This is a genomic window from Achromobacter anxifer, from assembly GCF_903652925.1.
Lineage (GTDB): Bacteria > Pseudomonadota > Gammaproteobacteria > Burkholderiales > Burkholderiaceae_B > Achromobacter > Achromobacter anxifer.
Genome location: NZ_CAHLAR010000010.1, coordinates 1 through 112,605, shown reverse-complemented (window position 1 = coordinate 112,605; position 112,605 = coordinate 1). Strand labels below are relative to the sequence as shown.

Here is a 112,605-nt window from a genome sequence, read left to right as displayed (position 1 = left end):
CACCGTGCTGCTGTTCTTCCTGGGCCTGGAAGTGTTCGGCCTGGTGCTGGTGCTGGGCGATCCGGAAGGCAACCTGGTGCTGGCCACGTATCTGTACAAGCTCACCAACAAGCTGGGCATCCCGTCGTATCACCTGATGGCCGCCGTGGCCGTGGTGCTGATCTGCATGACGATCCCGCTGGTGATGCTGCAGCGCCGCCTGATGCGCACCGCCAACCGCTTCGTCACGGTCAAGGGCAAGGCCTCGCGCGCCCGCGCCCTGCCGCTGGGCAAGTGGCGCTGGGTGGCCGGCGGGGTGGTGGCGTTCTGGCTGCTGGTGACCATCGTGGTGCCGCTGCTGGGCGTGCTGCTGCGCGCGTTCGTGTCCAACTGGGGCATGGGCGTGTCGCTGCTGGACGTGCTGTCGCTGGACGCGTTCCGCACCGTGTTCTCGCAGCCCAACCTGATGCGCGCCATCGTCAACTCGGTCGCCATCGGCGTGTTCGGCGGCGCGCTGGCCGTGTTCTGCTACATGTTCGTGGGCCTGGCCATGCACCGCAAGCCGGACAACGTCACGCGCTTCATGGACTACAGCGTGCTGGTGCCGCGCGCGGTGCCGGGCCTGCTGGCCGGCCTGGCTTTCCTGTGGGTGTTCCTGTTCGTGCCGATGTGGCTGGACAACGCCCTGGACGAAGGCGGCTGGCTGTCGGCCCTGCCCTTCGCGGAATGGCTGCGCGAGAACTTCATCGAATGGCTGCGCGCCATGCGCAGCACCATCTTCAGCGTGTGGCTGGCCTACACGGTGGTGTGGATGGCCTACGGCCTGCGGCTGATTTCCTCGACCCTGCTGCAAGTGGGTCCCGAACTGGAAGAGGCCGCCCGCAGCGCCGGCGCGCGCCGCGGCCAGGTCACCCGCCACGTCACGGTGCCGCTGGCCAAGTACGGCCTGATCGGTTCCTGGCTGCTGATGTTCCTGATCTTCGAGCGCGAATACTCCACCGGCGTCTACCTGCTGTCGCCCGGCACCGAAACCATCGGCTCCATGCTGGTGTCGCTGTGGGCCTCGGGCGCCATCGACATCGTGGCCGCGCTTTCCTTCATCAATATCGTTCTGGTCGTGATCGGCCTGGGCATCGCCCTGCGATTCGGAGTCAAACTTCATGATTGAGCTTTCTGTAGAAGACCTGCACCTGGACTACGGCGACAACCCGGTGCTCAAGGGCGTGTCGATGCAGCTGCGCCAGGGCGAAGTGGTGTCGCTGCTGGGCCCCTCGGGCAGCGGCAAGACGACCCTGCTGCGCGCCGTGGCCGGCCTGGAAGGCCCCAAGCGCGGCCGCATCACCATCGGCGACCGCGTCGTGTACGACGGCGCAGCGAAGAAGGAGATCCCGGCCGAGGAACGCAACCTGGGCCTGGTGTTCCAGTCCTATGCGCTGTGGCCGCACAAGACCGTGTACGAGAACGTGGCCTACCCGCTCAAGCTGCGCAAGGTGCCCGGCGCCGAGGTGCGCGAGCGCGTGCAGGCCGTGCTGGACCAACTGGGCCTGGGCAAGCTGGGCCAGCGCCATCCGCACGCGCTGTCAGGCGGCCAGCAGCAGCGCGTGGCCATCGGCCGCGCGCTGGTGTACAGCCCGCCCGTCATCCTGCTGGACGAACCGCTGTCCAACCTGGACGCCAAGCTGCGCGAAGAGGCCCGCGCCTTCCTGCGCGAGCTGATCATCCGCCTGGGCCTGTCGGCCCTGATGGTGACGCATGACCAGAGCGAAGCCATGGCGATTTCGGACCGCATCCTGCTGTTGAACAACGGCAAGATCGAACAGCAGGGCACGCCGCAGGAGATGTACGGCTCGCCGTCCACGCTGTTCACCGCCGAATTCATGGGCAGCAACAACCGCCTGGACGGCAAGGTCACCGAAGTGCGCGACGGCCGGGCCCGCATCGAGGGCCGCGGCTGGTCGCTGTGGGGCAAGGCCAGCCCGGGCGTGGCCCAGGGCCAGGACGCCACCGCCGTCATCCGGGTGGAACAGGTGCGCCTGGCGGACGACGCCGACGGCAACCACCTGGACATGCCGCTCTTGACCAGCATGTACCTGGGCGACCGCTGGGAATACCTGTTCCGCACCCCCGACGCCGACCCGGCCCACACCCTGGCCCTGCGCGCCTACGGCCCCGAAGGCCGCGAGCCCGGCCCCTGCCGCCTGGCCCTGCCGGCCAGCAAGGTCTGGGTATTCCCCCGCAACGCGGCCTGACGCCGCATCGTCTGGAATTCCCCCGCGACGCGGTCTGAAGCGGCATCGTCTGGAGTTTCCCCGCAAAGCGGCCTGAGGCCGCATCGGGCCGCCCCCGGGGTGTTACAAGCCCCGGGGCTCCGGACCTCTTCAGACCGGGAGCAATCCGGCACCGGCCTGACGCCCGGCGGACATGGACTCGCTCTACAATGCGCAGGTGCAACGCCTCGCTGATTCCCCCTCCTCGCTGAGCCGTTCCCTGCGGTGGCTGGGCGCTCCCGCCCAGCACTACCTGCGCATCGGCATCGCAATATCGCTGTTGGTGCACGCCGGCGCCCTGGCGTGGCGCTTCAGCGCGCCCGCGTCCTCGCGCCCGCCGGTCACCAGCCTGGAAGTCGTGCTGCTCAATGCCCGCAGCGAGACCCCGCCGGAGTCCCCGCGCGCCCAGGCCCAGAACCAGATGACGGGCGGCGGCAACGCCGAGCGCGGCATGTCCACCACCCCGCTGCCCCGCACCGGCGAAGCCGCCGAGACCATCGTGCTGGAGGCCATGCGCCGCCGCCAGGTACAGCTGGAAGCCGAACAGACCCGCCTGATGACCCAATTGCGCGCCGCCGACAAGGCGGGCGCCGAGCGCCAGGCCGTCAACCCCTGGCCAGACGGCGCCGACCTGGGCCGCGACGCCGAGGACCAGGCCAGCGTCATCCAGAGCGCCCAGATCGCCGCGCTGGCGGCGCGGGTCCAGCAATACAGCGCCGAACCGCGCAAGCAGTTCGTGGCCCCCTCCGCCGAGGCCTCGCGCTACGCCGCCTACCTGGACGCCTGGCGCACCCGCATCGAAACCGTGGGCACCCAGCACTATCCGGAAGAGGCGCGCGGCCGCATCTACGGCTCCTTGCGCATCACGGTGTCCGTGCGCGCCGACGGCAGCATCGCCAATGTCGAAATCGACCAGCCGTCGCCGCACGCGGTGCTGAACCAGGCCGCCCGCCGCATCGTCCAGCTGGCCGCGCCCTTCCCCCCATTCCCCCCCGATATCGCACGCGATACGGACGTGCTGGTCATCACCCGCACCTGGCATTTCGTCAACGACACCCTGGAAACACAAGCCCCATGACCGAGGCGCCCCCTCTCGCCAGATACGCCGTCATCGGCAACCCCATCGCGCACAGCCGCTCGCCCCAGATCCACGCCATGTTCGCCGAACAGACCGGCAAGCCGCTGCGCTATGAGCGCCTGCTGGCCCCGGTGGACGGCTTTGCCGACGCGGTCGCCGCCTTCGTCGCCGAGGGCGGGCTGGGCCTGAACGTGACGGTGCCCTTCAAGCTGGATGCCTACGCCCTGGCCGCCGGCCGCCTGTCCAACCGCGCCCGGCTGGCCGGCGCGGTCAACACCCTGTCCTGGCGCGACGGCGCCTGGCATGGCTGCAATACCGACGGCGTGGGCCTGGTGTCCGACCTGCTGCGCCTGGGCGTGCGCCTGGCCGGAGCCGCCGTGCTGCTGGTGGGCGCGGGCGGCGCCGCCCGCGGCGTGCTGCAGCCGCTGGCCGAGGCCGGCTGCGCCCGCATCCACATTGTCAACCGCACCGCCTCCAAGGCGGAGGAACTGGCCGCCTCCTGGCGCGACAGCGGCGTGTCGCCGCAGACCGCGGTCACGGGCGGCAGCCTGGCGGACGCCGCCACGCCTGGCGGCTGGAATCTGGTGGTCAACGCCACGGCCAGCGGCCTGCAAAACGCCGCCCCCGACCTGCCACCCGGCCTGTACGCGCCCGGCGCCGCCGGCTACGACATGATGTACGGCGCCCAGCCCACGGCCTTCATGAAGCAGGCCGAAGCCGACGGCGCCGCCCTGACGGCCGACGGCCTGGGCATGCTGGTGGGCCAGGCGGCCGAGAGTTTCTACATCTGGCACGGACTGCGGCCCGATCCGGCCCCCGTGCTGGCGGCGCTGCGCGAGGCGCTGCAGGCCGGACAGTAGGCGGCATGGCGACGCGCAAGGGCCGCTCCTGGTTCCGGATCATCAGCGGCACGCTGATGGCGCTGGTGTGCCTGGTCCTGCTCTACCAGTTCTGGCTGTTCGCCCAGGTGGTCTGGTACAACTACCGCCCGCCCGGCAGCAGCGCCGTGATGCGCGAGGAACTGTCCCGCCTGCGCGACGGCAACCCCGATTTCCAGCTGAAGTACGAGTGGGTGCCCTACGACCAGATCAACCGCAACCTCAAGCGCGCGGTGGTGGCGTCCGAGGATTCCAACTTCACCGAGCATGACGGCGTCGAATGGGATGCCATTCGCAAGGCCTGGGAATACAACCAGAAGCAGCAGGAAGCGGGCCGCAGCAAGATGCGTGGCGGCTCCACCATCACCCAGCAGCTGGCCAAGAACCTGTTCCTGTCCAGCTCCCGCAGCTACATCCGCAAGGGCCAGGAACTGATCCTGACCTACATGATCGAACACGTCATGAGCAAGGAGCGGATCCTGGAGCTGTATCTGAACGTGGCCGAATGGGGCGAAGGCGTGTTCGGCGCCCAGGCCGCCGCCAAGCACTACTTCAACACCCCCGCCGCCAACCTGGGAGCCAGCCAGTCGGCCCGGCTGGCGGCCATGCTGCCCAACCCGCGCTTCTACGACGCCCACCGCAATACGCGCTATCTGAACTCCCGGGTCGGCGTCCTGACGCGCCGGATGCAAATGGTCGAAATTCCCTGACACGGAATCCATCCCCTCTGGCTCCCACCCTCGGCGGCGGGATTTGTTAAGCTTTCGGGTTTACGCGCTCCTTCTTCCTTTCATGCGTACTGCACGTCGCTACCTGGCCCGCGAGATCTACCGTTCTTGCGCAGTCGTCCTCATGGCCCTGCTGGGCCTTTTCACGTTCTTCGCGCTGGTGGACGACCTGGACAACGTGGGCGACAAGTTCTCCATGATGGCCCTGCTGTACATGCAGGCCCTGGCGGTCCCCACCCGTCTCTACGACCTCCTGCCCATCGGCCTGCTGATCGGCGCCATCCTGGCGCTGGCGGGGCTGGCCCAGCGCAACGAGCTGGTCATCCTGCGGGTGTCCGGCGTCAGCGGCATGAAGCTGCTGCGCATGCTCTGGATCGTCACGATTCCGCTGATGATAGGCGCCGGCCTGCTGTCCGAATACGCCACGCCCTGGGCCGAGATGAAATCCGGCGAAGCCAACCTGCTGTTCCGCGGCAAGGCCGGCGGCGACCGCCTGAACAGCGGCTATTGGTTCAAGGAACCCACGGCCAACGGCGGCACCCGCATCATCAACATCGGCGAACTCAAGGGCGACGGCCAGGTCGCCTCCGTGACCCTCTACGAGTTCAAGAAGGACTTGACGCTGTCGGCGCTGTCCGTCGCCCCGACCGGCCAGTTCACTCACGGCGATCTGGTGCTGAAGGACGTCACCGAAACGCGGCTGGACGACGACGCGGCCGATGCCTTGGCCAACGCGCGCCCGCCGAAGAATCCTCCCGCCTCGGTGGTGAAGATGCCCGAGCGCAAGATCGACACCACGCTCAGCGCCGAGCGCCTGCTGGCCCGGGTGCTGACCCCTGAGCGCATGTCCATCGTCACGCTGCTGGACTATGTGGATTATTTGCGCAACAACCAGCTGCAATATGGTCGACAGGTCGTCGCCTTGTGGCGCAAACTGGCATATCCGTTCACCCTGCTGGTCATGATCACCATTGCGGCTCCCATCGGCTTGATGCAAACGCGCCGCGGCGGCGTAGGCGCCAAGGTGTTCGTCGGCATCCTGGTCGGCGTGGGCTTCTTCATGCTGAACCAGCTGGCCCTGAACGTGGGCATGCTGGGCAAATGGCCGGCCTGGCTGACTGCCCTGGGTCCGAATATCGGAGCCATGATCCTGGCGCTGGGTGCCATGAGCTACATGGAATACCGCCACGCGATCACGCGGATCGTGCAACAACGTTGGCCGTGGAGCAAGAGTCCCGCATGAACGGCAGTATCTGGATGATCGGCGACGTGCAGGGCTGCTGCTCGCCGCTGGATCGCTTGCTGTCCCACCCCGAACTGGTCGGCGACCCGCAGTCGCGCTTCTGGTTCGCCGGAGACCTGGTCAATCGCGGCCCCCAGTCGCTGGAAACCCTGCGCCGCATCATCGACCTGGGCGACCGCGCGACCTCGGTGCTGGGCAACCATGACCTGCACCTGCTGGCCACGGCGGCGGGCGTGCGCAAGCCCTCGAAATCCGACACTCTGGAAGAGATCCTGCAGGCGCCTGACGCGGTCGACCTGATCAACTGGCTGCGGTTCCGTCCGCTGGCCCACTTCGAGCAGAACCACCTGCTGGTCCACGCCGGCACGCTGGCGAAATGGGACGTGGCCAAGACGCTGGCCCTGGCCGGCGAGGTCCAGGACGCGCTGCGCGGGCCGAACTGGCAGAAGGCGCTGCAGAAGATGTACGGCAACGAGCCGGCCACGTGGAAGGAAGACCACAAGGGCGGCAAGCGCATGCGGGTCATCATCAACGCGCTGACGCGCATCCGGCTGTGCACGCCCAATGGCCATATGGAATTCGCCACGAAGGTGACGCCGGGCGCATGGCCGGCGGGCCTGGTGCCCTGGTTCGACGTGCCCAACCGGGCGACGCGGAATGTGACGACGGTGTTCGGGCATTGGTCGACGCTGGGGTTGTTGCAGCGGCCGGATGTGATCTGCCTGGATACGGGGTGTGTTTGGGGTGGGTCGTTGACGGCTTTGCGGTTGCAGGATCGGAAGCTGGTGCAGGTGAAGTGTTCGCAGTTTCAGGATCCTTTGTCTGAGTAGCTGGGCTGCTTGGGTCTTCGTAGGGTCCGGCGGTCTTCGTTGGCTGCAAGTTCTTCGTAGGTCGCACGTCGGCGCAGGCGCGTGGGAGGCGAGCGCCCACGATTGCGGTCCGGAGCCTTCGCTCCGGACTTCCCCATCGTCATCTTCGTCACCGCCTGCGGCGGTTCCTTCAGATTCCCTTGGGCGCATCGAGGTTGCTCGCCTCCCACGCGCCTGCGCCGACGTGCTGCGTGAGTCTTGGCTTGGTGCGCTGCTGGAGCCGTGGTCAGGGGCGAGTCTTGGGCTGCCCGTCATTTTCGGCCGCGCGGGCGGCCGAAAATGACATACGTGATTTCTTGGATTGCTATTGTGTTCGCTGGCGCGGATGCGGGGAGGCGTTTGCTAATGGTCTCCAGCGCCTTGGGGGTGGGCGGTAATGGGTGGCGCGCGATGAAAATCTACTTGCGCTTGCAGACCCGGGTGCGCGCCACCCATCCGGCGCTTGGGTTGAACTGACGATTATTGACTGGTCGGCCCATTCGCGCCAGATATCTGACTAGACGCCACCACCTGCGCAGCATTCCCAAATCATCATTTCAACTCCGATGCCGGATGGGTGGCGCGCGCGAACGGGTCTGCATGCGCAAACCACTATTCGCCGCGCGCCACCCATCACCACCCCACCCCACTTACTCGCGAAGCCAACAACAAACCGCTCACCGCATTCGCGCAAGCGCGCACCGTCCCGACGCCCCACCCGATGTATGCCGCTCACGGCCGCCCGCGCGGCCGTGAGCGGCGGGCAACGCAAGACTCGCCCCAAACCACGGCTCCAGCAGCGCAACAAACCAAGAAAGCGGCAGTCCGTCGTCGCGGGCGGCGTGGCGGCGAGCAACCTCGATGCGCCCGAGGGAATCTGAAGGGAAGGCCGAAGGCCTGGACGAAGATGACGACGGGGGAGTCCGGAGCGAAGGCTCCGGACCGCAATCGTGGGCGCTCGCCGCCACGCCGCCCGCGACGACGGACGACCTACGAAGCAAACGCAAACGCAACAGCCACAGCCGCAACTACAGCCAAAGCTAGAGAACGCTCAAGATTGCATCTCGCGCCTGATGAGACAGCTCTAGCCGCGTAGGCAAGCTCCCATCCGGATGCCGCGCCGCCAATGGCGGTAAGAACACGACTTCGACGGCCAGCCCCGTCACTCCCAGCACCCGCCAAAGATTCGCCACCAAGGACTCCTCCCCCACGAACGCCGCATAGCCGCTGCGCTCGCCGTGCTGCAGGAATCGCAGCGCCACGGGCTGGATCTCGACCGCGGCCGAACGTGCCGGCTCGAACAGGCTGGCGTGGAAAGGCAGCAGCTCGAAACCTTCGCTGGTCGTGCCTTCGGGGAACAGGCCCACCGCGTCGCCCAGCTTGAAGCGGACCTGCATCGACTCGCCCATCGCATGGACCGCGTGGCGCTGGCCGCGTTCGATGAACAAGGTGCCCGCGCCGGCCACCAGCCAGCCGATGACCGGCCAGCTGCGGATCTCGCTCTTGGCGACGAAGGACGTGGCGCGCGCCGAATTCAGCACGAAGATGTCGATCCAGGATACGTGGTTGGCCACCATCAGCACCGGACCGGTCAGGCGCGGATCGCCCTTGAGGACGACCCGCAGGCCACAGAATGCCATCAGGCAGCGCGACCAGCGGCGATTCAGCCAGGCCCGCGCCTTGGAGCCGATCAAGGGATAGATCAGACCCACGCACAAGAGGCCGATGAGAATCCAGGGCACCACGAGGAACAGCCTAAGGACAAAGCGCAGCAGCTTCAAACCGGAGTCTCCCAGGCCAGGCTGCCACCGACCACGGTGGCGCGTACACGGCCGGGCAGCATCATACCCGCGAACGGGGTATGCCCGCTGCAGCTTTGCAGGGCGCCGGGCGTCACCAGCCACTCGGCGTCCAGGTCCGCCAGGCACAGATCCGCGGGCACGCCGGCGCCCAGATGGCCGGCGGGGCCGGCTTGCGGCGCGATCTTGTCCAGCACGGCGGCGGGGCCGCTGGTGACGCGCGCCAGCGCCTCGGCCAGCGGCTGGCGGTGGTCGCGCGCCCACTTCAAGGTCAGGGACAGCAGCAGCTCCAGGCCCGTCGCGCCAGGCGCGGAGGCCGGGAATGGCGCGGCTTTGGCGGCATCGCCGACCGGAGTGTGGTCGGAACACAGGGCATCGACCGTGCCGTCGGCCAGCGCCGCCTGGATGGCGTCGCGGTCGCGCTGGCCGCGCAGCGGCGGGTTCAGGTGGAAATCCGTGTTGAAGAAGCCGATATCCACGTCCGTCAGATGCAGGCTGTTGGCGGACACGTCGGCCGTGACCGGCAAGCCTTCGCGCTTTGCTGCGCGCAGTAGCGCCAGCCCGGCGGCCGAGGATAGCCGCGTCAGGTGCACGCGCGCGCCGGTGGCGCGCTGCAGTTCGAAAATGGTGTGCAGGGCCAGGGTTTCCCCCTGCGGCGGCAGCCCTTCGAGGCCCAGGCGCTCGGCGTAGGCGCCGCTGGCGACCGTCGCGCCGCGCGCCAGCCACGGGTCTTGCGGCCGCAGCCACAGCGCCAGGCCCATGCCGCTGGCGTAGCGCATCGCGCCCCAGAGCACGCGCGTATCGGCGATGCCCTGCTCGCCCTGCGTGTAGGCCAGGCAGCCCGCCTGGGCCAGCAGGCCGATTTCCGCCAGTGTTTCGCCGGCCAGGCCCACGGTCATGGCGCCCAGCGGATGGATCCGGCATTGCCCGGGCTCGGCGTGGCGCATCAACGCCTCGGCCTTGCCCGGCTCGTCCAGCGGCGCCTCGGCGTCCGGTGGCAGCACCAGGCGCGTCACGCCACCGGCCAGGGCCGCGCGCAGCTCGGAGGGCGCGAACGCCGTCGCGCCCGGCTGCGACACCCGCGCCGACAGATCGATCAGGCCGGGCAATACCGCCAGCCCCGTCGCATCCAGGCGGCGGTCCGCGTGAAAGCCGTCGGGCTCGCGGCCGACTGCCACGACGTGGCCGTCGGCGATGTAAAGGTCGTGCCGTCCATCCACAGCGTTGGCGGGATCGATCAGCCGGCCATTGGCGATGTGCAGCCTCATGGCGCGTCTCCGCTCAGCAATTCCAGGGCCGCCAGGCGCAGATGCAGTTCGATGTCCTCCAGCCGCGCCTCGATCGGCGCCAGGCTGGCCGCGACGTCGCCGTCAACTTCTATGCCGGGCGTCAACGCGCCCGCAGGCAACAGCAATGCGTCGGACCGGGCCGCGGCCAGCGCCTGCGGCGTCAGGCCGTAGGCATGGGCGTATTCGCGGGCCGAAGGCAGCAACGCGCCGCTTATACCTTCCACCTGCAAGGGCAGGACGATGACGACATCGGCGTCCTGCAGGCCTTCGCGTAGCGAGGCGCAGGCGCGCACGCCGAGTTGCGGCAGGTTTTCGGGCAACAGGGTGCGCGGCGCGGCGGCGCGGACTTCAGGCACCCCCAGCGTGGTCATGGCATGGATGACGGAGCGCGCCACGCCCGAGTGGCGGATGTCGCCCACCAGCGTCACGGCCAGGTTGGTCAGGTCCTGGCGGGCGTCCAGCATGGCTTGTACCAGCGCCAGTGCGGGCAAGGGATCGGCATGGCAGCCGTCGCCCGCGTTGAGGATGCGCAGGCCCGGCGCCGCATGCGCGGCCGCGCAATGCGCCGCGCCGCTGGCGCCATGGCGCAGCACCAGCAGGCCGGGAGCCAGCCTGGTCACCGTCGCGGCCAGCGCGTCGCCGGCCTGCGCGTCCAGTTCCACCGCCGACAGCGACAGGCGCTGCGCGGCGGCGGCATAGGCCTGGCGGTCCCGTGCCGCCTCTTCGGGCAAGCACAGGAACACGGACGAACCATGCCCCGCCAAGCCCTGCCCCGCTGCACCGCGCGCCGCAAAACCGCGCGCGGCCTCCAGCAGCCGCTCGACGTGGCGCCGGGGCAGCCCTTCGGTGGTCAGCAGGTGTATCAGTTCACCGCGGCGATCGAGTTGCGGATTGAGCATGGGGAGGCGGGACCGCGCGCCTCAGGCGGCAGGCAGGGTGTCCAAATAGCGTTGCAGGATGACGGCCGCCGCCATGGCGTCGTCCGCGGCATGGGTGCCGAGCAGGCGCTGCGCCTCCATGCTGGAGCCGCGTTCGTCCACCAGTTCGACGGCCAGGCCGAAGCGGCCGTGCAATTGGTTGGCGAAACGGCGGCAGCGCGCGGTGGCAGGCTGTTCGCCGCCTTCGGCGTCCAGCGCCAGGCCCACCACGACGCGATGGGGCTGCCACTCCTGCAAGAGCGCCGCGATGCGGCCGAAGCGCGCCTCGCGGACTTCGCTGAAGATGATTTCAAGAGGACGCGCCTGGCGCGTCAGCGTATTGCCGATGGCGATGCCGATCTTTTTCTCGCCGAAATCGAAGGCAAGCAGGGTCTCTTCAGGCATGGCCGGCATCGCCCGCCAGCATCACCGGATCGATGCCCAGCAGCTTCAGCGCGGCCGGATAGCGTTCCTCGGGGGGGACGTCGAAAATGATGTGGTCGTCGGCGCCCACGCTGAGCCAGGCGTTCTGCGCCATTTCGCTTTCGAGCTGGCCCGCGCCCCAGCCGGCGTATCCCAGCGTGACCAGCATGCGGGCCGGTCCCTTGCCGTCGGCCACGGCCTGCAGCACGTCGCGCGAGGTAGTCAGCGCCATGTCGCCCAGCTTGATGCTGGAGCTGTAGTCGCCGGCGGGCGCGTGCAGCACGAAGCCGCGGTCGGTCTGCACCGGACCGCCAAAGAAGACCAGGGTGTCCTTCACCGGGCCGATTTCGAGCGTCAGGTCGATGCGCTCGAACAGGGTGCCCAGCGTCAGGTCGGTGGGCCGGTTGATGACCAGGCCCAGCGCGCCACGTTCGGTGTGCTCGCAGACATAGATGACCGAACCCGCCAGGCTGCCTTCGACCATGCCGGGCATGGCGATCAGGAACTGGTTGGCGAAGTTGGCCGGCTGCGCCGTGGCGTCTTCGTGGTGTTTTTCCGTCATGGCAACCCCTACATGGGTAATCTGAAAGAACCGCGGGGAGGCTGCTCGTGCCCGGCATGCGTCATGCCCGGCGGCAGTCCGTCCCGCGGTTGCGAAGGATGGGGCGTAGTCCCATCTTACGAGCCTTGGCGGAATATGTCGGCGCTAGGGCCTCAGATTTCCATCAGTTCGAAGTCCTCTTTGCGGGCGCCGCATTCAGGACAGACCCAGTTGGGGGGCACGTCTTCCCAGCGGGTGCCGGGTGCAATGCCTTCGTCGGGCAGGCCGGCCTCTTCGTCGTAGACCCAGCCGCAAATCAAACACATCCAAGTACGCATAGTTCTCTCTTACATCAATTCCAGGCCCTTGCCCCGGCGTCAGGGCAAAGGTGGGGGGCTTCCATTAGAATGGGGACAATCTTACCGAAACCCAATAGGGGTTCCCCTGATTCACCGCAAATGAGTCCGGGCGCGCCCCCACTCTAGCGCTGTCCAAGTGGCCCCCGTTACTCCCCCCCTCGTTTTGGTCTTCGGTCCGCTCGATCCCTCGGGCGCCGACGGCTTGCCGGCAGATGCCGTGACCTGCGCCAGCCTGGGCTGCCATGGCCTCGCGGCCGTGACCGCGCTGACCGTGCGCGATACCGCCGGCATCGAAGAAATCCATCCCGTTACACCCGACCTGCTGGACGACCAGGCGCGCTGCCTGCTCGAAGACATGCCCGTGCAGGCCATCAAGGTGGGCGGACTATACACCGCGGAAACGGCCAGCGTGGCCGCGCAGGTCGCCGCCGACTACAGCCAGGTGCCGCTGGTCCTGCACCTGGGCCAGCGCGCCCAGTTGCCGGCCGACGCCGCCGACGAGGACGAGGCCGACGACCTGCTGGCCGCCACCCTTGAGCTGGTGCTGCCGCAGACCGACCTGCTGGTCATCGAGCACCTGCGCCTGGCGCAGTGGCACGCCGATGGCGACATCGATATCGGGGACGCACCCACGCCCATGCACGCCCTGGTGGCGGCGGGCGCGGAGTGGGTCCTGGTCCTGGGCAGCCCGCAGCGGCCCGGCCACTACGCCAACATGCTGCTGGGCCCCAATGGCCAGACCGCCACCCTGCCGTGGCAGGCGCCCCCGGACCGCAACGGCGACGCTGGCGGCGTGGCCGCCACCGCCATCACGGCCATGCTGGCGCGCGGCCTGGAGATGCCCGAGGCCGTGCGCCAGGGCCTGGCCCACGCCGACGCCGCGGTCGCCGCCAGCTTCCTGCCGGGCATGGGCCGGCGCATTCCCAACCGGATTCCCCCGCAATGAAAGCCCTGCGTTTTCCCGCCGGCCTGTACGGCGTCACCCCTGAATGGGACGATACCGACCGCCTGTTGCAGGGGGTGCGCCAGGCTGCCGAAGGCGGCATGCGCTCGCTGCAACTGCGCCGCAAGAACGTGCCCGACGCCGTGCGCGCCGCGCAGGCCCGCGCGCTGGCGCCGCTGTGCCGCGAACTGGGCGTGGTCTTCCTGATCAATGACGACTGGCGCCTGGCGCTGGACGTGGGCGCCGACGGCGCGCACGTCGGCCGCGACGACGAAAGCCTGGCGCGCATCCGCGCCGAGGCCGGCCCCGACCTGATCCTGGGCGGCTCCAGCTACGACGACCTGGGCCGCGCGCGGGAACTGCTGGCCGCCGGCGCGGACTACATCGCCTTCGGCGCCATGTTCGCCTCGTCCGTCAAGCCGGACACGGTGCGCGCGCCGCTGTCCGTCCTGACCGAAGCCCGCCGCCTGACCGACGATTGCGACGCCCCGCGCCCCGCGGTCGTGGCCATCGGCGGCATCACGCCCGACAACGCGCCGCTGGTGGCGCAGGCCGGCGCCGACGCCATCGCCGTCATCACCGGACTCTTCGGAGCGCCCAGCATCCGCGCCGCCGCGGCCGCATGCGCCGCGCCCTATTCCGCCAACCCCAACCGCAAGCCTTGAACGCCATGTCCAGTAACGCTCAGCTTTTCGAACGCGCCTGCCGCAGCATCCCCGGCGGCGTCAATTCGCCCGTGCGCGCCTTCCGTTCCGTGGGCGGCACGCCGCGCTTCATCAAGCGCGCGCAGGGCCCCTACGTGTGGGACGCGGAAGACAAGCAGTACATCGATTACGTGGGCTCCTGGGGCCCCGCCATCCTCGGCCACTCGCACCCCGAAGTGGTGCGCGCGGTGCAGGACGCGGCCGTCAACGGCCTGTCGTTCGGCGCCCCCACCGAAGCGGAAATCGAGCTGGCCGAAGTGCTGATCTCGCGCCTGCCCTCGCTGGAGCAGGTGCGCCTGGTCAGCTCCGGCACGGAAGCCACCATGACGGCCATCCGCCTGGCCCGCGGCGCCACCGGCCGCGCCAAGATCGTCAAGTTCGAAGGCTGCTACCACGGCCATTCGGACAGCCTGCTGGTCAAGGCCGGCTCGGGCCTGCTGACCTTCGGCAACCCCAGCTCGGCCGGCGTGCCGCCGGAATTCGTCTCGCACACGCTGACCCTGGAATACAACAACCTGGATGCCGTGCGCGAAGCCTTCGCCAAGCACGGCGCCGACATCGCCTGCATCATCGTCGAACCGGTGGCCGGCAACATGAACCTGATCAAGCCGGCGCCGGGCTTCCTGGAAGGCCTGCGCGAGGTCTGCACGCAGCACGGCGCGCTGCTGATCTTCGACGAAGTGATGACCGGCTTCCGCGTCGGCCCGCAAGGCGTGCAGGGCCTGACCGGCGTCAAGCCCGACATCACCACGCTGGCCAAGGTGATCGGCGGCGGCATGCCGGTGGGCGCCTTCGGCGGCAGCGCCGAAATCATGAAGCACATTGCTCCGCTGGGCGGCGTCTACCAGGCCGGCACGCTGTCGGGCAACCCGGTGGCCGTGGCCGCGGGCCTGGCCACGATGCGCCTGATCGCTGCTCCCAGCTTCTATGACAAGCTGTCGGCCCAGACCGCCAAGCTGGCGCAGGGCCTGCAGGAACGCGCCCGCGCCGCCGGCCTGGCATTCTCGGCCGACTCGGTGGGCGGCATGTTCGGCATCTACTTCAGCGACAAGGTGCCGACCTCGTTCGCCGAAGTCTCGGCCTGCGACACCGCGGCGTTCAATCGCTTCTTCCATGCCATGCTGGACCACGGCGTGCACTTCGCGCCGTCCGCCTTCGAAGCGGGCTTCGTCTCGGCCACGCACGACGACGCGGTGATCAAGTCCACCCTGGACATCGCCGAAAAGGTCTTCGCGTCGCTGTAACGACGCCGGGGAGCCGGCCCGCGGCCGCTCCCCTCAGGGCGCCTTGTAGTGTTCGTACAAGGCCGTCACATCCCGCACGTAGGCCTGGGTTTCCGCATAGGGCGGCACGGCGTCGTACTTGCGCACCGCCCCTTCCCCCGCGTTGTAGGCCGCCAGCGCCAGGTCCAGCCTGCCCGGATACTGGTCGAGCAGGCGGCGCAGATGGCGCGACCCCGCGTTCACATTGGTCGCCGGGTCCACCAGCGCACTCTCGACATCGGTCACCGACAGCAGCGGCGCGGCGGTGGCCGGCATCAGCTGCATCAATCCCAGCGCGCCCTTGGGCGAACGCGCATCGCTGCGGAATCCCGATTCGATCGCGATCACCGCGGTCAGCAAGGCCTGGTCCACGCCCGATTCCCGCGCCGCCCGCGCGATCAGCCCGTCATGCGCGGTGGGCGCCTTGAGCTCTTCCCAGCGCTGGGCGCGCGAAACCGAGACGAATGACATCAGGCGCGCGCCATCGCCGGACTGGGGCTCGCATTCCAGGCAGATCTTGACCGGGTTGGCGCGCCAGACCGTCCTGGCCTGCGCCCGTTTGTAATACTTGGCATAGCCCGTGGGCACCTTCATCGAACGCCAGACCCCATAGGGATCCTTGTAGCGGTAGATGTCCGCCGCCTGGGCCGGGCCGGCGGGCGCCAGCGCCAGAGCGCCCGACACGATGGCCGCCAGCGCCGCCATGCCTCCAGCGCGCGCCAGGAGGGCGCGCAGGGCCGGCAAGACGGGTCGGGGGTGGCGGTGCATGGAACGGGGCTCCGGCGGCGTCCAAGGACGCATTGGCGAGTGCCTATGCTGCGACGGCGCCGCCGTTTTGTCGCTAGTGCCGACGTCCTAGTCCTCGCCAGCCGGGCGCCGTCCCAGGGCGACACAGGGACGGAACTAGGGCATGCGGCGGAATTTGCCGACCTACTTTCCAGTAGCCTGCAACCCCTGAGCTAGAATATGACTTAATATTTCGTATGATTACTAAATAATTTCACCTGGCGCATGACGCCAAGGCCGGAGAGGCAAGATGGACGAAGAAAACACGCTCCAGCTGATGCTGGACGCCACGAGCAACGTCCTGACGGCGGTCTACACGCCGCCGGCGCGTCCCGCCGCGGCGGATGCCGCCATGGCGGCGGCAGGCGGCTCGGACGGCTCGACCTCCTTCGATGCCGACGCCAGCACCGCCGTCGCCGATGATGAGACCGAGCCGCGCACCCCTGTCAGCCTGCCCAGCTGGGACACCCTGGCCGCCGCCGCCGCCGCCCAAGGCTGGGGCGCCGAGGCGCTGGACAGCAAGGCCGTCCTGACCTTCATCGACCTGTGCCGCCATGCCACCGAACCCGTGCAGGCCCCCGTCGGCCAGGTCATCGACGGCTCGCTCGAACTGGAGCTGGACGCCGAGCACATGTCCGTCCTGCTGACGCTGCATCCACCCCAGGGCGGCAAGCCGGTGACGCTGGAAGGCGTGCGCCAGGTGCTGGCCGAACGCGGCATCGTCCACGGCATCCTGGAACAGGAACTGACCGACACCGTCACGCAGGGCCGCCGCGAAACCGTGCAGATCGCCCGCGGCACGCCGCCCACCCGCGGCACCCCGACACGCTTCGAAAGCCTGCTCGACCGCCTGAAGCCGCGCGGCCAGGACATCGACGAACTGGCCCAGGTGGACTACCGCGACCTCGGCAGCCTGCTGCTGGTAACGCCGGGCATGCCGCTGATGCGCCGCAGGCCGCCCCTGCCGGGCGTGGACGGCACCACCGTGCTGGGCGCGCCCATCCTGCCCGAGGAACTGCCCGACACCCCGTTCGCCAGCGAACTGTCCGGCGCCGCGGTCGACCCCGAAGACCCGCTGCTGTTGCGCGCCACCATCGGCGGCACGCCCACCCTGGTCAGCCATGGCGTGCAGGTGAACCCCATCGTGGAAGTGGACGCCGTCAACCTGTCCACCGGCAACATCCACTTCGAAGGCTCGCTGTTGGTGCGCGGCGACATCGCCGCCACCATGGAAGTCCACGTGACCGGCGACGTGATGGTCAACGGCACCATGGAAGCGGCGCTGGTCGAGGCCGGCGGCAGCGTGACGGTCAAGGGCGGCATCATCGGCCTGGCCGAGGCCCTGCAGGACGCCGCGGCCGCCGCGCGCACCGCCCGCGTGGTCTGCGGCGGCGCGCTGCGCGCCAAGTTCATCGAGAACGCCGTCATCAGCGCCGGCAAGGACGTGGACGTGGAACGCGAAATCCGCCAGAGCAGCATCGCGGCCGGCGGCAGCGTCAACGTCGGCCCCCCGAACACCCAGCAAAGCGCCATCACGGGCGGCCAGACCCGCGCCATGCAGGCCGTGCGCGCCGGCACCCTGGGCTCGCCCTCCGGCATCCCGACCCTGGTCCAGGCCGGCCTGGACCCGCACGCCGACATCAAGCGCGCGGCGCTGGCGCGCAAGCGCCAGAAGATGAACGAGGAAAAGGCCAAGCTGGAGCAGCTGCTGATGTTCCTGCAGGCCAATCCGAAACGCGCCCCCGGCGACGTGGCCGAACGCGCGCGCAACACCCACGTCAAGCTCAGCCAGGACCTGCTGGCGCAGGACGCGGAGGAGGCCCAGCTGGTGCGCGACCTGCAGCCGCTGGCCAGCGCCACCATCCAGGCGGCGCGCCGCTTCTGCGGCGGCGTGACGATTCAGGTGGGCAACAAGATGCAGGAATTCCTGGAAGACCAGATCGGCGGCAAGGCCGCCGTCGAGGCCGGGCAGATCGTCATCCGCTGACGCCGCCCGCTGGCGCCGCTCAGGGCGCCAGTTCCTTGAACCAGGCGCGCGGCGAAATGCCGCGGTCCGGCCCCAGGATGGAAAAACCGCCGTCCACGGGAATGTCCACCCCGGTCATCCACGACGCCGCGTCGGAACAGGCGAAACACACGGCCGCGGCGATCTCCTCGCCCGAGCCGACCCGCCCCAGCGGATGGAAATGCGCCCCCACCGCGTCCGCCGCCGGGCGCGAGCCGCCCGACAACTGCTCCACCGACGGCGACCAGGTCCATGCCGGCGACACCGCCAGCACGCGCACGCCGGCCGGCGCCAGCTCCACCGCGAAGTTCTTGGTGATCTGCAGCAGCGCCGCCTTGGACGCCGGGTACAGCGCCCGCCCGGCCGCGCCGAACTTGCCGCCCGTGCTGCCCATGTTCACCACCACGCCGCCGCGCGGCAAGAGCGGCGCGGCCAGTTGCGTAAAGATGGCGGCCGACACCAGATTGGTGTCCAGCGTGCTGTGCCATTCCTCGCGCGACGAAGCCAGGCCGCGGTCCGCGTACTGGCAGGCATTGTTGACCAGGATGTCGAGCCGTCCGAAACGCGCCACGGCGGCGTCGATGCAGCGCTGGATCTGGCTGTCCTGCCCGATGTCGGTTTCGCAATACAGCGCCCGGCCGTCCAGCTCCCGTTCCAGGGCGCGGCCGGCCTCGGCATTGCGTCCGACCAGCACCACGTTGGCGCCGGCCGCGGCCAGTCCGCGCGCGATGTCCGCGCCCAGCCCCTGGGTGCTGCCGGTGACGATGGCGGTCTTGCCGGCCACGCCGGGAAAGCCTGTGAAATCCATGATGAATCCTTGATCAATGAGCCGTGGCGGCCCAGCGCACAGCTTCCGCCACAGGTCCGGTTTGCGCAATCAGGCGCATGCTGGCCAGCGAGGCGTCATGCACCGCCTGGTCGGCGGAAGCGCAGGCGTCCTGCGCCACCATGACCTCGAAGCCGATGTCGGCGGCGTGACGCACGGTGCCTTCCACCACCGAATGCGTGGCGACCCCGGCCACCACCAGCCGGCGCGCGCCCAGCAGCCGCAGCGTTTCTTCCAGCGGCGTGCCGTAGAAGGCGCTGATGCGGGTGTGCTTCACCACGAACTCGCGCGCGCTGTCCTGCAAGGGCTGCAGCCCTTCATAGAAGTCGCTGCCCCACTGCCCCTCCGGCACGGCGCCAATGGCGGCGACGTTGCGGAAGATGGGGCAGTTGGCCATCAGGTCGGCGTAGTCCGGGCGGAAGGCGATTCGCACGTGCACGATGGGCAGGCCGTGGGCCCGCGCCCCGGCCAGCAGGGCCGCGGCGTTGTCCAGCAGGCGTTGGCGCGCGCCGCTGTCCGCATCCAGGCCCACGCGGATCTTGCCCTCGGGGTGCAGCACGTCGTTCTGGAAGTGCAGCGCCAGCACGGCGGCGTCGGTCATGGTCACACGAACACCTCGAACACGTCGTGGACGTCGTCGCAATTGACCAGGTCCACGCGCTTCATGCGGATGCGCCAGCTGTCGCCCTCGGCGGCCAGCTTGTGGGTGTAGCGGCCGGCCAGCTGGCGCGGCTGGCGCTTGCGCCATTCCGTCATCTGGAAGGTGGAATGCACCACCAGATTGCCGCCGGCGTCCACACCCTCGATCTCCACCGCGCCCACCAGCCGCGCGCTGCGCGTGGGCGGCTGCTGCGACCAGTTGCGCGGATGCTCCAGCCGGCGGATGCGCACGTCGCGCAGCATGCGGTCTTCCCAGAACAGCGAGATATGGTCGTAGGGGCTTTGCTGGCCCGGCACCCGCGGCATCCAGTACATGCCGTCAGCCGTCCACAACGCCTGCCATTCCGCATAGCGGCGCTCGTCCAGCAGGCGCGCCTCGCGGTACAGGAACTGCGCGATGCGATGGTAGGCGTCGGCCGGCACGTCGGCCGGCGACAGGCCAGCGGTGCTCACGTCGAAATCAAGGTCTAGCAGCATGAGCTGTCTCCGGCGGCGGCTTGCGTCGCGACGGCGCCGGCCTCCATATAGGTTTTCCAGGCGCTGAACTGGTTGCGCATGGGCAGCTCGCTGGTGCCGTTGACCGACACCAGGCCTTCCGCGTCGCTGCGGTCGCTGCCGTGGTAGCGGTGCATGCTGACCCATTCGCCGCCCTGCGTGGCGTTGCCTTCCTGGCAGCGGTTGTAGAGTTCGATGTCGTCCGGCATGACGTTGGACGAAGGCGAGTTAATGACGTTGGCGTACAGCATCGCGCGCTTGAACACGCCGTCCGGCGCGCCCTTGCAGCGGAAGGTCTGGATCTCGATCATGGTGCGGTCCACGGCGATGGGGCGGATCACGCGGAACTGCTGGAACACCGTGTGGGGCGAACCGCTGCCGTAGATCACCGTGTTGTGCCGGTTCATGCCCAGGATCTCGCGGGCGCGGGTCTCGCCATAGGCGGCGGTCAGGGTTTCGAAATGCGCGCGCGACACCGGATCGCGCTCGGCCGCGCCCGGATTGAAGATGCCTTCCATGTAGCCGTGGCCGTTGGGGTAGGCGCGCAGCTCCAGCTTTTCCCAGAATTCGTAGGGTTCGCCGTTGCCGTCCATGATGTGCAGCTCCAGCGGCATCTCGCCCATTTCCTTGGCCTCGTCGCGCGCGGCGGCATACGACGATTCGTGCGTGACGCGGGCATGCATGGTGTCGTGCAGGTTCTCGTAGAACACCTTCCAGTTCGAGCGCTGCATGACGCGGAAGATGCCGCCAGCCACTTCCACCTCGCCCACCGGCGAACGGTCGCAAAGGTTGTCGATGGACGAGCGCACCCCGCCCAGGAAGTCCTCCAGCGCCGGTCCTTCCTTGGACTGGCTGGCAAACACGAAGCCGCGATAGCTCTCCACGCGCGCCAGGCGGCGCATCGAGAACGAGGGGTCCGTGGGGTCGTAGGAGGTGCCTTCCAGGCCCTGCTTCAAGGGCACGCCCAGATGGCTGCCGTCCAGCTTGAAGGTCCAGGCATGGTAGGGGCAGCGGAAGAACTTGCCGACGCAGCCTTCGCCGTCTGCCACCACCTTGGCGCCCTTGTGCGGGCAGCGGTTGTACAGCACGTGCACGCGGCCGTCGCTGGCGCGCACCATCAGCACGTCCTGGTCGCCCACGCGCGTGGTGTGGTAGTCGCCCGTCTTGGGCACCTGGCTTTCATGGCCCACGTAGATCCAGGCGCGGCCGTAGATCCGCTGCATCTCCAGGTCGAAGATGGCGGGGTCGGTATAGACGCCGCGATGCACGCTGTCGCCGCGCACCATCGCGGCCAATTGTTCTTCGGTGTATGACATGTCCGGCTCCTACTTGTTCTCGCTTTCTTTCCAGCGCGCCATCAGCGTGTTCGACGGCAGGGTCTCGTCCAGCAGCTTGGCCGCGGTCTCGCGGCCCGCCACCGGCAGGCCCTTGGGATCCAGCAGGCCCACCTGCACCAGCACGCTGGCCTGGTCCCAATAGATGTGCTCGTGATAGAGCTTGTCGCCGCGGAACTTGACGATGGCGATCAGCGGGATCTCGACGTACTTGCCCGTGGGCTTCACGCCAGGCAGCAGCCAGTCGATCTCGGTGGTGTGCGTGAAGCAGAACAGCAGTTCGTCCACGATCTGCGTGGCGCCCACCGTGCGCGACAGCGGCACCAGGCGCGTGTCCGGCGGATTGCTGTTGACGAAATGGTGCTGGTAGAAGCGGCTCAGCTCCTTGTAGCCCACGCCCCCGGTCATGGTGGGGATGTGGTTCACGTAGGGCTCGGCCACCATGGTGGCCATCGTCGCCGCCACGTCGCGCGTGCCGAATTCGTATTCGCAGTGCTTGTCCCACAGATACGAATAATCGAACTCCGGGCCGATGGCGCGCTGCAGGGCGGCCATGCTGCGCTGGTGCGCCATCAGCGCGGACGGCTTGTCGTAGTGCTCGCCGCCGGTGCGCGCGAAGGCGTGGTCCATGCCCGGGTAGACGTAGATCTGCACGCCGGGCTTGTTGCCCAGCGCCTCCTGGATGCGCTGGCGCGCCTCCGGCGGACAGAAGCGGTCCTGCTCGGCGATGTGCAGCACCAGGCGGCCGCGCATGCCCGCCGCCTCTTCCAGGCTGTTCTCGATGCCCACGCCGTAGTAGCCGATGGCCACGTCCACATCGGTGCGGCAGGCGGCCAGGTAGGCCAGCTTGCCGCCCAGGCAATAGCCCAGCGCGCCGACGCCGCCCTGCTGTTCGGGCAGCGCGCGCAGCGCCGCGACCGTGGCGACGATGTCCTTCATGCCCAGCTCCACGTCGAACTTCTGGTAGAGCTCGAAGGCGCGCGGCATGTCGGCCGGACCGTCGGTCAGCTGGATGCCCGGCTGCTGGCGCCAGAACAGGTCGGGCACCAGCACCACATAGCCTTCCTCGGCCAGCAGCTGCGCCGCGCGGCGCATGAAGTCGTTCACGCCGAAGATTTCCTGGCACAGCACCAGGCCCGGGCCGTGGCCGGACGCCGGCACGGCCAGGTAGGCGCCGAAGGACTTGCCGTCATGCGAGGCCACCGTCACTTCGCGCGTCGTGATGTTCTGGGTCATATGTATCTCCTTGTTGCGGTTGTCCGCCCTACTTCATCTGGCAGGCTGCGGCGAAGGGGTCCTGGTACTGGGTCAGCACCGTGCCCGACAGCTTATTGGACAGCTTGCCCCCCGCGCCAGCCTCGACCACGCGCAGGTAATAGTTCTGTATCGGATACTGGTTGCGGTTGAACTTGAAATCACCGCGCACCGACTGGAAATCTGCGCGCCGCAAGGCCGGGCGCAGCGCGTCCGCCTCCAGCTTGCCGCCGGTCTGGCGCACCGCGCTGTCCAGCAGCATCGCCGCGTCATAGCCCTGCGAGGCATACAGCGTCGGGTTGCGGTTGTAGGTCTTCTTGAACTCCTCGACGAACTTGCGGTTGGCCGGGTTGTCCAGCTCCAGCGCCCATTGCGAGGTATTGCGCATGCCTTCGATGGGCGCGCCCACCGCCGCGATCGTGTCCTCGTCGCCCGAGAAGCCCGGCGCCAGCAGCGCGATTTCCTTGGACAGGCCGGCGCCGTTGAACTGCTTGATGAAGTTCACGCCCATGCCGCCCGGCAGGAAGAAGAACACCGCGTCCGGCTTGCTGGCGCGCAGCCGCGTGATCTCCACGCCATAGTCCAGCTGCCCCAACTGGGTATAGATCTCTTCCGACAGCCCGCCCTTGTACAGGCGCTTGAAGCCATTGAGCGACTCCCGTCCACCGGGATAGTCGGGCGCGATCAGCGCCACGCTCTTGTAGCCCTGGTCGGTGGCGTACTTGCCCATCGCGGCCGGGATGTCCTCGTTCTGCCACGCGACCGCGAAGAAATTCGGATTACAGCCCGCGCCCGCATAGTTCTCCGGACCGGTATTGGTGCTCAGGTAGATGGTGCCCGACTGCAGGATGGCCGGCATCACCGGCAGCAGCACGTTCGAGAACACGATGCCCGTCATCACGTTCACGCGGTCGCGCTTCAACAGCCGCTCCACCGCCTGCCGGCCGGTGTCCGCCTTCTGCTGGTCGTCCGCCACCACCACTTCCGCCGGCAACCCGCCAAGCTTGCCGCCCGTATGCTGCAGCGCCAGATTGAAGCCGTCGCGGATCTCGTTGCCCAGCGCCGCGCCCGGCCCCGACAGGGTGGTCAGCAGGCCGACCTTGACCTTGTCCGCGGCCACGGCGCCCGCCGCCGCCGTCATGCACACCAGCGCAGCCAGCGCGCGCCGGCTCCATAGATTTCGATTCATGAGCCACCCCGTTATCCCCGCCCGGCCGCGCCGGCGGAAAGCTGACAGAACCCGTCTGCCGTCGGTTTACGCATGCTGCCGAACAACGCCGCCAGCTTACGCGCCGCGGCGGCGCCCTCCAACACGCGCGAAGGGCCTGCAAGCGAGATTAGGCCGCCCCGGGCAGGCGCTCTATCCGGATTCCGTCAGCCTTATCCGGGATTCACTTAATTCCAAGTGCTTGACGTTTAAATTACCCTCGGCAGTGACACGGGAGGGTTCCCGTCCCGGAGGCATCCATGCAAGGCTGGTCCCGACTCACGCTTGCGCCCCTGTTCAAGCGGCGCGTCTTCAGCTCCACCCAGCAGGACGAAACGCGCACCCGCGTGTCCGAAGCCCTGAAAGAGCACCGCCTCACCTGGAAAGGCGGCCGCGTCGACGCCGAACTGAACCGGGGCCGCTTCGGCTCGCTCACGGTCTGTACCTTGCGCTACGGCGCCGAAGTCCACATCGAACCCGACCGCCTGCAGGACTTCATGCTGGTGCAGGTACCCCTCAGCGGCCGCGCCTGCATCGAATGCGGCAACGACCGCGTCGACGCCGACCCCGATTGCGCCGCCGTCATCGCCCCCAACCGCCCCCTGCGGCTGCACTGGGAAGCCGGCTGCGAACAACTGCTGCTCAAGATCCCCCGCGGCAAACTCGAAGCCATAGGCCAGCGCGCCTTCGGCGCCGCCGCCACCCGCCCGCTGGACTTCAGCCCCGCCCTGCGCCTGGACAACCCCGTCGGCGCCGTCTGGCGCAGCATGGTCGAAAGCCTGATCCACCTGCTGCCCACCCTGGACGACGGCGCCCCGCGCCCCCCGGCGGCCTGGCTGGAACACCTGGAAGACACCCTGGTGCTGCACCTGCTCTACAACCAGCCCAACAGCTGGCAAACGCACGCCGGCATCGCCCCCGCCGTCCCGCGCCGCCTGAACGCCGCCGAAGCCTACATGCGCGACCACCTCGCCGCCCCCCTGACCCTGGCCGACATCGCCCGCCACGCCGGCGCCAGCGCCAGCGCGCTGACGCGCCTGTTCCAGGAACACCGCAACACCACGCCAATGAACGCGCTGCGCGCGCTACGCCTGGACGAAGCCAGGAGCCGGCTGCGGACGCAAGCAACCGCCAGCGTCACGGAAGTGGCGCTAGGCGTGGGATTCGGACATTTGGGACGATTCTCGGAGTACTACCGGGAACGCTTCGGCGAATTGCCGCGCGAGACGCGGCGGGGAATGGAGTAAGGCGGAAGGCGAGATTTGCGGGACAGCGCGCAGCGTCATCACATGACGCCAGACACAGCGTAAGCCCCAAAAGGCCGCCCGCGCGGCCGACCTGGGGCGGGCCCCGCAAGACCTTCCGATCATCCACCAACTGTTGGCGAGAACGCCAAGCACACCGACCGCCCCAGCTGACTCCAAGTTTCAAACAATGGAGCCCGGTGTGGTGGGGCCCTGGGAGAGGCGGGGAGTCGATAAGCCCGAGGGAATCCGAAGGAGTCGCCGCAGGCGAGGACGAGGATGACGATGGGGAAGTCCGGAGCGAAGGCTCCGGACCGCAATCGTTGACCCGCATCTCCCAGGGCCCCACTACACCGGGCGCGCTAAGAACCACCAAACAGAGCAGCCAAGAAGCCTACGGCCTACCCCGCAGCCACTCCTCCAAATCCCCAGCAGGCAACGGCGGAGAAAACAAAAACCCCTGCCCCGCCGCACACCCCTGCTCGATCAAGAAGCGCCGCTGCTCCTCGTTCTCAACCCCCTCAGCCACCACAGGCAGACTCAGGCTCTCACCGATACGAATCACAGCGCTAGTCAACGCCCGCGCCGCATCATCGCTCTCCAGTCCCTGCACAAAACTGCGATCCAGCTTCAGCTCGTCCACGATAAGACGCCGCAAGTGCCCCAGGCTGGAATAACCCGTCCCGAAGTCGTCCATCGACAACCGCACGCCCAGCCGGTGCAGCTCCGCAATGGTCCGCAAGGTGCCCGCGGTCGCGTCCAGCACCACGCCCTCGGTGATCTCCAGCATCAGATCCGCCGCCGCCAGCCCAAATTCGGCCAACGTCGTCTCGATCATCCGCGGCAGGTTCAGATTGTGGAAGTTGGTAGCCGACAGGTTCACCGACACCGACGGCACCTGCAGTCCCTTGGCGCGCCAGACCGCCAGCTGCGAGCAGGCTTCGCGCACGGCCCAGTCGCCCAGGTCGCCGATCAACCCGCACTCCTCGGCCAGCGGCACGAAGCGCGCCGGCGAAATATCGCCTAGGGCCGGATGACGCCAGCGCGCCAACGCCTCCACCCCGTACAGATGGCCGTCTTCCAGGCCCACCTGAGGCTGGTAGTGCAGCCGCAGCGCCTTGTCCTCCAGCGCGTCGCGCAAGGCCGCTTCCAGCGCCAGCCGCTCCTGCGCCTGCCGGTTCATTTCGGCGCTGAAGAAGGAAATGCGGTTGCGTCCCGCCGTCTTGGCCTGGTACATCGCCATGTCGGCATGGCGCAGCAGCGTGTCCATGTCGCGCCCGTTTTCCGGGAACACGCTGATGCCGATGCTGACCGAAGGGTTCAGGGTGATGCCGCCCACCGAGAAAGGCTGAGCCAAGGCCACCAGCACGTGCTCGGCCGCCGCGGTCAGGCGGCCGTGCTCGAAGTCCGGCATCAGCATCACGAACTCGTCGCCCGACAGCCGGCCCACGATGTCGCTCGCGCGCGCCAGGCGGCGCAGACGCTGCGCCACGTCGCGCAGCAAGGCGTCGCCGATGGGATGGCCCAGCGTATCGTTGACCTGCTTGAAGCGGTCCAGGTCCAGGAACAGCACCGCCACGCGCTTGCGCTCGGGTTCCGCGCGCGCGATGGCCTGCTCGGCCTGGGCCAGCAGCAGGTTGCGGTTGGGTAGCCCGGTCAGCTCGTCGTAGAACGCCAGCTGGCGGATGCGGGCCCGCGCCTCTTCGCGTTCCAGCGCCAGGGCGCACAGGTACACGCACACGTCCACCAGCCGGTGGTGGAAATCATCGGGCAGGCGCCGCTCGCGGAAATAGAAGGCGAAAGTGCCTATCACCCGGCCGTCGCTGGATTTGATCGGTGACGACCAGCAGGCCTTTATGTCCTCGGGCAGCGGCAGATGGCGGTAATCGTCCCATAGCGGATCGGTGGAGATGTCCGGCACGATCACGGGCCGGCCCAGGAAGGCCGAGGTGCCGCAAGCGCCAACCTGCGGTCCGATGGCCACGCCGTCCAGGGCTTCGCCATAGGCCTGCGGCAGGCTGGGCGCGGCCAAGGGCCGCAACAGACCCGCGTCATCAACGCGCAAGACGCTGGCGGCCACCTCGGGCGCCAGGCGCTCGACCTCGCGGCACACCATGTTCATGACCTCGACCACCGAGGCCTCGTTGACCATGGCCTGCAACACGCGGCGCTGCAGGACTTCGTGCACCTTGGTGGGCGTGATGTCCGTCAGCACGTCGACGATGTTGACCAGCGCGCCGCGCTCGTCGAACACGGAGTTCGCCATCACCGACACCCACAGCGGCCGGCCCGCGCGGTCATAGACCAGCACGTCCTTGTGATAGCCCTCGCGGCAGGCGATGCGGCGGCCCAGTTCTTCGTGCGTGCCGCCGTCCGCCCTGCCCCCGGCCAGCAGTTCGCCCAGCTCCTGGTTGACCGCGTCGGCGCGGGAAAAGCCCAGCATGCGCTGGAAGCCGTCGTTGACGAAGACGATGCGGCCGTCGCGGCCCGACACCGCCACGGCGTTGCCGGTTTCGTTGATGCCCAGCAGCAGCAGGCGGATTTCCTCCTGGCGGTCGGCATCCGCGATGGACTTGCGCGAAATGATGGAAATGCGGACGACCTCGCCGCTTTCATCGGCGATCGGCATGTAGGTGGCTTCGATCCAGACGAAGCCGCCGTCGCGCTTGCGGTAGCGGCAGGTGCCGGTGAAGTGCTTCCCGCCCAGCAGCCTGGCCCATACCTGTTCGCCGCCGACGATGCCCTTGCCTTCGTCCATGCTGTCGCACAGCATGTCGTGGCGCAGGTCCAGAGCCTCTTCGCGGGCATAGCCCATCAGGGCCAGGAAGTTGGCGTTGGCATTCAACAGGGAGCCTGCCGGGTCGAAATCGAACAGCAGCAGCGCCCGATCCATGGCAGCCAGGTAGGTGCCCGAATGCCATGCGGCGCCTTGTGGGCGCTCGCCGGTAACGCCTGGATAAGAATCAAGCATATGGGGCTCCATGCCGGATAACAGCTGATCCGGTTTCATTCAGCGCTTCGGAAACCCGAGTTCGACGCGGTCGCGTCCGTCCTGCTTGGCCAGGTACAAGGCCTGGTCCGCGCGGCTGAGCGTTTCAGAGAAGGTCTCTCCCAACTGGTGGTATGCCATGCCTACGCTGACCGTCAATCTCAATACGTTGTCACCCACCGCGATCGCCAAGGCGCGCACCGCGCCGACCAGCCTGTCCATGACACGCTGGGCGTCCTCGGGTTGCGTGCTGGGCAACAGCACCAGGAATTCCTCGCCGCCCCAGCGGCCGCACAGATCGTATTCGCGCAGATTCTGGCCCAGCGCGCCGGCCAGCTCGACCAGCGCGCGGTCGCCCGTTTCATGGCCGTAGCGGTCGTTGACCGACTTGAAGTGATCCACGTCCAGCATCGCCACGACAAAAGGCAAGCCGCCGCGGGAAACGCGCAGGACCTCCTGCTTGACCATTTCCATCAGGGCGCGCCGATTCAGCAGGCCCGTCAGGGGATCGCGGTTGGAGGTTTCCAGCAGCGCCGAATTCAGGTCCCGCATCATGCTCTGATAGTGGTCAGAGATGCGCGCGATGCGCGTCAGACGCCGCAGCTGCCGGTCGAACCGGTCGCACAGGCCCAGCTCGCGCTCGTGCGCCATGCTCTGGTAGGCGTCCGACAGTTGGGTCACGCGCTCGATGCGCGCCATCTGCTCGGCCGTATGCCGCCAGAGCGCTTCCAGCGCTTCGTGCAACGGATGGCCTTGATAGGCCGGGTCCGCCAGCAATTCGGCGATGCGCTTGTCCAGCTGGGCGGCGTCGGGTTTCATTGGCGGCCGACGACGGAGAACGGAAAGGTGCAGTCTTCCTTGAACTCCTCGGCCAGTTCGCCGACACGCTCATTGCGCATGTCGTAGAACCAGGTGACGCTGACTTCGCGCCCCTTGCCGTGAGCCGCCTCCAGCACATCGAAGATGTCCATGACGGACTTGATGCTGCTGGTGTTCAGGTACAGCAGTTCCAGTTCCAGCTTGAGGGGCGCGGCGCCGCCCAGCAGGTAGGCCTCGACCCATTCGATGACCGGGCCGAAAAGTTCGAAGGAATTCTCGGGATAGGAGTCGCCGCGCATCGCCAGCACGCCGGCGGCGGAGTCGGCGGTGATGGCGGGCGTGGACTGGGTCCCGGGAATATTCAAATCGTTCATCAATTGCTCCAGATATATTTCTTGGACAGGCGCGCCTTCAGACCACGACGCTCAGGCTGAAGAACGCCTGTCCCGGCGCCGCGGCGGGCGTCAGGCTGGCTTCCAGCGGGGCGCCGGCCCGGCGGGCGATGTCGATCAGCCCCAGGCCCGCACCCGAGGCGACGCCCTGGGCGCGCGGCTTGTGCAGCTGCGCCTTGTACTCGGCCTTCAACGCCGCCTTGTCCAGCGTCGCCAGTTCCTTGATGCGAGCCACCAGCGACTCGCCGTCCTCGGACTTGACCAGATTGCCCGCGGACACCACGTAGCGGCTTTCGTCGCGGCGGCCGATCACCACGGTGGCCGAGGCGTCCACGTCGTCGTGCAGGGCGGCGTACTGGCGGATGTTCTGGATCATCTCGATATAGACCGAGAACACGTCCATGGCCTCGGCCGGCCGCACGTGCTCGGCGTTCAGGTAGTTCTTGAGCGCGTTGCCGATTTCCTCGATCAGGCTGCGGGATATCGGTCCGTTGAAGCACAACAGGGTGCGATTCTGGTTGAACCGTTCGCCCAACGCGTAGAGATCGGAGGCATTCATGGGGGTAACCGCCCTGATAACGTTTATTCGAAACGGAACGACAGCAGGGTGATGTCATCACGCTGCGGCTGTCCGCCTTGGTACTCGGCCAACGCCTGGGTAAAAGCTGCGGCCTGTTCGGTTAACGGCCGGCGCGCGTGCGTCTTGAGCATGTCCGCGAACCGCGTATTGCCGAAGCCGAAGCCGTGCTCGCCTCCCGCCTGGTCCAGGAACCCGTCCGTGACCAGGTAATAGGTCCAGCCCGGCTCCATCGCCAGCTCGATGTTTTCGTAGGTCTCGGTGCGCTTGTCCCCCAGCGCCCGCTTGCCGCCCGGCACCTCGCGCAGGGCATCACCGTTGCTCGCGTACAGGCTGATCTTGGCGCCCGCATAGCGCAGCCGGCCGGCCTGGCGGTCAATATAAACCAGGGCCGCATCGGTATTCGTGGCCAGCGCGCGCGGCAATTGCGCATCCGCAAGCATGGCGCGGATGGCGCCGTCGGTGCGGGTCAGGATGGCGGCGGGATCGGCCGGCCCGGCCTCGGAAATCGCCAGGTCGATGGCGGCGCGGGCCAGCATGGTCATCAGCGCGCCCGGCACGCCATGGCCTGCGCAGTCCATGATGCCCAGCAGGCAATTCGCGCCGTCGGAACGGAACACGTAAAAGTCGCCGCCCACCACGTCGCGCGGCTTCCACAGCACGAAATGATGCGCGCCTAGCGACTGGGTCAGCTGGCGGTCCGGCAGGATGGCGCGCTGGATCAGGCTGGCGTAGTCGATGGAATCGTCGATCTTCTTGTGCGCCGCGGCCATGGCGCGGTTGGCGTCTTCGAGTTCGGAGGTGCGCTCGCGCACCTTGGTCTCCAGTTCGGCAGTGTGCTGGCGCACCTTGTCGGCCATGACGCCGAAGGCGCGGCTGAGGTCGCCGATCTCGTCTTGGCCGCCGGGCGGCAGGCGCACGTCGTAGCTGCCGTCGGCAATCGCCCGCGCCGACTGCTGCAGGCGGCGCAAGGGGCGCAGCATCAGGCGCTCGATCGCGTATCCGAAGCACAGCAGCATGGCCGCGAACAGCACCACCAGGCCGATGGCGGCCGGCCAGAGCCAGTCCGTGTCCAGCACCCGGGCCGCGCCCAGGTCCACCACGGTCAGCACGTGCCAGTGCAGTTCCGGCATGTAAGCCACGGAAACCAGCTGGCGGATGCCGTCCATCTTGACCCAGGCGGATTGCACCGACTGCGGGTCGGCCCGCGCCGCCTTCATGGCGGCGGCCAGCTCGTCGCGCCCCACGCCGCCGTCCAGCAGGTTGAACACCAGGCTGCGGCTGGCGCCCGCGCCCGCCGCGCCCGAGTTGTAGGCGATGAGCGAGGCGTCCATGTGCGCCTGGATGGCCCCTTCCTCGTCGACGATGATGGGGGTGACTCCCGGCTGGCCGCTGTTGACGAAGTCGCGCAGGAAACCGCCCACGTCCAGGCCGGCGCCGGTCAGGCCGATGACGCGGTCGCCATCGCGCACCTGGACGTTGATCCAGACCTTGGTGGTCTGGAGCTTCAGGTCCGGGTTGACGTTGATGTTGTACTTGGCCGGCGACGCCAGCGTCAGGTAGAACCAGGCGTCGTCGGCCGCGCTCTTGCTCAGCGTGTAGCGCGGCGCTTCGGACAGGGGCTGGTCGTCGTTGAAGTAATAGTTGCCGGTGGCGGCGCTGGCGATGAAGTAGGCTCGTCCCAGCAGATCGCGGCGGTAGCCGTCGGCTTCGCGGAAGAACAGCTCGCGGGCGGCCGGATCGCTTTCGTGGCGCAGCCAGCGGCGCGTGACTTCGCTATCGGCCAGCCGCTGGGACAAGGCCAGTTCGCGGGACACCGGCGCCAGGATGCGCTGGCGGTTCAGTTGCGTGAAATTGTCGGAGAAAGCCCGCCCGAAGTGCTCCCGCACCCCGTCCAGCACCTGCCAGCCGATCAGGGCCGCCGGCGCCAGGGCGACCAGGCACGCCAGCAGCAGCGCCATCAACGATTTTCTGCGCAAACCCCATTTCGCCATGCAAAGTCTTCCTTACTGCTTGATAAGACGTAACGTGCGTAAAAAGGGGACGCGTGAGCAGGCTCCGGTTGTGTGACAACTTGTTGCCGCGCGCTTGCCCCGCTTGTTCAGCCCTGAGCCTGTTTACGGGCGTACCCACGCGGCACGTCCGGCGCGACAAGTGTAGAGAACAGCGGTTCCAATTGAAACAGGAGCAAACGCTTGTAAGACGTCAGGGCGTCTTAAGTTGCACTACTGCAATATAAATGTCGATTTATTGCTTTTTATATCATCGCTGGCGGCAGTTGCCGCCAGCCATTGCAGCTTTCTCGCTACACGCCCAGGTAGCGTTCCCACAGGCCGCGGTCCGCGTCCAGGGCCTGGGAGTCGCCCGTCCACACCACCTTGCCGCGCTCCAGGATCACGTGGCGGTCGGCCAGGCTCAGCAAGCGCTCGACGTACTTGTCGATGACCAGGATGGTCTGCCCGGCCTGGCGCAGGCGCGCCAGGCAATTCCAGATTTCCTCGCGGATCTTCGGCGCCAGGCCTTCGGTGGCCTCGTCCAGGATCAGCAAGCGGGGATTGGTGACCAGCGCGCGGCCGATGGCCAGCATCTGCTGCTCGCCGCCCGAGAGTTGGTTGCCCATGTTGCGGGCGCGCTCATGCAGGCGGGGGAAGAGTTCGAACACGCGCTCGGGCGTCCAGGGTTCGCCGATGTCCGGGTTGCGGGCGCCGACGAAAGCCGTCAGGTGTTCGCGCACCGTCAGGTTGGGAAAACACTGGCGCCCTTCCGGCACGATGGCCATGCCGATCCGGGCGATGCGGTCCGGGCTCCAGCCGCTGATGTCCTGGCCCGCGAACTGGATCTTGCCGCCGCGCAGGGGCAACTGGCCGAACAGGGTGCGCAGCAGCGTGGTCTTGCCCATGCCGTTGCGGCCCAGCAGGGTCACGACCTGGCCCGCGCCGATCTGCAGGTCCACGCCGAACAGCACCTGGCTGGCGCCGTAGCCGCTCTTGGCGGATTCGATGGTCAGCATCACGCGGTCTCCTCGTCGCCCAGATAGGCCTGCCGCACTTCCGGGTTGGCGCGGATTTCGTCGGGGGTGCCGGTCGCGATGACGCGGCCGTACACCAGCACCGACAGGCGGTCGGCCAGGCGGAACACCGCCTGCATGTCGTGTTCGACCAGCAGCATGGCGGCGCGGCCGCGCATGGATTCGATCAATTCGGTCAGGCGCACGGTTTCGTCGGGGCCCATGCCCGCCATCGGCTCGTCCAGCAGCAGCACGTCGGGCCTTGCGGCCAGCGCCAGCGCAAACTCCACCTTGCGCTGTTCGCCGTGCGGCAGGGTTCCCGCCGGACGCTCCAGCAGGCTGGCGTCGATGGCGCATTCCCGCGCCAGTTCGCGCGCCTGTTCATACAGCGCCGACTCGGCCGCGCGCGGCTTCCAGAAGCGGAAGCTGCTGCCCGCGTGCGCCTGCACCGCCAGTACCAGGTTGTCCAGCACCGTGGACTGCTTGAAGATGTTGGTGATCTGGTAGGACCGCGACAGGCCGGCGGAAACGCGCTGGTGGGCGTTCATGCCAGTGACGTCGCGCCCGCCCACCTTCAGCGTGCCCGAATCGGCCGTGAGCGTGCCGGACAGCAGGTGGATCAGAGTGGATTTACCCGCGCCGTTGGGACCGATCAGGGCGTGGATCTCGCCCGGGTTCAAGGACAGCGACACGTTGTCGGTGGCGACCAGCGCGCCGAAGCGGCGCACCAGTCCGGATGCCTGCAGGGCCGGCGTAACGGTAGCGTTCATGATCCCACCTTGCCGGATTGGGGTGCGGCGGCGCGGCCGCTGAACAGGGGGCCGAACAGCCCGACCAGGCCGCGCGGCGCGCCGAACACCACGCACAACAGCAGCACGCCCAGGGGCAGGTGCCAATATTCGGTCCACAGGCGCAGCACTTCCTCCAGGGTCAGCATGACCACGGCGCCCGCCACGCCGCCATAGCGCAGGCCGATGCCGCCCACCAGCACCATGATCAGCAGGTTGGCCGACTGGGTCCAGTGCATCAGGCTGGGCGAGATGAAGAGGTTGTGGTTGGCCAGCAGCGCGCCGGCCAATCCGGCCACGGCGCCGCTCAGCGTGAAGGCCATGAGCTTGACGCGGTACACCGGGTAGCCCATGGATTCCATGCGCGACTCGTTCTCGCGTATGCCTTGCAGCGCGGTGCCGAAGCGCGAAGCCACCACGCGTCCGAACACCCACATGATCAGCGCGAACAGCGCCAGCACCAGGTAATAGAAGCTGACGTCATTGGCCAGGTCGAGGCCCGGCAGGCTGGAATAGCCCGGCAGGTTCAAGCCGTCCTCGCCGCCGTACTGGCGCAGCGAAATGAAGATGTAGAACAGCATCTGCGCGAACGCCAGCGTGATCATGATGAAGTACACGCCGCGCGTGCGCAGCGAAATCGCCCCCGTGATGCAGGCCAGCAGCCCCGCCAGCAGCATGGCCACCGGCCACGAGACCAGCGCGGACGTGACGCCCGACATGGCCAGGATGCCGACCGCATAGGCGCCCGCGCCGAAGAAGGCCGCGTGCCCCAGCGCCACCATGCCGCCGTAACCCAGGATCAGGTTCAGGCTGGTCGCCGCCAGCGCGTAGATCAGCACGCGCCGCACGAAGGAAATGTAGAAGTCCAGGCCCAGCGCCGGCGCCACCAACGGGAAGACCGCCAGCGCGGCCAGCAGGACCACGGTCCAGATCGTGGATTTCATGCTCAACCCCGCGCCGGAAACAGGCCGGAGGGCCGGAACACCAGCACTGCCGCCATCAATACATAGATGGCGATGGCGGCCAGCGTCGGTCCGACGCTGGAAGCCACCGCCGGGGAAAAGACCTGGCGCAGCAGCATGGGCAGGAAGGCCCGCCCGGCGGTGTCGACCATGCCCACCAGCAGCGCGCCGACGAAGGCGCCGCGGATCGAGCCGATGCCGCCGATGACGATGCATACCAGCACCAGGATCAGGATTTCCTCGCCCATGCCCACCTGCACCGAGGTGATCGGGCCGAGCAAGGCGCCGGCCACCGCGGCCAGCATGGCGCCCAGCACGAACACGCCCAGGAACAGCAGCGGCACGCGCACGCCCATCAGCGTGGCCATCTGGCGGTTGGACGCGCCCGCCCGCACCAGCACGCCCGCGCGGGTGCGCGTCACGAACCAGTACAGGCCCGCGGCGGCGGCCACGCCGAACACGATGATCATCAGGCGGTAGGCGGGATAGAGCAGATCGGGCAGCAGCCGGACCGGGCCGGACAGCGCGGCCGGCATGTTCAGCATGACCGGGGCAGGCCCCCAGATCATCTTGACCAGATCGTTGGCGATAAGAATGACGGCGTAGGTGCCCAGCACCTGGGCCAGGTGGTCGCGCAGCGCCAGGCGGCGGATCAGCGTCAGTTCCAGCACCACGCCGACGATGCCGGTGGCGACGGCCGCCACCAGGACGGCGGCGGTGAATGAACCTGTGCGCTGCATGGTTTCGGCGGCGACATAGGCGCCGGCCATGTAGAGCGAGCCGTGAGCCAGATTCATGATGTCCATGATGCCGAACACCAGGGTCAGCCCGGCCGCGATCAGAAACAACATCAACCCAAACTGCAGACCGTTCAGCAATTGCTCGACGATCAGCGTAAACGTCATGAAAACTTCCCCCTGCCGCGAAGTGCCGATGGCCTGGCTCGCGGCTTAATCACTAAAGCCATCTGTTTGCGCATCGCGCTGGCGCACCCAGCGCCGCACGTGCAGAGGTGCACCCGATCCAGATGCCGCGGATCCGGCTCCGCCGGTCCGCAGGCATGCCCCCTTGAGGGGGAAGCGCGCAGCGCTTCGGGGGTGGTCTACAACTTGCACTCGCCGACGTACACGTCCTGGTACTTGTCGAACACCTTGCCCACCAGCTTGTTGGTGATGCGACCGCTGCCGTCCTTGTCGACGACGCGCAGGTAATAGGACTGGATGGGGTAGTGGTTCTTGCCGTAGGTGAAGCTGCCGCGCACCGAGGGGTAGTCGGCTTTTTCCAGCGCGCGCACGATGGCTTCGCGGTCGGAGGCCTTGCCGCCGGCCTGCTTGACGGCGGCGTCCATGGCCATGATCACGTCGTAGGCCTGGGCGGCATACACCGAGGGATAGCGGCCGTTGTATTCCTTGCGGAAGGCTTCGACGAAGGTCTTGTTCTGCGGCACGTCCAGGTCATGCGCCCACTGCGCCGTGTTGTACATGCCCAGCATGGGTTCGCCCACGGCCTGGATCACATCCTCGTCGGCGGAGAAGCCCGGGCCGATCAGCTTGACGCTTTGCGCCAGGCCGGTCGAGACGAACTGCTTGACGAAGTTGATGCCCATGCCGCCCGGCAGGAAGATATAGACGGCGTCAGGCTTGGCGGCGCGGATCTGCGCCAGCTCGGCGGCGTAGTCGATCTGGCCGAGCTTGGTGTAGACCTCGTCGCCCGGAGCGGTCTTGTAGCCGCGCTTGAAGCCGTTGAGAGCATCCTTGCCGGCCGGATAGTCCGGGGCCATGATGAACATCTTCTTGAAGCCGCGGTCCGCCGCGACCTTGCCGGCCGCTTCATGGAAGGCGTCGTTCTGGTAGGACGTGCCGAACCAGTACGGATTGCACTGCGCGCCGGCGAACTGGCTGGGGCCGGGGTTGTTCGACAGGTACGGCACCTTGGCCGCGAACAGCGCGGGGCCCACGGCCAGCGCCACGTTCGAGCCGATGGGGCCGGTGAAGAAATCGACCTTGTCGCGCTGGATGTAGCGCGTGACCAGCTGGCGGGCCTGGTCGGGGTTGCCGCCCATGTCGGTCTGCACGAATTCGGCGGGCTGTCCGCCCAGCTTGCTGCCCAGCTGCTTGATGGCCAGGTTGAAACCGTCGCGGGCTTCGGCGCCCAGGGCGGAGAACGGGCCGGAGATGTCGTTGGCGATGCCGACCTTGATCGTGTCGGCGCTGGCCAGGGCCGGCACCAGGGCGGCGGCAGCCAGAAGGGAAGTGATCAAACGCATGGTGGTGTGCTCCGTGCGCGAGCCCGCGCAGAGGGTGTTCTTTTTAAAATCGCGATTCGAAAGACTTCTTGCGGCACAGCCAAGGCTGGCGTGCTTCATAGTTTAGGTTTAAAGTATTCGGCAAAACAAGTCTAGGGTTTTTACCAAAGGGTTTTTACTAATAAGCTACCGCCATGGTTACCCTCTACCGAAACTATGATCGCGCCGCGCTGGATGTCCAGTACAACGCTCGCGCGACAGTACCCGACATCCACCCGATACTCAAGAAATACGCCGACGAGAGCGCCGCGGCGCGGCAGTCGCTGGCCTGCGCGCTGGACGTGCCCTTCGGCGACCACGCCGACGAACTGCTCGACATCTTTCCCGCGGCCACGGGCGCGCGCAACGCGCCGGTGTTCGTCTTCATCCACGGCGGCTACTGGCGCCTGCTGTCCAAGGACGATTCCAGCAGCATGGCGCCCGCGTTCACGCAAGCCGGCGCCGTGGTGGTCTCCGTCAATTATTCGCTTGCGCCCGCCGTCACGCTGGACCGCATCGTGGACCAGAACCGGCGCGCGCTGGCCTGGATACACCGCCACATCGCCGAATACGGCGGCGATCCCGCGCGCATCCATGTCTGCGGCAGCTCGGCCGGCGGGCATCTGGTGGGCGCGTTGCTGGCGGGAGGCTGGCATGCCAGCTATGAAGTGCCGCCCGACGTGGTCCGCGGCGCCGCGCCGCTGTCCGGCCTGTTCGACCTGCGCCCGCTGGTGCACACCCATATCAATGAATGGATGCGCATGAGCGAAGCCGACGCCATCCGCAACAGCCCGGCGCTGCGCCTGCCGCAGACGGGCTGTCCGCTCATTGTCAGCTACGGCGAAAGCGAGACCGCCGAATTCAAGCGCCAGAGCGACGATTATCTTGCCGCCTGGCGCGAGCGCGACTTTCCCGGGCAATATGTGCCCATGCCCGGCACGAACCATTACGACATCGTGCTGACGCTCAACGATCCCAGCAGCCCGCTGACCCGCGCGATCTTCGATCAAATGGGTCTGGCGCCCGCCCCTCATTCCCGGTAATTTCCACAGCCATGACCGACACTCCCGACCTGGAATCCCGCGCCGCGCCCGACGACCACCACGCGCTGCGCCTGTGGCTGCGCATGCTGACCTGCGCCAATCTCGTCGAAAGCGAGATCCGCAGCCGCCTGCGCAATGAATTCGACACCACCCTGCCGCGCTTCGACCTGATGGCGCAATTGCAGCGCGCGCCCAAGGGCATGAAGATGGGCGAACTGTCGCGCCACATGATGGTCACCAACGGCAACATCACCGGCATCACCGACCAGCTGGAAAAGGAAGGCCTGGTGGTGCGCACCAAGGTCGAATCCGACCGCCGCAGTTCGCTCATCAAGCTCACGCCGCTGGGCAAGAAGAGCTTCGCCCGCATGGCCCGCGCCCACGAGTCCTGGGTCAAGTCCATGTTCGGCGACCTGCCCGAAAGCACCCGCAATGCGCTGTTCCAGGCGCTGGGCGAATTGAAGCTGCAAGTAGTGGCCACCCGCTCGGAATCCGCCAAGGCCTGACCCTCCGCAAGCGCCCTTGTCCGCTTGCGGATTGGCGCATAATTGCCGCCATGATTCCGGTTTCCCTCCCTGGCGGTAATTTCTACGTGCTGATGGCTGCGTCGCTGGCCTGCCTGGCCACGCTGCTGACCTGGCTGGCCGTGCTGGCCACCACCCGCAGCGCCCGGGAATGGCTGGCCGACCACCGGCGCGGCGGCGCCATCCTGATGGCCTTCCTGGCGATCATCGGCGCGATCTTCCCCTATCAACAATTCAGCCTGTGGTTCTCGGCCCGGCAAAACGCCGAGGCCGACGCCGAGCGCAAGACCGTGCTGGCCCAGGCCACCCAGCTGTCCGGCGTGGACATGCCGGCCGGCACCGTGCTCAGCCTTGCCGTCCCGGGCGATCTCGCTTCGTTCGACCTGGCTGTCTTTCCCGAGACCCAGCCCCTCTCGATCCAGGGCCTGTCGGCCACGCGCATCTTCCGCTATCCCGCCAGCAGCAAGCAGGCGGAAACCCTGTCTGTAGAAATCGCGCGCGACCAGGCCCAGGAGGGCTGGCTGTGCGCGCACGGACACCGGCTTGAATTCGTGCTGCGCGACGGACACCCGCGCTTTGCCAGCTGCCACCTGGCCATCGGCAACACCCTGGACCAGCAGCCCGTCCCGCCGGGCGCCTGGCTGAAAGTCCTGAACAACGGCGCCGCCACCGACGCGCCGCGCTGGCTGCTGCGCACCGACGGCAGCGAGGCGCTGGACGTGGCCCGCATGCCCCTGCTGAAAGTGGACATGCAGCTGGACGGCCAGCGCCGCATGCTGGGCTTCGAAGGCCTGCTGGCGCGCGAAACCGTGTTGGGCGACATGACCTATCCGCCCGGCACCCGGGTGCTGGCGGCCAACCCGCGCCTGCCGGGCGCCCAGCCGGGCGACCTGCTGTTCTCGCCGTCGCGCGGCCGTTCGGCGCGCCGCGCTGGCGGCGAAGACGTGCCGGCAGGGAAGTCCGTGCTGCAGGCCCCGGACGGCGCCGTGCGCAGCGTGCTCGGCAACCGCGAGGCCGGCGTGCTGGACGTCGCGGACATGCGGATCGGCCCCTGACCTGCCGCTGTCCCAAACCGGTGGGATAATACAAAGCTTTCCCCCGCGCGCCGCCTCGCCTGGCGGCGATTCCGTCCTGCTCATTTCATGAGACGAAGTCATGGCCGTTAACCTGCAGATCCCCTCCGAGTCCGAAATTTTTCCTGTTGCCGGCGTTGAAATCGGCGTCACCGAGGCCGGCATCCGCAAGGCCAACCGACGCGATCTGACCGTATTCCGCTTCGCCCCCGGCACCAGCGTCGCGGGCGTGTTCACGCGCAACCGCTTCTGCGCCGCGCCCGTGCAGGTCTGCCAGGCCCATCTGGCCGCCGGCGGCCCGATCAGCGCCCTGGTCATTAATACCGGCAATGCCAACGCCGGCACCGGCGAGGAAGGCCTGCAAAAGGCCAAGGACACCTGCGCCGCGCTGGGCAAGCTGCTGGGCGTGCCCGCCGCCGAAGTCCTGCCCTTCTCCACCGGCGTCATCCTGGAACCGCTGCCGCTGGACCGCCTGGTCGCCGGCCTGCCCGCCGCCATCGCCAACCTGGGCGCCGACCACTGGTTCAGCGCCGCCCACGGCATCATGACCACCGACACCCTGCCGAAGATCTCTTCGACCAAGGTCCAGATCGACGGCAAGACCGTCACCTTCACCGGCATCAGCAAGGGCGCCGGCATGATCCGGCCCAACATGGCTACCATGCTGAGCTTCCTGGCCACCGACGCCGGCATCGCCCAGCCGCTGCTGTCCAAGCTGGCCGGCGAGATCGCCGACGCTTCGTTCAACCGCATCACGGTTGACGGCGACACGTCCACCAACGACTCCTTCATCATCGCCGCCACCGGCAAGTCGGGCGTCGAAGTGAATGCCGAATCCGATCCGGCCTACGCCGCCGTGCGCGCAGCCCTGACGGCCGCGGCGCTGGAACTGGCGACCAAGATCGTGCGCGACGCCGAAGGCGCCACCAAGTTCATGACCATCCGCGTGGAAGAGGCCGGCACCACCGATGAAGCGCTCAAGGTGGCGTACGCGGTGGCCCATTCGCCGCTGGTCAAGACCGCCTTCTTCGCCTCGGACCCCAATCTGGGCCGCATCCTGGCCGCGGTCGGCTACGCCGGCATCGACGACCTGGACGTGTCCAACATCCGCCTGTGGCTGGACGACGTGCTGGTGGCCAAGGACGGCGGCCGCAACCCCGCCTACCAGGAAGCCGACGGCCAGCGCGTGATGAAGCAGGCCGAGATCCAGGTGCGCATCGCGCTGGGCCGCGGCCAGGTCAGCGACACGGTCTACACCTGCGACTTCTCGCACGAATACGTGTCGATCAACGCCGACTACCGCTCCTGATCCGAAACTTCCGGGAATTCAGACGTGACCGCAACCGAGTTTTCCACCCTCATCCAGCGCGCCGAGCGCGTGCTGGCGCAGTTGGAAGCCTGGCTTCCGCCCCCCATGCCCGAGATCGACTGGACCGCCCACGCCTACCGCTGGCGCAAGCGCGGCGCCCGCGGCTGGCTGGACGCCGTGCGCCACGTAGCGCGCATCGACATGGAGGACCTTCAGCACATCGAGCGCCAGAAGGGCATCATCGACCGCAACACCCGGCAGTTCCTGGAAAAGAAGCCGGCCAACAACGTGCTCATGACCGGCGCCCGAGGCACCGGCAAGAGCTCGCTGGTCAAGGCCATGCTGGCCGCCTATGGCGACCGCGGACTGCGCCTGATCGAAGTGGACAAATCGGATCTGGGCGACCTGGCCGACATCGTCGAGCTGGTCGCCGCCCGTCCCGAACGCTACATCGTGTTCTGCGACGACCTGTCGTTCGAGGAAGGCGAAGCCGGCTACAAGGCGCTGAAGTCGGTGCTGGACGGTTCGGTCTCGGCTTCGGGCGACAACGTGCTGATCTACGCCACGTCCAACCGGCGCCACCTGATGCCGGAATACATGAGCGAGAACCTGGCGGCCAAGCACCAGCCCGACGGCGAAATCCATCCCGGCGAAACCGTCGAGGAAAAGATCTCGCTGTCCGAGCGCTTCGGCCTGTGGCTGTCGTTCTACCCCTTCAAGCAGGACGACTACCTGGACATCGTCTACCACTGGCTGCGCGAGCTGGGCTGCCCGGAAGCGCAGATCGAACCGTCGCGCACCGAGGCGCTGCAATGGACCATCGAGCGCGGCTCGCGTTCCGGCCGCGTGGCTTATCAGTTCGCGCGCGATTGGGCGGCCCGCCATGTCTGAAAAGATCGTCGACGTCGCCGCCGGCCTGATCCTGCGTCCGGACGGCATGCTGCTGCTGGGGCAACGCCCCGAAGGCAAGCCCTGGGCCGGCTGGTGGGAGCTGCCCGGCGGCAAGCTCGAACCCGGCGAAACGGTGCTGCAAGCCCTGGCGCGCGAATTGCAGGAAGAAATCGGCATCCGCGTCACGCAGTCGCGCCCCTGGGTCACCTATGTGCACGCCTATCCCCACACCACGGTGCGCCTGGCGTTCTGCCACGTCACCGGCTGGGAAGGCGAGCCGCGCAGCCTGGAAAACCAGCGCCTGGAATGGGTCGACCCCGCGCAGGCAGCCTCGGTGGGCGACCTGCTGCCCGCCACCCTGCCCCCGCTGCGCTGGCTGCAACTGCCCACCTCCTACGGCATCAGCTCCGTGGGTTCGCGGGCCGGCGTGGCCGCCTTCCTGGGCAGGCTGGAAGCGGCGCTGGCGCGCGGCGTGAAGCTGGTGCAGCTGCGCGAGCCGCAATGGCCGGACGGCGTGGCCGCGCCTTCGCTGCATGAAGTGCTGCAACAGGTGCACAAGCGCTGCCGCGCCGCGGGCGCCCGGCTGCTGGTCAACAGCGTCCATCCCGCCGCCTGGTGGCGCGAGGCGGACGGCGTGCATCTGCGCACGGCCGATGCCGCCAAGCTGACGGGCCGCCCCGAATTGCCGGCCGGCGCGCTGGTCGGCGTGTCCGCCCACGACAACGCCCAGGTCGTCCATGCGCGCGAAATCGGCGCCGACTTCGCGGTGCTGGGCCCAGTGCTGGACACCCCCAGCCACCCCGGCGCCCCGACGCTGGGCTGGGAAGGCTTCGTGGCAGGTAACCGCGACGCCGGCATTCCGGTGTTCGCGCTGGGCGGCCAGTCCACCCAGACCGTGTCGCAGGCGTTGCGCCACGGCGCGCATGGCATCGCGGGAATACGCGGGCTGATCTGAACGGCGCGGCGCGCTTGCTGAAAGCCGCCGGCCGTCTGACTGCTTGCCAGCCTGCTTGGCTGGCGCATCCACCCTCTCCCGGGCAGGGGCAGCCCCCTGGCCCCGCCCTTACCGGATCGACGCTATTCCGCGATCCCTTGCGGAACGCCGGCATGCGCCTTGCGCCGCGACACGCTTTCCCAGGCCGCCACCAGGATCATGATCAGCGTGGTCAAACCGCCCACCATGAGGTTGTCGGTCACAAAGGCGACGGGCGCCAGCACGGCCAGCAACACCAGCCCCGCCAAGTGCGACAGCGGAAAGCGGCCATAGACCACCGTCTTGTAGATGCCGTTGCCCGCCAGGTATAGCGCCGGGCCGCCGATCAGCGCCGCAGCCGCCGGCATGGCGATGCGCCCGTCCGGATGCAGGATGACCAATTCGTTGGCCACGGCCGACACGATCACGCCGGCAATCAGGATGACGTGCACGTAGTGAAACCACGCGCCGATACGGCCCGGATCGTCGGAATGCACGATGGCTTCGCTGCCGTCGCGGCTGCTGGTGTCGAAGTACACCCACCACATGGCGGCCGTGCCCAGGAAGGCCGCCAGCAAGGCGATCAGCGCGGGCGCGTCCCAGCGCTCCAGATCGGCCAGCGTGGCGCCACTGATGAGCAGGGTTTCGCCCAGCGCCACGATCACGAACAGCTGGCAACGCTCGGCCAGGTGGCCGCCCTCGATGGTCCATTCACGCGTGCTGGAACGGCCCAGGCCGGGAAAACGGAAACCGATCATGGGCGACAGGTATTCGCAGGCCACCGCCAGCGCCCATAGAGCCAAGCGCGTGCCGTCCTGGGCCAGCCCGCCCGCGATCCACAAGACCGCCGACACGCACAGCCAGGCCAGCATGCGGCGGAAGTTCGGCGCCAGCGGATGGGCGCTTCCCAGGTGCAGCACGATGAACAGCGTGCGGCCCACCTGGATCAGCGCATAGCTGACGGCGAACACCAGCCCGCTGGCGCCGAAGGCGCCGGGCAGCGCCGCGCCGAAGACCAGGCCGGCCAGCATCACCGCGAACAGCATGACGCGCATGGGCACGGCGTCGGGGTCGAACCAGTTGGTGACCCAGCAGGTGTACTGCCAGCCCAGCCAGACGGCGAACCACAGCACCAGCGAGTGCAGCGCGCCCATCAGGGTCAGGTCGTGCAGCAGGCCATGGGATATCTGGGTGACCGCGAAAACGTACACCAGGTCGAAGAACAGCTCGACATAGGTGACGCGGGCTTCGTGCCCGTCGCGGCGGCGCAGCAGGTTGGCGCTAGCAAGAAAGGTCATGGCATGGGCCCCGCCAGGTGATGGTGGCGCAGCCAGATTAGCGCAAGGCACACAGCGCCGGAGCGTCAAGGAATGCAAAGCCGGACGGGCGTGGCGGCGGCGCCACGCGAACAGATCTGCCGGGTCCGACCACCGCCCGCAACAGCGCGAAACCCGGCCCAAGCCGAACCAGGCTGGTAGCGCCCTGCGGTAAGCCGTCATAGGCAGGCATTACCGGGCGCGCTATAAAACCTGGCGTCATATTCCTGTTGAGGAGAGCACGATGAAATCAAGATCCGCCTACAAAGCGCCTTACTACAAAGCACGTCATGGCATCGACGAGGGCCTGCGAAAAGCCACCGCCCGGCTCGTCAGTCCGACGCCGCGACATGGCGCTGCCTTCAATCAACGGCCAGCCCCGACGCCCGCCGATAGTTCCTGGGACGCCTGGTTCGCAGGCGAATCGGTCACGGCCGACTTTCTCAACGACCGCGATCAGCCCGTGGCCAGAGCAGGAGGCCTCCCATGCCCCTGAAGTTCGTGCTCGACACGAACACCTGCATCTTCACCATCAAGAACAAGCCGGACGCAGTGCAGCAAGCCTTCAACCGACGGCAGGGCCAGCTATGCATCAGCGCGATCACCGCCATGGAGCTCGCCTACGGCGCTGAAAAGTCCGCCACCCCCACGCGCAATCACGCCGTGGTCGACGGCTTCCTGAAACGCCTGGAAGTGCTCGACTATGACCACGACGCGGCAGCGGATTCCGGTCAGCTTCGCGCGGAACTGGCGCGCGCCGGAACGCCCATCGGCCCCTACGACGCCATGATCGCCGGCCACACCCGTTCGCGCGGCCTGGTACTTGTTACCAACAACACCCGTGAATTTTCCCGCGTGCCCGGGCTGCGGCTGGATGACTGGACGCTGAAACACTGATCCAAAGCGCGCCCGTCGCCCCGCTGTCGTGCCCGTGTCGTGCCCCTGTCGTATCGCTGCGCCACCCTTTGGGCTACCTTGGTGACTCCGAACCAATGGGAATCGAACCATGTTGATTCAAAAGCTGCGCCTCAAGCGCGGATGGTCCCAGCAGCAGCTGGCCCAGGCCAGCGGCTTGAGCGCCAGGACCATCCAGCGCATCGAAGCGGGCCAACCCGCGAGCGTGGAAACGCTCAAGTCCATTGCCTCGGTCTTTGAAGTCGATTTTTCCACCCTGAACCCGGAGAAAACGGAAATGGATACGACGATGACGGCCGCCGAAGAGGCGGAACAGGAAGCCTTTGCCCACGTGCGCGCCTTGCGCGGCTTCTATGTGGCCTGCCTGCGGTACGCGCTGATCGCTGTGGCGCTGTACGCAATCAACCTGCTGACCTCGCCCCACCGCATGTGGTCATACTGGGCGATGCTGGGCCTGGGGCTGGCCCTGGCGGCGCATGCCGTCCGGGTCTACGCGCCATACCGGCTGTTCGGTCCCCAATGGGAAAAGCGCCAGGTCGAAAAGCGGCTGGGACGGCCGCTTTGACCCGCGGTCAATCGATCTTGTAATCCATCCAGGACGCGACCATCTCGCGCAGGCCGCCGCCGTCGTCGAAGGCTTCGCGTCCGCCCTCGGCCTTGTTGCGGCCCAATTCCAGGATATACATATAGTCGGACACCTCCGCGCAGCGGCGCACGTTCTGGTCCACCAACACCACCGTCATGCCTTCGTCGGCAAAGCCGCGGATCAGCGTATAGATCTCCTTGGAGATCTTGGGCGCCAGCATGGCGGTGGGCTCGTCCAGCAGGATGACGGAGGGCTCGATCAGCAAGGCCCGGCCGAACTCGACGAAGCGCTGCTGCCCGCCGCTCATGCTGGAAACCGGGTCGTCGCGCTTCTGCGCCAGGATCGGGAAGCGGTCATAGACCGAATCGATGCGCTGGCGCACGCGCGTCTTGTCCTTGCGGAACGGCCAGCAGCCCAGCAGCAGATTGTCGTGCACCGACAATTCGCCGAACAGGCTGCGGTGCTGCGGCACGAAGGCCACGCCATGGCGCGCGCGCTCGTGCGAAGGCTGCGCGCTGATGTCGGCGCCGCGCAGCGTGATGCGGCCGGTGCGCGGCGGCAGGAAGCCGAACATGGTCTTCAACACCGTGGACTTGCCGGCGCCGTTGGGGCCGATGACGCCCGTCACCTTGCCCGCGCGCGCCTGGATGTTGACGTGGTTCAGGATGGTGATGTCGCCGTGGTAGGCCACGGTCACGTCTTCCAGCGCGAGTATCGACGTGCTCATGTCAGGCTCCCAGATAGGCTTCGACCACGCGCGGGTCGGCGCGCACTTGCTCGGCGTTGCCCTGGCTGAGGATGGCGCCTTCGTTCATGACGATGATGTGGTGGGACAGCTGGTAGATCGAGGTCAGGTCGTGCGACACCAGCACCACCGAGCAGTCGTGCTCACCTGGCAGTTCGCGGATGACCGAGATCAGCAGCTGCGCCAGCGCCGGATTGACGCCGGCGAAGGGTTCGTCCAGCAGCACCACCTTGGGGCGCGCCACCATGATGCGCGCCAGCTCCACCAGCTTCTGCTGCCCGCCGGACAGCTCCTCCGCGTAGTTGTGCCGCAGCCGGTGCAGTTCCACCTTGTGCAGCCAGTACTCGGATTGCGCATAGCGCTCGTCGGCGCTGCGGCCGGTCTGCTGCTGCGCGACTTCCAGGTTGTCCAGCAGGGTCAGCTGGCGGAAGATGCGCGGCACCTGGAAGGTTCGGCCCACGCCCAGCCGGGCGACTTCATGGATCTGCCGGCCGGCGATGTTCTGGCCGTCGAGTTCGATGCGGCCCTCGTCCGGCGTGTAGATGCCGTTGATGCAGTTGAGCATGGTGGTCTTGCCCGACCCGTTCATGCCGATGACGCCCAGGATCGAACCGCGCGGCACGTCCAGGTCCACGCCCTGCAAGGCCACCAGCCCGCCGAAGCGCTTCTTGAGATTGCTGACTTTCAACATGTGTCAGGCTCCTTTCAGCGCAAGGCCTGGCGGCCGAACAGGCCGCTGGGACGGATGAAGATGGTGGCGACCATGAGCGTGAAGCCGCAGATGGTGGCGATGGAAGGATTGAAGAACACCACCGACACCTGCTCCGTGACGCCGAACAACAGCGCGCCCACCAGCGCCCCCACCGGATGGCCCAGGCCGCCCAGCACGATGACGATGAAGCCGATCAGGGTGTAGTCGTTGCCCATGAACGGCGAGAACGAGGGGAACACCATCGCCACCAGCACGCCGCTGGCGGCGGCCAGGCCGATGCCCAGCCCGAAGGCCACGGCCGACAGCCGTTCCGCGTTGATGCCCACGATGCGCACCGCGTCGCGGTTCATGATGATGGCGCGCAGCGCCTTGCCCAGCTGGCTGCGGTACAGGAACGCCGTCAGCGCGCCGATGATGGCCAGCGCGATGACCAGCGCCAGGAGGCGCACGGTCGGGATCAGCACCGGGCCGAACTTCAGGAACACGGGCTCGACTTCATACGGCAGCGAGCGCGCGTCGGCGTCGAACACCAGCAGCATGATGGCGCCCAGCATGATGGACACGCCGAACATCAGCAGCAGCGAGCTGATCTCGGGGTCGTCCGCCTTGGACAGGCGCGGAATCAGCACGAAATACAGCAGATAGCCCGCCAGGAAGAAGGCGGCGAACGCCAGCGGCAGCGCCACCAGCGGGTTGATGCCGGCGTACTCCATCAGGTAGAAGGCGAAGTACGCGCCCAGCACCAGGAATTCGCCGTGCGCGAAGTTGACCACGCGCAGCACGCCGAAGATCACGTTCAGCCCCACGCCGATCAGGCCGTAGATGGCGCCCAGGATCAGGCCGTTGATCAGCCCTTGGATAATCAGTCCGGTCATGGCGGTTCCTCAGGCGATGTAGCGGCGCAGTTGCGGCTTGCGTTTGATCAGGCTGCCGACGATCCCGCGCGGCAGGAACAGCATCAGCAGCACGATGATCAGGCCCAGCAGCAGCAGGTTCACCACCGGGAATTTCTGCCAGATCACGTGGTCGATGCCCAGCAGCGCCAGCGTGCCGACGACCGGCCCGAGGATGGTGCCGAAGCCGCCCGCCATCGCGTAGATGATGCTCTTGGCGGTGATCAGCACGTGGAAGGCGTATTCCGGATCCACCACGTTGGTGTACCAGGCCTCGATGCCGCCGGCCAGCGCCGGGAACAGCGCCGCCAGCAGCCAGGCCTTGAGCCGGGTGTTGGGCACGTGGATGCCGACGCAGGCGGCCGCGCCGTCGTCGTCGCGGATGGCCTTGAGCGCGCGGCCCAGGCTGGACACCGACAGCCAGGTGACGGTGGCCAGGGTGGCGCCCATCACGGCCAGCATGGCGTAGTAGCTGTGCGTGGGATTGTTCGCGTTGGACAGGATGATGCCCATGCTGCCGCCCGTGAAGGACTGCGGCAGGTTGGAGATCACCAGCTTGACGATGGTGGCCAGCGCCAGGCTGACGATGCCGAAGTACACCCCGCGCAGGCGCAGCGTGGGCGCCAGCAGCAGCGCGATCGCCACGCCCACGCCGCCCGCCGCCAGCAGCGATGGCAGGATGGGCCAGCCCAGGATCTTGTAGCAGATGCCGGTGGCGTACGAGCCCACCCCATAGAACACCACATAGCCGAACGGCAGGTAGCCCGTGAAGCCGACGCAGATGTTCATGGCGCTGGCCATGGTGATCCACAGCATCAGGTAGAACGCGAACGAGATGTTCGACGTGGCCATGGGGATCAGGGCCAGGCCCGCGGCCAGGGCGGCAAAGACGATGACGGCGATGCGGGTGCGCAACCGCAAGGCGCGCTGATCCTGCGCGCGATGCGAGGCGGCGCCCGCCGCCAGGACGGGACTGCTGCTCATATGTCTTCCTCCGGGCCGCTTCCGGGTTGGGCGGCCGCTTTATTTGGAGGCGATTATGACCAGTTCAAACCATAACTGCAAGTTAAGGACTAACCCTTATTTTGGACTGGAAAGGCCTCCGCGAGCACCCCGCGCAGCTCCTTGATGAACTCCAGCGCAATGGGCGAGGGCTCGCGGTTGCTGGCGTAGACGGCCGAGATGTTCAGCGGAATGCGCTCTGCCAGCGGCACGATGACCACGTCCGGCATGGTGTTCTGCATGACGGTGAATTCGTCGACGATGGCGATGCCCACCCCGGCATTCACCAGGGCGCAGGCCAGCTGGCTCCAGGGCACGTCGGCGCACATGCGGCACGGCAGGCCGGCCTGCTCGAAGGCGCCCAGCACCAGCATGCCGAAGGGCATGCGCGTGCCCACCACGATGTGCGGATGCGGCGACAGGTCGGCCAGGCTTACCTCGGCGCGCCCCGCCAGCGGATGCGCCTTGGGAATGGCGGCCACCATGCGCCCCACGTGCAGCGGCTGCGAGGTCAAAAAGGGGTGATCGGCCTGCATCACCACCAGCCCCAGCTCGGCTTCGCCCTGCAGCACATCAGTGATCAGCGTGGGCAGCGCGGTCGTGTTCAGCCGCAGCAGCAGCTCCGGATGGCGCTGTTGGAAGCGCGCCACGGCGCGCGGCACCAGGAACTGGGCCAGGCTCGGAATGGACGCCAGCCGCAACACCCCGGTGCCGTGTTCCGCCAGCGCGTCGGCCAGGTCGTTGACGCGCTGCATCATGCGCTGGGTTTTCTCGATTTCCTCAAACAGGCTCTGCACTTGCGAGGTCGGCCGGAGCTTGCCGCGGACCCGCTCGAAGAGCGTCACGCCCATTGCCTTTTCGGTGTGGGCCAGCATCCGGCTGACCGCCGGCTGGGAAATATTCAGCAACCGGGCGGCGCCGCTGATCGATCCGGCCATGACGATGGCCCACAGCATTTCAGTCTGTCGGTAATTCAATTTATTCAAGGCGTGCGCTCCATGCCTATTTGTTATACGCTATCTCGCGTGTTGAGCAAACATTGCCCAGCACCTGGCCCATGTCCGCTGGTCCGCCACGGCACGCGGGGCCGCATACCAAAAACGATAGGAGACCTCCCATGCACGCTAAACCCTGGCTGTTCCGCTTACCGGCGCTGGCCCTTGCCGTCGCCGCCCTGACCCCTGCCCTGGGCGCCGCCCAGACTTCGGACAAGATCCGGGTCGGCATGACTGTGTCGTCCACCGGCAGTTTCGCGCTGGCCTCGCAGTCGGGCGTGCGCGGCGTCGAACTGTGGGTCGACGACGTCAACCGCCGCGGCGGCATCGAAGTCAAAGGCAAGAAGTACCCGGTCGAACTGGTCAAGCTGGACGACCGCAGCGACAAGCAGATGGTGACGCGCGTTTACGAACGCCTGATTGTCGATGAAAAAGTGGATCTGGTGTTCGCGCCCTTCGGCTCTACCCTGACCGCCGCGGCCGCCACCGTCACCGAGCGCCTGGGCAAGTACATGATGGTCTGGTCCGCCGCCAGCGACGACCTGTACAAGCAGGGCTTCAAGAACATGGTGTCGGGCACGCAGATGCCCGTGTCGGCGATGCTGCGCGCCAACATGGAGCTGGCCGCCAACCAGGGCGTGAAGAAGGTCGCCATCCTGTATTCGGACGAGCCGTTCCCGGCGGGCCTGGCCGAAGGCGGCAAGGAACAGGCCACCAAGAACGGCATGCAGGTCGTGCTGTTCGAGAAGTACCCCAAGGGCCAGAAGGACTTCAGCACCATCCTGCAAAAGGCCCGCGCGGCCGGCGCCGAAGCGCTGGTGCCGACCTCGTACGAGGGCGACCTGATCAGCATGACGCGCCAGATGAAGCAGCTGGACATCAACTTCCCGTATGTCTTCATGGTGTATGCGTCGACCCCGCAATTCCAGGCCATCGGCGCGGATTCCAACTACATCTACAGCCACACCAACTACCACCCCGCGATCAACTGGAAGGTCAACGCCGGCATGACGCGCGAGCAGTTCGCCGCCGCCTATGACCAGCGCTTCCCCAAGGCCGAGTTCCCGCCCGACTTCCAGACCGCGCTGGCCTACGGCGCAGGCGCGTTGACCGAGGAAATCGTCAAGCAAGCCGGCAACACCGACGCCGCCGCGCTGAAGAAGGCCTCGCTGGACCTGTCCGGCAAGCTCACCGTCATGGCGGGCCCCTACGCCATCGACGAAACGGGCAAGCAGCTCTTGATGCCTTTCCCCGTGGTGCAACTGCTGCCGGGCAAGGGCATGGTCCCGGTCTGGCCGGCCGACGTGGCCACGCAAAAGCCGGTGTACCCCGCCCCCGACTGGAACAAGCGCTGATCGCGCAGGCAGGAAGGCGGCGCGCGGCAGCCCGCGCGCCGCGCTGACATCACCCGAGGAAAACATGTCTGACATTGCATTTGCCACGCTCGGCGAACTTGCGCAGGGCCTGGCCGACGGCCGCTACAGCTCGGTGGAGCTGGCGCGGCACTACCTGGACCGCATCGACCGCGCCAACCCGGCGCTGGGCGCCTACGTCAGCGTCGACCACGCGGGCGCGCTGCGCCTGGCCGAAGCCGCCGACGCGCGCCGCCGCGCGGGCTACGGCCTGCTCGGCCCGCTCGACGGCCTGCCCGTGGCCGTCAAGGATCTGTGCGACATCGAAGGCCAGGTCACCACGGCAGGCTCCCAAGCCTGGCGCGAGCGCCGCAGCGAGACCACCGCCACCGCCGTGACCCGCCTGATCGACGCCGGCATGGTGGTACTGGGCAAGACCCACATGGTCGAGTTCGCCTTCGGCGGCTGGGGCACCAACCCCGTCATGGGCACGCCGCGCAATCCCTGGGATCTGGTGCGCGCCCGCATCCCCGGCGGTTCGTCCAGCGGCTCGGGCGTGGCGGTGGCCGCAGGCTTGGCGCCCGCCGCGCTGGGTTCTGACACCGGCGGCTCGGTGCGCATCCCCGCCGCGCTCAACGGCATCACCGGCCTGAAGACCACGCGCGGTCTCATCAGCCTGTACGGCGCGGTGGCGCTGTCGCACACGCTGGACTCCATCGGCCCGCTGACCCGCGACACCCGCGATGCGCTGCTGCTGACCGCTGCCATGTCCGGGCCCGACGCACGCGATCCCGTGACGCGCGGCATCCCCGCTTACCGCTACCGCGAGCTGCGCGCGGGCGCGAAACCCCTTGCCGGCACTCGCATCGCCGTCATGCCGCAGGCGCAGTACCCCATCGCCATCGACGCGGCGGTACAGGGTGCCCTGGACGACACGCAGCGCGCGCTGGCGGACCTGGGCGCGGAATTCGTGGAAGCGCCCTTCCCCTTCGACTTCCACGACATGATGCTGCGCAACGGCCTGATCATCGCGGCCGAAGCCTATGCCCAGCATCGCGACTACATCGAGGACGACAGCCTGCCGCTGGGCCGCTACGTGCGCGCCCGCGTGCTCGGCGGCAAGCACACCGGCGCCGCCGACTACGTGCTGGCGCTGCAAGCCCATGCCCGCGCCTGCGCGGCCTGGCAGGACTGGATGCGCGACTTCGACGCGGTCCTGGCGCCCTGCCTGCCGTTTGCCGCCTGCCCGCTGGAGGAAGTGGACGAGGCCGCCACGCCGCTGGCGGCATTCACCCGGCCCGGCAATTACGTCAACGCCTCGGGGCTGGCACTGCCCGCCGGCTTCACCGCGGACGGCCTGCCCATCGGCGTGCAGCTGCTGGGCAAGCCCAACGGTGAAGACGCGCTGGGCCGCATCGGCATGGCCTTCCAGGGCGCGACCGACTGGCACCTGCGGCGCCCGGACCTGTCGGCGATCCAGCTGTAGTTCTTATAGAGAGCTGGTCCCGGCCAGGCCGGCCCGTCAGCGCGACGGCCGGCCTTTTTTCCTGCCCTCAGCGCATGCCGCAGACTGGCTGCAGCAGCGCTTCCAGCCAGTCGCCAAACACCTGCACCCGTCGCGACGGCGGCCGCCGCTGCGGATAGAGCAAGGTCATGGGCATGGGCGCGGGCCGGTACTCCGGCATGACCTCGACCAGCTCGCCCGCGGCGATCTGCGGCTGCACGTCATAGGCGGGGATCTGGATCAGGCCCAGCCCGGCGACGCAGCAGGCGATATAGGCTTCGGCGCTGTTGACGGTAACCCGCCCGCGCAACTGCACGCTGCGCGGCACGCCGCCGTCCAGCCACTCCCAGGGCGCCAGCCTGCCGGTCGACGGCGAGGCGTAGTTCACGCAAGCGTGGCCCGCCGCCAGGTCTTCCGGCGCCGCCGGCACGCCATGGCGCGCCAGATAGTCCGGACTGGCCACATTGATCAGCTGCAGCATGCCCAGCGGCCGGGCCACCAGGCCCGAGTCCGGCAGCACGCCAACCCGCAGCACGCAATCCACCCCTTCCTCGATCAGGTTGACGGCGCGATCCGTCACGCCCAGCGTGACGTCGATCTGCGGATAGGCCTCAAGAAATGCCGGCAGCGCCGGGGCCACGATCAGACGGCCCACGCGCCCCGGCACGTCGATGCGCAGCATGCCGCCGGGGCCCACCGACGCGTGGCGAAAGAGGTTCTCGGCTTCTTCCATGTCCGCCACCAGGCGCAGGCAGCGTTCGTAGAAGGCCGCGCCTTCCTGAGTCGGCGCGACCTGCCGCGTGGTGCGGTTCAGCAGCCGCGTCCCCAGCCGGCCCTCCAGCTCCTGCACGGCGGCCGATACGGTGGAGCGTGGCAGGCCCAGCGTGTCCGCCGCGCGCGAGAAGTTCGCGCACTCGACGACGCGGGCGTACACCCGGAACAGGTCTATGCGGTCCATGGAACGGGGCCTTCTGCGAGGGCGAGCCTCACTGTTCGTTATTTCTGGATAGAGTAGCCAGAAATAGCTGTTTTATGCGGATTTTTTGGAATATATCATCGTCTGCACTAGGGCTCGCATCCGGCGGCCCGATAGCGGAGAGGACCATGGCAGACCACGGAATCAAAGGCAAAACCGTCATCATCGCGGGCGGCGCGAAGAACCTGGGCGGACTGATCGCGCGCGATCTGGCGCAACAGGGTGCACGTGCGGTAGCGGTGCACTACAACAGCGCCGCCACCAAGGCCGACGCGGACGCGACGGTTGCCGCCATCAAGGCGGCCGGCGCGCAGGGCATCGCCTTGCAGGCCGACCTGAGCTCGGCCGGCGCGATGGAAAAGCTGTTCGCCGACGCGGTGGCCGCGGTGGGCCGACCGGACATCGCGATCAACACCGTCGGCAAGGTGCTGAAGAAGCCCTTCACCGAAATCACCGAAGCGGAATACGACGAGATGGCGGCGGTGAATTCCAAGTCCGCCTTCTTCTTCCTGAAGGAAGCCGGCCGCCACGTCAACGACAACGGCAAGATCTGCACGCTGGTGACTTCGCTGCTGGGCGCGTACACGCCTTTCTACGCGGCCTATGCGGGCACCAAGGCGCCGGTGGAGCACTACACCCGCGCCGCCTCCAAGGAATACGGCGCGCGCGGCATTTCCGTGACGGCGGTGGGCCCCGGCCCCATGGACACGCCGTTCTTCTATCCGGCCGAAGGCGCCGACGCGGTGGCGTACCACAAGACCGCGGCGGCGCTGTCGCCGTTCTCCAAGACCGGGCTGACCGACATCGAGGACGTGGTGCCCTTCATCCGCTTCCTGGTGTCGGACGGCTGGTGGATCACCGGCCAGACGGTGCTGATCAACGGCGGCTACACCACCAAGTAGGAGCGGCGCCATGCACGTGTTGTTGACCATCGTCGGAGGCCTGCTGCTGCTGGCCGTGTTCGCCCTCTTCGGCAAGCAATGGGGCGGCGACACGGCCGGCTCCATCGCCGCCGCCAAGCTGTTCCTGCCCGCGTGGCTGCTGATGTCGGTCGTCAATATGTGGGTCGGTGTCACGCGCGCCGGCTACACGGTGCGCGAGGAACTGCCGATCCTGCTGCTGGTGTTCGCGGTGCCGGCGGCGGCGGCCTGGCTGGTAGTCGCCTTCCTGCCGCGCGGCTGAGAAGCCGCTGGCGCTCCTTCGCGAGGATGCGCCAGCGCGCCTACCCAGCGCGCAAGCTCAGCGCTGCGCGGGCGCCGCGGCGGCTGCGTCGGCCGGGCTGTCCGCCTTCGCCTGGACTCCTGCGGCGGGCAGGTCGTTCCAGCCGCCGCCCAGGGCCACGATCAGGTTGACGCTGGCGGCCAGGCGGTTGCCCAACAGGCTCAGCGCATTGCGTTCGCTGCTGAGCGCGGTGGCATCCACCACAGCCACGCTCAGGTAGTCGACCAGGCCGGCCTTGTACTGGTTCTGTATCAGCCGCAGCGATTCGCGCGCCGATTCCAGCGCGCGGCGCTGCACCACCTGTTCATTCTCCATGACGCGCAACTGGATCAGGTAGTCCTCGACCTCGCGCAGTCCGGTCAGCGCGGTCTGGCGGTACGCCGCCGCCTGCGCGTCATAGGACGCGCGGGCCTGCTCCACCTGCGCCTCGCGCGCGCCGCCGTCGAAGATGGTCAGCGCCAGCGCCGGCCCCAGTGACCAGAAGCGCGCCGGCGCGGTCAGCAGCTCCGCGAACTGGCCGTTGCGAAAGCCGCCGTCGGCGGACAGCGTCAGATTGGGGAACCACGCGGCCTGCGCCACGCCGATCTGCGCATTGGCCGCCGCCGCGCGGCGTTCGGCCGCGGCCACGTCGGGCCGGCGCTCCAGCAGCTCGGACGGCAGGCCCACCGGAATCTGCGGCAATTGCAGCGCGAACACCGCGGGCGGCAGGCTGAACTGCGACGGCGCCTGCCCCATCAGCACGGCGATGGCGTGTTCGAGCTGGCCGCGCTGCCAGTCCAGGTCGATGGACTGCGCGCGCGTGCTTTCCAGCTGGGTGCGCGCCACGGCCACGTCGGCCTGGCCGGCCACGCCCACGGCATAGCGGTTCTGCGTCAATTGCAGGGACTTTTCATAGGCCGCCACGGTGGCGTCCAGCAGGCGCTTCTGCTCGTCCAGCACGCGCAGTTGCAGATAGGCCTGCACCAGCGCGGCCTGCGCGCTCAGGCGCGTGGCGCCCAGGTCGGCCAGGCTGGCCGCGGCGCTGGCTTCCGACGATTCCACGCTGCGCCGCACGCGGCCCCACAGGTCCACTTCCCAGCTGACGCTGCCGGTCAGCGAATACTGGTTCGAGACGTTACCGCCGGACGACGACGAGGAGGAGCCGCCCTGGCCGCCGCCGCTGCCCGAACGCGTCATGCCCGCGCCCGCGCCCACCGTGGGGAAGAAACCGGCGCGCGCGCCGCGCACCAGGGCCTGCGCCTGCCGGTAGTTGGCCTCGGCCTGGGCGACGGTCTGGTTCGACTGGTTCAGGCGCGCCACCAGGCCGTTGAGCGTGGCGTCGTCGTAGACCCGCCACCATTCGCCGCGATCGGCCTCGTCCTGGGGCTGCGCAGGCTTCCAGCCTTCGACCTGGCCCTGGCCTTCCTTGTAGGCTGCGCCCAGGTCCAGCGCCGGGCGCTGGTAGTCGGGGCCGACCGCGCACGCGCCCAGCAGCGCGCACAGCGCCGCCGCGACGGCGCCGCGCAGAAAGGGGATGGTCGGGACAAACTTGGCGTTGCGCATCATGTGGGTTCTATGGAAGCGGGAGCCTCGCCCTTGGATTCGCGCCTGCGCGCGGCCCACAGGCGGAAGCGGTCCAGGTAAAGATAGACCACGGGCGTGGTGTACAGCGTAAGGATCTGGCTCAGGACCAGGCCGCCGACGATGGTAATGCCCAGAGGCTGGCGCATCTCGACGCCGGCGCCGGTGGCCAGCACCAGCGGCAGCGCGCCGAAGATGGCGGCCATGGTCGTCATCATGATGGGGCGGAAGCGCGTCAGGCAGGCCTGGAAAATCGCGTCGCGCGGGCTCATGCCCTGGGTGCGCTCGGCCTCCAGCGCGAAGTCCACCATCATGATGGCGTTCTTCTTGACGATGCCGATCAGCAGGAACACCCCGATCAGCGCGATCAGCGTGAAGTCGTAGCGCACCAGCAGCAGCGCCAGCAGCGCGCCCAGGCCGGCCGAGGGCAAGGTGGACAGGATCGTCAGCGGATGGACGAAGCTCTCGTACAGGATGCCCAGCACGATGTACATGGTGACCAGCGCCGCCAGGATCAGCCAGGGCTGCTGCGCCAGCGTCTGCTGCAGGGCGGCGGCCGTGCCCTGGAAGCCGGCCTGGATCTGGTCCGACGGCAGGCCGATGCGCGCCACCGCCGCGTCGATGGCGTTGGTGGCCTGGCCCAGCGACACGCCGGGCGCCAGGCTGAACGACACCGTGTCGGCCACGAACAGGCCCTGGTGCTGCACGCTCAGGGGCGCGTTGGCGTTCTCCAGGCTGGTGAACGCCGACAGCGGCACGCGCGCGCCGGACGCGGTGATGACCTCGACCTGCCGGAGCGATTCGATGTCCTGCGCGAACTTGGGATCCACGCCCAGCACCACGTGGTACTGGTTCAGCGGGCCGTACATCACCGAGACCTGGCGCTGGCTGAAGGAATTGTTCAGCACCGTGGAAATGGTGGCCATGCTCACGCCCAGCCGGGTCGCGGCCTCGCGGTCGATCACCAAGTTGATCTGGCGGCCCTTGTCCTCGACGTCCGTGTCCACATCGGTGATCTCGGGAATCTGGGCCATCGCCTGCTGCACCTTGGGCATCCAGGTCCGCAGCAATTGCAGGTCGCCCGACATCAGCGTGTAGTCGTACGAACCCTGGCTGGCGCGCCCGCCGATCCGGATGTCCTGCTGCGACACCAGGAACATGCGCGCGCCGGGCATGTTCTGCAGCTTGCCGCGCAGCCGGTTGATGACCACGTCCGCGGAGACCTGGCGCTGCTCCAGCGGTTTCAGCTGTATCTGCATGAAGCTGCTGTTGCTGCCGCCGCGCCCGCCCGCGTAGCCCGTCATGCTCTGCACCGCCGGATCCGCCAGCACCACCTTGCGCAGCGCCTCCAGCTTGGGCAGCGTGGCCTGGAACGAGGTGCCCTGGTCGACGCGGAAAAAGCCCAGCAACTGGCCGGTGTCCTGCTGCGGGAAAAAGCCCTTGGGCACGGCCGTGTACAGATAGAGGTTCAGGCCCACGGCCGCCGCCAGGATCAGCATCATCAGGCGGCTGTGCGTCAGCGCCCAGCGCAGGCTGCTGCGGTAGCCGTCCAGCATGGCTTCGAAGCCGCGCTCGGACCAGCACGCCAGCCGCCCGGGCGGCTTCTGCTCCTTGGGTTCGTGGCGCAAGAGGCGCGCGCACATCATCGGCGTCAGGGTCAGCGACACCACCAGCGACACCATGATGGCGGCCGACAGCGTCACCGCGAACTCGCGGAACAGCCGTCCGACCACTCCGCCCATCAGCAGGATGGGGATGAACACCGCCACCAGCGACAGGCTCATGGACAGCACCGTGAAGCCCACTTCGCGCGAGCCGCGCAGCGCCGCGCGCATGGGCGACATGCCCTGCTCCACATGGCGCATGATGTTTTCCAGCACCACGATGGCGTCGTCCACCACGAAGCCCGTGGCCACGATCAGCGCCATCAGCGAAATGGTGTTCAGCGTGAAGCCGCAGAGATACATGATGCAGAACGTGCCGATCAGCGACACCGGCACGGCCACGCTGGGAATGATGGCCGCGCGCCAGCGCCGCAGGAACAGCAGCACCACCAGCACCACCAGGCCCACGGCTATGATCAACGTCAGCTCGGCCTCGTGCAGCGAGGCCCGGATGCTGGGCGTGCGGTCCTGCGCCACCGTCATGTTGACGTCGGCCGGCATCAGCGCCTGCAGGATGGGGAGCTGGGCGCGCACGGCATCCACGGTCTCGATGATGTTGGCGTCGGCCTGGCGCCGCACGATCATCAGGATGGCCTTGCGCTCGTTGAAGAAGCCGGTCTGGTACAGGTCCTCGACCGAGTCCTCGACGCGGGCCACGTCCGACACGCGCACCGGCGCGCCGTCCTTCCAGGCGACGATCAGCGGCCGGTATTGTTCGGCGCGGCTGAGCTGGTCGCTGACCATGATCTGCCAGTGGTAGCGGTCGTTCTGCAACACGCCCTTGGGGCGGTTGGCGTTGGCATTGGCCAGCGTGGTGCGCAGTTGGTCCAGCGACACGCCGCGGTTGGCTAGCGCCCCCGGCAGCACGGTGACGCGCACCGCCGGCAGCGAGCTGCCGCCCACCGTCACCTCGCCCACGCCGTCCACCTGCGACAGCTTCTGCGCCACGATGGTCGAGGCGATGTCGTACAGCTGGCCCTGGCTGAGGGTATCGGAGGTCAGCGCCAGCGTCATGATGGGCGCGGCGGAAGGATTGGCCTTGTGGTACGTGGGATTGCTGCGCAGGCTGGTGGGCAGCAACGAGCGCGCGGCGTTGATGGCGGCCTGCACGTCGCGGGCCGCGCCGTTGATGTCGCGGGACAGATCGAACTGCAGCGTGATGCGGGTGGAGCCCTGCGAGCTGCTGGACGTCATCTCGGTCACGCCGGCGATGCTGCCCAGCGAGCGTTCCAGCGGCGTGGCCACGCTGGACGCCATGGTCTCGGGGCTGGCGCCCGGCAGGCTGGCCGACACGGAAATAGTGGGAATGTCGACCTGCGGCAGCGGCGCCACCGGCAGCAGGAAGAACGACAGCATGCCTGCCAGCACGATCGCCAGGCTCAGCAGCGTGGTCGCTACCGGCCGGGCGATGAAGGGCGCCGACAGGATCATGACGCGTCCTCCGCCGCCTGCCGCATGCCGCGCCAGCGGCGCGACATGCGGTCGAACATCAGGTAGATGACCGGCGTGGTGAACAGGGTCAGCACTTGCGACAGCAGCAGGCCGCCCACCATCACCAGGCCCAGCGGCTGGCGCAGCTCCGCGCCGGTGCCGGACGACAGCATCAGCGGCAAGGCGCCGAACAGGGCCGCCAGCGTGGTCATCAGGATGGGCCGGAAGCGCAGCAGCGCCGCCTCATGGATGGCCGCGCGCGGGCTCAGGCCGCGCTTGCGCTCCGCGTCCAGCGCGAAGTCGATCATCATGATGGCGTTCTTCTTCACGATGCCGATCAGCAGGATGATGCCGATGATGCCTATCATGTCCAGCTCGGTGCCGCTGATCAGGAGCGCCAGCAGCGCTCCCACCCCGGCCGAGGGCAGCGTGGACAGGATGGTGATGGGGTGGATGTAGCTTTCGTACAGCACGCCCAGCACGATGTACATCGTCACCACCGCGGCCAGGATCAGCCACAAGGTGCTGGACAGCGAATTCTGGAACGCCAGCGCCGCGCCCTGGAAGCGCGTCTCGACGCCGGCGGGCAGGCCGATGTCGGCTTCCGCCGCGGCGATGTCCACCACCGCGCCGGACAGCGAGGCGCCCGGCGCCAGGTTGAAGGACACCGTCACCATGGGGAACTGGTCCAGCCGGTTCACGGCCAGCACGGTCTTGCCTTCGCTGATGTGCGCCACCGACGACAGCGGCACCTGCGCGCCGGTCGAGGTCGGCACGTGGATCTGGCCCAGCGAGGCCGGCGTCACCTGGAACTGCGGCTGCACCTCCAGCACCACGCGGTACTGGTTGGACTGCGTGAAGATGGTGGAGATCAGCCGCTGGCCGAAGGCGTTGTAGAGCGCCTCGTCGATCACCGCGGCCGTGATGCCCAGGCGCGAGGCCGCGTCGCGGTCGATTTCGACCCAGGTCTGCAGGCCGTCGTCCTGCAGGTCGTCGGTCACGTCCTTCAGGCCGCGCACCTGCCGCAGGCGCTCCACCAGCTTGGGAGTCCACTCGCTTAGCACCTTCAGGTCGGGGTTGGACAGCGTCATCTGGTACTGCGTGCGGCTGACGCGGTCCTCAATGGTCAGGTCCTGCACCGGCTGCATGTAGACCGTCAAGCCGTCCTGCTTGGCCAGGGCCTGCTCCAGCCGTCCCATCACCGTGCGCAGGTCGCCCTTGCGCTCGGACTGCGGCTTCAGCGCGATCTGCATGCGCCCCGCGCTGAGAGTGGCGTTGCTGCCGTCCACGCCGATGAACGAGGACACGGCCTGCACATCCGGATCCTCCAGGATCAGCCTGGCGGCGGCGCGCTGGCGTTCGGCCATGGCCGGGAAGGAAATGGACTGCGGCGCCTGGGTGATGGCCTGGATCAGGCCGGTGTCCTGCTGCGGGAAGAAGCCCTTGGGGATCACCATGTACAGCAGCACGGTCAGCGCGAAGGTCGCCAGCGCCACGATCAGGGTCAGCGGCTGGTGGCGCAGCACGACCTGCAGCCAGCGGTCGTAGCCGGCGATGACGCGGTCGATGAAGGCGCCCGTGAACTGATGGAAGCGGCCGTGCTTCTGCTCGGACTCGGCGCGCAAGAGGCGCGCGCACATCATGGGCGTCAAGGTCAGCGACACCACCAGCGAAATCAGGATGGACACCGCCAGCGTGATGGCGAACTCGCGGAACAGCCGCCCGACCACTTCGGTCATGAAGAGCAGCGGAATCAGCACCGCGATCAGCGAAAAGGTCAGCGAGATCAGCGTGAAGCCGATCTGCGAGGCGCCCTTGAGCGCGGCCTGCAGCGGCGTTTCGCCCTCTTCGATGTGGCGGGCGATGTTCTCGATCATGACGATGGCGTCGTCCACCACGAAGCCCGTGGCGATCGTCAGCGCCATCAGGGTCAGGTTGTTGATGGAGAAGCCGGCCAGGTACATGATGCCGAAGGTGCCCACCAGCGATAGCGGCACGACCACGCTGGGGATCAGCGTGGCCGTCACGCTGCGCAGGAACACGAAGGTCACCATGACCACCAGGGCCACGGCCAGCAACATTTCGAACTGCACGTCGGCCACCGAATCGCGGATGGTCTGGGTGCGGTCGGACACCACGCTCACGTCCAGGGTCGCGGGCAAGGCGGCGCGCAGCTGCGGCAGCAGCGTCTGGATCCGGTTGACCACGTCGATCACGTTGGCGCCCGGCTGGCGCTGGATGTTGAGCAGGATGGCGGGCTTGTCGCCGGCCCAGGCCGCCTGGCGCGTGTCCTCGGCGCCTTCCACCGCCCGCGCCACGTCGGACAGGCGCAGCGGCGCGTTGTTCTTGTACGCGATGATCAGGTCGTTGTAGTCGGTGGGGGTCTTGAGCTGGTCGTTGGCGTTGATGGTGGTGGAGCGCAGCGGGCCGTCCAGGTTGCCCTTGGGCTGGTTCACGTTGGCGCCGACCACGGCGGTGCGCAGGTCCGACATCGACAGGCCGTTGGCCGCCAGCGCCTGCGGATTCACCTGCACCCGCACCGCCGGCCGCTGTCCGCCCGCCACGCTGACCAGGCCCACGCCGGGGATCTGCGACAGCTTCTGCGCGATGCGCGTATCCACCAAGTCGCGCACCTGCGGCAGCGGCATGGTGGGCGAGGTGATCGCCAGGGTCAGCACCGCCGCGTCCGCCGGGTTCACCTTGTTGTAGGTCGGCGGCACCGGCAGGTCGCTGGGCAGCAGGTTCGATGCCGCATTGATCGCCGCCTGCACCTGCTGCTCGGCCACGTCCAGCGGCAGGCTCAGGTTGAACTGCATCGTGATGACCGACGCCCCGCCCGAACTGGTGGAAGACATCTGGTTCAGGCCCGGCATCTGCCCGAACTGCCGCTCCAGCGGCGAGGTCACCAGCGAGGTCATCACATCGGGGCTGGCGCCCGGATACAGCGTCACCACCTGGATCGTCGGATAGTCCACCTCCGGCAGGGCCGAAACGGGCAGTAGCCGGTAGGCGATGAAACCGGCGATCAGGATGGCCACCATCGACAGCGTGGTGGCCACCGGACGCAGAATGAACAGGCGCGACGGACTCACGGCAATTCCTGGCTTACTTCGACGGCGGCGTGGTGCCGGCCGGGGCGCCGGCGCCCAGATTCTTGCTGCTGGCGGCCGGGACGGCGTCAGCGCCGCCCACCACTTCCACCTTGGCGCCCGCGCGCAGGCGGTCGGTGCCTTCGACCACTACCCGGTCGCCGGGCTGCAGTCCTTCGTTGACGGCCACCATGCCGTTATTGACCGCGCCCAGCTTCACCTGGCGCACCTGCACGGTATCGTCCGGCTGCACCAGAAACACGAAGGCGCCGGCCGAGCCCTGCTGGACGGCGGCGGTGGGCATGGCGGTGACGTCCTTGCGCGTCAGCACATGCAGGCGCACGTTGACGAACTGATTCGGAAAGAGCGCGTCGTCGGCGTTGTCGAAACGCGCCTTCATCTTCAGGGTGCCGGTGGTCACGTCGATCTGGTTGTCCAGCGTTTCCAGCTGGCCGGTGGCGATGCGCCGGGTGTCGGCGCGGTCGTAGGCGTCAACGGTCAGCTTCTTGCCCTCCGCGAGCTCGGCGCGCACTTCGGGCAGCTGGGTCTCGGGCAGCGTGAACACCACGGCGATCGGCTGGGTCTGCGTGATCACCACCAGGCCGTTTGCATCGGAACTGGACACCAGGTTGCCGCGGTCCACCTGGCGCAAGCCCAGGCGGCCGCTGATCGGCGCCGTGATTCGCGCGTAGTCCAGCTGCAGGCGGGCGTTGTCCACATTGGCCTGGTCGCTCTTGACCGTGCCTTCGTACTGGCGCACCAGCGCCGCCTGGGTGTCGACCTGCTGCTTGGCGATCGAGTCCTGCTTGAACAGCGCCTGATAGCGCTGCAGGTCGCGCCGCGCGTTCTCCAGCTGGGCCTGGTTCTGCATCTGCGTGCCGCGCGCCTGGTCCAGCGCCACCTGGAAGGCCCGCGGATCCACCTGCGCCAGCAGGTCGCCGGCCTTCACGTACTGGCCTTCCTGGAATGCCACTTCCACCAGCTCGCCGCTGACCCGGCTGCGCACGGTGACGGTGTTGTAGGCCGTGACGGTGCCCAGCGACTTCAGGTAAATGTCGATGTCCTGCTTGGCGGCCGTGGCGATGCGCACCGGCACCGCCGGCGTTGCCATGGCGCCCGCCGGGGGCCTGCCGCCGCCCGGCCGCGCGCCCGCCCCGCCCGGCTTGGCCGCAGGCCGCAGCACCAGCCAGGCGATGCCCGCCACGACCAGCAATACGAGCGCCAGACCGACGATGCGGCGGCGGGTCCAACGGGTGGGCGGAGATACGGGACGGCTATCGGGCATGGAACAGTTCCGGCACTGGCGGAGAAAGCCGTATTGTCTACTAGACCGTCTCGATTTCCAGTCTCTCCACCCCTAGTTGAAACTGGCCGCAACAGGAATATGGGATGGGGCAGGCTGGGCGCGAGACCCCTGCGCTTGAACGCGATTGTTCAGCAGAGGCAATCCGTTACATGGTCCTCGATCTCTTGGGAATCCGACTCTTGGGCCTGGCAACTGCCGCTCCCTGCGGATACTACTGATCGGTTACGCGCGCTGGGCAATCTTGTTCTTGCTCAGAGGCGCTCGCGCTCCACCCATCCTACGAATTGCACAGGGTCATCTGGAAGGGCACGTCGCGCGCCACCTGCTGGGGCTTGAATTCGCCGTCCTGGGTGGAAAAACGTATCCAGATCATATACTTATTGGCACTGATCTCGGGAAATACGCCCTGGGCGGGGTCCAGCCAGACCCGCAGCAGCTGGAACTGCTTGCCGCCCAGCATCTGCTGGTAGGCGCCCTGCTCGCCGACGATGTCCGACTTGCGGCCGGATTCGCGCAGCAGCCGCAGGGCCAGGGTCAGGCCGTCGAAGAGAGGAATGAAGGGCGACACCCAGGCCTGAAGATCTGCGCAGCGGGCGGCCTCGGGTTTGTTCTGCCAGGCGAAGTACGACGGCATGTCGACCTGCGTGGCGCTGCCCGGCACGGACAGGCGTCCGCGCAGGCTGGTCAACCATTCGTTTTCACGCAGGGACTGCCCGGTCTTGCCAGGCGCGGCCAAGGCCGTCGTCACCTTTTCCATTTCGCGCAGCATGGCTTCAAGCGCATCCTGCGCCACGCCGGGGTGGTCGCGCAGCCCGACCAGCGCCATGCGCTGGCGTTCCAGGTCCTGCAGCACCGCGCCTTTGACGTCGGTGCGCTCGCAGGCGTCCAGCAGGTCGAACAGGGAGGTGACGGCAACCTGGTGCTGGCGTGAGTCCCCCTCGCGGGCAAAGAAGAAGAGCCTGTCGAACAGGTACTCCAGCCGCAGATAAGCGCGGATGCGCTCATTGAAGGGATATTCGTAAACAATCACGCTTTTTTACAGGCCCATCTGTGTTTGGCCGGCGGGCCAATATTATTCAGGGGTGCCGGCTCAACCTGGGGCTTGCCGGCCCGTCGTGCTCGCCAGCGCCAGCCAGCGGTCATGCAGGGTCTTCGCCTGCGCGCGCAATTGTTCCGGCGTCGTTCCCGCGTCATTGAGTATGACGTCGTCGGCAACTTCCAGCCGGCTTGCCCGCGCAGCCTGTGCCGCCATGATACGCCTGATGGCAGGCTCCGTCAGCCCGCTGCGCTGGCGCACCCTGGCCACCTGCGTCTCGGGGTCGCAGTCCACCACGCAGATGCGGTCCAGGCGCGGACGCCAGCGTGGCAGCGACTCCACCAGCAAGGGCACCACGAAGACCAGATAGACGCCGCTTGCGGCCTCGGCCTGGTTCTCGGTTTCGCGGCCGATGATGGGATGCAGCACGGCTTCCAGCCGCTGGCGCACCTGCGGATCCGAGAACGCCTGCTCGCGCATCCATGCGCGGTCCAGCGCGCCGTCGGGCGTCAGCGCCCGCGGGCCGAACTCGCGTTCGATCGCGGGCATGGCCGCGCCGCCCGCGGCGGTCAGCGCCCGCGCGATCTCGTCGGTATCGACCAGCGTGGCGCCCCACTCGGCGAGCATGTCCGCCACCCGCGACTTGCCCGATCCGATGCCGCCCGTGAGACCTATCTTCAACATTCCGTCCGTCCCATGCAGGGCATGACCCGCCCTACTGCAAAAACTGTCCCAGTCCCTGTTCGCCGCCCACCAGCAGCGTCACGACGCCCGCCAGCGCGAGATAGGGGCCGAAGGGCAGCGGCTGTCCGCGGCTGGCGCGCCCGCTCAGGGTCAGCGCGCCGCCGATCAGCACGCCCAGCAGCGATGCGCTCAGCAACAGCGTCGGCAGCGCCTCCAGCCCGAACCATGCGCCCAGGGCGGCCAGCAGCTTGAAGTCGCCGTAACCCATGCCCTCGCGTCCGGTCAGCAGGCGGAATACATGAAAGATAACCCACAGGAAGACATAGCCCGCGACCGCGCCGGCCACCGCCATCTGCACGCTGGTGTAGGCGTCGAACAGATTGACCAGCAGGCCGGCCCAAAGCAACGGCTGCGTCAACACATCGGGCAGCAGCGTCGATTCGAAATCGATCCAGGCCAGCGTCACCAGCATGGCCGACAGGCCCATGGCGGACAAGGCCAGCGGCGTGGCGCCGAAGCGCCAGGCGCAGGCAACGAACAAGGCGCAGGTCAGCAATTCGATGGCGGGGTAGCGCCAGCCTATGGCCGCGCCGCAAGCGCCGCAACGCCCGCGCAGCATGAGCCAGCCCAACAGCGGCAGCCGGCGCCAGCCGGTCACCGGCGCATCGCAGGCGGGACAGTGCGAGCGCGGCGACCACAAGCCGTAGCGGCTCGCGGGCCGCGGCTTGCCGGCCGCATCCTGGCAGTGGGCTTGCCACTCCTGTTCCATCATGCGCGGCAGGCGATGCGTCAACAGCGTCAGCCAGTTGCCGACGAACAGGCCCGCCAGCGCCGCCAGGGCGATGAACACGCCCAAGGGCAGATCGAAGACATGCCGCATCGCCGTCATCCGCCCACGCCGCGCAAGACCGCAACGGTGGCGCAGCCAAGGCTGGCGATGCTGCGCGAGGCGGACCGGCGGCGGTCATGTCGTAAATAGTGCATAAAGTGTTGACTATGCCCAAGAGCGGCTAAGGGGAACGTATCGAATCTTCGCATAAGTGCGTAAAATCGGAGACAGACTCAACACACGGATAAGCTGCCATGACCGCGCGCGTAGAAATCGGTACCCGCTCCCGCCAACTCAGCGTCATGGGGTTGCTTGCAGGCACAGCCTTGTTCGCGGCCGGCTGTGCCCAACAAAAGACGGAAGGCTATTACGATCCTCCGGCCGAAAGCACCGTCACCGACGCGCAATACCAGGGCTCGGGCGCCGGCTACCGCAGCGTCATCCGCGCGCCATCGCAAGTGCAGATCGCGCTCAAGCCCGACGCCCCCCGCAAGAACCAGAACCAGGCCGCCCAGGCTGCCGCCGGCGGCCAGACCACCGAGGACGGCCAGGCCGTCCCGGCCGAAACCGAGCACGGCTCGACCAGCGCGCCGATCGCAAGCACCCCGGTCGCTGCCAACCCCGCCATGCCCAGCGCCGCCGCTCACAACCTGGTGCCGCAACCGCAGACCTACATGGGCACCCTGCCGTGCTTCTCGCCTGCCATGCAGTGCACGGCGCAGCGCGTGACGCTGACCCTGGCGCCCAACGGCCGCTGGCGCGGCCGCGTGGCCTACCTGGAAGACGACCCCAAGAAGGGCCCCCCGGTAACCGAGCAAGGCTGCTGGGACGCCACCGACGAGCGCCCCTCGCGCGTCATCCTGATGGACAGCAAGGGCAACGGCCGCGCCGAATTCGTGGTCGCCGCCAACAACGTGCTGCGCGTGCGCTCCATCGACGGCCAGACGCCCAACCTGAACTACAACCTGACCCGCCAACCGGACCTGGATCCGATCGACGAACTGGCCAAGGCGGCAGCGCCGAAGTGCCCTTGACGTCCGCCGGCGGCCGCTAGGGCTGCCGCGCAATCCTGGCTCCCGACATCGGGCCTGACGAACATCTCGTTCATCAGGCCCGATGCTTTTGAGCTAGCCCATCTGGCAACCGACGCATTGCCGAAAGGTGGAGACGCGCGCAACCGTGATTCAGCGGCGGCAGGCGACGGAAACCAGCATCAGAGCCCGTATCAAACGCCAGCATCGGCGCCAGGCAGAAACGGTCCGGCGTCACGCGCAAGGCCAGCGCCCGGATCGGACTGAGGTGGCGCGGGACCCGCCTGATACTGGCCGTATTCCGGTCCGGACGCTTCATGCAGCACCTGACTTGGCACGCCACTGCCCAACCGGGGCATGGGAAGCAGCGCGTATTCGTGGACCGCTGGGCCCGGGTGCTCTTGCTGGCGGGACAGGCCCTGGCGGGGCGGGCCCTCGCGGCCCGCGCCAGCTCCGGGCGCGCCGGACGCCCCCAGCACCGGAGACGCGCCCGACCGCCCGTGCTCGCACAGCCGGCAAGCCAGTTGCATGGCATGGCGGACTTGCAGCTTGGCGAAAATGCGGGCGCGGTGGGCCTCCACCGTGCGCAGCGAAATGCCCAGGTCGATGGCGATGACCTTGTTGGGGCGGCCTGCGGCCACGTAGGCGACGATCTCCCGTTCGCGGGGAGTCAGGGAGGAAAGTACGGATTCCAGGTCGGGACGGGGCGCTTGCATGGGGCGGCTCGCTTGCAATGTGGGATTGCATCGAGTCTGATCCGCCGCCCGCCGCGAAGTAAGCTGGCAATTCTGTCAGGGGGTGACATGAATGCCCCCCAGGCCTTGCCGCCTCAGGCCGTGTAGGACAGTTCCAGATTGTCGATCAGGCGGGTGCTGCCCAGCTTGGCGGCCGCCAGGGCCACCAGGGGTTCGCCAGCCTGCAGGTCGGCGGCTTCCGGGCGCTTCAGATCGCGCTGGCGGCGCAGCGCCACGTAGTCCACCTGCCAGCCGCGCCGGCTCAGGGTGTCGATGGCCTCGCGTTCCAGCGCGGCGGCATCGCGTTCGCCCTGGGCCAGGCGCTCGCCGGCGTGCCGCAGCGCAGCGTACAGCGCGGGCGCCTCGGCGCGATCGGCATCGCTGAGGTAACGGTTGCGCGACGACAGGGCCAGGCCGTCCTCGGCGCGCACGGTCTCGTGGGCCAGCACTTCGACGGGCAACTGGAACTGGCGGCACATATTGCGCACCACCATCAGCTGCTGGTAGTCCTTCTTGCCGAACACGGCCACGCGCGGCTGCACGCAGGAAAACAGCTTCAGCACCACGGTGCTGACGCCTTCGAAGAAGCCGGGGCGGAATTCGCCTTCCAGGATGTCGCCCAGATCGTCCGGCGGCTGCACTCGGAAATTCTGCGGCTCGGGATACATCTCGCGCTCGTTCGGCGCGAACAGCACGTAGACGTCGCGCTCGCGCTCCAGCTTTTCGATGTCGGCGGCGAGGGTGCGGGGATACTGGTCGAAGTCCTCGTTGGGACCGAACTGCAGGCGGTTCACGAAGATGCTGGCCACCACCGGGTCGCCGTGCTGGCGCGCCAGCTTCATCAAGGACAGGTGGCCTTCGTGCAGGTTGCCCATGGTGGGCACGAACGACACGCGATTCTGGCCGCGCAGGTGGTCGCGCAATTCCTGGATGGTGTGTACGACTTTCAAGGGGATTCTCCGGGGTTGGGGGCAGCCCGGTCAGGATCAGGCCGCGACCGCCGCCACGCTGGTATAGGCCAGGCGCACATAGATGGGAGCATAGGGCTCGGCCTGCGTGATTTCCAGCAGGGACTCGCGGGCCAGCTCCAGCATGGCGATGAAATGCACGACGACCACCGCCGCCGGCGCGCCTTCGCGCACGCGCTCCATGAACAGGTCGCCGAATTCCATGAAGCGCACGTCGTTCAGGCGCCGCAGGATATGCGTCATGTGGTCGCGCACGGACAGTTGTTCGCGCGTGATGTGATGGTGCTGGTTCAGCTTGGCCCGCTTCATGATGTCGGCCCAGGCCGCGCGCAGGTCGTCCACGCTGACCTCGGGCAGCATGCGCTCCACGCTCAGGTCGGCCACCGCCTGGCTGCTGACGAAGTCGCGGCCCAGCTGCGGCATGGCGTCCAGCTTCTGCGCGGCCAGCTTCATCTGTTCGTATTCGAGCAGGCGGCGCACCAGTTCCGCGCGCGGATCCTCGGGCTCTTCGCCGGTGTCGGTCTTCTTGACCGGCAGCAACATGCGCGACTTGATCTCGATGAGCATGGCCGCCATCAGCAGATACTCGGCGGCCAGCTCCAGGTTGTGGATGCGGATCTGCTCCACGTACGACAGGTACTGCCGCGTGACATCCGCCATGGGGATGTCCAGCACATTGAAGTTCTGCTTGCGGATCAGGTAGAGCAGCAGGTCCAGCGGCCCTTCAAACGCTTCCAGGAACACTTCCAGCGCATCCGGGGGGATGTACAGGTCCGTGGGCATCTGGAACAGCGGCTCGCCATACAGGCGCGCGAACGCCACGCTGTCGATCGTGTCAGGGGTGCTGTCGACGGGCGGTGCCACCAGCGCGGCCAGGGCGTCGCCCGGGACGGAAGCGTTTTGGGCCATGGTTGCCGCGATGGGCTCAGTCGGCCTGGTAGACGTACGGTTTTTGCGCCACGCGAGCCGCGCGGAAGCCTTCCAGCAGTTCCGAGTCCTGCGGTTTGTCCCAAAGACGGGCGCGGCCCTCGCGCTGGCGCTCTTCGGTGCCAGGGTGCGATTGCTTGTAGTCTTTCAGGAAAAGGGTGATCTCGGATTCGTAGTTGGTCGCCATGGCACCAATTTCAATGGGTTTCGGATGTAGGGAGTTTACTTCACGGCGGCCCACCCCCCGGCGTTACAATCTCGCGGCACCCATCGCCCCCTCCCGCCATGTCCGCAGAATCCGCAGCAGCAGCCCACCCCGCCCCGCTCTCAACGGAGCAAGCAGCGCGCGCGGCGCGCATGATCCCCTTCATCGTAGGCTGCGCGCTGTTCATGCAGATGCTGGACGCCACCGTGGTGGCGACCGCCTTGCCGGCGATGGCCCGCGCCCTGGGGTCCACCCCGGTGCGGCTGAACGTGGCCATCACGTCCTACCTGCTGTCGGTGGCGGTTTTCGTGCCCGTCAGCGGCTGGGCCGCCGACCGCTACGGCGCGCGGCGGGTGTTCGTGGCGGCGATCGGCCTGTTCACGCTCAGCTCCGTGGCCTGTGCGCTGTCGCAGGACCTGCCGCAGCTGGTGCTGGCCCGCATCGTGCAGGGGATGGCGGGCGCGATGATGGTGCCCGTGGGGCGGATCATCCTGCTGCGCACCGTGCCCAAGCAGGATCTGCTGAAGGCCATGTCCTTTCTGTCCATCCCGGCCCTGCTGGGCCCGGTGATCGGACCGCCGCTGGGTGGCTTCATGGTCACCTACATGTCCTGGCACTGGATCTTCCTGATCAATATCCCCATCGGCGTCCTGGGCATATTCCTGGTGCTGCGCTATGTCGCGGAAATCCGCGAGGCGGCCGCCCCGCGCCTGGACTGGCTGGGCTTCCTGCTCAGCTCGGTCTGCCTGGCGACCCTGGTCAGCGGTTTCGAGGCCATCGGCCGCGACGTCATGCCGCTGCCCATGCTGCTGGGGTTGATCGCGATCGGCACGGTCTGCGGCCTGCTCTATGGCTGGCACGCCAAGCGCACGGAACACCCCATCATCGACCTGTCGCTGATGCGGATCCCGACCTTCGCCATCTCCACGCTGGGCGGCAACCTGTGCCGCTTCGCCGTGGGCGCCACGCCCTTCCTGCTGGCCATGCTGCTGCAGGTCGGCTTCGGACTTACGCCGTTCGCGGCCGGCCTGATCACCTTCGCCAGCGCCGCGGGCGCGCTGCTGATGAAGTTCGTGGCCACTCCCATCGTGCGCTACTTCGGTTTCCGCCGGGTCCTGACCATCAACGCCCTGCTGGCCGGCGCATTCATCGTCGTCTGCGGCGCGTTCACGCCCGCCACGCCGGTGTGGCTGATGATCGCCGTCCTGCTGGTCGGCGGCTTTTTCCGTTCGCTGCAGTTCACCGGGGTAAATACGCTAACCTATGCCGACATCCCGCCGGCCAAGATGAGCCGCGCCAGCAGTTTCGCCGCCATGGCGCAGCAGCTGGGCATCAGCCTGGGGGTAGGCGTGGCCGCGGTCACGCTGAACATCAGCATGTCCCTGCGCGGCGCGGAAACGCTGGCGATCCGCGACGTGGTTGCAGGCTTCATCGTCGTCGGCGTGCTGTGCATGGCCTCGACCTTCTCCTTTAGACGCCTCGACCCTCTGGCCGGGGCACACCTGAACGGCGCCAAACAAAGTGACGACGAATGAATTTGTCCTAGCCCTGGACCAGGGCACGACCAGCTCCCGCGCAATCGTGTTCGACCGTGAAGGCGTGGTGCGCGGCGTCGGCCAGCGCGAATTCCGCCAGCACTATCCGCGGCCGGGCTGGGTCGAGCACGACGCCGGCGAGATCTGGCACAGCCAGCTCGACGTGGCGCGCGAAGCCCTGCGCAACGCCGGCGCGACCGCCGCCGACATCGCCGCCATCGGCATCACCAACCAGCGCGAAACCACCCTGATCTGGGAACGCGCCACCGGCCGCCCGCTGGCGCGCGCCATCGTCTGGCAGGACCGCCGCACGGCGCCGATGTGCGACCAGCTGCGTCACGACGGCCACGCCCCGTTCCTGCAGGAGCGCACCGGCCTGGTGCTGGACGCCTATTTCTCCGGCACCAAGCTCGCCTGGCTGCTGGACCACGTGCCCGGCGCGCGCCAGATGGCCGACCGCGGCGAACTGGCCTTCGGCACCGTGGACACTTGGCTGATCTGGCAGTTGACCGGCGGCGCGGTGCACAGCACCGACCCCAGCAACGCCTCGCGCACCATGCTGTTCGACCTGCACACCCAGGACTGGAACGACGAGATCCTGGCCCTGCTCAAGATTCCCCGCAGCGTGCTGCCCCGGATCGCGCCCAGCAGCGCGGTGGTGGGCGAGGCCCTGCCCGAATGGCTGGGCGGCTCCATTCCCATCGCCGGCAACGCCGGCGACCAGCAGGCCGCCACCTTCGGCCAGGCCTGCTTCACCCCCGGCATGGCCAAGAACACCTACGGCACCGGCTGCTTCATGCTGATGAACGTGGGCGAGAAACCCGTGCAATCCAGGAACAACCTGCTGTCCACGGTGGGCTGGGGCCTGCCCCAGGCCGGCAACGGCGCCTGGCATCCCACCTACATGCTGGAAGGCGGCGTGTTCGTGGCGGGCGCGGCGGTGCAATGGCTGCGCGACGGGCTGGGCATCATCCAGCGCTCCGAGGAAATCGAATCCCTGGCGGCGAGCGTGGCCGACACCGACGATGTCTTCATGGTCCCGGCCTTCGCCGGCCTGGGCGCGCCGCACTGGGATCCCTATGCGCGCGGCACGCTGGTGGGCCTGACCCGCGGCACCACCCGCGCCCATATCGCCCGCGCCACGCTGGAATCCATCGCGCTGCAAAGCGCCGAACTGCTGACCTGCATGAACGGCGACAGCGGCATCGCGCTGACCGAGCTGCGCGTGGACGGCGGCGCGGCCCGCAACGACCTGCTGATGCAGATGCAGGCGGACCTGCTGGGCGTGCCCGTGGTGCGTCCGCGCGTGTCGGAATCGACGGCGCTGGGCGCCGCGGGCCTGGCGGGGCTGGCGGTCGGGTTCTGGTCGGGGCTGGACGAGTTTGCCTCGAAGTGGCAGGCGGAACGGACCTTCGAGCCGACCTGGCCGGAGTCCGTGCGCGCGGCGCGGATGAAGCGGTGGCGGCAGGCCGTGGAATTGTCCAAGGGCTGGTCGGATAGCGCCGGGAAGTAGCCTGGAAGCAGGCTCCGGAAAGCGGGTGCTGGAAGCAGGCCCAGAAGCAGACCCTGGAAATAGGCGCGCCAGCGGCAACGCAGGCGCCCGCCATGCAGGGCGCCTGGAACACCGGCATCCGCGCGCAAGCGCTCAGCCTCCGCCCCGCTCCCGCCGCTCCATGTACCTGCGGGCCATCTGATACCCCGCAAACACATAGAACGCATTGCTGTTGAGCACCAGCCAGGCGCCCAGCCCGGCCAGCAAGGCCACCACGGGCCCCACCGCCCGCACATCCCCCTGAGTCCAGGCGATCACGCCCAGGAAGCCCACGGCAATCAAGCCCCAGGCCAGGCGCTTGAGCACCACCAGCCCGAACGCGTGCCCGCCCATGAACGCCACCACCCCGATGGCCAGCGCCAAGGCCGTCGCCGCGCAAACCAGCACCAGCGCAAACGCCGCCAGCGCCGGCCCCGCGCCGCGCAGCAGCAGGCTCAGCACGCCTATCCCCACGCCCAGCCCGCCCGTCATCACCAGCACCGCCAGCACCAGCGGCGACCACATCCCCGGCGGCGCGCGGCGCGCATCCATGTCCGCCACGAAGCGGTGCATCGCCGCCGACACGGCAGGCTCGTCCCGCAACGGCAGCGCCGCCTCCAGCTTGCGGCACTGCGCGATCAACGCATTCAGCCCCGCCCGCGGCGCGCTCATCAGGTCCTCGCCACGCCCGAAGCGTGTTCCGCCACCGTGCTGCGCAACGCCGCCATCGCCTCCTGCACCGCGATCGGCCTGAAGGCGTCCTCGCGCCAGTACATGGCCACCGAGCCAAAGCCCGACAGGCGCACGGGAATGATCCGCATCGCCCGCATCTGCGAAAACCGCAGCGCCGCGCGGTGCGAGGCCACCCCGATCATGTCGCTGTTGTTGATCAGCGTGAGGTTGATGGTCACCGAGTTGGACTCCACGTGGTCGGACGGCGGCGCCTGCCCGGCCGAGGCCAGCGCCGCGTCCACCGCATTGCGGATAGGCGTGCCCTTGGGCCACAGGATCCAACGGTAGGACAGCAGGTCCTGCCAGGACGGCTGCTCGATCGCGAACAGCGGATGGCGCGGCCGCGCCACCAGGTGGATGGGTTCCAGGTACAGCGCCTCGAAGCGGATCGCCGGGTCGTGATGCTCCGGCGCCGAACGTCCCACCACGATGTCCAGATCGCCCTGCGCCAGTTGCGCCAGCAGCAGGTCGGTCGTGCCCTCGACCAGTTTCACCCGCGCCTGCGGCATGCGCTCCAGCAGCTTCATCACCGCCAGCGGCACCGTATCCGAGGCCGACGCGCCCGACGCGCCGATCACCACCCTGCCGCCGCCGCCCTCGCGCAGCGCCGCCATGTCGGCGCTAGCGCGGTCCAGCTGCGCCTCCACCCGCTGCGCGTGCGCGATCAGCACGTCGCCATGCGGCGTGGGCCGCAGGCCGCGCGCGTGCCGTTCGAACAGCGGCAGCCCGATGTCGTCTTCCAGATCCTTCAGCCACTTGGACAAGCCCGGCTGCGTCGTATTGAGCATCGCCGCCGAATGGCTGATGTTGCGGGTCTGGGCCAGGCTGAGCAGCATTTTCAGATTGCGCAGGCGCAACCGGTGGGTCCAGTCCATGCAGGCCCTCGTCTCGTCTATGTATATTCTTATTGGTATGGATAATAAGATAATTTCATTTCAAAACACATAGCTCCTTACGCATAATCGTCTCCATATCAGGACCAGCCGCGAACCACGCGGCGGCCACGCGAAGCCGGCGCCAGCCGGACATTCCGGAGACAAGCATGCCCGACGGTCACACCCCAGGCGCGGACCGCGCCGCCTATTACGCACGCATCGCCAGGAAACACATGGCGCCCCTGTGGGAGTCGCTGCACAACCTGGTGCCGCGCGAACCCGCGCCGCGCTGCGTGCCCGCCATCTGGAAATACGAGGACGTGCGCGACGACGTCATGGCGTCCGGCTCGCTCATCACGGCCGAGGAAGCCGTGCGGCGCGTGCTCTTCCTGGAAAATCCCGGCCTGCCCGGCCAGGCCAGCATCACCCAGAGCCTGTACGCGGGCCTGCAGCTGATCCTGCCCGGCGAGATCGCGCCCAGCCACCGCCACACGCAATCGGCGCTGCGCTTCATCGTCGAAGGCCGCGGCGCCTACACCGCCGTCAACGGCGAGCGCACCACCATGCGCCCCGGCGATTTCATCATCACGCCGTCCTGGACCTGGCATGACCACGGCAATGCCGAAACCGCCGAAGGCGGCGAACCGGTGGTCTGGCTGGATGGCCTGGACATCCCGTTGCTGCGCTTCCTGGACGCGGGCTTTGCCGAAAACTACCCCTCGGCCACCCAACCCGTGACCCGGCCCGAAGGCGACAGCATGGCGCGCTACGGCCACAACATGGCGCCAGTCCGCCACCAATCCAGCAGCGGCACCTCGCCCATCTTCAACTATCCGTACGAACGCAGCCGCGAGGCGCTGGACCAGCTCTACCGCCATGGCGAACTGGATCCCTGGGACGGCGTGAAGCTGCGCTACCTGAACCCGGCCACCGGCGGCTACCCCATGCCGACCATGGCGACGTTCATGCAGTTCCTGCCCGCCGGCTTCCAGGGCAAGACCTACCGCAGCACCGACTCCACCGTCTACAGCGTGGTCGAAGGCCGCGGCACCGCCCGCATCGGCGACCAGGAGTTCCACTTCGGCCCGCGCGACGTGTTCGTGGCCCCGTCCTGGCAGCCGGTGCAACTGGCGGCGCTGGACGACGCGACGCTGTTCAGCTATTCCGACCGCCCCGTGCAGGACGCGCTGGGCGTGTGGCGCGAAGCCCGCGTCGGCTGAAGGCCGCGCCCCTCTTCTTCCCTTTCAGCCGGGGCCTGCGCAGGCCCCGGCGCCGCATACCCAAAAGGTGACCCCATGTCTTACGTCGTTGATCCCGCCGCTCCCGTTGCCGTGCCCGTCGCTGGCAGCCAGGACAGCTTTCCCGTGCGCCGCGTCTATTGCGTCGGCCGCAACTACGCCGCCCACGCCCGAGAAATGGGCTTCGACCCCGACCGCGAACCGCCCTTCTTCTTCTGCAAGCCGGCCGACGCCGTGGTGCCGGTGGCTGAAGGCAGCACCCTGTCGCTGCCCTATCCTTCTGAGACCGCCAATCTGCACTACGAGATCGAACTGGTGGCGGCCATTGGCAAGGGCGGCGCCAACATCTCCGTCGACGAGGCCCTGCAGCACGTCTGGGGCTATGCCGTGGGCCTGGACATGACCCGCCGCGACCTGCAGATGAAGATGCGCGAAGCCGGCCGGCCCTGGGAACTGGGCAAGGCCTTCGACCAGAGCGCCCCCATCGGCCCGCTGTACCCCGCCAGCGCCGTCAAGAACATCGACCAGGCCGCCATCTGGCTGCAGGTCAACGGCGCCGACAAGCAAAGAAGCGACATCGGCAAGCTGATCTGGTCCGTCGCCGAAACCATCGCCTACCTGTCCAAGTACTTCCGCCTGGAAGCCGGCGACCTGATCTACACCGGCACCCCCGAAGGCGTGGGCCCGGTGGTGCGCGGCGACAAGATGCTGGGCGGCGTGGACGGCCTGGGCACGCTCAGCGTGCAGATGGTGTGACCATGCAGAAAGACACCGATGTGATCATCGTCGGCGCGGGAGTGGGCGGCCTGGTGCTGGCGCTGAGCCTGCATCAGGCGGGCATCGCTTGCCGCGTCTACGAAGCCGTGCGCGAAATCCGGCCGCTGGGCGTGGGCATCAACCTGCTGCCTCATGCCACCCGCGAACTGGACGAGCTGGGGCTGCTGCCCGCGCTGGACGCCATCGCCGTGCGCACCCGCGAATCGGTGTTCTATACGCGCCACGGCCAGTTCATCTACGGCGAGCCCGCGGGCATCGATGCCGGCTATGACTGGCCTCAATACTCCATCCACCGCGGCGACCTGCAAATGGCGCTGCTGGCGGCCGTGAAGCAACGCCTGGGCGAGGACAGCGTGGTGGTCAACGCCCGCTGCACCGGCGTGACGCAGGATGCTGGCAGCGTCACCGCCAGTTTCCAGGACAACGACGGCAATGCCTTGCCCCCCGTGCGCGGCCGTATCGCGGTGGGCTGCGACGGCATCCATTCCGTGTTGCGCAAGCAGCTCTATCCGCAGGAAGGCGCGCCGCGCTACTCGGGCGTGAACATGTGGCGCGGCACCACCCGCTGCAAGCCATTCCTGTCCGGCGCCAGCATGGTACGCGCGGGCTGGCTGTCCACCGGCAAGATGGTCATCTACCCCATCCGCGACAACATCGACGCGAACGGCAACCAGCTGGTGAACTGGGTGGCCGAGATCGACGCCGCCGAACCCGCGGTGCGCGACTGGAACCGCAGCGGGCGGCTGGAGGACTTCTTCCCGGCATTCGCCGACTGGCATTTCGACTGGCTGGACGTCGCGCGCCTGATCCAGGACGCGGATTCGATCCTGGAGTATCCGATGGTGGACCAGGATCCGCTGCCGACCTGGACGCAAGGCCGCTTGACCCTGCTGGGCGACGCCGCCCACCCGATGGTGCCGCGCGGCTCCAACGGCGCGGGCCAGGCCGTGATCGACGCCCGCTACCTGACCGGCCAGCTCAAGCGCCTGGGCCTCACCCCCGAAGCGCTGCAGCAGTATGACCGCGTGCGGGTCGAAGCCACCACGCGCGTGGTGCTGACCAACCGCAGCAATCCGCCCGACGCCATCCTGCGCGAGGTGCATGAACGCTCCGCCGACAAGCCCTATGCGCGGATCGAAGACGTGATCAGCCGCGAGGAACTGGAAGGAATATCGCGCCGCTACAAGCAGGTGGCGGGCTTCGACCCCGCCGCGCTGAAGGAGCGGGCGTCCTTCGTGTAATCCGCAAGCCGCACACGGACGCGGCCCCAGGCCGCGCCGTCATAACCACCAAGCCGGCGCATGACCGGCGACCCGACTGGAGACAAACCATGTTCAAGTTCGTACGCGTCCTGGCGACCGCGGCCCTGGCACTCACCGCCGCCGTCAGCCACGCGGCCTGGCCCGAGCGCCCCGTCACGCTGGTGGTGCCCTTCACGCCGGGCACCGGCATCGACCTGATCGCGCGGCAGCTGGCGGCCTCGTTGCCGCAGACGCTGGGCCAGCCCGTGGTCGTGGAGAACCTGGCGGGCGCCAGCGGCAACATCGGCAGCGAAAAGGTCGCGCGCGCCGCGCCCGACGGCTACACCTTCCTGGTGACGGTCAACACCTTCGTCATGAACAGCAGCCTGTACAAGGGCAAGCTGCGTTTCGATCCGCAACAGGATTTCGCTCCGGTCGGCCTCACTTCCTGGGGTTCGCTGCTCCTGGTCACGCACCCCTCCAACCCCGCCAACACCGTGCAGGACGTGGTGCGCGCGGCCAGTGCCGCGCCCGGCAAGCTCAGCTACGGCACCCCCGGCGTGGGCACGCCCCACCATCTTTCCATGGCCTTGTTCCTGGACCGCACCGGCACCTCGATGCTGCACGTGCCTTACAAGGGCACGTCCGGCGCCGTCACCGACATGCTGGGCGGACGCCTGGATTACATGTTCCTGCCCGTGCACGTGGCGCTGCCGCAGGTCAAGGCCGGCAAGCTGAAGGTGATCGCCACCGGCAGCCCCAAGCGCCTGCCGCAGCTGCCCGACACGCCCACGCTGACCGAAGCCGGCCTGCAAGGCGCGGACGTGGACATGTGGTACGGCGTGCTGGCGCCGAAGGGCACGCCCGCCGCCATCGTGGACCGCATGAACCAGCAGATCAACTCCATCCTGAAAACGCCGGCCACGGCCTCCGCCTTCGATGCGCAAGGCATGGTTCCCGCAACCTCCACCCCCGCCGAATTCGGCGCGTTGATCGCCAAGGATGCCAAGCGCTGGGACGACATCGTCACACGCACCGGCATCACGGCCGAATGACGCCGTCCGAGAGTTCCGTCCACCGCAACCGGTCCCGACCGTAACAACCTATGCAACTGCACAGCTTCTTCAACAGCTCCACCTCCTACCGCGTGCGCATCGCGCTGGCGCTCAAGGGCCTGTCCTACGAGTACCTGCCCGTCAACCTGCGCAAGCAGGAACAGCGCGCCGCGGACTACGTGGCCAAGAATCCCTCGGCGGGCGTACCCCTGCTGATCGACGGCGATATCCAACTATCGCAATCGCTGGCCATCGTCGACTACCTGGACGCCACCTATCCCGAGCCGCGCCTGATCCCCGCCGGCACGCTGGAGCGCGCCCGCGTGCTGGAGCTGTCCGACGCCATCTCCTGCGACATCCATCCCGTCAACAACATGCGCATCCTGCGCTACCTGCAGGACGTGCTGGGCGCCAGCGAAGAACAGAAGAACGCCTGGTACCACCACTGGATCCGCGAGGGCATGACGGCCGTGGAAGCGCTGCTGGCGCGCCACGGCCACGGCGCCTATTGCTTCGGCGACGCGCCCACGCTGGCCGATTGCTGCCTGGTGCCGCAGGTGGCGAACGCCCAGCGCATGGGCTGCGACCTGTCCGCCTATCCGCGCGCCCTGCGCATCTACGAACACTGCAACGCGCAGCCCGCCTTCCAGCAGGCCGCGCCTGCCCTGCAACCGGACTACACCAAGTGAGCCAGGAACCCGACACCCAGGGCGCGCCGCTGCGCGCCTACACCGACCCCGCCTACCGCCCTCTGTGCGACACCCTGGCGGACGTGCGCGCCAATATCGACCGGCTGGACGACGAGATCGTGCGCCTGATCGCCCAGCGCGCCATGTACGTGAAGGACGCCGCGCGCTTCAAGCGCGATGCCTTCCAGGTCAGCGCGCCGGCTCGCCAGGCGCAGGTCTTCGACAAGGTCCGGCTGCTGGCCGAACGCCACAACCAGGGCTTCGACAACCTGGACCAGGTGGTGGACGCCACGTACCGCGCCATGGTGGCCGCCTTCATCGCCAACGAACAAACCTACTTCAACGCCATGCAGGATCTGGGAGACACCCATGCATAAGCCCTCCGCGCCGCAGTTGGCGCGCCGTATCGCCAGCCGCGCGCTGATCCTGGGACTGGCCGCCCTGGCCCCGCTGGCCGCCGCGCACGCCCAGGCCTGGCCGGCCCAGCCGCTGAAGGCCATCGTGCCCTTCGGCCCCGGATCCAGCCCCGACCAGGTGGCGCGCATCGTCGGCGAAAAGGCCGGCGCCATCCTGGGCCAGAGCATCGTGGTCGAGAACAAGCCGGGCGCCAGCGGCAATATCGGCACCTATGCCATCGCCAACGCCAAGCCCGACGGCTACACCTTCGGCGTTTCCATCACGGGTCCGCTGGTCAACAACACGCTGCTGTTCGACAAGCTGCCCTATGCGCCCGCGACCGACCTGTCGCCGCTGACGCTGGCGGTGCACCAACCCAACGTGCTGGTCGTGCCCGCCTCGGCCGGCATTGCCAACGTCGGCCAGCTGCTGGATGCGCTGAAGAAGAATCCGGACAAGTACAACTTCCCCTCGCCCGGCGCGGGCACGGTGTCGCACCTGGCCGTGGAACTGATGCTGCAGCAGATCGGCGCGCGCGCCACCCACGTGCCCTACCCCTCGTCGCCGGCCGCGCTGACCTCGCTATTGTCCGGCGACACGCAGTTCGCCGCCCTGCCGCCCATCGCGGTCATGCCCATGGTGAAGGACGGCCGCCTCAAGGCGCTGGCCGTCACTTCGTCCAAGCGTTCCGCCCTGCTGCCCGACATCCCGACGCTGGCTGAAGTCGGCGTGCAAGGCATCGAAGGGTCGGCGTGGATCGGCTTCGTGATCTCGTCCAAGGTCCCGGCCGACATCCAGAAGAAGCTGTCCGACGCCCTGATCCAGGCCATCCGCGATCCCGAGGTGGCGAAGCGCCTGCAGGCGCAGTTCATGGACCCGGCCGGCACCACGCCCGCCGAGTTCCGCGCCTACATGGACGAAGAACTGAAGCGCTGGGAGCCCCTGATCAAGAAGCTGGGCATCAAGGGCCAGTAACACCATGCCGGGCACGCTGCCCGGCTCGGCATATGCAAGGAGAATTGGATGCTCATCACCGAACCCGCCCGCCAAGTGCCGCTTTACGGCGAGTATGACGTCGTCGTGCTGGGAGGCGGCCCCGCCGGCCTCCTGGCCGCCGCCAGCGCCGCGCGCAACGGCGCCAGCGTGCTGCTGGTGGAGCGCTACGGCTTCCTGGGAGGAATGGGCACGGCGGCCGGTGTCTCCAACTTCTGCGGTCTGCACGCGAACGTCCGCGGCAACATCCGCCAGGTGGTCCACGGCATGACGGACGAGCTGCTGGACCGCATGCGGGCCATGGACGGGCTCAACGATCCGCACCTGATCCTGGGCAAGATCCACGCCCAGGCCTACGACATCTCGGCCTTCAAGTGCGCCGCCGACGGGCTGGTCCAGGCCAGCGGCGCCCAGGTGCTGTTCCATGCCCTGGCCACCGGCGTGGCGCGCGGCGCGGACGGCGGCGTGGACGCGCTGTTCCTCGAAACCAAATCGGGCCGCTGCGCGGTGCGCGCCAAGATCTTCATCGATTGTTCGGGCGACGCCGACATTGCCCAGTGGGGCGGCCTGCCCTTCGAAAAGGGCGACGAGCACGGCGGCATGCTCTATCCCACGCTGATGTTCAAGGTCGGCAATGTCGACGGCGCTCGCGCCCAGGAAGCCTGGAAGACCATTCCGCAGCTGATGGACCAGGCCGCGGCCAGCGGCGAATTCACCTTCCCGCGCCGCGGCGCCATCGTGCGCCCGCAAAAGCACGACTACGAATGGCGGGTCAACGTCACCCAGCTGGCCAATGCCGACGGCAGCGCGGCCGACGGCACCGACGCCAATTCCCTGTCGGCCGGCGAGCTCGAAGGCCGCCGCCAGATCGTGCAGTACCTCGCCTTCCTGCGCGCCAAGGTGCCAGGCTTCGAGCAAGCCTACGTGCTGGACATCGCCCCGCAGCTGGGCATACGCGAGACGCGCCGCATCGTGGGCGAAGCCATGCTGAGCAAGGACGACGTGCTGGGCTGCGCCGACTTTGCGGACAGCATCGGCGTCAACGGCTGGCCGCTGGAAATGCACACGGCCGGCGACGTGCAATGGCTCTGGCCGCCGATTCCGGAATCGCGCGGCTACAACCAGCTGCCGTTCCGCATGATGGTGCCCAGGCGCGCCCCGGGCGTGGCCGGCAACGTGCTGGTGGCGGGCCGCTGCGCGTCCATGACGCACGAAGGCCAATCGGCGGCGCGCGTCAGCGGCAGCTGCTTCGTGATGGGCGAGGCCGCGGGCACGGCCGCCGCCATGGCGCTGCGCGCCGGTATCGCGCCGGGCGACGTGCCCATTCCCGCCCTGCAGGCGCAACTCACCCAACAGGGCGTGTTCCTGGGCGGCCAGGACTGAACCAGGCGGAGGCCACACATGAACGCAACGCATACCGGTAAATCCGTCATCGTGGTGGGCGGCGGCATAGGCGGCCTGGCCGCCGCGCTGGCGCTGACCCGCCAGGGCATCGCGGTGCAGCTGCTGGAACAGGCCGCGCACATCGGCGAGATCGGCGCCGGCATCCAGCTGGGCCCCAATGCCTTCGCCGCGCTGGACGCGCTGGGCGTGGGCCAGACCGCGCGCACCCGCGCCGTGTTCACCGACCACATCATCATGATGGATGCCGTGGACGCCAAGGAAGTCGTGCGCATCGATACCGGCGAGGCCTTCCGCGAGCGCTTCGGCGGCCCCTACGCCGTGATCCACCGCGCCGACATCCACCTGTCCATCCTGGAAGCCGTGCAGCAGAACCCGCTGATCAGCTTCCGCACGTCTACCCAGATCGCCTCCATGTCGCAGGACGACCGGGGCGTGGAGGTCGTGGACACGCAGGGCCAGCGCTACCGCGCCGACGCAGTGGTGGGCGCGGACGGCGTGAAGTCCGTGATCCGCGAACGCATGGTGGGCGACCCGGCGCGCGTGACGGGCCACGTGGTGTACCGCGCCGTGGTCGAACGCGAGAACATGCCCGAGGAGCTGCGCATCAACGCGCCGGTGCTGTGGGCAGGCCCACACTGCCACCTGGTGCACTACCCCCTGCGCGGCGGCCAGCAATACAACCTGGTGGTGACCTTCCACAGCCGCGAACAGGAAGAATGGGGCGTGCGCGAGGGCAGCAAGGAGGAAGTGCTGTCCTACTTCCAGGGCATACACCCGCGTCCGCACCAGATGCTGGACCGGCCCACCTCATGGAAGCGCTGGGCCACCGCCGACCGCGAGCCCGTGGAGCGCTGGGGCCAGGGCCGCGTCACCATACTGGGCGACGCCGCCCATCCCATGACGCAATACATGGCCCAGGGCGCCTGCATGGCGCTGGAGGACGCGGTAACGCTGGGCGAGGCCGTCAGGCAATGCGGGCACGACCTGGAGGCCGCCTTCCGCCTGTACGAATCCGTCCGCATCCCGCGCAGCGCGCGCGTCGTGTGGTCGACTCGGGAGATGGGCAGGCTTTATCACGCGCGGGGCGTCGAACGCACCGTGCGCAACATGCTGTGGACTGGCCGCAGCCAGTCCCAGTTCTACGACGCGTTGCAGTGGCTGTACGGTTGGAAGGTGGAAAACTGCCTCGCGGGGCATTCCTCTCAATAGAAAAAATGCAGGCACCAAGGAGACAATCATGAGAAAAACCGCAGTCCGCGGCAGCGCCGCGATCATGCTGGCGCTGGCCTCGTTCGCCGCCGCCGCGCAGCAGAAGCCGGTGGACATCGGCTTCATCGGCACGCTGTCCACCCCTGCCGGCTACATCGGCGAAGACGAGCGCGACGCCTTCATGCTGGCCGTGAAGGAAGGCGGCGGCAAGCTGGGCGGCGTGCCGGTCAACGTGCGCGTCGAGGACGACGCGCTCAAGCCCGCCAACGCCAAGCAGATCGCCGACAAGATGGTGCAGAGCGGCGTGCGGCTGTTCACCGGCATCAACTTCTCCAATGTCATGGCGGCCGTGGGCCCGACCGTGCTGAACGCCGGCGGCTTCTACGTCAGCCTGAACGCAGGCCCCTCCAACTACGCCGGCAAGGCCTGCAACCCCAACTACTTCTCGGTGGCGTTCCAGAACGACTCCTACGCCGACACCGCCGGCCTGGCCGCCAACGAGCTGGGCGCCAAGCGCGTCGTCATCATGGCGCCCAACTACCAGGCCGGACGCGACGCCGTCGCCGGCTTCAAGCGCACCTACAAGGGCGAGATCGCCGACGAGATCTACACCAAGCTGGAACAGGCCGACTTCTCGGTCGAACTGGCGCGCATCCGCTCGCTCAACCCCGACGCCATCTTCCAGTTCCATCCGGGCGGCGCGGGCATCAACCTGACCAAGCAGTTCGCCAACTCCGGCCTGGCCGACAAGATCCGCATGATCACGCCCATCTACTCGATGGACGACCGCATGCTGGCCGCCACCGGCAACGCCGGCAAGGGCTTCTACCTGAGTTCGCTGTGGAGCGCGGACCTGGACAATCCGCAGAGCAAGCATTTCGTCGAAGCCTTCACCAAGGCCTACAACCGCGCGCCCACCGCTTACGCGGCGCAGGCCTACGACACCGCCAACCTGATCGGCTCCGCGCTGAAGGCGGTGGACGGCGACGTCACCGGCCGCGCCGACGACTTCCGCAACGCGCTGCGCCGCGCCGACTTCCCCAGCGTGCGCGGCAAGTTCAAGTTCGGCCCCAATCAGCATCCGATCCAGGACTGGTACCTGCTGCACATCGAAGACGGCCCGGACGGCAAGCTGGTCTACAAGAACCTGAAGGTCATCGCCCGCGACCACACCGACGTGCACGCGGCCGACTGCAAGATGTAAGTCCGCACGGCGCCCGGCGGATTGCGCGCAGTCCGCCGGGCCCACTCCACAAGGAGTCCCCATGCTGATGTTCCTGGAGCAGGTCCTGAACGGCCTGCAGTACAGCGCTTTGCTGTTCCTGTTGTCGGCGGGCTTGACGCTGGTGTTCGGCATCATGAACGTCATCAACCTGACGCACGGCTCGTTCTACATGGTGGGCGCGTTCTGCGCGGCCAGCGCGGCGGCAGCCACCGGATCGTTCCTGGCGGCGGTGCTGGCCGCGCTCGCGGGCGCCGCGCTCTACGGCCTGGTAGTCGAACTGCTGGTGATCCGTCACCTCTACCGCCGCGACCACCTGGATCAGGTGCTGGCCACGCTGGGCCTGACGCTGTTCACCAACGAGATGGTGACCGTGCTGTTCGGCCGCAGCCCGCCCTTCATGGACATCCCGCCATTCCTGTCGGGCTCCATCGAAATCCTGCCAGGCCTGAACTATCCCCTCATGCGGCTGGCCTTCATCGGCGCCGGCGTGCTGGTGGCGCTGGGACTGTGGCTGCTGATCTCGCGCACCCGCGTCGGCATGCTGGTGCGCGCCGGCGCGGACGACGGCGAAATGGTCGACGCGCTGGGCGTGAACATCCAGCGCCTGTTCACGCTGATCTTCACGCTGGGCGCCCTGCTCTGCGGCTTTGCGGGCGTGATGGCGGCGCCGCTGCTGGCGGTGGAGATCGGCATGGGCGAACGCATCCTCATCACCACCTTCGTGGTCATCGTGGTGGGCGGCGTGGGCTCGGTGCGCGGCGCGCTGGCGGGTTCGCTGATGATAGGCATGACCGACGCGCTGGGGCGCGCCTACATTCCGTTCTGGATGTCGCGGCTGTTGCCGCCGGAGCTGTCGGACTCGGCAAGTTCCAGCCTGGTCTCGGCCAGCATCTACATCCTGATGGCCATCGTGCTGCTGTTCAAGCCGCGCGGCCTCGTGCCCGCGCAACGCTAGGGCCCCGCAAGGCTTATTACAACGTGAACAGGCCCTGGAGACGACTTCCATGACCAGAAAAATCATCGTCAACACGATCGGGCTGCTGCTGTTCGCCCTGGTGCCGGCCATCGCGTCGGCCACCGGCGAAAGCTTCCTGGTCAACCTGATGACGCGCTTTCTCATCTACGCCATCGCCGCCGTCAGCCTGGACCTGATCCTGGGCTACGGCGCCATGGTCAGCTTCGGCCATGCCGCCTTCTTCGGCCTGGGCGGCTATGTGATCGGCATCGCCGGCTTTCACCTGGCCCAGGGCGACACGCTGTTCGGCTGGAGCGGCAGCAACGCGGCGCTGGTGATGTGGCCCCTGGCCATCGCCGCCGCCGCGCTGGCCGGCCTGGTCGTTGGCTTCCTTTCGCTGCGCACCTCGGGCGTGCAGTTCATCATGATCACGCTGGCCTTCGGGCAGATGCTGTACTTCATCCTGGTCGGCCTGATGGTCTATGGCGGCGACGACGGCCTGTCCATCGATGCGCGCAACACCCTGCCCGGCCTGGACATGAACAGTCCCGCGACCTTCTACTACGTCTGCCTGGCGCTCATGACGGCATGGATCCTGGCCTGCCGCCGCATCGTCAATTCGCCCTTCGGCATGGCGCTGCAAAGCATCAAGCAGAATCCGCGCCGCAGCATCGGCCTGGGCCTGGCGCCCTTGCGCTACCGGCTCACCGCCTTCGTGCTGTCGGCCGCCGGCACCGGACTGGCGGGCGCGCTATGGGCCAACTACGCGCTCTTCGTCAGCCCCGACATGACGTCCTGGCAGAAGTCCGGCGAACTCATGGCCATGGTGATCCTGGGCGGCATGGGCTCCATCTTCGGCCCCGTGCTGGGCGTGGCCGTGTACCTGGGCCTGGAACAGGTCGCCACCGCCTGGACCGAGCACTGGATGCTGATCCTGGGCCCGGTGCTGGTGCTGGTGGTGCTGTTCGGCAAGCGCGGCGTCTATGGCTGGCTGGTGGGAGGCAAGCACCATGACTGATCATCCAAAACTGGAAATCCGCGACCTGCAGAAATCCTTCGGCGCGGTGCGGGCCACGCAAGGCGTCAACCTGCAGGTCCGACCCGGCGAACTGCATGCGCTCATCGGCCCCAACGGCGCGGGCAAGACCACCTTGCTATCGCAGATCAGCGGCGAGATCCTGCCGGACGCCGGCGGCATCCTTCTGGACGGCCGCGACATCACCCGCATGCCCGCGCACAAGCGGCCCGCGGCCGGACTGGCGCGCTCGTTCCAGATCAGCCAGCTCTACCCCGCTTTCAGCGCCGAGGACAACGTCGCCATGGCGGTGCAGGCGCACAGCCCCGGCGGCTTCAATCTATGGAAGAACGCCCGCCGCCTGCCGCAACTGCGCCAGCCCGCCAAAGAGGCGCTGCAACGCGTCGGCCTGGGCGAACGCGCCCACGTGCGCGTCTCGGAACTGGCCCACGGCGAAAAGCGCCAGCTGGAACTGGCGATGGCCCTGTCGCTGGACGCCTCGCTGCTGCTGCTGGACGAACCCATGGCCGGCATGGGCGCAGAGGAATCCCAGCGCATGACCGCCCTGCTGCAGGAACTGAAGGGCCGCTACGCCATCCTGCTGGTCGAGCACGACATGGACGCCGTCTTCGCCCTGGCCGACCGCATCACCGTGCTGGTCTACGGCAAGACGATCTTCACCGGCACGCCCGACGAGGTGCGCCATCACCCCGACGTGCGCGCCGCCTACCTGGGCGAGGAGGACTGATGCTGCAAGTCAAGCAACTGCAGGGCGGCTATGGCGCCAGCAAAGTATTGTTCGGCGTGGACCTCGACATCGCCGCAAGCCAGGTCGTATCCCTGATCGGCCGCAACGGCATGGGCAAGACCACCACCGTCAAAACCATCATGGGCATGCTGCCCGCGCAGGGCGGCAGCATCCTGCTCGACGGCAAGCCCATTGCGGGCCAGGCGCCGCACCGCATCGCCCAATTGGGCATAGGCCTGGTACCCGAAGGCCGCCGCGTCTTCGGCTCGCTGTCGGTGGAAGAAAACCTGATCGCCACCGCCCGCAACACCCGCGCGGGCTGGCACGTAGGGCGCGTCTTCGACCTCTTCCCGCGCCTGAAGGAACGCCGCGCCCAATCCGCCCGCACCCTGTCCGGCGGCGAACAACAAATGCTCGCCGTCGGCCGCGCGCTCCTAATCAACCCGCGCCTGCTCATCCTGGACGAAGCCACCGAAGGCCTGGCGCCGCTGATCCGCCAGGAAATCTGGAACTGCCTGCGCCGCCTGAAGGAAGAAGGCCAGACCATCCTGGTGATAGACAAGAACCTGAAGGAAATGGCGACGCTGGTGGACCGCCATCACGTCCTCGAAAAGGGCCGCGTCGTCTGGCAGGGCAGCCCTGCGGTACTCGCCGCGCAACCGGAGTTGGCGCAAAGATATCTGGGTGTGTAGGACGGGGCTAGCTCGTCTTGCCCGTCGATTCGAGGACGCGACGACGTGCAGTCTTTCCATTCGCGAGGGCGGTGACATCCAGTCTTTGGATTCGCGCAAGCAACGGCGTCTAGTCCTTGGATTCGCAAAAGCAGAGGCGATTGCCGAAAGGATCGATAACCTGCATCTCGCGCCCCCACGGCGCCTCTTCCACGCCGGGCCGCATATAGCCGTAGCCCTTGGCGTTCACCTCTGCATGAAACTCGTCCACGCCCCGCATCCGCACGAACACCGCGGCCCCGGGCGTGGCGTCGCCGTGGTGCTCGCTCAGATGCAGCACCAGATCACCGCGATGCACCTGCGCATAGAGCGGCATGCCCGGCTCGAAGCGGTGCTCCCAGTCCCACTCGAACCCCAGGAAATCCAGATAGAACTCGCGCGCCTTTTCAACGGAGAAGATGCGCAGGATGGGAATGGCGGCTTGCAGGTGCATGACGGCCTCAAGTCAGTAAGCAAGGACTCCCAGCATAGATCACAAGCCGCACACCAAAGCGCAAAGCGCACACCCTCACGACGCAAGCCACCACGTAAGCCCCAAAAGGCCGCCCGCGCGGCCGGCCTGGGGCGGGCCCCGCAAGATCTTCCGCCGCCAATCAATGAAGGCAAGAACCCTAAGCACACTGCTCGCCCCAGCTGACGTCATGTTTCAGATGCTGGAGCCCGGTGCGTCGGTGGCCCGGGATGCGCGGGGAGTCGATAAGCCCGACGGAATCCGTAGGGAAGGCCGAAGGCCTGGACGAGGATGAGGATGGGGCAGTCCGGAGCGAAGGCTCCGGACCGCAATCGTTGACCCGCGCATTCCGGGCCACCGGCGCACCGGGCGTCTTAAGAACCAACAACGCCCATCAAAACAAAGCCAATCAATTCAAACTAGCACCCGAGATCTTCACAATCTCCTGATACTTAGCCTTCTCATTCTTCACGAACTCGGCAAACGCCTCAGGCGTCATCGGCGCAGCTTCAGACCCCATCGTCAGCAAGCGCTGCTTCACATCCGCCTGCTGCATCGCCTCGGCATAGGCCTTGTTCAGCTTCGCCACCACAGGCGCCGGCGTGCCGCCCGTCGTGAACACCCCGAACCAGGTCCCCAGGTCAAAACCCTTGATCCCCGACTCTTCCACCGTAGGCACATCCGCCAGCAGCGACGAGCGCTTGGCCGTCGTCACAGCCAACGCCTTCACCTTGCCGTCCTTGATCAGCGGAGCCGAAGCCGCCAGGTTGTCGAACATGAAATCCGACTGCCCCGACAACAGCGCCAACTGCGCAGGCGCCGCGCCTTGGTAAGGAATGTGCTCGACGTTGATCCCCGCGCGCGCCTTCAACAGCTCGCCCGAAAGATGGCCAGCGCTGCCATTGCCGCCCGAACCGTAATTCAGCTTGCCCGGATTCTTCTTCGCATAGTCGATCAGATCAGCCAGCTTTTCGATCTTGTTCTTCTCGGCGAACTCGACGTTCATCACCAGCACATTGGGCACCGAGGCCACGATCGTCACCGGCGCGAAATCCTTCACCGGGTCATACGGCAGATTGGCGAACAGCCAGGGATTGATCGCGTGGGTCGCCACCGCGCCCATCACCAGCGTATAGCCGTCGGCCGGCGCCTTGGCCACCAGGTCCGCGCCGATGTTGCCGCCCGCGCCCGAACGGTTTTCCACGATGACCGGCTGGCCCAGCGAGCCGCGCACCTTCTCGGCCAGCATGCGGGCCATGGTATCCAGCGGACCGCCGGGCGGGTAAGGCACGACGAAGCGCAGCGGCTTGGTCGGGAAATCGGTGGCCTGGGCCAGCGCCGGCGCGCCGAAAGGCAGGGTCGCGGCCAGCGCCACGGCGCCTTGCAACAGGGCGCGGCGCACGGCGCTGCGGGGGGTCTGCGTCATGATGTTGTTCTCCTCGCTTGGGATCAATAGCGGTCAGTAGCATACCGCAGCGAGGAATAAGGCGTAACAAAGAGATACCAGCAGAACCGCCGGCTATTCGGATGACAACGCCCCCGCCACGTCCCGGGAAGCAGGCCGGCCGCCCCATGAAAAACACCCCGAAGATCGGCTCGGCGTCCAATCTTCGGGGTGCGGTTCGGAAGGCGGTTCCGGATCAGTGCAGGATCTGGCTCAGGAACAGCTTGGTCCGGTCGTTCTGCGGATTGTCGAAGAACTCGTCCGGGCTGTTCTGCTCGATGATCTCGCCGCGGTCCATGAAGATCACGCGGTTGGCGACCTTGCGCGCGAAGCCCATTTCGTGGGTCACGCAGATCATCGTCATGCCGCTTTCCTGGGCCAGACTGACCATCACGTCCAGCACTTCCTTGACCATTTCCGGGTCCAGCGCGGAAGTCGGCTCATCGAACAGCATGATCTTGGGGCTCATGCACAGCGAACGCGCGATCGCCACGCGCTGCTGCTGGCCGCCCGACAACTGGCCGGGGAATTTCTTGGCTTGGTCCGGAATACGCACGCGCTCCAGGTACTTCATGGCCGTGGCCTCGGCCTCGGCGCGCGGCTTCTTCAGCACCCACATGGGTCCCAGCGTCAGGTTCTCCAGCACCGTCAGGTGCGGGAACAGGTTGAAGTGCTGGAACACCATGCCGACGTCCTTGCGGATGGTCTCGATGTGCTTGAGGTCGTTGGTGAGCTCCGTGCCGTCCACGATGATGTGGCCCTTCTGGTGCTCTTCCAGGCGATTGATGCAGCGGATCATGGTGGACTTGCCCGAGCCCGACGGCCCGCACACCACGATGCGTTCACCTGGCGCGACGTCCAGGTTGATGTTGCGCAGCACGTGGAACTGGCCGTACCACTTGTTCACGTCCTGCAGTCGAATGATGGCATCAGACATGCCTGTACTCCCGTAAGTATCGCGATGCGCGCCCGCCTGTGGCGGACGCGCTGCAAAGTTCTAGCGTGCGTGGCCCGTGGCGAGGCGTTTTTCCAGCGCCTGGCTGTATTTGGACATGGAGAAGCAGAAGACGAAGTAGATGAGCGAAATGAACAGGTACGCCTCCACCCCGAATCCGCGCCATGCCGCGTCGGACAATGCCGCCTTGGCCGCCAGCGTCAGGTCGAAGATGCCGATGATCACCACCAGCGAGGTGTCCTTGAACAGGGCGATGAAGATGCTGACCAGCGGCGGGATCACGATCTTCAGCGCCTGCGGCAGGATGATCTTGCGCATCTGCTGCCAGTAGTTCAGGCCCAGCGAATCCGCGCCCTCGTACTGGCCTTTGGGAATCGCCTGCAGGCCGCCGCGCACCGTTTCGGCGATGTACGCCGCCGCGAACATGATGATCGCGATCTGCGCGCGCAGCAGCTTGTCGATGGAGAAGCCTTCCGGCAGAAACAGCGGCAGCATCACCGAGGACATGAACAGCAGGCTGATCAGCGGCACGCCGCGGATAAGCTCGATGTACACGACGCACAGCGCCTTGATGGCGGGCATCTTGGAGCGCCGGCCCAGGGCCAGCAGCACGCCGATCGGGAACGCGAAGGCGATGCCGAACGTGGACAGGATCAGCGTCAGCGGCAGGCCGCCCCAGCGCGCGTTTTCCACGTAGGTCAGGCCGAACACGCCGCCCCACATCAGGAGCGCCACGGCCGTCAGGCCCACGGTCCAGATGATGGCGAGCTTCCAGTTCCAGAAGCGCCGGATGCCGCTGCAGACGATCACGGCCACCAGGATGATGGTCGCGATCAGCGGACGCCATTGTTCGTCGAACGGATAGGTGCCGAACAGGATCAGCCGGTGCTTCTCGATGATGAAGGCCCAGCAGGCGCCGCCCGAAGCGCGGCACTCCTGCGCGTTGGCCGCGGAGAAGTTGGCCTTGATGAAGGCCCATTCCACCAGCGCCGGCACCGCCATCAGCAGGAACCAGGCCACCAGCACCGTGATGAGGATGTTCAGCGGCGACGAGAACAGGCGCGACTTGATCCAGGCCCAGGGACCCACGTGGGTGCTGGGCGGCGGCAGGCCTTCGGCGGGGATATGCGATGTGCTGCTCATATCAACGCTCCACCAGCGCGATGCGCTTGTTGTACCAGTTCATGAATATCGAGATCGACAGGCTGACCGTGAGGTACGCGCCCATGATGATGAGAATGCCCTCGATGGCCTGGCCCGTCTGGTTCAGCGTGGTGTTCACCACCGACACGATGTCGGGGTAGCCGATGGCCACGGCCAGCGAACTGTTCTTGGTCAGGTTGAGGTACTGGCTGGTCATCGGCGGGATGATCACGCGCAGCGCCTGCGGCAGCACCACCAGGCGCAGCACCTGCTTGCGGCGCAGGCCCAGCGAACCCGCGGCTTCCCACTGGCCGTTGTTGACCGCCTGGATGCCCGAACGCACCACTTCGGCAATGAAGGCCGAGGTGTAGATCACCAGGCCCGCCAGCAGCGCCGCGAACTCCGGAGACAGCGTCAGGCCGCCCGAGAAGTTGAAGCCCTTGAGCTCGGGCATGTCCAGGGTGAGCGAGGCGCCGCTGACCAGCCAGCCGATGATGGGGAAGCCGATGAGCAGGCCGATGGCGGCGCGGCCCAGCGGGAACACGTTGCCGGTCGCTTCCTGGCGCTTCTTGCCCCAATGGCCCAGCAGGATGATCGCCACGATGGCCAGGCCCAATCCGGCCAGCATCCAGTCCAGCGAATGGCCTTCCAGCCCCGGCACCTTCAGACCCCGGTTGGAGATGAAGACGCCCGGCAGCGGATTGTGCGCCTGGCGCGGACCCGGCATGTTTTCCGTGATCAGCGCGTACCAGAAGAACAACTGCAGCAGCAGCGGCACGTTGCGCATGACCTCGACGTAGACCGAAGTGATCTTGGCGACCAGCCAGTTCTTGGACAGGCGGCCGATGCCGATGAGCGTGCCGAGGATCGTCGCCAGCACGATGCCGATGACGGCCACGCGCAGCGTGTTGAGCAGGCCGACCAGGATGGCGCGGCCATAAGTGTCCGCCGGGGTGTAGGCGATGGGTGTTTCGCCGATGGCGAAGCCGGCCTCGCGGTGCAGGAAGCCGAAGCCCGTGGCGATGTTGCGCACGGACAGATTGTGCAGCGTGTTTGAAACCAGGAACCACACGGCCCAGGCCACGGCGGCCAGCGCCAGCACCTGGTAGACCACGGAGCGCACCCCGGGATCGTTCCAGTTCAGACGCCGGGGAGGTGCCGATGCAGGCGCGCTTTTATTGGGAGTATTCATGAGTGAATCTACAGAAGTCGGACACCGGGCAGCGAAGCCGTCAAGACCGCGCCACCCACTCCTGCCACCCGCCCGCGGGCGGGAGAGGAAAAACGGAGCGCCGGGCTCCGTTTTTCCAGGCAGCCGTGTGTTAGCGCACCGGCCAGCCGTACATCAAGCCACCTTGCTTGTAGGAAGCGTTCAGACCGCGCTCCAGCTTCATCGCGCTGCTCTTGCCCAGCGTGCTTTCGAAGCTTTCACCATAGTTGCCCACGTTCTTGATGATGTTGTAGGCCCACTTGTCGTCCACGCCCAGGTTCTTGCCCATGCCCGGGGTCACGCCCAGGATGCGCTGGATGTTGGGATTGGGGCTCTTGGCCATTTCATCGACGTTGGCCTTGGTGATGCCGTATTCCTCGGCTTCGAGCATGGCGTTGAGCGACCAGCGCACGATGTTGAACCATTGCTCGTCGCCCTGGCGGACCATGGGGCCCAGCGGCTCCTTGGAGAAGTCTTCCGGCAGGATGATGAACTTGTCCGGGTTCTCGAGCGTGGTGCGGGTCGACGCCAGCTGCGACTTGTCGGTGGTGAAGGCGTCGCAGCGGCCGGCCGAGAAGGCGCGGATGATTTCGTCGTACTTGTCGATCACGACCGGCTTGAATTCGATCTTCTGGCCGCGGAACCAGTCAGCCAGGTTCAGCTCGGTGGTGGTGCCGGGCTGCACGCAGATGGTGGCGCCGTTGAGTTCCTTGGCGCTCTTGACGTTCAGGTCCTTGGAGACCATGACGCCCTGGCTGTCGTAGTAGTTCACGCCCACGCCGATCAGGCCCAGCGTCGTGTCGCGCGTCAGCGTGACGGTGGTGTTGCGGGTCAGCACGTCCACTTCGCCGGACTGCAGCGCGGTGAAGCGTTGCTGCGTGTTCAGCGGGGTGAACTTGACCTTGGTGGCGTCGCCGAACATGGTCGAGGCGATGGCGCGGCACAGGTCGACGTCGATGCCCTTGTATTCGCCCTTGCTGTCAGCGATGGAGAAGCCCGGAATGCCCGTAGAAACCCCGCACTGGACAAACCCTTTTTTCTTGACGTTATCGAAGGTTGCGCCCGCATTGGCAGCCGCGGATGCTGCAAACAAAGCGGCGCCGATCGCGGCGAGTTTCAGTACTTTCATCGTGTTCTCCGTGTGGGATAAGGCGAAGTCGCACGCAGGCCGGGTTGGGTCCACGCATGGGCCGGATGGTAGCGTCCGCGCAGCACGCGGCGCATCCGGGAATTCCCTTGAAATATAGGGACACTGGGTGAAATGAAACGGTGTTTCCCGACAAAAAAGGGGACGCCTTTTGACCCGACGCAAACCTGTCTGGAAGCATTGCGCTGGAATATTTCTCCGGCTATCCCCCGGGAGGTTTAGGCCACCTTACTGTCCCCGAGTTACTATTGCGGCTTCATCTGACAGCCGCCATGATCGAATTCCAGCACGTATTCAAATCATATGGTCGCGGCCGCAATATCCTGGCCGACATCAACTTCCGCGTGAGCGCGGGAGAGTTCGTTTTCGTATCCGGGCCGTCCGGCGCCGGCAAGTCCACACTGCTCAAGCTGATCGGCGGGCTGGAGCCCGCCAGCCGCGGCTCGATCCAGGTCAACGGCCAGCGGCTGGACAAGCTGCCGGCGCGCGCCCGGCCGTACCTGCGGCGCGCCGTCGGCGTCATCCTGCAGGACACGCACCTGCTGTTCGATCGCAGCGCGTTCGAAAACGTCATGCTGCCGCTGGCGGTCACGGGCCATGCCTGGGACTCGGCCGCGGCGCGCGCCCGCGCCGCGCTGGACAAGGTGGGGCTGTCCGGCAAGGAAGACCTGAATCCGATCGAATTGTCCGGCGGCGAACAGCAGCGCCTGGCGATCGCGCGGGCCATCGTGAACCGGCCCGCCATCCTGATCGCCGACGAGCCCACCGCCAACCTCGACCACGACAACGCGCAGCGCATCATGAATGTGTTCCGCGACTTCAACCGCGTCGGCGTGACCACGCTGATCGCTTCGCACGACCAGGACCTCATGGCGCGCTACGCCACCCGCACCCTGCGCATCGACCCGGGCAAGTTCGCTGACTCCCAGGGTCCGGGAACGCCGCAGCCCGAGGGCGGCGCGGGGCAATCCGGTATCGGACAGCAGCCGGGCGCCGCGTCCGGCCGCGCCTATCCGGGAGAATCCGCATGAACGCCTGGCTGCGGCAACACCGCTACGCGCTCCTGGTCACCCTGCGCCGGCTGATCAAGCAGCCGTTCTCCTCCCTGGCCAACCTGCTGGTCATGGCCCTGGCCCTGGCCCTGCCGCTGCTGGGCAGCGCCATCCTGGTCTCGGTCCAGCCGGTGGCACGGCAGATGTCCGTCACGCCTGAAGTCACCGTCTTCATGCGCGTGGACGCCCCCGCGGGCGCCGCCGCGGACGTGGCCAAGCGCATCCAGGACGAATACAAGGACGACATCCGCGCCGTGCGCGTGGTGGGCCGCGAGGACGCCCTGGCCGACTTGCGCGCCAACCCGGCCTGGCAGCAGGCGCTGGCCGTGCTGCCGGGCAATCCGCTGCCGGACGCGGTGGTGGTCACCCTGGCCGACGGCGACAACCTGGCCGGCCGCGCGGACAAACTCGCCGCGTCCTGGAAGCAATGGAACCACGTCGACCTGGTGCAGCTGGACAGCGCCTGGGTGCAGCGCCTGGAGGCGATCCTGCGCTTCGCCCGTATCGGCCTGGGCTTCCTGGCCGCCTGCGTGGCGGTGGTGGTGCTGGCGACCGTCTTCAATACCGTGCGCATGCAGGCGCTCTCGCAGCGCGAGGAAATCGGCGTGGCCCGGTTGGTGGGCGCCACGGAATCCTTCGTGCGCCGGCCGTTCCTGTATCTGGGCGCGCTCTCGGGCGCTGTGGCGTCGCTGCTGGCCATCGGCGTGGCGGCGATCGCTCTGTCCCCATTGAACGACGCCCTGGTCGGGCTGGCCCGCAGCTACGGGGCGGAATTCGCCCTGCACCTGCCCGGCCCCGCGGTGCTGATCGGCGCGGTGGTCGCTTCCGGCGCCCTGGGCGCCTTGTCGGCGCGCTGGTCCGTCACCCGCAGCACGCGCTTCTGAGCCACGGCGCCTCAGGCGCCGCACAAAGGCTCCGTTTGAAGCCCCTTCTTCCCCGAGATCCGGGGAACGACTTCCGCCCGCTTGTGTAGGATGCCTGCATGCCTGCCAGCGGGCGGTGGCGTCCGCGCCTGGCGGCAATACAGGACGAATTACTGTGTCCGTTACACAGCATTTCTCCCGCTGGAAGCTTGAGTATGCAAGAATAAAGCGACATTTTATTACATATTTTGATACATTTTTGTTCCCGTGCAGCCAAATTCGTGTCCCAATCGCCGTTCTTGCCTTTAATCGAGTCCCATGGCCGCCCGTCTTGAAGCCCGTGCAACGCGCCACTATTTCGATAGCGCGTTCCAGTGTCAGGCGGTGAAAGTACTGCCCAACGAGTACTACGTCACCAACGAAGACCTGATGATCTCGACCGTCCTGGGGTCTTGCGTCGCCGCCTGTATCCATGACCCGATCACGGGCGTGGGCGGCATGAACCATTTCATGCTGCCCGAAGGCGACATGCAGTCGCCCGCCTCGGCCACCATGCGCTATGGCGCGTTCGCCATGGAAGTGCTGATCAACGAACTGCTGAAGGCCGGCGCCGTGCGCGACCGCCTGGAGGCCAAGGTGTTCGGCGGCGGCGCGGTGCTGTCCGCCATGCAGCAGATGAACATCGGCGAGCGCAACGGCCAGTTCGTGCTGCAGTACCTCAAGACTGAAGGCATTCCCGTCAAGGCGCAGGACCAGGGCGACGTGCACGCGCGCCGCATCAACTACTTCCCCCGCGACGGCCGGGTGATGGTCCGCAAGATGGCGCCGCACCACCAGCGCGCCGAGGAAATCATCGCCAAGCGCGAACAGGCCGCGGCCCAGAGCGTGCAGGCCAAGACCGAAAGCCCGCAGCGCGTGGAACGCTTCACCCGGCCGCCAGGGGTGGAACGCTTCGACCGGCCCGGGGTAGAGCGTTTCGACCGCCCTGGCGTGGAACGCTTTGATCGTCCGGCCCGCCCGGGCGTGGAGCGCTTCGACACGGGCCTGACCCGCCGCCGCCGCACGGAAACCACGGGCAGCTGAGCCGGCTGCGCGCCTACAATCAGTGCATGTCCACCGTACGCCTGTTCTTCGCCCTGTGGCCTGCCCCCTCGCTGGCGGCTACGCTCGCGGCCTGGGCGGAACAGGCCAGGCCCAGTTGCGGCGGACGCGTCATGCGCACCGAGACCCTGCACCTGACCCTGGCGTTCCTGGGGCCGGTGGACGCGGCGCTGGCCGACGAACTGGCCGCCGCCACCCCCGAACGGCGCCTGGCGCCCGATGACATGACGGTGGACCGCTATGGCGTCTTCGGCCGCCAGCGCATCCTGTGGGCCGGCCCCGGCGACACGCCGCCCGGCTTGCAGGCCGCCCACGACGAACTGTGGTCATGGCTGTCGGGCTACGGCTTGGCCGCGCCGCCCCAGCCCTTCCGCCCGCACGTCACCCTGCTGCGCAACATCGAGCACGCCACGCCTCCAGCCGACGCGCCCGCGCCCCTGGCATGGCGGTATGACCGCATGGTGCTGGTCGCGTCCGAATCGCAATCCGGCGGCAGCCGCTACCGCATCGTGGCGCAGTCCCGGCCGCAAGGCGCCTGACACCCCGCTCTGGCACAATCGCCGGGTTGCCACCACCCGGGATCGCCATGATCATCCTGCTGGACCAAGACGGCGTGCTCGCCGACTTCGAACACGCCTTCATCGACGCCTGGCGCGCGCGCCACCCGGACATCCCGCCGGTGGCGTTCGAGGACCGCAAGTCCTTCTACATCCGCCAGGATTACGCTCCCGAATTGCGCGGCATGGCCGAAGCCATCTACACGGCGCCCGGCTTCATCCGCGACCTGCCGCCGGTACCCGGCGCGCTGGAAGCCGTGAAGGAATTGCTGGCGCTGGGCATGGACGTGCGCATCTGCTCCTCGCCCCTGTCGCAGTTCGAAAATTGCGTGGCCGAAAAGTACCTGTGGGTGGAAAGGCACCTGGGGCGCGAAGCCACCAACCGGCTTATCCTGACCAAGGACAAGACGCTGGTGCACGGCCATCTGCTGATCGACGACAAGCCCCTGATCGAGGGCGCCATGAAGCCGCGCTGGAAGCACATCCTGTTCGACGCTCCCTACAACCGCGAGGTCTCGGACCGCCCCCGCATCAGCTGGCAGAACTGGCGCAACGTGCTGGCCGGAGAGCTGTATACGGCAGACGAGTGAGTCCTGTTCAGCCGCCGTGATTTGGGACTATTCTGTGTTGCAGTACCCCCCACCCCGGAGGAACCCGCGCCATGAATCTGTACCGCCTGCTGAAGCAGCGAGAAGCCGATCACAAGCCCTTGCGTGTTGCCCTGCTGGGCGCCGGAAAGTTCGGCGCGATGTTCATGAGCCAGGCCCCGCGCACCCCGGGAATGCGGCTGGTCGCGGTCGCCGACCTGGTGCCCGACCGGGCCCGCGCGGCGCTTACCCGGGTGGGCTGGCCCGCCACCGCGCTCAACGCCGCCAGCACCAATGACGCGCTGAAGAACGGCAAGGTCTACTTCTGCGACGATCCCCTTGCCGTCATCGCCAGCCCCGACGTGGACATCGTCATCGACGCCACCGGCCAGGCCGCCGCCGGCATCAACCACGTGCTGGCCTGCTGCGAATACGGCAAGCACATCATCATGGTCAACGTCGAGGCCGACGCGCTGGCCGGCCCGCTGCTGGCGCGCCGCGCTCGCGAAGCCGGCATCGTCTATTCCCTGGCCTACGGCGACCAGCCGGCCCTGATCTGCGAAATGGTGGACTGGGCCCGCGCCAGCGGCTTCGAGGTCATGGCCGCGGGCAAGGGCACCAAGTACCTGCCGGAATTCCATACGTCCACGCCGGACACCGTCTGGCCCTACTACGGCTTCACCGCCGAAATGGTCGCGGCGGGCGATTTCAACGCGCAGATGTTCAACAGCTTCCTGGACGGCACCAAGAGCGCCATCGAAATGGCCGCGGTCTCCAACGCCACCGGGCTGCTGCCTTCGCCTTCGGGCCTGCATTTTCCGCCCTGCGGCGTGGACGACCTGGCCCGCGTGCTGCGCCCGCGAGAAAGCGGCGGCATCCTGCACCATCGCGGCCAGGTGGAGGTGATCTCCTCGCTGGAGCGCGACGGCCGCCCGGTGTTCCGCGACCTGCGCTGGGGCGTCTACGTGACCCTGGCCGCCGACAGCGACTACGTGCGCCGTTGCTTCAAGGAATACGGACTGGTCACGGACCCCAGCGGCAACTACACCGCCATGTACAAACCCTATCACCTGATCGGGCTGGAACTGGGCATCAGCGTGGCCAGCGTGGGCCTGCGGCGCGAGCCCACCGGCGCGCCCGCCGGCTGGCACGGCGACGTGGTCGCCACCGCCAAGCGCGACCTGCCGGCCGGCCAGATCCTGGACGGCGAGGGCGGCTACACGGTGTATGGCCGGCTGATGCCGGCGCGCGACTCGGTGGATGAGGGCTATCTGCCGCTCGGCCTGTCGCACCAGGTCAAGCTGAAGAACCCGGTGCGGCAGTCGCAGGCGATCCGCTGGAGCGACGTGGAATACGACGACAGCGCCACCGCGGTGCAATTCCGCCGCGAGATGGAACAGACCTTCGCGTAAGACCGGCCCGCGCCGCGGCACACGCAGTGCGGGCCTTGCGTCCTAGACCGGCGCGGGCCGCTCGGCCTGGAACAGGCGCAGGCGATCCGCGGCATTGCGCAGGTGCTGGTCAGCGGCGCGGCCGGCGGCGTCCGGATCACCCGCGTCTATGGCCGCGAAGATCGCCTGGTGTTCGCTCTGCACCGCGGCCATGCGTTCGGTGTACATGCGCGCCGTGTTGTTGCGCGCGCTGCGGATGACCCGGCGCACATTGGCTTCCAGGTAATCGTTCAGGGCCACCAGATGCGGGTTATGCGTGGCCTGCACGATGGCATGGTGGAACTGGTAGTCCTCTTCATCGCCCAGCTTGTCATTGAGCAGCGCATATTCCATGCCCACCAGCGCCTGGCGCATCTTCTTCAGGTCCGCGTCGGTGCGGCGCTGCGCCGCATAGCGCGCGGCGGTCACTTCGATGGACAGCATCAGCTCCAGGATGTGTTCCAGGTCCTGGTTGTCGCCCGGTGTGGGCGCGGCGATGCGGAATGCATTCTTCTGGAAGTTCGGATCGACGAAGACGCCGCTGCCCTGCTGCGACGTGATCAGGCCTTCGGACTTCAGGCGGGCCAGCGCTTCGCGCACGACGGCGCGGCTGACCGAGTAGGTTTCGGTCAGCTGCTTTTCCGTGGGCAGGCGATCGCCGGGCGCGAGCACCCCCTGGCGGATCTGCTCCGCCAGCGCGTCGCCCAGCGCCGCCGAAAGCGAACTCTTGGGTGCGGCGCGCTGCGGATCCTGTTCTTGGTTAGGCTGCATGTCGAATGGATGGAACGTGTAGGCGGCGCGCGTGCGCGCCGCCCCGTGTTTATGGAAGGAAGCCCTGTTCGGCTGGCCGCGGCCCCGACCGCTGGCGCCAGCCTCGGACTTTACGCGATATAGATGCCGCCGTTGACCTGCATGACTTCGCCCGTGACGAAGCCGGCCAGCGGCGAGCACAGAAAAGCGATGGACCCGGCGATTTCCTCGGCCGTGCCGTAGCGGCGCAGTGGCGTGCTTTCCAGCAGCTGCGCGCCCTTCTGCCCGATCAGGTCCTGCGTCATCGAGGTGGCGATGATGCCGGGCGCCACCGCGTTCACGCGGATCTGCGGCGCCAGCTCCAGCGCCAGGCTGCGCGTGAAGCTCTGCACCGCGCCCTTGGACGCGGAATAGGCCGCGTGCGCATAGCTGCCGCGCTGGGCCGCCAGCGAGGTCAGCAGCACGATGGAGCCGTCGTGGCGCAGATGGCGCTGGGCCGCGCGGCACACATAGAAGGTGCCGTCCAGGTTCACGCGCATCAGCGTGCGCCAGGCCTCGTCGCTGGTGTCCTTGACCAGGTTTTCGGGATAGATGCCGGCGCAATGCACCAGGTGGTCCAGCCCGCCGAAATGCTTGGCCGCCGCCTCGAACACGCGATCGCACTCGGCCGAGTTCGACACGTCCAGCATGCGGGTGTAGACGCGCTGCCCGCTGGGGTCCAGCTCGGCCGCCACCTCTTCCAGGCGCGCGCTGTCGATGTCGGTCAGCACCAGCCGGGCGCCATGCGCCGCCATCAGGCGCGCCGTGGCCAAACCGATGCCGTTGCCCGCGCCGGTAATGACGGCAACCTTTCCTTCGAACGAAATCATTCTGTCTCCTGAAGCACTCGTACGCGGGCGAGAACGCCTTTCCGGCGGCCACGGCAATTCCGATTGGACTCCCGAAACGGCCGCTTGACACGAGAAAAACGCTTGCCCTATGATTTATCTGACAACTTAATAAAGTTGCCTGACAACTTATTCCGAAAGCGTAAAGCAACTGCCGCTTCGAGGCAAGAGAGTCAGGAACGACACGGCGGCAAGCCGCTACCCAGGCAGGGGACAATCAGGTGGAAATCACCGGCAGCACTACCGTTTTCGCGATCGCGGCGGACCCGATCGCGCACGTCAAGACGCCCCAGCGGCTCAATGCCCTGCTGCGCGAGCGCGGCGTGGACGCGGTCATGGTCCCGTTCCATGTGGCTCCCGACGCGCTGTCCGGCCTGTTCGCCGGCATCCGCGGCCTGGCCAACCTGGGCGGCATCGTGGTGACGGTGCCCCACAAGGAAAATGCCGCCGCCCTGTGCGACGCCCTGACGCCCTCGGCCCAGCTGAGCGGCGCGGTCAACGCGGTGCGCCTGCGCGACGGCGTGCTGACGGGCGGCAACTTCGACGGCCTGGGTTTCGTCGCCGGCCTGCGCAGCCAGGGCCACGATCCGGCCGGCCGCCATGTCTACCTGGCCGGCCTGGGCGGCGCGGGCAAGGCCATCGCCTGTGCCATCGCCGACGCCGGCCCCGCCAGCCTGCGCCTGTACAACCGCAGCGCCGACAAGGCCGCCTCTTTCGCCGCCCATCTGGGCCGCCAATATCCCGGCCTGGCCATCAGCGTGGCCAGCGCCGCGCCGGAGGCCTGCGACATCGCCATCAACGCGACCTCGCTGGGCCTGAACGACACCGATCCCCTGCCCTTCCAGCTGGACGCGCTTGCCGCCGGCACCGTCGTCGCCGACGCCGTCATGAGCCGCGTCGACACGCCCCTGCTGCGCGCCGCCGCCGCGCGCGGCTGCCGTACGCATCCGGGCCTCTACATGCTGGAAGGACAGATCGCCGAGATTGCCCGCTTCCTGGGCATAGAAGAACCGCGCCGGGGCCTGTCCGCCCGCGCGCCTGCCTGATCCACGAATTCACCACACTCCCGTCCCACGGAGGAGACACGCATGAAATTGGCTTTCACCACCGGCCTGCTGTGCCTGGCCGGCATCGCCGCATCGGCCCAGGCCGCGCCCGTCAAGATCGGCCTGATCGAGACGCTGTCCGGCCCCCAGGCCTCGACCGGCCTGATGTTCCGCGCCGCGGTCAAATATGAGCTGGACCGCATCAACGCCGCCGGCGGCTGGAACGGCCAGCCGCTGGAACTGGTCGAGTTCGACAACCAGGGCGGTCCGGTGGGCGCGTCCGACCGCTTCCGCGCCGCCGCCGCCGAAGGCGTGCAGATCCTGGTGCAAGGGTCCTCGTCGGCCATTTCCGGCCAGCTGACCGAAGACGTGCGCAAGCACAACCTGCGCAACCCGGGCAAGGAAGTCGTGTTCCTGAACGTGGGCGGCGAGGCGCTGGAACTGACCGGCCAGAAGTGCCACTTCTACCATTTCCGCTTCACCACCAATGCCGACCTGCGCGTGAAGGCGCTGGCCTCGGTCATGTCGGCCGACGGCACGCTGGGCAAGCGCGTGTACGCCATCAACCAGAACTACTCCTGGGGCCAGGACATGGAAGGCGCCACCGAGCGCTTCGCCAAGCAGTACGGCTATGAAGTGGTCGGCAAGACGCTGCACGAAGTCAACAAGATCCAGGACTTCGCGCCCTACGTCGCGCGCATCCGCTCGTCCAACCCGGACACCGTCATCACCGGCAACTGGTCCAACGACCTGCTGCTGTTGATGAAGGCCACGCAGGCCGCCGGCCTCAAGGTCCGCTTCGCCACCGTGTTCCTGGACCAGGTGGGCAACCTGGCCAACGCCGGCGACGTCGCGCTGGGCCACTACATCGCCCACCCGTACAACATCGAGGCCGCGGGCGAGGAAGGCGCCAAGTTCGCCGAGGACTACAAGGCCAAGACCGGCCACTACCCCAGCTACACCGAGCCGCAGACCGTCATCGGCATCCACTTCCTGGGCGAGGCGCTCAAGCAAGTCAAGCCGCAGGACGGCAAGCTGTCCGTTCCGGAACTGGCCCGCGCGCTGGAAAAGGTCACCTATACCTCGTCCTTGGGCACCTACACGATGCGCGCCGAAGACCACCAGGTGCAGCTGCCCATGGTCGTGTCCAAGGTGAGCAAGAACGCCAAGTACAAGGCCGACGGCACCGACATGGGCTTCGAGCCGGTGAAGGTGCTGGCCGCGGCCGACGTGTCGGCGCCGCCGCAGGCGACCTGCAAGATGCAGCGGCCGAATTGATGGGTTAGCGCGGCCGGACCGTCAGCTTGCGCGTGACGGTCCGGCCGCCCGCAACCCCTCATCGCCCCTGGCAACCCCAATAAGCGCACCCCCGGCGCGGGCCGGAAAAACCCTGGTGCGCAATCGCTCGCAAGACGTCCGTCGTCTTAGCGCAAGAATCCTGGAGCGGACATGGAATACTTTACCGTCTCGCTGTTGAACGGCGTGATTTACGGCCTGCTGCTATTCATGGTGTCGGCAGGCCTGACACTGATTTTCGGCATGATGGGCGTGCTCAACTTCGCGCACGCCTCGTTCTACATGATAGGCGCCTATGCCGCCTACACCCTGACGCCCGTCATCGGCTTCTGGGCCGCGCTGGTCCTGGCCACCCTCATCTCCGGCCTGCTGGGCATGGGCGTGGAACGCTACTTCCTGCGCCGCGTCCACAAGTTCGGCCATGCGCAGGAACTGCTGGTGACCTTCGGCCTGGCCTTCATCGTGGCCGAGCTGATCAAGCTGTTCTACGGCGACTTCCCGGTCGACTACCGCGTGCCGCAGTTCCTCAACTTCGCCGCCTTCCGCGTGTTCGACGCCGACTACCCCTTCTACCGCCTGCTGATGGGCGGCGTGTCGCTGGCGATGTTCGCCGTGATCTATCTGCTGCTGTCGCGCACCCGCGTCGGCATCGTGGTGCGTTCGGCCATCTACCGTCCGCGCATGGCGGAAGCGCTGGGCCATAACGTGCCCCTGGTGTTCATGAGCGTGTTCGGCGTGGGCGCCGCCATGGCCGGCCTGGCCGGCGCGGTGGCGGGCGCCTTCTACACCACCAACCCCAACATGGCGCTGGAACTCGGCGTGCTGGTGTTCGTCGTGGTCGTGGTGGGCGGCCTGGGTTCGCTCGAAGGCGCCATGATCGCCTCGCTGCTGATCGGCCTGATCAGCTCCTTCTCGGTCGGCATCGACGCCAGCCTGGCGTCCCTGTTCGGCCTGTTCGGCGCCGGCGAGTGGGCCGAAAGCGTGGGCGGCCTGATGACCGTGAAGATCTCCAGCCTGGCCGCGACCCTGCCCTTCCTGCTGATGCTGGTGGTGCTGCTGGTCAAGCCCTCGGGCCTGAAGGGAGAGCAGGCATGAGCCAGACCCGCAACACTTCCGCAATCCTCGTCCTGATCCTGTGCGTGGCCGCGCTATGCGCCCTGCCCTGGCTGCTGCCTCCGGGCCAGCTGGTGGCGGCGGTGCAGATGCTGATCGCCGCGCTGTTCGCCTGCGCCTTCAACCTGCTGGCGGGCCAGGGCGGCATGCTGTCCTTCGGCCACGCCGCCTACTTCGGCGTGGGCACCTTCGCCACCATCCACGCCATGAACGCGCTGGGCGGCGCGGGCCTCTTGCCAACGCCGCTGATGCCGCTGGCGGGCGGCGTGGCCGGCCTGCTGTTCGGCCTGGTCGCGGGCTGGTTCGCCACCATGCGCGCCGGCGTGTACTTCGCCATGATCACGCTGGCGCTGGCTGAACTGCTGCACGCGCTGGCGCCGCACTTGAAGGGCGTATTCGGCGGCGAGGCGGGCGTGTCCGCCATGCGCATGCCGGCCTGGGGCTTCACCTTCGGTTCCGACATCGAAGTCTATTTCCTGGTGCTGGCCTGGGTGCTGGTGTCGCTGGCCGCGCTTTACGGCCTGACGCGCACCCCGCTGGGCCGGCTGACGCTGGGCCTGCGCGAGAACGCCCACCGCCTGCGCTACCTGGGCTACCGGCCGCACACGCTCAAGACCCTGGTGTTCGCGCTGTCCGCCATGTTCGCCGGCATCGCCGGCGGCCTGCAGGCGCTGAACATCGAGGCCGGCAACTACGTGCTGTTCGACGTCAAGCTGTCCACCGACGCGGTGCTGTTCGCCTACATCGGCGGCGTCAACGCCTTCCTCGGCCCGGTGCTGGGCGCGTCCATCCTGACCTTCCTGTCGCAGACCCTGGCCGACATCACCCGTTCCTGGCTGCTGTACCAGGGCATCCTGTTCGTGCTGGTGATGCTGTTCGTGCCGGACGGCCTGGTCGGCCTGGTGCAGGGCTCAGCCCGCTCGCTGCGCGAGCGCGGCCTGGGCAACTGGCTGCCGCGCGCCGCGGTGTCGGTCGCGGGCGGCCTGCTGCTGACCTGCGCCACGGTCTTCACGGTGGAACTGCTGCAACGCATGTTCGCCCGCGACTACCGTTCGCTGCTGGCGATGAACCCCGAGGCCGGCTGGCCCGACATTTCCCTGTTCGGCCACGACTGGGCGCCGCTGGCGCTGTCGACCTGGCTGATTCCGCTGGCGCTGTTCGCCGCGGGCCTGGCCGCCTGCCGCTGGGCGCTGGCCCTGTGGCGCGACGACGACCAGGCCGCGCCGGCGCTGGAGGCCGCAAAATGAGCCACGAGATCCTGACCCTGACCGATGTGCGCAAGTCCTTCGGCGACGCGCAGATCATCCGCGGCGTGAACCTGAAGGTCGAAGCCGGCGAACGCCACGCCGTCATCGGCCCGAACGGCGCGGGCAAGTCCACCCTGTTCCACCTGATGTCGGGCTCGTTCGCGCCGACCTCGGGCGACATCAGCCTGCATTCGCGCTCCATCGGCGGCCTGCCGCCTGAACGCATCAACCGCCTGGGCCTGGCCCGCTCGTTCCAGATCACCAACGTGTTCCCGCGCCTGTCGGTGCGCGAGAACCTGAGGCTGGCGGTGCTGCGCATGCATGGCCTGGTCTACAACTTCTGGCGTCCCATCGCGCGCAACCGCGCCGTCAACGAGGACGTGGACCGGCTGCTGGAAAAGGTGCGGCTGGCCGACAAGCAGCACACCGCCGCCGGCGACCTGAACTATTCGGAACAGCGCTCGCTGGAAATCGGCATGACGCTGGCCTCGCGCCCCAGAGTCATCCTGCTGGACGAACCCATGGCCGGCATGTCGCAGCACGAGGTGGACTACACGGTCGAACTGATCAAGGACGTGACCCGCGACTGCACGCTGCTGATCGTGGAGCACGACATGCAGGTGGTGTTCTCGCTGGCCGACCGCATCAGCGTGCTGGTCTACGGCGAAATCCTCGCCACCGGCACGCCTGCCGACATCCGCGGCGACGCCCGCGTGCGCGAAGCCTACCTGGGAGAGGAAACGGTATGACGACGCAATCCCCCTTGCTGAGCCTGCAAGGCGTGCACGCCCACTACGGCAAGAGCCACATCCTGCACGGCATCGACCTGACGGTCGGCCGCGGCGAAGTCGTGAGCCTGCTGGGCCGCAACGGCGCCGGCCGCTCCACCACCATGAAAAGCATCATGGGGCTGGTGGACGTGACCGGCGGCCGCATCAGCATCGAAGGCCGCGACATCACCAACAAGCGTCCCTTCGAGGTCGCCCGCGCCGGCCTGGGCTTCGTGCCGGAAGAGCGCGAGGTGTTCGCCAACCTGACCGTGGACGAGAACCTGCGCATGGGCGAACAGCCCAGGCGCGACGACGCGCCTTTCTGGTCGGTCGAGCAGATGTTCGACTACTTCCCGCGCCTGAAGGAGCGCCGCGGCACCAAGGCCGGCAACCTGTCTGGCGGCGAACAGCAGATGCTGACCATGTGCCGTTCGCTGCTGGGCAATCCCAAGGTCATGCTGATCGACGAACCCACCGAAGGCCTGGCGCCGAAGATCGTGGAAGTGATCGCCGACGTGATCCGCGACATCCACAAGCGCGGCGTGTCCGTGGTGCTGGTGGAACAGAAGCTGACCATCGCGCTGAAGGTCTCCACCCGCGTCAGCGTGATGGGCCACGGCCGCATCGTTTTCGAAGGACCGCCCGCGCAGCTGCATGAGCGCCAGGACGTCGTCCAGGAATGGCTGGCGGTCTGATCCGCCGGCGCGCACACCTATCAAAGAGGCACACATCTTGGACCAAACCTCAGAAGTCATCCATCCCGACCTGCGCGGCCAGAGCGTCGTGATCACCGGCGGCGCCAAGGGCATAGGTCTGGCCACGGCGCAGGCCTTCGCCCGCCAGGGCGCGCGCGTGGCGCTGCTGGACATGGACGCCACGGCCCTGGACGCAGCCGTCGCCGGCCTGGCCGCGCTGGGCGCCGAAGCCCTGGCCGTGCAGGCCTCGGTCACCGACGCCGATGCGGTCGAGCAGGCCTTCGCGCAGGTCGAAAAGGCCTGGGGCCGCATCGACGTGCTGGTCAACAACGCCGGCGTCTCGGCCAACAAGCCCACGCTGGAAGTCAGCGTGGACGAATGGCGCCGCGCCGTCGACATCAACCTGACCGGCGTGTTCCTGTGCGCCCAGGCCGCCGGCCGCCGCATGGTGCCCGCGGGCGCCGGCACCATCATCAACCTGGCCTCCATGTACGGCGTGGTGGCGGCGCCGGACCGCGCCGCCTATTGCGCCACCAAAGGCGCGGTGGTGCTGCTGACCGAGACCCTGGCAGTGGAATGGGGCCCCGCGGGCGTGCGCGTGAACGCGTTGGCGCCGGGCTACGTGGAAACGGACCTGGTGCGCGACCTGGCCGCGCGCGGCCGCCTCGACCCCGAGCGCCTCAAGCAGCGCACGCCGCTGCGCCGCCTAGCGCAGCCGGCCGAAATGGCCGACCTGGCGGTGTTCCTGGCCTCGCGCCAGGCCGCCTACATCAACGGACACACCCTGGTGGCCGACGGCGGCTGGAGCCGCTACAGCTACCTCTAATCGCAAGAACGCATACACACATCTCTGGAGATTCACTCATGGCCACCCACCAACCGCTTGAGCCCCAAGCGCCCTGGCGGCAACTGACGGTAGACGCCAAGGACTGGCAACAGGCGGACCCGGCCCTGCTGGGCACCATGCTGACCCAGCTGCACTGGATCCGCGCCTTTGAAGAAGCCGTGCTCGATCTGGCCGCCGAAGGCCTGGTGCACGGCCCCGCGCACTCGTCCGTGGGCCAGGAAGGCGGCGCGGTCGGCTCCGTGCTGGCGCTGGGCGCCGGCGACCAGATCAACGGTTCGCACCGCGGTCACCACCAGTTCCTGGCCAAGGCCCTGCAGCACGTCGCGCCGCTGGGCCTGGACCCGCGCAATCCGCTCACGCCCGCCATCGACGAAGTGCTGCAGAAGACGCTGGCCGAGATCATGGGCCTGGCCCAGGGTTACTGCCGCGGCCGCGGCGGCAGCATGCACCTGCGCTGGCTGGAGGCGGGCGCGCTGGGCACCAACGCCATCGTCGGCGGCGGCGTGCCGCTGGCCGCCGGCGCGGGCTGGGCGCACAAGCACGCCGGCACCGACCGCGTTGCCGTGACCTATTTCGGCGATGGCGCGGTCAACATCGGCTCCGTGCTGGAGACCATGAACCTGACCGCGGCCTGGAAGACGCCGCTGTGCTTCTTCATCGAGAACAACCGCTACGCCGTGTCCACCACGGTCGAAGAGTCCACCGCCGAACCGCGCCTGTCGGCGCGCGGCCTGGCCTTCAACATTCCGTCCTGGAAGGTCGACGGCATGGACCCGCTGGCGGTCTACCTGGCCATGTCCGAAGCCGTGGCGCACATGCGCGCCGGCAACGGTCCCACCATCGTGGAAGTGGACGTGTACCGCTTCTTCCACCAGAACGGCCCCTTCCCCGGCAGCGCCTTCGGCTACCGCAGCAAGGACGAGGAAGCGCAATGGCGCCGCCGCGACCCGCTGGACAGGATCGCCGCGGAAATGATCGGCCGCCAACTCATCACGCAAGCCGAAGTCGACGCCCTGCGCCAGCGCTGCAAGGACGTGATGAAGGACGTTTCCGGCCGCCTGACCGAAGCCGCCGACGGCGGCAAGCGCCGCGTGCGCGCCGACCTCTGGCCCAGCCCGGACTTCCGCGACGTGGGCCTGCGCAGCGACGGCTCGGAACTGGCCGGCCTGCGCTACCAGGAAGCCGCCGACCACGCCGGCCAGTCCACCGAGCGCAAGTTCGTGGACGCGGTGGCCGACGTGCTGGACCGCCGCATGGAAACCGACCCCGGCGTGGTGGTGCTGGGCGAGGACGTGCACCGTCTGAAGGGCGGCACCAACGGCGCCACGCGCGGCCTGAAGGACAAGTATCCCGACCGCGTGCTGGGCACTCCCATTTCCGAGAATGCCTTCGCCGGCCTGGGCGGCGGCCTGGCCATGGATGGCCGCTACCGGCCCATCGTGGAGTTCATGTATCCCGACTTCATGTGGGTCGCGGCCGACCAGATCTTCAACCAGATCGGCAAGGCCCGCCACATGTTCGGCGGCGACATCGACGTGCCCTTCGTGCTGCGCACCAAGGTCGCCATGGGCACGGGCTACGGCTCGCAGCACTCGATGGACCCGGCCGGCATCTTCGCCACCGCGCCCGGCTGGCGCGTGGTCGCGCCGTCCACGCCCTACGAATACGTCGGCCTGATGAACACCGCGCTGGCCTCCAAGGACCCGGTGCTGGTGATCGAGCACGTGGACCTGTACGCGTCCTCGGGCGAGGTGCCCGCGGACGATCTGGACTACGCCATTCCGTTCGGCAAGGCGCGCGTGCGCCGCGCAGGCAACAAGGTCACCATCCTGACCTACCTGTCCATGGTCAGCCGCGCGCTCAAGGCGGCGGAAGCCGCCGGCGTGGACGCCGAAGTCATCGACCTGCGCACGCTGGACCGCGCCAGCCTGGACTGGGACACCATCGGCGCCAGCATCATGAAGACCAACAACGTGCTGATCGTGGAGCAAGGCGCGCGCGGCACCTCCTACGGCGCCATGCTGGCCGACGAGATCCAGCGCCGCTACTTCGACTGGCTGGACCAGCCGGTCAAGCGCGTGACCGGCGGCGAAGCCTCGCCCAGCATCTCCAAGGTGCTGGAGCGCGCGGCCTTCGCCGACACCGAGGAAGTCATGGCCGGCCTGGCCGACGTGCTGGCCGACCTGGGAGAACAGGCATGACCCTGCACATGACCGTGCCGATGGAAGTCGGCATCTGCTGCGCCGACCTGGACGCGCTGCTGGCGTTCTATACCGGCGTCGTGGGCCTGAAGCTCGTCAACCGCGTGAACGTGCCGGCCGACAAGGCGCAGGCTACCGGCCTGACGCGCCATGGCTACGACGTGGCGCGCCTGCAGACCAGCTACGGCGAACGCATCAAGCTGCTGCAGCCCGCCGCCGCGCCCGAAGCCGCGGCGCGCGGCGCGGCCATCCTGGACCGCCAGGGCGCCACCTACCTGACCTTCATCGTGCGCGACCTGCCCGGCGTGGTGCGCGACCTGGAAGCCAAGGGCGTGGTTTTCGACAGCAAGCCGGCGCCCATGGAAGTGCGTCCCGGCACCTGGCTGGCGTTCTTCCGCGACCCCGAAGGCAATGTGCTGGAACTGGTCGAATACGACGATCCCGCCACCTACCGGCCCGACCTGGCCGGCGCCGCAGAATAGGACGAACATCGTGGCACACCTCATCAAGCTCCCCTCCGTTGCAGCCGACACCTCGGGCGGCACGCTGCACCAGTGGCTCAAGAAAGAAGGCGACACGGTCGCCGTGGGCGACGCGCTGGCGGAAATCGAAACCGAGAAGGCCATCGTCGAGATCAATGCCGAACAGGCCGGCGTGCTGGGCCGCATCGTGGTCCAGGCCGGCGCCGCCTCGGTGCCGGTGAACACCGTGATCGGCGTGCTGTTGGCGCAGGGCGAGGACGCCTCGGCCATCGACCGCGCGCTGGCCGAAGCCGGCGCCGCGCAGCCCGCCGCGGCTGTCCCGGCCGCTGCCGCCGCTTGCGCCGTGGTTCCGGCCGGCAGCGCTGCCGCCGCTACTCCCGCCCCTGCTCCGACCTCGGTCAACGGCTCTACTGCCTCTGCTCCAGCCGGCGCCGCAACCGCGCCTCGCGCCGGGGCCGCCGCGGACAACGCTGCGGTTCCCGGCGGACGCCTGTTCGCCAGTCCGCTGGCGCGCCGCCTGGCCGCGCAATGGCATGTGGACCTGCTGGCCGTGGCCGGCACCGGCCCGCACGGCCGCATCGTGCGCCGCGACGTGGAAGCC

At 67.7% G+C, this 112,605-nt stretch carries 108 protein-coding genes (1 of these 108 only partly in view); 57 read left to right on the top strand and 51 right to left on the bottom strand.

The features are described 5' to 3' along the window. The 7 genes from HWY37_RS26470 to HWY37_RS26440 all read left to right on the top strand — a co-directional run. Positions 1 to 1,147, top strand: partial view of an ABC transporter permease gene (locus tag HWY37_RS26470; protein ID WP_175211753.1) — the 3' portion only. 626 nt of this gene lie to the left of the window's left edge; the window shows 1,147 of its 1,773 coding nt (coding positions 627–1,773); its start codon lies beyond the left edge, outside the window; the stop codon is at positions 1,145 to 1,147. Beyond that, positions 1,140 to 2,228, top strand: coding sequence for an ABC transporter ATP-binding protein (locus HWY37_RS26465; RefSeq protein WP_176090225.1), 1,089 nt, complete (start codon positions 1,140 to 1,142; stop codon positions 2,226 to 2,228). Before HWY37_RS26470 ends, HWY37_RS26465 begins: the two co-directional genes overlap by 8 nt. Positions 2,229 to 2,424: 196 nt before the next feature. Continuing rightward, positions 2,425 to 3,324, top strand: coding sequence for a TonB family protein (locus HWY37_RS26460; protein ID WP_175211759.1), 900 nt, complete (start codon positions 2,425 to 2,427; stop codon positions 3,322 to 3,324). Next, positions 3,321 to 4,184 (top strand): shikimate dehydrogenase, encoded by an 864-nt coding sequence (aroE, locus tag HWY37_RS26455; RefSeq protein ID WP_176090224.1) that lies wholly within the window; start codon positions 3,321 to 3,323, stop codon positions 4,182 to 4,184. Before HWY37_RS26460 ends, aroE begins: the two co-directional genes overlap by 4 nt. A gap of 5 nt (positions 4,185 to 4,189) precedes the next feature. After that, positions 4,190 to 4,912 carry a monofunctional biosynthetic peptidoglycan transglycosylase gene (mtgA, locus tag HWY37_RS26450; protein ID WP_175211815.1) on the top strand — a complete coding sequence of 241 codons (723 nt, stop codon included), beginning with the start codon at positions 4,190 to 4,192 and terminating at the stop codon, positions 4,910 to 4,912. 82 nt (positions 4,913 to 4,994) lie between these two features. Further along, entirely contained in the window at positions 4,995 to 6,173 is a 1,179-nt protein-coding gene (gene lptG / locus HWY37_RS26445; protein WP_175211816.1) for an LPS export ABC transporter permease LptG, read from the top strand. Continuing rightward, positions 6,170 to 7,003 (top strand): symmetrical bis(5'-nucleosyl)-tetraphosphatase, encoded by an 834-nt coding sequence (locus tag HWY37_RS26440; RefSeq protein WP_176090223.1) that lies wholly within the window; start codon positions 6,170 to 6,172, stop codon positions 7,001 to 7,003. Before lptG ends, HWY37_RS26440 begins: the two co-directional genes overlap by 4 nt. Before the next feature lie 1,058 nt (positions 7,004 to 8,061). On the opposite strand, the gene HWY37_RS26435 is transcribed toward HWY37_RS26440, so the two are convergent. The 6 genes from HWY37_RS26435 to HWY37_RS26410 all read right to left on the bottom strand — a co-directional run bounded on the left by HWY37_RS26435 (position 8,062) and on the right by HWY37_RS26410 (position 12,328). Next, the gene (locus HWY37_RS26435) at positions 8,062 to 8,802 is read right to left on the bottom strand and encodes a lysophospholipid acyltransferase family protein (RefSeq protein WP_176090222.1); all 741 of its coding nucleotides are present in this window, start codon (positions 8,800 to 8,802) and stop codon (positions 8,062 to 8,064) included. Further along, the gene (locus HWY37_RS26430) at positions 8,799 to 10,088 is read right to left on the bottom strand and encodes a dihydroorotase (RefSeq protein ID WP_176090221.1); all 1,290 of its coding nucleotides are present in this window, start codon (positions 10,086 to 10,088) and stop codon (positions 8,799 to 8,801) included. The genes HWY37_RS26435 and HWY37_RS26430 overlap by 4 nt, the downstream gene beginning before the upstream one ends. Continuing rightward, positions 10,085 to 11,008 carry an aspartate carbamoyltransferase gene (locus tag HWY37_RS26425; protein WP_176090220.1) on the bottom strand — a complete coding sequence of 308 codons (924 nt, stop codon included), beginning with the start codon at positions 11,006 to 11,008 and terminating at the stop codon, positions 10,085 to 10,087. The genes HWY37_RS26430 and HWY37_RS26425 overlap by 4 nt, the downstream gene beginning before the upstream one ends. Before the next feature lie 21 nt (positions 11,009 to 11,029). Further along, complete coding sequence (gene ruvX, locus HWY37_RS26420) at positions 11,030 to 11,431, bottom strand: Holliday junction resolvase RuvX (protein ID WP_088138233.1); 402 nt, start codon at positions 11,429 to 11,431, stop codon at positions 11,030 to 11,032. Continuing rightward, complete coding sequence (locus HWY37_RS26415; RefSeq protein WP_175209375.1) at positions 11,424 to 12,011, bottom strand: YqgE/AlgH family protein; 588 nt, start codon at positions 12,009 to 12,011, stop codon at positions 11,424 to 11,426. The genes ruvX and HWY37_RS26415 overlap by 8 nt, the downstream gene beginning before the upstream one ends. Before the next feature lie 152 nt (positions 12,012 to 12,163). After that, positions 12,164 to 12,328, bottom strand: a complete 165-nt coding sequence (locus tag HWY37_RS26410; protein ID WP_003814980.1) for a rubredoxin — start codon at positions 12,326 to 12,328, stop codon at positions 12,164 to 12,166. Between the two features lie 157 nt (positions 12,329 to 12,485). Here HWY37_RS26410 and HWY37_RS26405 point away from each other — a divergent pair, with 157 nt between their 5' ends. From HWY37_RS26405 to hemL, 3 genes are read left to right on the top strand one after another with little or no spacing between them, the layout of a single operon-like run. After that, positions 12,486 to 13,295 (top strand): hydroxymethylpyrimidine/phosphomethylpyrimidine kinase, encoded by an 810-nt coding sequence (locus tag HWY37_RS26405; RefSeq protein ID WP_175209376.1) that lies wholly within the window; start codon positions 12,486 to 12,488, stop codon positions 13,293 to 13,295. Continuing rightward, the gene (gene thiE, locus HWY37_RS26400) at positions 13,292 to 13,957 is read left to right on the top strand and encodes a thiamine phosphate synthase (protein ID WP_176090219.1); all 666 of its coding nucleotides are present in this window, start codon (positions 13,292 to 13,294) and stop codon (positions 13,955 to 13,957) included. The genes HWY37_RS26405 and thiE overlap by 4 nt, the downstream gene beginning before the upstream one ends. Positions 13,958 to 13,962: 5 nt before the next feature. After that, on the top strand, positions 13,963 to 15,240 hold the full coding sequence (gene hemL, locus HWY37_RS26395; RefSeq protein WP_175209378.1) for a glutamate-1-semialdehyde 2,1-aminomutase: 1,278 nt from the start codon (positions 13,963 to 13,965) through the stop codon (positions 15,238 to 15,240). A gap of 33 nt (positions 15,241 to 15,273) precedes the next feature. Here hemL and HWY37_RS26390 read toward each other — a convergent pair whose 3' ends face one another. Next, positions 15,274 to 16,026, bottom strand: coding sequence for a lytic transglycosylase domain-containing protein (locus HWY37_RS26390; RefSeq protein WP_175209379.1), 753 nt, complete (start codon positions 16,024 to 16,026; stop codon positions 15,274 to 15,276). A gap of 268 nt (positions 16,027 to 16,294) precedes the next feature. Between HWY37_RS26390 and HWY37_RS26385 the strand changes: the two genes are divergently transcribed. Then, entirely contained in the window at positions 16,295 to 18,031 is a 1,737-nt protein-coding gene (locus HWY37_RS26385; protein ID WP_176090218.1) for a flagellar assembly protein A, read from the top strand. Positions 18,032 to 18,050: 19 nt separating this feature from the next. On the opposite strand, the gene HWY37_RS26380 is transcribed toward HWY37_RS26385, so the two are convergent. From HWY37_RS26380 to HWY37_RS26355, 6 genes are read right to left on the bottom strand one after another with little or no spacing between them, the layout of a single operon-like run. Beyond that, positions 18,051 to 18,857 carry an SDR family oxidoreductase gene (locus HWY37_RS26380; protein WP_175209381.1) on the bottom strand — a complete coding sequence of 269 codons (807 nt, stop codon included), beginning with the start codon at positions 18,855 to 18,857 and terminating at the stop codon, positions 18,051 to 18,053. Between the two features lie 13 nt (positions 18,858 to 18,870). Continuing rightward, on the bottom strand, positions 18,871 to 19,476 hold the full coding sequence (locus HWY37_RS26375) for a cysteine hydrolase family protein (RefSeq protein ID WP_175209417.1): 606 nt from the start codon (positions 19,474 to 19,476) through the stop codon (positions 18,871 to 18,873). Positions 19,477 to 19,478: 2 nt separating this feature from the next. Next, entirely contained in the window at positions 19,479 to 20,012 is a 534-nt protein-coding gene (locus HWY37_RS26370) for an aromatic-ring-hydroxylating dioxygenase subunit beta (protein ID WP_176090217.1), read from the bottom strand. Continuing rightward, positions 20,003 to 21,346, bottom strand: a complete 1,344-nt coding sequence (locus tag HWY37_RS26365; protein ID WP_176090216.1) for an aromatic ring-hydroxylating dioxygenase subunit alpha — start codon at positions 21,344 to 21,346, stop codon at positions 20,003 to 20,005. The genes HWY37_RS26370 and HWY37_RS26365 overlap by 10 nt, the downstream gene beginning before the upstream one ends. 9 nt (positions 21,347 to 21,355) lie before the next feature. Beyond that, entirely contained in the window at positions 21,356 to 22,600 is a 1,245-nt protein-coding gene (locus HWY37_RS26360) for a dienelactone hydrolase family protein (protein ID WP_176090215.1), read from the bottom strand. 28 nt (positions 22,601 to 22,628) lie between these two features. Continuing rightward, entirely contained in the window at positions 22,629 to 23,807 is a 1,179-nt protein-coding gene (locus HWY37_RS26355; RefSeq protein WP_176090214.1) for an ABC transporter substrate-binding protein, read from the bottom strand. A 278-nt stretch (positions 23,808 to 24,085) separates the two neighbouring features. Here HWY37_RS26355 and HWY37_RS26350 point away from each other — a divergent pair, with 278 nt between their 5' ends. Continuing rightward, positions 24,086 to 25,072 carry an AraC family transcriptional regulator gene (locus HWY37_RS26350; protein WP_175209386.1) on the top strand — a complete coding sequence of 329 codons (987 nt, stop codon included), beginning with the start codon at positions 24,086 to 24,088 and terminating at the stop codon, positions 25,070 to 25,072. A gap of 391 nt (positions 25,073 to 25,463) precedes the next feature. On the opposite strand, the gene HWY37_RS26345 is transcribed toward HWY37_RS26350, so the two are convergent. The 10 genes from HWY37_RS26345 to HWY37_RS26300 all read right to left on the bottom strand — a co-directional run bounded on the left by HWY37_RS26345 (position 25,464) and on the right by HWY37_RS26300 (position 36,869). Beyond that, a complete protein-coding gene (locus tag HWY37_RS26345) occupies positions 25,464 to 28,040 on the bottom strand; it encodes a sensor domain-containing protein (protein WP_246302408.1) in 2,577 nt (858 codons plus the stop codon). 39 nt (positions 28,041 to 28,079) lie between these two features. Beyond that, complete coding sequence (siaD, locus tag HWY37_RS26340; RefSeq protein ID WP_176090212.1) at positions 28,080 to 28,877, bottom strand: biofilm regulation diguanylate cyclase SiaD; 798 nt, start codon at positions 28,875 to 28,877, stop codon at positions 28,080 to 28,082. Then, complete coding sequence (gene siaC / locus HWY37_RS26335) at positions 28,874 to 29,251, bottom strand: biofilm regulation phosphoprotein SiaC (protein ID WP_175209389.1); 378 nt, start codon at positions 29,249 to 29,251, stop codon at positions 28,874 to 28,876. Before siaC ends, siaD begins: the two co-directional genes overlap by 4 nt. A gap of 37 nt (positions 29,252 to 29,288) precedes the next feature. Continuing rightward, the gene (gene siaB / locus HWY37_RS26330) at positions 29,289 to 29,828 is read right to left on the bottom strand and encodes a biofilm regulation protein kinase SiaB (RefSeq protein ID WP_175209390.1); all 540 of its coding nucleotides are present in this window, start codon (positions 29,826 to 29,828) and stop codon (positions 29,289 to 29,291) included. A 23-nt stretch (positions 29,829 to 29,851) separates the two neighbouring features. Further along, positions 29,852 to 31,840, bottom strand: a complete 1,989-nt coding sequence (gene siaA, locus HWY37_RS26325) for a biofilm regulation protein phosphatase SiaA (RefSeq protein ID WP_217481323.1) — start codon at positions 31,838 to 31,840, stop codon at positions 29,852 to 29,854. A 311-nt stretch (positions 31,841 to 32,151) separates the two neighbouring features. Continuing rightward, positions 32,152 to 32,856, bottom strand: coding sequence for an ABC transporter ATP-binding protein (locus HWY37_RS26320; protein WP_175209391.1), 705 nt, complete (start codon positions 32,854 to 32,856; stop codon positions 32,152 to 32,154). Beyond that, positions 32,856 to 33,623 carry an ABC transporter ATP-binding protein gene (locus tag HWY37_RS26315; protein WP_175209392.1) on the bottom strand — a complete coding sequence of 256 codons (768 nt, stop codon included), beginning with the start codon at positions 33,621 to 33,623 and terminating at the stop codon, positions 32,856 to 32,858. Before HWY37_RS26315 ends, HWY37_RS26320 begins: the two co-directional genes overlap by 1 nt. Further along, positions 33,620 to 34,585, bottom strand: coding sequence for a branched-chain amino acid ABC transporter permease (locus tag HWY37_RS26310; RefSeq protein WP_175209393.1), 966 nt, complete (start codon positions 34,583 to 34,585; stop codon positions 33,620 to 33,622). Before HWY37_RS26310 ends, HWY37_RS26315 begins: the two co-directional genes overlap by 4 nt. Positions 34,586 to 34,587: 2 nt before the next feature. Beyond that, positions 34,588 to 35,508 carry a branched-chain amino acid ABC transporter permease gene (locus HWY37_RS26305; RefSeq protein WP_013391329.1) on the bottom strand — a complete coding sequence of 307 codons (921 nt, stop codon included), beginning with the start codon at positions 35,506 to 35,508 and terminating at the stop codon, positions 34,588 to 34,590. Between the two features lie 197 nt (positions 35,509 to 35,705). Next, positions 35,706 to 36,869 (bottom strand): ABC transporter substrate-binding protein, encoded by a 1,164-nt coding sequence (locus HWY37_RS26300; RefSeq protein WP_175209394.1) that lies wholly within the window; start codon positions 36,867 to 36,869, stop codon positions 35,706 to 35,708. A gap of 173 nt (positions 36,870 to 37,042) precedes the next feature. Between HWY37_RS26300 and HWY37_RS26295 the strand changes: the two genes are divergently transcribed. The 6 genes from HWY37_RS26295 to HWY37_RS26270 all read left to right on the top strand — a co-directional run bounded on the left by HWY37_RS26295 (position 37,043) and on the right by HWY37_RS26270 (position 42,682). After that, the gene (locus tag HWY37_RS26295; RefSeq protein ID WP_175209395.1) at positions 37,043 to 37,930 is read left to right on the top strand and encodes an alpha/beta hydrolase; all 888 of its coding nucleotides are present in this window, start codon (positions 37,043 to 37,045) and stop codon (positions 37,928 to 37,930) included. A gap of 11 nt (positions 37,931 to 37,941) precedes the next feature. Continuing rightward, on the top strand, positions 37,942 to 38,436 hold the full coding sequence (locus tag HWY37_RS26290) for a MarR family winged helix-turn-helix transcriptional regulator (RefSeq protein WP_176090211.1): 495 nt from the start codon (positions 37,942 to 37,944) through the stop codon (positions 38,434 to 38,436). A 50-nt stretch (positions 38,437 to 38,486) separates the two neighbouring features. Further along, a complete protein-coding gene (locus HWY37_RS26285) occupies positions 38,487 to 39,509 on the top strand; it encodes a hypothetical protein (RefSeq protein ID WP_176090210.1) in 1,023 nt (340 codons plus the stop codon). Between the two features lie 100 nt (positions 39,510 to 39,609). Then, positions 39,610 to 40,836, top strand: coding sequence for a bifunctional glutamate N-acetyltransferase/amino-acid acetyltransferase ArgJ (argJ, locus tag HWY37_RS26280; protein WP_176090209.1), 1,227 nt, complete (start codon positions 39,610 to 39,612; stop codon positions 40,834 to 40,836). Positions 40,837 to 40,860: 24 nt separating this feature from the next. Beyond that, positions 40,861 to 41,727, top strand: coding sequence for an ATP-binding protein (locus HWY37_RS26275; protein WP_175209399.1), 867 nt, complete (start codon positions 40,861 to 40,863; stop codon positions 41,725 to 41,727). Then, on the top strand, positions 41,720 to 42,682 hold the full coding sequence (locus HWY37_RS26270; RefSeq protein ID WP_175209400.1) for a Nudix family hydrolase: 963 nt from the start codon (positions 41,720 to 41,722) through the stop codon (positions 42,680 to 42,682). Before HWY37_RS26275 ends, HWY37_RS26270 begins: the two co-directional genes overlap by 8 nt. 122 nt (positions 42,683 to 42,804) lie before the next feature. Here the strand turns inward: HWY37_RS26270 and HWY37_RS26265 are convergent, their stop codons facing one another. Further along, positions 42,805 to 43,998: a low temperature requirement protein A gene (locus tag HWY37_RS26265; RefSeq protein WP_176090208.1), complete on the bottom strand. Its 1,194-nt coding sequence runs from the start codon at positions 43,996 to 43,998 to the stop codon at positions 42,805 to 42,807. Positions 43,999 to 44,502: 504 nt separating this feature from the next. On the opposite strand from HWY37_RS26265, the gene vapC reads away from it, so the two are divergent. Both vapC and HWY37_RS26255 read left to right on the top strand, forming a co-directional pair. Next, complete coding sequence (gene vapC, locus HWY37_RS26260) at positions 44,503 to 44,913, top strand: type II toxin-antitoxin system tRNA(fMet)-specific endonuclease VapC (RefSeq protein ID WP_175209402.1); 411 nt, start codon at positions 44,503 to 44,505, stop codon at positions 44,911 to 44,913. Between the two features lie 109 nt (positions 44,914 to 45,022). Next, positions 45,023 to 45,496 carry a helix-turn-helix domain-containing protein gene (locus tag HWY37_RS26255; protein ID WP_176090207.1) on the top strand — a complete coding sequence of 158 codons (474 nt, stop codon included), beginning with the start codon at positions 45,023 to 45,025 and terminating at the stop codon, positions 45,494 to 45,496. 7 nt (positions 45,497 to 45,503) lie between these two features. Here HWY37_RS26255 and HWY37_RS26250 read toward each other — a convergent pair whose 3' ends face one another. The 5 genes from HWY37_RS26250 to HWY37_RS26230 all read right to left on the bottom strand — a co-directional run bounded on the left by HWY37_RS26250 (position 45,504) and on the right by HWY37_RS26230 (position 49,825). Beyond that, complete coding sequence (locus HWY37_RS26250; RefSeq protein ID WP_175209404.1) at positions 45,504 to 46,244, bottom strand: branched-chain amino acid ABC transporter ATP-binding protein; 741 nt, start codon at positions 46,242 to 46,244, stop codon at positions 45,504 to 45,506. 1 nt (position 46,245) lies between these two features. After that, positions 46,246 to 46,953, bottom strand: a complete 708-nt coding sequence (locus HWY37_RS26245; RefSeq protein WP_176090206.1) for an ABC transporter ATP-binding protein — start codon at positions 46,951 to 46,953, stop codon at positions 46,246 to 46,248. Between the two features lie 14 nt (positions 46,954 to 46,967). Further along, complete coding sequence (locus HWY37_RS26240) at positions 46,968 to 47,849, bottom strand: branched-chain amino acid ABC transporter permease (RefSeq protein ID WP_175209406.1); 882 nt, start codon at positions 47,847 to 47,849, stop codon at positions 46,968 to 46,970. 9 nt (positions 47,850 to 47,858) lie between these two features. Beyond that, on the bottom strand, positions 47,859 to 48,851 hold the full coding sequence (locus HWY37_RS26235; protein WP_175209407.1) for a branched-chain amino acid ABC transporter permease: 993 nt from the start codon (positions 48,849 to 48,851) through the stop codon (positions 47,859 to 47,861). Between the two features lie 89 nt (positions 48,852 to 48,940). Next, positions 48,941 to 49,825: a LysR substrate-binding domain-containing protein gene (locus HWY37_RS26230; protein ID WP_176090276.1), complete on the bottom strand. Its 885-nt coding sequence runs from the start codon at positions 49,823 to 49,825 to the stop codon at positions 48,941 to 48,943. A 161-nt stretch (positions 49,826 to 49,986) separates the two neighbouring features. Here HWY37_RS26230 and HWY37_RS26225 point away from each other — a divergent pair, with 161 nt between their 5' ends. Continuing rightward, complete coding sequence (locus HWY37_RS26225) at positions 49,987 to 51,219, top strand: amino acid ABC transporter substrate-binding protein (protein ID WP_175209408.1); 1,233 nt, start codon at positions 49,987 to 49,989, stop codon at positions 51,217 to 51,219. A gap of 64 nt (positions 51,220 to 51,283) precedes the next feature. Further along, positions 51,284 to 52,702, top strand: a complete 1,419-nt coding sequence (locus HWY37_RS26220) for an amidase (protein ID WP_175209409.1) — start codon at positions 51,284 to 51,286, stop codon at positions 52,700 to 52,702. Between the two features lie 67 nt (positions 52,703 to 52,769). Here the strand turns inward: HWY37_RS26220 and HWY37_RS26215 are convergent, their stop codons facing one another. After that, the gene (locus HWY37_RS26215; RefSeq protein WP_175209410.1) at positions 52,770 to 53,678 is read right to left on the bottom strand and encodes a LysR family transcriptional regulator; all 909 of its coding nucleotides are present in this window, start codon (positions 53,676 to 53,678) and stop codon (positions 52,770 to 52,772) included. A 146-nt stretch (positions 53,679 to 53,824) separates the two neighbouring features. On the opposite strand from HWY37_RS26215, the gene HWY37_RS26210 reads away from it, so the two are divergent. Next, positions 53,825 to 54,598 carry an SDR family oxidoreductase gene (locus tag HWY37_RS26210; protein ID WP_175209411.1) on the top strand — a complete coding sequence of 258 codons (774 nt, stop codon included), beginning with the start codon at positions 53,825 to 53,827 and terminating at the stop codon, positions 54,596 to 54,598. A 10-nt stretch (positions 54,599 to 54,608) separates the two neighbouring features. Next, on the top strand, positions 54,609 to 54,878 hold the full coding sequence (locus HWY37_RS26205; RefSeq protein WP_175209412.1) for a hypothetical protein: 270 nt from the start codon (positions 54,609 to 54,611) through the stop codon (positions 54,876 to 54,878). Between the two features lie 57 nt (positions 54,879 to 54,935). Here the strand turns inward: HWY37_RS26205 and HWY37_RS26200 are convergent, their stop codons facing one another. The 7 genes from HWY37_RS26200 to HWY37_RS26170 form a co-directional block, all read right to left on the bottom strand. Beyond that, entirely contained in the window at positions 54,936 to 56,462 is a 1,527-nt protein-coding gene (locus tag HWY37_RS26200; protein ID WP_175209413.1) for an efflux transporter outer membrane subunit, read from the bottom strand. Continuing rightward, positions 56,459 to 59,572 (bottom strand): multidrug efflux RND transporter permease subunit, encoded by a 3,114-nt coding sequence (locus tag HWY37_RS26195; protein ID WP_176090205.1) that lies wholly within the window; start codon positions 59,570 to 59,572, stop codon positions 56,459 to 56,461. Before HWY37_RS26195 ends, HWY37_RS26200 begins: the two co-directional genes overlap by 4 nt. Beyond that, positions 59,569 to 62,664, bottom strand: coding sequence for an MdtB/MuxB family multidrug efflux RND transporter permease subunit (locus tag HWY37_RS26190; RefSeq protein WP_176090204.1), 3,096 nt, complete (start codon positions 62,662 to 62,664; stop codon positions 59,569 to 59,571). The genes HWY37_RS26195 and HWY37_RS26190 overlap by 4 nt, the downstream gene beginning before the upstream one ends. 13 nt (positions 62,665 to 62,677) lie before the next feature. Then, on the bottom strand, positions 62,678 to 63,946 hold the full coding sequence (locus tag HWY37_RS26185) for an MdtA/MuxA family multidrug efflux RND transporter periplasmic adaptor subunit (protein ID WP_176090203.1): 1,269 nt from the start codon (positions 63,944 to 63,946) through the stop codon (positions 62,678 to 62,680). Between the two features lie 298 nt (positions 63,947 to 64,244). Next, positions 64,245 to 64,997: a cell division protein ZapD gene (gene zapD, locus HWY37_RS26180; protein WP_176090202.1), complete on the bottom strand. Its 753-nt coding sequence runs from the start codon at positions 64,995 to 64,997 to the stop codon at positions 64,245 to 64,247. A 60-nt stretch (positions 64,998 to 65,057) separates the two neighbouring features. Continuing rightward, positions 65,058 to 65,687, bottom strand: coding sequence for a dephospho-CoA kinase (gene coaE / locus HWY37_RS26175; RefSeq protein ID WP_176090201.1), 630 nt, complete (start codon positions 65,685 to 65,687; stop codon positions 65,058 to 65,060). 31 nt (positions 65,688 to 65,718) lie between these two features. Then, complete coding sequence (locus HWY37_RS26170) at positions 65,719 to 66,567, bottom strand: prepilin peptidase (protein ID WP_176090200.1); 849 nt, start codon at positions 66,565 to 66,567, stop codon at positions 65,719 to 65,721. A gap of 203 nt (positions 66,568 to 66,770) precedes the next feature. On the opposite strand from HWY37_RS26170, the gene HWY37_RS26165 reads away from it, so the two are divergent. Further along, positions 66,771 to 67,550: a copper resistance protein NlpE N-terminal domain-containing protein gene (locus HWY37_RS26165; protein WP_176090199.1), complete on the top strand. Its 780-nt coding sequence runs from the start codon at positions 66,771 to 66,773 to the stop codon at positions 67,548 to 67,550. A gap of 191 nt (positions 67,551 to 67,741) precedes the next feature. Here the strand turns inward: HWY37_RS26165 and HWY37_RS34805 are convergent, their stop codons facing one another. From HWY37_RS34805 to HWY37_RS26145, 4 genes are all read right to left on the bottom strand, one after another. Then, positions 67,742 to 68,263 (bottom strand): response regulator transcription factor, encoded by a 522-nt coding sequence (locus tag HWY37_RS34805; protein ID WP_176090198.1) that lies wholly within the window; start codon positions 68,261 to 68,263, stop codon positions 67,742 to 67,744. 113 nt (positions 68,264 to 68,376) lie between these two features. Then, positions 68,377 to 69,231 (bottom strand): pantoate--beta-alanine ligase, encoded by an 855-nt coding sequence (panC, locus tag HWY37_RS26155; RefSeq protein WP_176090197.1) that lies wholly within the window; start codon positions 69,229 to 69,231, stop codon positions 68,377 to 68,379. Between the two features lie 36 nt (positions 69,232 to 69,267). Then, a complete protein-coding gene (locus HWY37_RS26150) occupies positions 69,268 to 70,158 on the bottom strand; it encodes a segregation and condensation protein A (RefSeq protein WP_176090196.1) in 891 nt (296 codons plus the stop codon). Between the two features lie 16 nt (positions 70,159 to 70,174). Next, entirely contained in the window at positions 70,175 to 70,363 is a 189-nt protein-coding gene (locus tag HWY37_RS26145; RefSeq protein WP_175211659.1) for a DUF3460 family protein, read from the bottom strand. A 98-nt stretch (positions 70,364 to 70,461) separates the two neighbouring features. Between HWY37_RS26145 and HWY37_RS26140 the strand changes: the two genes are divergently transcribed. Beyond that, the gene (locus HWY37_RS26140; RefSeq protein ID WP_175211657.1) at positions 70,462 to 71,916 is read left to right on the top strand and encodes a DHA2 family efflux MFS transporter permease subunit; all 1,455 of its coding nucleotides are present in this window, start codon (positions 70,462 to 70,464) and stop codon (positions 71,914 to 71,916) included. Next, the gene (gene glpK, locus HWY37_RS26135) at positions 71,903 to 73,429 is read left to right on the top strand and encodes a glycerol kinase GlpK (RefSeq protein WP_176090195.1); all 1,527 of its coding nucleotides are present in this window, start codon (positions 71,903 to 71,905) and stop codon (positions 73,427 to 73,429) included. The genes HWY37_RS26140 and glpK overlap by 14 nt, the downstream gene beginning before the upstream one ends. Positions 73,430 to 73,561: 132 nt before the next feature. Here glpK and HWY37_RS26130 read toward each other — a convergent pair whose 3' ends face one another. Together HWY37_RS26130 and HWY37_RS26125 are read right to left on the bottom strand one after the other, a co-directional pair. Beyond that, the gene (locus tag HWY37_RS26130) at positions 73,562 to 74,119 is read right to left on the bottom strand and encodes a hypothetical protein (protein ID WP_176090194.1); all 558 of its coding nucleotides are present in this window, start codon (positions 74,117 to 74,119) and stop codon (positions 73,562 to 73,564) included. Beyond that, positions 74,119 to 75,054: a LysR substrate-binding domain-containing protein gene (locus HWY37_RS26125; protein WP_175210126.1), complete on the bottom strand. Its 936-nt coding sequence runs from the start codon at positions 75,052 to 75,054 to the stop codon at positions 74,119 to 74,121. Before HWY37_RS26125 ends, HWY37_RS26130 begins: the two co-directional genes overlap by 1 nt. Positions 75,055 to 75,221: 167 nt before the next feature. Between HWY37_RS26125 and gtdA the strand changes: the two genes are divergently transcribed. The 14 genes from gtdA to HWY37_RS26055 all read left to right on the top strand — a co-directional run bounded on the left by gtdA (position 75,222) and on the right by HWY37_RS26055 (position 88,691). Then, positions 75,222 to 76,274, top strand: coding sequence for a gentisate 1,2-dioxygenase (gtdA, locus tag HWY37_RS26120; protein WP_176090193.1), 1,053 nt, complete (start codon positions 75,222 to 75,224; stop codon positions 76,272 to 76,274). Between the two features lie 75 nt (positions 76,275 to 76,349). Further along, positions 76,350 to 77,048, top strand: a complete 699-nt coding sequence (locus HWY37_RS26115; RefSeq protein ID WP_176090192.1) for a fumarylacetoacetate hydrolase family protein — start codon at positions 76,350 to 76,352, stop codon at positions 77,046 to 77,048. A 2-nt stretch (positions 77,049 to 77,050) separates the two neighbouring features. After that, entirely contained in the window at positions 77,051 to 78,310 is a 1,260-nt protein-coding gene (locus tag HWY37_RS26110) for a flavin-dependent oxidoreductase (protein ID WP_176090191.1), read from the top strand. Between the two features lie 89 nt (positions 78,311 to 78,399). Beyond that, on the top strand, positions 78,400 to 79,365 hold the full coding sequence (locus tag HWY37_RS26105) for a tripartite tricarboxylate transporter substrate binding protein (RefSeq protein WP_176090190.1): 966 nt from the start codon (positions 78,400 to 78,402) through the stop codon (positions 79,363 to 79,365). 50 nt (positions 79,366 to 79,415) lie between these two features. Then, a complete protein-coding gene (gene maiA / locus HWY37_RS26100) occupies positions 79,416 to 80,054 on the top strand; it encodes a maleylacetoacetate isomerase (protein ID WP_176090189.1) in 639 nt (212 codons plus the stop codon). After that, the gene (locus HWY37_RS26095) at positions 80,051 to 80,431 is read left to right on the top strand and encodes a chorismate mutase (protein ID WP_176090188.1); all 381 of its coding nucleotides are present in this window, start codon (positions 80,051 to 80,053) and stop codon (positions 80,429 to 80,431) included. The genes maiA and HWY37_RS26095 overlap by 4 nt, the downstream gene beginning before the upstream one ends. After that, complete coding sequence (locus HWY37_RS26090; RefSeq protein WP_176090187.1) at positions 80,424 to 81,425, top strand: Bug family tripartite tricarboxylate transporter substrate binding protein; 1,002 nt, start codon at positions 80,424 to 80,426, stop codon at positions 81,423 to 81,425. Before HWY37_RS26095 ends, HWY37_RS26090 begins: the two co-directional genes overlap by 8 nt. Positions 81,426 to 81,473: 48 nt before the next feature. Then, on the top strand, positions 81,474 to 82,826 hold the full coding sequence (locus tag HWY37_RS26085; RefSeq protein WP_176090186.1) for an FAD-dependent oxidoreductase: 1,353 nt from the start codon (positions 81,474 to 81,476) through the stop codon (positions 82,824 to 82,826). An 18-nt stretch (positions 82,827 to 82,844) separates the two neighbouring features. Continuing rightward, complete coding sequence (locus tag HWY37_RS26080; RefSeq protein ID WP_176090185.1) at positions 82,845 to 84,056, top strand: 3-hydroxybenzoate 6-monooxygenase; 1,212 nt, start codon at positions 82,845 to 82,847, stop codon at positions 84,054 to 84,056. A 28-nt stretch (positions 84,057 to 84,084) separates the two neighbouring features. Further along, positions 84,085 to 85,260 (top strand): ABC transporter substrate-binding protein, encoded by a 1,176-nt coding sequence (locus HWY37_RS26075; protein ID WP_176090184.1) that lies wholly within the window; start codon positions 84,085 to 84,087, stop codon positions 85,258 to 85,260. A 61-nt stretch (positions 85,261 to 85,321) separates the two neighbouring features. After that, positions 85,322 to 86,236, top strand: a complete 915-nt coding sequence (locus HWY37_RS26070; RefSeq protein ID WP_175210135.1) for a branched-chain amino acid ABC transporter permease — start codon at positions 85,322 to 85,324, stop codon at positions 86,234 to 86,236. A gap of 49 nt (positions 86,237 to 86,285) precedes the next feature. Continuing rightward, positions 86,286 to 87,254, top strand: a complete 969-nt coding sequence (locus HWY37_RS26065; protein WP_176090183.1) for a branched-chain amino acid ABC transporter permease — start codon at positions 86,286 to 86,288, stop codon at positions 87,252 to 87,254. Next, the gene (locus HWY37_RS26060; protein WP_176090182.1) at positions 87,247 to 87,999 is read left to right on the top strand and encodes an ABC transporter ATP-binding protein; all 753 of its coding nucleotides are present in this window, start codon (positions 87,247 to 87,249) and stop codon (positions 87,997 to 87,999) included. The genes HWY37_RS26065 and HWY37_RS26060 overlap by 8 nt, the downstream gene beginning before the upstream one ends. Beyond that, the gene (locus HWY37_RS26055) at positions 87,999 to 88,691 is read left to right on the top strand and encodes an ABC transporter ATP-binding protein (protein ID WP_176090181.1); all 693 of its coding nucleotides are present in this window, start codon (positions 87,999 to 88,001) and stop codon (positions 88,689 to 88,691) included. Before HWY37_RS26060 ends, HWY37_RS26055 begins: the two co-directional genes overlap by 1 nt. A gap of 109 nt (positions 88,692 to 88,800) precedes the next feature. On the opposite strand, the gene HWY37_RS26050 is transcribed toward HWY37_RS26055, so the two are convergent. The 6 genes from HWY37_RS26050 to HWY37_RS26025 form a co-directional block, all read right to left on the bottom strand. Next, positions 88,801 to 89,163, bottom strand: a complete 363-nt coding sequence (locus tag HWY37_RS26050) for a glyoxalase superfamily protein (protein WP_175210139.1) — start codon at positions 89,161 to 89,163, stop codon at positions 88,801 to 88,803. 427 nt (positions 89,164 to 89,590) lie between these two features. Next, complete coding sequence (locus HWY37_RS26045; protein ID WP_175210140.1) at positions 89,591 to 90,607, bottom strand: Bug family tripartite tricarboxylate transporter substrate binding protein; 1,017 nt, start codon at positions 90,605 to 90,607, stop codon at positions 89,591 to 89,593. A 214-nt stretch (positions 90,608 to 90,821) separates the two neighbouring features. Beyond that, positions 90,822 to 91,562 (bottom strand): amino acid ABC transporter ATP-binding protein, encoded by a 741-nt coding sequence (locus HWY37_RS26040; protein WP_175210141.1) that lies wholly within the window; start codon positions 91,560 to 91,562, stop codon positions 90,822 to 90,824. 60 nt (positions 91,563 to 91,622) lie between these two features. Then, positions 91,623 to 92,723 (bottom strand): amino acid ABC transporter permease, encoded by a 1,101-nt coding sequence (locus HWY37_RS26035; RefSeq protein ID WP_175210142.1) that lies wholly within the window; start codon positions 92,721 to 92,723, stop codon positions 91,623 to 91,625. 1 nt (position 92,724) lies between these two features. Continuing rightward, positions 92,725 to 93,915: an amino acid ABC transporter permease gene (locus HWY37_RS26030; protein ID WP_175210144.1), complete on the bottom strand. Its 1,191-nt coding sequence runs from the start codon at positions 93,913 to 93,915 to the stop codon at positions 92,725 to 92,727. A gap of 130 nt (positions 93,916 to 94,045) precedes the next feature. Further along, positions 94,046 to 95,062, bottom strand: coding sequence for an amino acid ABC transporter substrate-binding protein (locus HWY37_RS26025; RefSeq protein WP_175210146.1), 1,017 nt, complete (start codon positions 95,060 to 95,062; stop codon positions 94,046 to 94,048). Positions 95,063 to 95,352: 290 nt separating this feature from the next. Between HWY37_RS26025 and HWY37_RS26020 the strand changes: the two genes are divergently transcribed. The 6 genes from HWY37_RS26020 (at position 95,353) to HWY37_RS25995 (ending at position 100,652) form a co-directional block, all read left to right on the top strand. Next, complete coding sequence (locus HWY37_RS26020) at positions 95,353 to 96,111, top strand: cell division ATP-binding protein FtsE (RefSeq protein ID WP_175210149.1); 759 nt, start codon at positions 95,353 to 95,355, stop codon at positions 96,109 to 96,111. Next, positions 96,108 to 97,016 carry a cell division protein FtsX gene (locus HWY37_RS26015; protein WP_175210151.1) on the top strand — a complete coding sequence of 303 codons (909 nt, stop codon included), beginning with the start codon at positions 96,108 to 96,110 and terminating at the stop codon, positions 97,014 to 97,016. The genes HWY37_RS26020 and HWY37_RS26015 overlap by 4 nt, the downstream gene beginning before the upstream one ends. A 297-nt stretch (positions 97,017 to 97,313) precedes the next feature. After that, positions 97,314 to 98,078: a chemoreceptor glutamine deamidase CheD gene (gene cheD / locus HWY37_RS26010; protein WP_176090180.1), complete on the top strand. Its 765-nt coding sequence runs from the start codon at positions 97,314 to 97,316 to the stop codon at positions 98,076 to 98,078. A 26-nt stretch (positions 98,079 to 98,104) separates the two neighbouring features. After that, positions 98,105 to 98,635 (top strand): RNA 2',3'-cyclic phosphodiesterase, encoded by a 531-nt coding sequence (gene thpR / locus HWY37_RS26005; protein ID WP_176090179.1) that lies wholly within the window; start codon positions 98,105 to 98,107, stop codon positions 98,633 to 98,635. Between the two features lie 47 nt (positions 98,636 to 98,682). Next, positions 98,683 to 99,243 carry a 5'-3'-deoxyribonucleotidase gene (locus tag HWY37_RS26000; protein WP_175210157.1) on the top strand — a complete coding sequence of 187 codons (561 nt, stop codon included), beginning with the start codon at positions 98,683 to 98,685 and terminating at the stop codon, positions 99,241 to 99,243. A gap of 71 nt (positions 99,244 to 99,314) precedes the next feature. Beyond that, complete coding sequence (locus HWY37_RS25995; protein ID WP_175210159.1) at positions 99,315 to 100,652, top strand: NAD(P)H-dependent oxidoreductase; 1,338 nt, start codon at positions 99,315 to 99,317, stop codon at positions 100,650 to 100,652. Between the two features lie 42 nt (positions 100,653 to 100,694). On the opposite strand, the gene HWY37_RS25990 is transcribed toward HWY37_RS25995, so the two are convergent. After that, a complete protein-coding gene (locus HWY37_RS25990) occupies positions 100,695 to 101,441 on the bottom strand; it encodes a FadR/GntR family transcriptional regulator (protein WP_176090178.1) in 747 nt (248 codons plus the stop codon). A 110-nt stretch (positions 101,442 to 101,551) separates the two neighbouring features. Then, positions 101,552 to 102,289 carry an SDR family NAD(P)-dependent oxidoreductase gene (locus HWY37_RS25985; RefSeq protein ID WP_175210163.1) on the bottom strand — a complete coding sequence of 246 codons (738 nt, stop codon included), beginning with the start codon at positions 102,287 to 102,289 and terminating at the stop codon, positions 101,552 to 101,554. Positions 102,290 to 102,528: 239 nt separating this feature from the next. Here HWY37_RS25985 and HWY37_RS25980 point away from each other — a divergent pair, with 239 nt between their 5' ends. The 10 genes from HWY37_RS25980 to HWY37_RS25935 all read left to right on the top strand — a co-directional run. Continuing rightward, positions 102,529 to 103,353, top strand: coding sequence for a shikimate dehydrogenase family protein (locus HWY37_RS25980; protein WP_176090177.1), 825 nt, complete (start codon positions 102,529 to 102,531; stop codon positions 103,351 to 103,353). A 42-nt stretch (positions 103,354 to 103,395) separates the two neighbouring features. Beyond that, entirely contained in the window at positions 103,396 to 104,631 is a 1,236-nt protein-coding gene (locus HWY37_RS25975) for a branched-chain amino acid ABC transporter substrate-binding protein (protein WP_175210167.1), read from the top strand. A 171-nt stretch (positions 104,632 to 104,802) separates the two neighbouring features. After that, positions 104,803 to 105,744 (top strand): branched-chain amino acid ABC transporter permease, encoded by a 942-nt coding sequence (locus HWY37_RS25970; protein ID WP_176090176.1) that lies wholly within the window; start codon positions 104,803 to 104,805, stop codon positions 105,742 to 105,744. Continuing rightward, on the top strand, positions 105,741 to 107,009 hold the full coding sequence (locus HWY37_RS25965; RefSeq protein WP_175210185.1) for a branched-chain amino acid ABC transporter permease: 1,269 nt from the start codon (positions 105,741 to 105,743) through the stop codon (positions 107,007 to 107,009). The genes HWY37_RS25970 and HWY37_RS25965 overlap by 4 nt, the downstream gene beginning before the upstream one ends. Next, complete coding sequence (locus tag HWY37_RS25960) at positions 107,006 to 107,758, top strand: ABC transporter ATP-binding protein (RefSeq protein ID WP_175210186.1); 753 nt, start codon at positions 107,006 to 107,008, stop codon at positions 107,756 to 107,758. The genes HWY37_RS25965 and HWY37_RS25960 overlap by 4 nt, the downstream gene beginning before the upstream one ends. Continuing rightward, a complete protein-coding gene (locus tag HWY37_RS25955; protein WP_175210187.1) occupies positions 107,755 to 108,474 on the top strand; it encodes an ABC transporter ATP-binding protein in 720 nt (239 codons plus the stop codon). The genes HWY37_RS25960 and HWY37_RS25955 overlap by 4 nt, the downstream gene beginning before the upstream one ends. Positions 108,475 to 108,511: 37 nt before the next feature. After that, positions 108,512 to 109,300: an SDR family NAD(P)-dependent oxidoreductase gene (locus tag HWY37_RS25950; RefSeq protein ID WP_176090175.1), complete on the top strand. Its 789-nt coding sequence runs from the start codon at positions 108,512 to 108,514 to the stop codon at positions 109,298 to 109,300. 38 nt (positions 109,301 to 109,338) lie between these two features. After that, on the top strand, positions 109,339 to 111,522 hold the full coding sequence (locus HWY37_RS25945) for an alpha-ketoacid dehydrogenase subunit alpha/beta (RefSeq protein WP_175210189.1): 2,184 nt from the start codon (positions 109,339 to 109,341) through the stop codon (positions 111,520 to 111,522). Further along, positions 111,519 to 112,004 (top strand): VOC family protein, encoded by a 486-nt coding sequence (locus HWY37_RS25940; RefSeq protein WP_175210191.1) that lies wholly within the window; start codon positions 111,519 to 111,521, stop codon positions 112,002 to 112,004. Before HWY37_RS25945 ends, HWY37_RS25940 begins: the two co-directional genes overlap by 4 nt. Positions 112,005 to 112,014: 10 nt before the next feature. Then, positions 112,015 to 112,605 (top strand): biotin/lipoyl-containing protein (locus HWY37_RS25935; protein ID WP_176090174.1); only part of this gene is annotated, 591 nt, incomplete at its 3' end.

Coding starts and splice junctions, on each gene's coding strand:
- HWY37_RS26170 (WP_176090200.1), bottom strand. CDS start 66,567: ATGCGGCATGTCTTCGATCTGCCCTTGGGCGTGTTCATCGCCCTGGCG.
- HWY37_RS26040 (WP_175210141.1), bottom strand. CDS start 91,562: ATGTCTGATGCCATCATTCGACTGCAGGACGTGAACAAGTGGTACGGC.
- HWY37_RS26425 (WP_176090220.1), bottom strand. CDS start 11,008: ATGCTCAATCCGCAACTCGATCGCCGCGGTGAACTGATACACCTGCTG.
- HWY37_RS26130 (WP_176090194.1), bottom strand. CDS start 74,119: ATGAGCGCGCCGCGGGCGGGGCTGAATGCGTTGATCGCGCAGTGCCGC.
- HWY37_RS26250 (WP_175209404.1), bottom strand. CDS start 46,244: ATGAGCACGTCGATACTCGCGCTGGAAGACGTGACCGTGGCCTACCAC.
- HWY37_RS26030 (WP_175210144.1), bottom strand. CDS start 93,915: ATGAATACTCCCAATAAAAGCGCGCCTGCATCGGCACCTCCCCGGCGT.
- HWY37_RS26205 (WP_175209412.1), top strand. CDS start 54,609: ATGCACGTGTTGTTGACCATCGTCGGAGGCCTGCTGCTGCTGGCCGTG.
- HWY37_RS26080 (WP_176090185.1), top strand. CDS start 82,845: ATGAACGCAACGCATACCGGTAAATCCGTCATCGTGGTGGGCGGCGGC.
- HWY37_RS34805 (WP_176090198.1), bottom strand. CDS start 68,263: ATGCAAGCGCCCCGTCCCGACCTGGAATCCGTACTTTCCTCCCTGACT.
- HWY37_RS26115 (WP_176090192.1), top strand. CDS start 76,350: ATGTCTTACGTCGTTGATCCCGCCGCTCCCGTTGCCGTGCCCGTCGCT.
- lptG (WP_175211816.1), top strand. CDS start 4,995: ATGCGTACTGCACGTCGCTACCTGGCCCGCGAGATCTACCGTTCTTGC.
- HWY37_RS25945 (WP_175210189.1), top strand. CDS start 109,339: ATGGCCACCCACCAACCGCTTGAGCCCCAAGCGCCCTGGCGGCAACTG.
- HWY37_RS26045 (WP_175210140.1), bottom strand. CDS start 90,607: ATGACGCAGACCCCCCGCAGCGCCGTGCGCCGCGCCCTGTTGCAAGGC.
- HWY37_RS26380 (WP_175209381.1), bottom strand. CDS start 18,857: ATGGATTTCACAGGCTTTCCCGGCGTGGCCGGCAAGACCGCCATCGTC.
- HWY37_RS26270 (WP_175209400.1), top strand. CDS start 41,720: ATGTCTGAAAAGATCGTCGACGTCGCCGCCGGCCTGATCCTGCGTCCG.
- HWY37_RS25990 (WP_176090178.1), bottom strand. CDS start 101,441: ATGCAGCCTAACCAAGAACAGGATCCGCAGCGCGCCGCACCCAAGAGT.
- HWY37_RS26210 (WP_175209411.1), top strand. CDS start 53,825: ATGGCAGACCACGGAATCAAAGGCAAAACCGTCATCATCGCGGGCGGC.
- HWY37_RS26390 (WP_175209379.1), bottom strand. CDS start 16,026: ATGCACCGCCACCCCCGACCCGTCTTGCCGGCCCTGCGCGCCCTCCTG.
- maiA (WP_176090189.1), top strand. CDS start 79,416: ATGCAACTGCACAGCTTCTTCAACAGCTCCACCTCCTACCGCGTGCGC.
- HWY37_RS25960 (WP_175210186.1), top strand. CDS start 107,006: ATGAGCCACGAGATCCTGACCCTGACCGATGTGCGCAAGTCCTTCGGC.
- HWY37_RS26415 (WP_175209375.1), bottom strand. CDS start 12,011: ATGACGGAAAAACACCACGAAGACGCCACGGCGCAGCCGGCCAACTTC.
- HWY37_RS25995 (WP_175210159.1), top strand. CDS start 99,315: ATGAATCTGTACCGCCTGCTGAAGCAGCGAGAAGCCGATCACAAGCCC.
- HWY37_RS26015 (WP_175210151.1), top strand. CDS start 96,108: ATGAACGCCTGGCTGCGGCAACACCGCTACGCGCTCCTGGTCACCCTG.
- HWY37_RS26090 (WP_176090187.1), top strand. CDS start 80,424: ATGCATAAGCCCTCCGCGCCGCAGTTGGCGCGCCGTATCGCCAGCCGC.
- HWY37_RS26255 (WP_176090207.1), top strand. CDS start 45,023: ATGTTGATTCAAAAGCTGCGCCTCAAGCGCGGATGGTCCCAGCAGCAG.
- thpR (WP_176090179.1), top strand. CDS start 98,105: ATGTCCACCGTACGCCTGTTCTTCGCCCTGTGGCCTGCCCCCTCGCTG.
- gtdA (WP_176090193.1), top strand. CDS start 75,222: ATGCCCGACGGTCACACCCCAGGCGCGGACCGCGCCGCCTATTACGCA.
- HWY37_RS26360 (WP_176090215.1), bottom strand. CDS start 22,600: ATGACCCAGAACATCACGACGCGCGAAGTGACGGTGGCCTCGCATGAC.
- thiE (WP_176090219.1), top strand. CDS start 13,292: ATGAAAGCCCTGCGTTTTCCCGCCGGCCTGTACGGCGTCACCCCTGAA.
- HWY37_RS26000 (WP_175210157.1), top strand. CDS start 98,683: ATGATCATCCTGCTGGACCAAGACGGCGTGCTCGCCGACTTCGAACAC.
- siaA (WP_217481323.1), bottom strand. CDS start 31,840: ATGGCGAAATGGGGTTTGCGCAGAAAATCGTTGATGGCGCTGCTGCTG.
- siaD (WP_176090212.1), bottom strand. CDS start 28,877: ATGAAACCCGACGCCGCCCAGCTGGACAAGCGCATCGCCGAATTGCTG.
- HWY37_RS26105 (WP_176090190.1), top strand. CDS start 78,400: ATGTTCAAGTTCGTACGCGTCCTGGCGACCGCGGCCCTGGCACTCACC.
- HWY37_RS26290 (WP_176090211.1), top strand. CDS start 37,942: ATGACCGACACTCCCGACCTGGAATCCCGCGCCGCGCCCGACGACCAC.
- HWY37_RS26300 (WP_175209394.1), bottom strand. CDS start 36,869: ATGCGTTTGATCACTTCCCTTCTGGCTGCCGCCGCCCTGGTGCCGGCC.
- HWY37_RS26125 (WP_175210126.1), bottom strand. CDS start 75,054: ATGGACTGGACCCACCGGTTGCGCCTGCGCAATCTGAAAATGCTGCTC.
- HWY37_RS26200 (WP_175209413.1), bottom strand. CDS start 56,462: ATGATGCGCAACGCCAAGTTTGTCCCGACCATCCCCTTTCTGCGCGGC.
- hemL (WP_175209378.1), top strand. CDS start 13,963: ATGTCCAGTAACGCTCAGCTTTTCGAACGCGCCTGCCGCAGCATCCCC.
- HWY37_RS26020 (WP_175210149.1), top strand. CDS start 95,353: ATGATCGAATTCCAGCACGTATTCAAATCATATGGTCGCGGCCGCAAT.
- HWY37_RS26385 (WP_176090218.1), top strand. CDS start 16,295: ATGGACGAAGAAAACACGCTCCAGCTGATGCTGGACGCCACGAGCAAC.
- HWY37_RS26050 (WP_175210139.1), bottom strand. CDS start 89,163: ATGCACCTGCAAGCCGCCATTCCCATCCTGCGCATCTTCTCCGTTGAA.
- HWY37_RS26410 (WP_003814980.1), bottom strand. CDS start 12,328: ATGCGTACTTGGATGTGTTTGATTTGCGGCTGGGTCTACGACGAAGAG.
- HWY37_RS26370 (WP_176090217.1), bottom strand. CDS start 20,012: ATGCTGCTAGACCTTGATTTCGACGTGAGCACCGCTGGCCTGTCGCCG.
- HWY37_RS26465 (WP_176090225.1), top strand. CDS start 1,140: ATGATTGAGCTTTCTGTAGAAGACCTGCACCTGGACTACGGCGACAAC.
- coaE (WP_176090201.1), bottom strand. CDS start 65,687: ATGTTGAAGATAGGTCTCACGGGCGGCATCGGATCGGGCAAGTCGCGG.
- HWY37_RS26060 (WP_176090182.1), top strand. CDS start 87,247: ATGACTGATCATCCAAAACTGGAAATCCGCGACCTGCAGAAATCCTTC.
- HWY37_RS25955 (WP_175210187.1), top strand. CDS start 107,755: ATGACGACGCAATCCCCCTTGCTGAGCCTGCAAGGCGTGCACGCCCAC.
- HWY37_RS26215 (WP_175209410.1), bottom strand. CDS start 53,678: ATGGACCGCATAGACCTGTTCCGGGTGTACGCCCGCGTCGTCGAGTGC.
- HWY37_RS25970 (WP_176090176.1), top strand. CDS start 104,803: ATGGAATACTTTACCGTCTCGCTGTTGAACGGCGTGATTTACGGCCTG.
- HWY37_RS26110 (WP_176090191.1), top strand. CDS start 77,051: ATGCAGAAAGACACCGATGTGATCATCGTCGGCGCGGGAGTGGGCGGC.
- HWY37_RS26310 (WP_175209393.1), bottom strand. CDS start 34,585: ATGAAATCCACGATCTGGACCGTGGTCCTGCTGGCCGCGCTGGCGGTC.
- HWY37_RS26220 (WP_175209409.1), top strand. CDS start 51,284: ATGTCTGACATTGCATTTGCCACGCTCGGCGAACTTGCGCAGGGCCTG.
- HWY37_RS26225 (WP_175209408.1), top strand. CDS start 49,987: ATGCACGCTAAACCCTGGCTGTTCCGCTTACCGGCGCTGGCCCTTGCC.
- HWY37_RS26065 (WP_176090183.1), top strand. CDS start 86,286: ATGACCAGAAAAATCATCGTCAACACGATCGGGCTGCTGCTGTTCGCC.
- HWY37_RS26235 (WP_175209407.1), bottom strand. CDS start 48,851: ATGAGCAGCAGTCCCGTCCTGGCGGCGGGCGCCGCCTCGCATCGCGCG.
- HWY37_RS25985 (WP_175210163.1), bottom strand. CDS start 102,289: ATGATTTCGTTCGAAGGAAAGGTTGCCGTCATTACCGGCGCGGGCAAC.
- HWY37_RS26035 (WP_175210142.1), bottom strand. CDS start 92,723: ATGAGCAGCACATCGCATATCCCCGCCGAAGGCCTGCCGCCGCCCAGC.
- HWY37_RS26320 (WP_175209391.1), bottom strand. CDS start 32,856: ATGCTGACCATCGAATCCGCCAAGAGCGGCTACGGCGCCAGCCAGGTG.
- HWY37_RS25965 (WP_175210185.1), top strand. CDS start 105,741: ATGAGCCAGACCCGCAACACTTCCGCAATCCTCGTCCTGATCCTGTGC.
- cheD (WP_176090180.1), top strand. CDS start 97,314: ATGGCCGCCCGTCTTGAAGCCCGTGCAACGCGCCACTATTTCGATAGC.
- HWY37_RS26375 (WP_175209417.1), bottom strand. CDS start 19,476: ATGACCGACGCCGCCGTGCTGGCGCTGCACTTCCAGAACGACGTGCTG.
- HWY37_RS26350 (WP_175209386.1), top strand. CDS start 24,086: ATGCAAGGCTGGTCCCGACTCACGCTTGCGCCCCTGTTCAAGCGGCGC.
- HWY37_RS26285 (WP_176090210.1), top strand. CDS start 38,487: ATGATTCCGGTTTCCCTCCCTGGCGGTAATTTCTACGTGCTGATGGCT.
- HWY37_RS26025 (WP_175210146.1), bottom strand. CDS start 95,062: ATGAAAGTACTGAAACTCGCCGCGATCGGCGCCGCTTTGTTTGCAGCA.
- HWY37_RS25975 (WP_175210167.1), top strand. CDS start 103,396: ATGAAATTGGCTTTCACCACCGGCCTGCTGTGCCTGGCCGGCATCGCC.
- argJ (WP_176090209.1), top strand. CDS start 39,610: ATGGCCGTTAACCTGCAGATCCCCTCCGAGTCCGAAATTTTTCCTGTT.
- HWY37_RS26440 (WP_176090223.1), top strand. CDS start 6,170: ATGAACGGCAGTATCTGGATGATCGGCGACGTGCAGGGCTGCTGCTCG.
- HWY37_RS26140 (WP_175211657.1), top strand. CDS start 70,462: ATGTCCGCAGAATCCGCAGCAGCAGCCCACCCCGCCCCGCTCTCAACG.
- mtgA (WP_175211815.1), top strand. CDS start 4,190: ATGGCGACGCGCAAGGGCCGCTCCTGGTTCCGGATCATCAGCGGCACG.
- HWY37_RS26070 (WP_175210135.1), top strand. CDS start 85,322: ATGCTGATGTTCCTGGAGCAGGTCCTGAACGGCCTGCAGTACAGCGCT.
- siaB (WP_175209390.1), bottom strand. CDS start 29,828: ATGAATGCCTCCGATCTCTACGCGTTGGGCGAACGGTTCAACCAGAAT.
- vapC (WP_175209402.1), top strand. CDS start 44,503: ATGCCCCTGAAGTTCGTGCTCGACACGAACACCTGCATCTTCACCATC.
- HWY37_RS26055 (WP_176090181.1), top strand. CDS start 87,999: ATGCTGCAAGTCAAGCAACTGCAGGGCGGCTATGGCGCCAGCAAAGTA.
- HWY37_RS26245 (WP_176090206.1), bottom strand. CDS start 46,953: ATGTTGAAAGTCAGCAATCTCAAGAAGCGCTTCGGCGGGCTGGTGGCC.
- siaC (WP_175209389.1), bottom strand. CDS start 29,251: ATGAACGATTTGAATATTCCCGGGACCCAGTCCACGCCCGCCATCACC.
- ruvX (WP_088138233.1), bottom strand. CDS start 11,431: ATGCCTGAAGAGACCCTGCTTGCCTTCGATTTCGGCGAGAAAAAGATC.
- HWY37_RS25940 (WP_175210191.1), top strand. CDS start 111,519: ATGACCCTGCACATGACCGTGCCGATGGAAGTCGGCATCTGCTGCGCC.
- HWY37_RS26085 (WP_176090186.1), top strand. CDS start 81,474: ATGCTCATCACCGAACCCGCCCGCCAAGTGCCGCTTTACGGCGAGTAT.
- HWY37_RS26365 (WP_176090216.1), bottom strand. CDS start 21,346: ATGTCATACACCGAAGAACAATTGGCCGCGATGGTGCGCGGCGACAGC.
- HWY37_RS26150 (WP_176090196.1), bottom strand. CDS start 70,158: ATGGCCCAAAACGCTTCCGTCCCGGGCGACGCCCTGGCCGCGCTGGTG.
- HWY37_RS26185 (WP_176090203.1), bottom strand. CDS start 63,946: ATGCCCGATAGCCGTCCCGTATCTCCGCCCACCCGTTGGACCCGCCGC.
- HWY37_RS26305 (WP_013391329.1), bottom strand. CDS start 35,508: ATGACGTTTACGCTGATCGTCGAGCAATTGCTGAACGGTCTGCAGTTT.
- HWY37_RS26230 (WP_176090276.1), bottom strand. CDS start 49,825: ATGCTGTGGGCCATCGTCATGGCCGGATCGATCAGCGGCGCCGCCCGG.
- HWY37_RS26430 (WP_176090221.1), bottom strand. CDS start 10,088: ATGAGGCTGCACATCGCCAATGGCCGGCTGATCGATCCCGCCAACGCT.
- aroE (WP_176090224.1), top strand. CDS start 3,321: ATGACCGAGGCGCCCCCTCTCGCCAGATACGCCGTCATCGGCAACCCC.
- HWY37_RS26240 (WP_175209406.1), bottom strand. CDS start 47,849: ATGACCGGACTGATTATCCAAGGGCTGATCAACGGCCTGATCCTGGGC.
- HWY37_RS26165 (WP_176090199.1), top strand. CDS start 66,771: ATGACCGCGCGCGTAGAAATCGGTACCCGCTCCCGCCAACTCAGCGTC.
- HWY37_RS26315 (WP_175209392.1), bottom strand. CDS start 33,623: ATGAACGCTACCGTTACGCCGGCCCTGCAGGCATCCGGACTGGTGCGC.
- HWY37_RS26295 (WP_175209395.1), top strand. CDS start 37,043: ATGGTTACCCTCTACCGAAACTATGATCGCGCCGCGCTGGATGTCCAG.
- HWY37_RS26145 (WP_175211659.1), bottom strand. CDS start 70,363: ATGGCGACCAACTACGAATCCGAGATCACCCTTTTCCTGAAAGACTAC.
- HWY37_RS26195 (WP_176090205.1), bottom strand. CDS start 59,572: ATGATCCTGTCGGCGCCCTTCATCGCCCGGCCGGTAGCGACCACGCTG.
- HWY37_RS26355 (WP_176090214.1), bottom strand. CDS start 23,807: ATGAATCGAAATCTATGGAGCCGGCGCGCGCTGGCTGCGCTGGTGTGC.
- HWY37_RS26265 (WP_176090208.1), bottom strand. CDS start 43,998: ATGACCTTTCTTGCTAGCGCCAACCTGCTGCGCCGCCGCGACGGGCAC.
- HWY37_RS26075 (WP_176090184.1), top strand. CDS start 84,085: ATGAGAAAAACCGCAGTCCGCGGCAGCGCCGCGATCATGCTGGCGCTG.
- HWY37_RS26345 (WP_246302408.1), bottom strand. CDS start 28,040: ATGCTTGATTCTTATCCAGGCGTTACCGGCGAGCGCCCACAAGGCGCC.